The organism is Longispora sp. NPDC051575 (assembly GCF_040681875.1).
Taxonomy (GTDB): Bacteria; Actinomycetota; Actinomycetes; order Mycobacteriales; family Micromonosporaceae; genus Longispora.
Genome location: NZ_JBFAZP010000010.1, coordinates 228,354 through 339,503, shown reverse-complemented (window position 1 = coordinate 339,503; position 111,150 = coordinate 228,354). Strand labels below are relative to the sequence as shown.

At 70.6% G+C, this 111,150-nt stretch carries 114 protein-coding genes, 2 tRNA genes and 1 pseudogene (2 of these 117 running past the window's edge); 46 read left to right on the top strand and 71 right to left on the bottom strand.

Going from position 1 to position 111,150, the window contains the following annotated elements; translation table 11 throughout:
- From AB0M43_RS30730 to AB0M43_RS30720, 3 genes are all read left to right on the top strand, one after another.
- Positions 1–39, top strand: the 3' end of a protein-coding gene (locus AB0M43_RS30730) for a type II toxin-antitoxin system HicB family antitoxin (protein ID WP_363729270.1). It extends 177 nt beyond the left edge of the window; 39 of the gene's 216 nt are visible here — the last part of the coding sequence; its start codon lies off the left edge, out of view; the stop codon is at positions 37–39.
- A gap of 51 nt (positions 40–90) precedes the next feature.
- Positions 91–157: transfer RNA gene (locus tag AB0M43_RS30725), tRNA-Phe, on the top strand.
- A 294-nt stretch (positions 158–451) separates the two neighbouring features.
- Positions 452–655, top strand: coding sequence for a hypothetical protein (locus AB0M43_RS30720; protein ID WP_363729269.1), 204 nt, complete (start codon positions 452–454; stop codon positions 653–655).
- Positions 656–685: 30 nt separating this feature from the next.
- On the opposite strand, the gene AB0M43_RS30715 is transcribed toward AB0M43_RS30720, so the two are convergent.
- Both AB0M43_RS30715 and AB0M43_RS30710 read right to left on the bottom strand, forming a co-directional pair.
- On the bottom strand, positions 686–820 hold the full coding sequence (locus AB0M43_RS30715) for a hypothetical protein (protein ID WP_363729268.1): 135 nt from the start codon (positions 818–820) through the stop codon (positions 686–688).
- Positions 821–866: 46 nt separating this feature from the next.
- The gene (locus AB0M43_RS30710; RefSeq protein WP_363729267.1) at positions 867–1,322 is read right to left on the bottom strand and encodes a hypothetical protein; all 456 of its coding nucleotides are present in this window, start codon (positions 1,320–1,322) and stop codon (positions 867–869) included.
- Positions 1,323–1,708: 386 nt separating this feature from the next.
- Here AB0M43_RS30710 and AB0M43_RS30705 point away from each other — a divergent pair, with 386 nt between their 5' ends.
- The 4 genes from AB0M43_RS30705 to AB0M43_RS30690 all read left to right on the top strand — a co-directional run bounded on the left by AB0M43_RS30705 (position 1,709) and on the right by AB0M43_RS30690 (position 3,747).
- Positions 1,709–2,128: a hypothetical protein gene (locus AB0M43_RS30705; RefSeq protein WP_363729266.1), complete on the top strand. Its 420-nt coding sequence runs from the start codon at positions 1,709–1,711 to the stop codon at positions 2,126–2,128.
- A 55-nt stretch (positions 2,129–2,183) separates the two neighbouring features.
- Complete coding sequence (locus AB0M43_RS30700; protein ID WP_363729265.1) at positions 2,184–2,369, top strand: hypothetical protein; 186 nt, start codon at positions 2,184–2,186, stop codon at positions 2,367–2,369.
- A gap of 175 nt (positions 2,370–2,544) precedes the next feature.
- On the top strand, positions 2,545–2,886 hold the full coding sequence (locus AB0M43_RS30695) for a hypothetical protein (protein ID WP_363729264.1): 342 nt from the start codon (positions 2,545–2,547) through the stop codon (positions 2,884–2,886).
- 9 nt (positions 2,887–2,895) lie between these two features.
- Entirely contained in the window at positions 2,896–3,747 is an 852-nt protein-coding gene (locus AB0M43_RS30690; protein ID WP_363729263.1) for an EamA family transporter, read from the top strand.
- Positions 3,748–4,001: 254 nt separating this feature from the next.
- Here the strand turns inward: AB0M43_RS30690 and AB0M43_RS30685 are convergent, their stop codons facing one another.
- From AB0M43_RS30685 to AB0M43_RS30655, 7 genes are all read right to left on the bottom strand, one after another.
- Positions 4,002–4,403 (bottom strand): hypothetical protein, encoded by a 402-nt coding sequence (locus AB0M43_RS30685; RefSeq protein WP_363729262.1) that lies wholly within the window; start codon positions 4,401–4,403, stop codon positions 4,002–4,004.
- A gap of 28 nt (positions 4,404–4,431) precedes the next feature.
- The gene (locus AB0M43_RS30680) at positions 4,432–4,836 is read right to left on the bottom strand and encodes a hotdog fold thioesterase (RefSeq protein ID WP_363729261.1); all 405 of its coding nucleotides are present in this window, start codon (positions 4,834–4,836) and stop codon (positions 4,432–4,434) included.
- Positions 4,833–5,567 carry an enoyl-CoA hydratase/isomerase family protein gene (locus AB0M43_RS30675; protein ID WP_363729260.1) on the bottom strand — a complete coding sequence of 245 codons (735 nt, stop codon included), beginning with the start codon at positions 5,565–5,567 and terminating at the stop codon, positions 4,833–4,835. Before AB0M43_RS30675 ends, AB0M43_RS30680 begins: the two co-directional genes overlap by 4 nt.
- The gene (locus AB0M43_RS30670; RefSeq protein ID WP_363729259.1) at positions 5,552–6,400 is read right to left on the bottom strand and encodes a 3-hydroxyacyl-CoA dehydrogenase family protein; all 849 of its coding nucleotides are present in this window, start codon (positions 6,398–6,400) and stop codon (positions 5,552–5,554) included. Before AB0M43_RS30670 ends, AB0M43_RS30675 begins: the two co-directional genes overlap by 16 nt.
- Positions 6,401–6,622: 222 nt before the next feature.
- On the bottom strand, positions 6,623–7,954 hold the full coding sequence (locus AB0M43_RS30665) for a PrsW family intramembrane metalloprotease (RefSeq protein ID WP_363729258.1): 1,332 nt from the start codon (positions 7,952–7,954) through the stop codon (positions 6,623–6,625).
- Entirely contained in the window at positions 7,951–8,472 is a 522-nt protein-coding gene (locus tag AB0M43_RS30660) for a hypothetical protein (protein ID WP_363729257.1), read from the bottom strand. The genes AB0M43_RS30665 and AB0M43_RS30660 overlap by 4 nt, the downstream gene beginning before the upstream one ends.
- Positions 8,473–8,765: 293 nt before the next feature.
- Complete coding sequence (locus tag AB0M43_RS30655) at positions 8,766–9,620, bottom strand: alpha/beta hydrolase (RefSeq protein WP_363729256.1); 855 nt, start codon at positions 9,618–9,620, stop codon at positions 8,766–8,768.
- Positions 9,621–9,735: 115 nt separating this feature from the next.
- Between AB0M43_RS30655 and AB0M43_RS30650 the strand changes: the two genes are divergently transcribed.
- Both AB0M43_RS30650 and AB0M43_RS30645 read left to right on the top strand, forming a co-directional pair.
- Positions 9,736–10,419: a TetR/AcrR family transcriptional regulator gene (locus tag AB0M43_RS30650; RefSeq protein WP_363729255.1), complete on the top strand. Its 684-nt coding sequence runs from the start codon at positions 9,736–9,738 to the stop codon at positions 10,417–10,419.
- Between the two features lie 8 nt (positions 10,420–10,427).
- The gene (locus AB0M43_RS30645) at positions 10,428–11,033 is read left to right on the top strand and encodes a TetR family transcriptional regulator (protein WP_363729254.1); all 606 of its coding nucleotides are present in this window, start codon (positions 10,428–10,430) and stop codon (positions 11,031–11,033) included.
- A gap of 44 nt (positions 11,034–11,077) precedes the next feature.
- Here AB0M43_RS30645 and AB0M43_RS30640 read toward each other — a convergent pair whose 3' ends face one another.
- The 4 genes from AB0M43_RS30640 to AB0M43_RS30625 form a co-directional block, all read right to left on the bottom strand.
- Positions 11,078–12,793 carry a hypothetical protein gene (locus AB0M43_RS30640; RefSeq protein ID WP_363729253.1) on the bottom strand — a complete coding sequence of 572 codons (1,716 nt, stop codon included), beginning with the start codon at positions 12,791–12,793 and terminating at the stop codon, positions 11,078–11,080.
- 31 nt (positions 12,794–12,824) lie between these two features.
- A complete protein-coding gene (locus tag AB0M43_RS30635) occupies positions 12,825–14,087 on the bottom strand; it encodes a hypothetical protein (RefSeq protein ID WP_363729252.1) in 1,263 nt (420 codons plus the stop codon).
- A gap of 108 nt (positions 14,088–14,195) precedes the next feature.
- Entirely contained in the window at positions 14,196–14,405 is a 210-nt protein-coding gene (locus AB0M43_RS30630; protein ID WP_197006137.1) for a BldC family transcriptional regulator, read from the bottom strand.
- A 174-nt stretch (positions 14,406–14,579) separates the two neighbouring features.
- Positions 14,580–15,422, bottom strand: a complete 843-nt coding sequence (locus tag AB0M43_RS30625; protein ID WP_363729251.1) for a hypothetical protein — start codon at positions 15,420–15,422, stop codon at positions 14,580–14,582.
- 144 nt (positions 15,423–15,566) lie between these two features.
- On the opposite strand from AB0M43_RS30625, the gene AB0M43_RS30620 reads away from it, so the two are divergent.
- The 3 genes from AB0M43_RS30620 (at position 15,567) to AB0M43_RS30610 (ending at position 17,636) form a co-directional block, all read left to right on the top strand.
- The gene (locus AB0M43_RS30620; protein ID WP_363729250.1) at positions 15,567–16,634 is read left to right on the top strand and encodes a Glu/Leu/Phe/Val dehydrogenase; all 1,068 of its coding nucleotides are present in this window, start codon (positions 15,567–15,569) and stop codon (positions 16,632–16,634) included.
- 212 nt (positions 16,635–16,846) lie between these two features.
- Positions 16,847–17,029, top strand: coding sequence for a DUF3073 domain-containing protein (locus tag AB0M43_RS30615; protein WP_363729249.1), 183 nt, complete (start codon positions 16,847–16,849; stop codon positions 17,027–17,029).
- Positions 17,030–17,120: 91 nt separating this feature from the next.
- The gene (locus tag AB0M43_RS30610; RefSeq protein ID WP_363729248.1) at positions 17,121–17,636 is read left to right on the top strand and encodes an amino-acid N-acetyltransferase; all 516 of its coding nucleotides are present in this window, start codon (positions 17,121–17,123) and stop codon (positions 17,634–17,636) included.
- A gap of 218 nt (positions 17,637–17,854) precedes the next feature.
- Here the strand turns inward: AB0M43_RS30610 and purM are convergent, their stop codons facing one another.
- From purM to AB0M43_RS30595, 3 genes are all read right to left on the bottom strand, one after another.
- A complete protein-coding gene (purM, locus tag AB0M43_RS30605; RefSeq protein ID WP_363729247.1) occupies positions 17,855–18,970 on the bottom strand; it encodes a phosphoribosylformylglycinamidine cyclo-ligase in 1,116 nt (371 codons plus the stop codon).
- Positions 18,967–20,466, bottom strand: coding sequence for an amidophosphoribosyltransferase (gene purF, locus AB0M43_RS30600; protein ID WP_363729246.1), 1,500 nt, complete (start codon positions 20,464–20,466; stop codon positions 18,967–18,969). Before purF ends, purM begins: the two co-directional genes overlap by 4 nt.
- Positions 20,467–20,705: 239 nt before the next feature.
- The gene (locus AB0M43_RS30595) at positions 20,706–21,011 is read right to left on the bottom strand and encodes a sterol carrier family protein (RefSeq protein WP_363729245.1); all 306 of its coding nucleotides are present in this window, start codon (positions 21,009–21,011) and stop codon (positions 20,706–20,708) included.
- A 290-nt stretch (positions 21,012–21,301) separates the two neighbouring features.
- Between AB0M43_RS30595 and AB0M43_RS30590 the strand changes: the two genes are divergently transcribed.
- Entirely contained in the window at positions 21,302–22,537 is a 1,236-nt protein-coding gene (locus AB0M43_RS30590; RefSeq protein ID WP_363729244.1) for a carboxypeptidase regulatory-like domain-containing protein, read from the top strand.
- A gap of 51 nt (positions 22,538–22,588) precedes the next feature.
- Here AB0M43_RS30590 and AB0M43_RS30585 read toward each other — a convergent pair whose 3' ends face one another.
- From AB0M43_RS30585 to purB, 6 genes are all read right to left on the bottom strand, one after another.
- On the bottom strand, positions 22,589–23,209 hold the full coding sequence (locus tag AB0M43_RS30585; RefSeq protein WP_363729243.1) for a hypothetical protein: 621 nt from the start codon (positions 23,207–23,209) through the stop codon (positions 22,589–22,591).
- 210 nt (positions 23,210–23,419) lie between these two features.
- Positions 23,420–24,178 (bottom strand): 2-phosphosulfolactate phosphatase, encoded by a 759-nt coding sequence (locus AB0M43_RS30580; RefSeq protein ID WP_363729242.1) that lies wholly within the window; start codon positions 24,176–24,178, stop codon positions 23,420–23,422.
- Positions 24,179–26,416 (bottom strand): phosphoribosylformylglycinamidine synthase subunit PurL, encoded by a 2,238-nt coding sequence (gene purL, locus AB0M43_RS30575; RefSeq protein WP_363729241.1) that lies wholly within the window; start codon positions 26,414–26,416, stop codon positions 24,179–24,181.
- On the bottom strand, positions 26,413–27,096 hold the full coding sequence (purQ, locus tag AB0M43_RS30570; protein WP_363729240.1) for a phosphoribosylformylglycinamidine synthase subunit PurQ: 684 nt from the start codon (positions 27,094–27,096) through the stop codon (positions 26,413–26,415). The genes purL and purQ overlap by 4 nt, the downstream gene beginning before the upstream one ends.
- Positions 27,093–27,350 (bottom strand): phosphoribosylformylglycinamidine synthase subunit PurS, encoded by a 258-nt coding sequence (purS, locus tag AB0M43_RS30565; RefSeq protein ID WP_363729239.1) that lies wholly within the window; start codon positions 27,348–27,350, stop codon positions 27,093–27,095. Before purS ends, purQ begins: the two co-directional genes overlap by 4 nt.
- Before the next feature lie 297 nt (positions 27,351–27,647).
- The gene (gene purB / locus AB0M43_RS30560; protein ID WP_363729238.1) at positions 27,648–29,066 is read right to left on the bottom strand and encodes an adenylosuccinate lyase; all 1,419 of its coding nucleotides are present in this window, start codon (positions 29,064–29,066) and stop codon (positions 27,648–27,650) included.
- Between the two features lie 151 nt (positions 29,067–29,217).
- Between purB and AB0M43_RS30555 the strand changes: the two genes are divergently transcribed.
- Both AB0M43_RS30555 and AB0M43_RS30550 read left to right on the top strand, forming a co-directional pair.
- Entirely contained in the window at positions 29,218–29,763 is a 546-nt protein-coding gene (locus AB0M43_RS30555) for an NAD(P)H-dependent oxidoreductase (RefSeq protein WP_363729237.1), read from the top strand.
- A gap of 80 nt (positions 29,764–29,843) precedes the next feature.
- On the top strand, positions 29,844–30,158 hold the full coding sequence (locus AB0M43_RS30550; RefSeq protein WP_363729236.1) for a hypothetical protein: 315 nt from the start codon (positions 29,844–29,846) through the stop codon (positions 30,156–30,158).
- Positions 30,159–30,264: 106 nt separating this feature from the next.
- Here the strand turns inward: AB0M43_RS30550 and purD are convergent, their stop codons facing one another.
- Positions 30,265–31,485, bottom strand: coding sequence for a phosphoribosylamine--glycine ligase (gene purD / locus AB0M43_RS30545; RefSeq protein ID WP_363729235.1), 1,221 nt, complete (start codon positions 31,483–31,485; stop codon positions 30,265–30,267).
- Positions 31,486–31,600: 115 nt separating this feature from the next.
- Positions 31,601–32,899 (bottom strand): adenylosuccinate synthase, encoded by a 1,299-nt coding sequence (locus AB0M43_RS30540; protein ID WP_363729234.1) that lies wholly within the window; start codon positions 32,897–32,899, stop codon positions 31,601–31,603.
- 78 nt (positions 32,900–32,977) lie between these two features.
- Between AB0M43_RS30540 and AB0M43_RS30535 the strand changes: the two genes are divergently transcribed.
- A complete protein-coding gene (locus AB0M43_RS30535) occupies positions 32,978–33,850 on the top strand; it encodes a diacylglycerol kinase family protein (RefSeq protein WP_363729233.1) in 873 nt (290 codons plus the stop codon).
- On the opposite strand, the gene AB0M43_RS30530 is transcribed toward AB0M43_RS30535, so the two are convergent.
- The 5 genes from AB0M43_RS30530 to AB0M43_RS30510 form a co-directional block, all read right to left on the bottom strand.
- The gene (locus AB0M43_RS30530; protein WP_363729232.1) at positions 33,840–34,247 is read right to left on the bottom strand and encodes a DUF3151 domain-containing protein; all 408 of its coding nucleotides are present in this window, start codon (positions 34,245–34,247) and stop codon (positions 33,840–33,842) included. The two genes, AB0M43_RS30535 and AB0M43_RS30530, sit on opposite strands and share 11 nt — an antisense overlap.
- Positions 34,248–34,490: 243 nt before the next feature.
- Entirely contained in the window at positions 34,491–35,600 is a 1,110-nt protein-coding gene (locus AB0M43_RS30525; RefSeq protein ID WP_363729231.1) for a hypothetical protein, read from the bottom strand.
- Between the two features lie 75 nt (positions 35,601–35,675).
- Positions 35,676–36,569: a hypothetical protein gene (locus AB0M43_RS30520; protein ID WP_363729230.1), complete on the bottom strand. Its 894-nt coding sequence runs from the start codon at positions 36,567–36,569 to the stop codon at positions 35,676–35,678.
- Positions 36,562–37,119, bottom strand: coding sequence for a SigE family RNA polymerase sigma factor (locus AB0M43_RS30515; RefSeq protein ID WP_363729229.1), 558 nt, complete (start codon positions 37,117–37,119; stop codon positions 36,562–36,564). The genes AB0M43_RS30520 and AB0M43_RS30515 overlap by 8 nt, the downstream gene beginning before the upstream one ends.
- Positions 37,120–37,214: 95 nt before the next feature.
- Positions 37,215–37,370, bottom strand: coding sequence for a hypothetical protein (locus tag AB0M43_RS30510; protein ID WP_363729228.1), 156 nt, complete (start codon positions 37,368–37,370; stop codon positions 37,215–37,217).
- A gap of 105 nt (positions 37,371–37,475) precedes the next feature.
- Between AB0M43_RS30510 and fbaA the strand changes: the two genes are divergently transcribed.
- Both fbaA and AB0M43_RS30500 read left to right on the top strand, forming a co-directional pair.
- The gene (gene fbaA, locus AB0M43_RS30505; protein ID WP_363729227.1) at positions 37,476–38,501 is read left to right on the top strand and encodes a class II fructose-bisphosphate aldolase; all 1,026 of its coding nucleotides are present in this window, start codon (positions 37,476–37,478) and stop codon (positions 38,499–38,501) included.
- 159 nt (positions 38,502–38,660) lie between these two features.
- On the top strand, positions 38,661–39,389 hold the full coding sequence (locus AB0M43_RS30500) for a DedA family protein (RefSeq protein ID WP_363729226.1): 729 nt from the start codon (positions 38,661–38,663) through the stop codon (positions 39,387–39,389).
- A gap of 57 nt (positions 39,390–39,446) precedes the next feature.
- Here AB0M43_RS30500 and AB0M43_RS30495 read toward each other — a convergent pair whose 3' ends face one another.
- The 5 genes from AB0M43_RS30495 to clpB form a co-directional block, all read right to left on the bottom strand.
- Complete coding sequence (locus AB0M43_RS30495) at positions 39,447–39,824, bottom strand: metalloregulator ArsR/SmtB family transcription factor (protein WP_197006164.1); 378 nt, start codon at positions 39,822–39,824, stop codon at positions 39,447–39,449.
- Positions 39,825–40,027: 203 nt separating this feature from the next.
- Positions 40,028–40,555 (bottom strand): orotate phosphoribosyltransferase, encoded by a 528-nt coding sequence (gene pyrE, locus AB0M43_RS30490; protein ID WP_363729225.1) that lies wholly within the window; start codon positions 40,553–40,555, stop codon positions 40,028–40,030.
- A 10-nt stretch (positions 40,556–40,565) separates the two neighbouring features.
- A complete protein-coding gene (locus AB0M43_RS30485; RefSeq protein WP_363729224.1) occupies positions 40,566–41,345 on the bottom strand; it encodes an SDR family oxidoreductase in 780 nt (259 codons plus the stop codon).
- A gap of 34 nt (positions 41,346–41,379) precedes the next feature.
- The gene (locus AB0M43_RS30480) at positions 41,380–41,979 is read right to left on the bottom strand and encodes a hypothetical protein (protein ID WP_363729223.1); all 600 of its coding nucleotides are present in this window, start codon (positions 41,977–41,979) and stop codon (positions 41,380–41,382) included.
- Positions 41,980–42,167: 188 nt separating this feature from the next.
- Positions 42,168–44,753: an ATP-dependent chaperone ClpB gene (gene clpB, locus AB0M43_RS30475; protein WP_363729222.1), complete on the bottom strand. Its 2,586-nt coding sequence runs from the start codon at positions 44,751–44,753 to the stop codon at positions 42,168–42,170.
- Between the two features lie 81 nt (positions 44,754–44,834).
- Between clpB and AB0M43_RS30470 the strand changes: the two genes are divergently transcribed.
- Complete coding sequence (locus AB0M43_RS30470) at positions 44,835–45,578, top strand: SDR family oxidoreductase (RefSeq protein WP_363729221.1); 744 nt, start codon at positions 44,835–44,837, stop codon at positions 45,576–45,578.
- A gap of 203 nt (positions 45,579–45,781) precedes the next feature.
- Here the strand turns inward: AB0M43_RS30470 and AB0M43_RS30465 are convergent, their stop codons facing one another.
- The 6 genes from AB0M43_RS30465 to AB0M43_RS30440 form a co-directional block, all read right to left on the bottom strand.
- Complete coding sequence (locus tag AB0M43_RS30465) at positions 45,782–46,168, bottom strand: RidA family protein (RefSeq protein ID WP_363729220.1); 387 nt, start codon at positions 46,166–46,168, stop codon at positions 45,782–45,784.
- Positions 46,165–47,421 carry an RNA-guided endonuclease TnpB family protein gene (locus AB0M43_RS30460; protein ID WP_363729219.1) on the bottom strand — a complete coding sequence of 419 codons (1,257 nt, stop codon included), beginning with the start codon at positions 47,419–47,421 and terminating at the stop codon, positions 46,165–46,167. Before AB0M43_RS30460 ends, AB0M43_RS30465 begins: the two co-directional genes overlap by 4 nt.
- Before the next feature lie 73 nt (positions 47,422–47,494).
- Positions 47,495–48,721, bottom strand: a complete 1,227-nt coding sequence (locus AB0M43_RS30455) for a hypothetical protein (RefSeq protein ID WP_363729218.1) — start codon at positions 48,719–48,721, stop codon at positions 47,495–47,497.
- 11 nt (positions 48,722–48,732) lie between these two features.
- On the bottom strand, positions 48,733–49,623 hold the full coding sequence (locus AB0M43_RS30450; protein ID WP_363729217.1) for a fructosamine kinase family protein: 891 nt from the start codon (positions 49,621–49,623) through the stop codon (positions 48,733–48,735).
- 88 nt (positions 49,624–49,711) lie between these two features.
- Entirely contained in the window at positions 49,712–50,380 is a 669-nt protein-coding gene (locus tag AB0M43_RS30445) for a hypothetical protein (protein ID WP_363729216.1), read from the bottom strand.
- Between the two features lie 192 nt (positions 50,381–50,572).
- Positions 50,573–51,238: an SDR family oxidoreductase gene (locus AB0M43_RS30440; protein ID WP_363729215.1), complete on the bottom strand. Its 666-nt coding sequence runs from the start codon at positions 51,236–51,238 to the stop codon at positions 50,573–50,575.
- Between the two features lie 282 nt (positions 51,239–51,520).
- Between AB0M43_RS30440 and AB0M43_RS30435 the strand changes: the two genes are divergently transcribed.
- The gene (locus AB0M43_RS30435; RefSeq protein ID WP_363729214.1) at positions 51,521–53,782 is read left to right on the top strand and encodes a bifunctional salicylyl-CoA 5-hydroxylase/oxidoreductase; all 2,262 of its coding nucleotides are present in this window, start codon (positions 51,521–51,523) and stop codon (positions 53,780–53,782) included.
- A 112-nt stretch (positions 53,783–53,894) separates the two neighbouring features.
- A complete protein-coding gene (locus AB0M43_RS30430) occupies positions 53,895–54,329 on the top strand; it encodes a hypothetical protein (RefSeq protein WP_363729319.1) in 435 nt (144 codons plus the stop codon).
- A gap of 268 nt (positions 54,330–54,597) precedes the next feature.
- Here AB0M43_RS30430 and AB0M43_RS30425 read toward each other — a convergent pair whose 3' ends face one another.
- From AB0M43_RS30425 to dnaK, 5 genes are all read right to left on the bottom strand, one after another.
- Positions 54,598–54,879, bottom strand: a complete 282-nt coding sequence (locus tag AB0M43_RS30425) for an antitoxin (RefSeq protein WP_363729213.1) — start codon at positions 54,877–54,879, stop codon at positions 54,598–54,600.
- Positions 54,880–54,962: 83 nt separating this feature from the next.
- Positions 54,963–55,373, bottom strand: a complete 411-nt coding sequence (locus AB0M43_RS30420) for a helix-turn-helix transcriptional regulator (RefSeq protein ID WP_363729212.1) — start codon at positions 55,371–55,373, stop codon at positions 54,963–54,965.
- On the bottom strand, positions 55,370–56,524 hold the full coding sequence (dnaJ, locus tag AB0M43_RS30415) for a molecular chaperone DnaJ (protein WP_363729211.1): 1,155 nt from the start codon (positions 56,522–56,524) through the stop codon (positions 55,370–55,372). Before dnaJ ends, AB0M43_RS30420 begins: the two co-directional genes overlap by 4 nt.
- Before the next feature lie 28 nt (positions 56,525–56,552).
- A complete protein-coding gene (gene grpE, locus AB0M43_RS30410) occupies positions 56,553–57,131 on the bottom strand; it encodes a nucleotide exchange factor GrpE (protein WP_363729210.1) in 579 nt (192 codons plus the stop codon).
- On the bottom strand, positions 57,131–58,978 hold the full coding sequence (gene dnaK, locus AB0M43_RS30405; RefSeq protein ID WP_363729209.1) for a molecular chaperone DnaK: 1,848 nt from the start codon (positions 58,976–58,978) through the stop codon (positions 57,131–57,133). Before dnaK ends, grpE begins: the two co-directional genes overlap by 1 nt.
- 164 nt (positions 58,979–59,142) lie before the next feature.
- Between dnaK and AB0M43_RS30400 the strand changes: the two genes are divergently transcribed.
- Positions 59,143–60,843 carry a dynamin family protein gene (locus AB0M43_RS30400; protein ID WP_363729208.1) on the top strand — a complete coding sequence of 567 codons (1,701 nt, stop codon included), beginning with the start codon at positions 59,143–59,145 and terminating at the stop codon, positions 60,841–60,843.
- Positions 60,840–62,420, top strand: coding sequence for a GTPase (locus AB0M43_RS30395; protein ID WP_363729207.1), 1,581 nt, complete (start codon positions 60,840–60,842; stop codon positions 62,418–62,420). The genes AB0M43_RS30400 and AB0M43_RS30395 overlap by 4 nt, the downstream gene beginning before the upstream one ends.
- Before the next feature lies 1 nt (position 62,421).
- Here AB0M43_RS30395 and AB0M43_RS30390 read toward each other — a convergent pair whose 3' ends face one another.
- On the bottom strand, positions 62,422–62,928 hold the full coding sequence (locus AB0M43_RS30390) for a hypothetical protein (protein WP_363729206.1): 507 nt from the start codon (positions 62,926–62,928) through the stop codon (positions 62,422–62,424).
- A 500-nt stretch (positions 62,929–63,428) separates the two neighbouring features.
- On the opposite strand from AB0M43_RS30390, the gene pdhA reads away from it, so the two are divergent.
- Genes pdhA through AB0M43_RS30375 form a run of 3 tightly spaced genes read left to right on the top strand, consistent with a single transcriptional unit; the run spans position 63,429 to position 66,948 of the window.
- Positions 63,429–64,562, top strand: a complete 1,134-nt coding sequence (gene pdhA, locus AB0M43_RS30385) for a pyruvate dehydrogenase (acetyl-transferring) E1 component subunit alpha (RefSeq protein WP_363729205.1) — start codon at positions 63,429–63,431, stop codon at positions 64,560–64,562.
- Complete coding sequence (locus AB0M43_RS30380; protein ID WP_363729204.1) at positions 64,562–65,545, top strand: alpha-ketoacid dehydrogenase subunit beta; 984 nt, start codon at positions 64,562–64,564, stop codon at positions 65,543–65,545. The genes pdhA and AB0M43_RS30380 overlap by 1 nt, the downstream gene beginning before the upstream one ends.
- 2 nt (positions 65,546–65,547) lie before the next feature.
- Positions 65,548–66,948 carry a dihydrolipoamide acetyltransferase family protein gene (locus tag AB0M43_RS30375; RefSeq protein WP_363729203.1) on the top strand — a complete coding sequence of 467 codons (1,401 nt, stop codon included), beginning with the start codon at positions 65,548–65,550 and terminating at the stop codon, positions 66,946–66,948.
- Between the two features lie 184 nt (positions 66,949–67,132).
- Here the strand turns inward: AB0M43_RS30375 and AB0M43_RS30370 are convergent, their stop codons facing one another.
- Positions 67,133–69,136, bottom strand: a complete 2,004-nt coding sequence (locus AB0M43_RS30370) for a hypothetical protein (RefSeq protein ID WP_363729202.1) — start codon at positions 69,134–69,136, stop codon at positions 67,133–67,135.
- Positions 69,137–69,302: 166 nt separating this feature from the next.
- On the opposite strand from AB0M43_RS30370, the gene AB0M43_RS30365 reads away from it, so the two are divergent.
- The 4 genes from AB0M43_RS30365 to AB0M43_RS30350 all read left to right on the top strand — a co-directional run bounded on the left by AB0M43_RS30365 (position 69,303) and on the right by AB0M43_RS30350 (position 74,413).
- Positions 69,303–69,437: a hypothetical protein gene (locus AB0M43_RS30365; protein ID WP_267919994.1), complete on the top strand. Its 135-nt coding sequence runs from the start codon at positions 69,303–69,305 to the stop codon at positions 69,435–69,437.
- 173 nt (positions 69,438–69,610) lie between these two features.
- Positions 69,611–71,227 carry a hypothetical protein gene (locus tag AB0M43_RS30360; RefSeq protein WP_363729201.1) on the top strand — a complete coding sequence of 539 codons (1,617 nt, stop codon included), beginning with the start codon at positions 69,611–69,613 and terminating at the stop codon, positions 71,225–71,227.
- A gap of 85 nt (positions 71,228–71,312) precedes the next feature.
- A complete protein-coding gene (locus AB0M43_RS30355) occupies positions 71,313–72,593 on the top strand; it encodes an MFS transporter (RefSeq protein WP_363729200.1) in 1,281 nt (426 codons plus the stop codon).
- Positions 72,590–74,413, top strand: a complete 1,824-nt coding sequence (locus tag AB0M43_RS30350) for an NHL domain-containing thioredoxin family protein (protein ID WP_363729199.1) — start codon at positions 72,590–72,592, stop codon at positions 74,411–74,413. The genes AB0M43_RS30355 and AB0M43_RS30350 overlap by 4 nt, the downstream gene beginning before the upstream one ends.
- An 88-nt stretch (positions 74,414–74,501) precedes the next feature.
- Here the strand turns inward: AB0M43_RS30350 and AB0M43_RS30345 are convergent, their stop codons facing one another.
- From AB0M43_RS30345 to AB0M43_RS30320, 6 genes are all read right to left on the bottom strand, one after another.
- Entirely contained in the window at positions 74,502–74,993 is a 492-nt protein-coding gene (locus AB0M43_RS30345) for a histidine phosphatase family protein (RefSeq protein ID WP_363729198.1), read from the bottom strand.
- Positions 74,994–75,022: 29 nt separating this feature from the next.
- Entirely contained in the window at positions 75,023–75,700 is a 678-nt protein-coding gene (locus AB0M43_RS30340) for a hemolysin III family protein (RefSeq protein ID WP_363729197.1), read from the bottom strand.
- A 296-nt stretch (positions 75,701–75,996) separates the two neighbouring features.
- The gene (locus AB0M43_RS30335) at positions 75,997–76,260 is read right to left on the bottom strand and encodes a hypothetical protein (RefSeq protein WP_363729196.1); all 264 of its coding nucleotides are present in this window, start codon (positions 76,258–76,260) and stop codon (positions 75,997–75,999) included.
- Between the two features lie 450 nt (positions 76,261–76,710).
- A complete protein-coding gene (locus tag AB0M43_RS30330) occupies positions 76,711–78,549 on the bottom strand; it encodes an acyl-CoA dehydrogenase (RefSeq protein WP_363729195.1) in 1,839 nt (612 codons plus the stop codon).
- 427 nt (positions 78,550–78,976) lie between these two features.
- Positions 78,977–80,083: a PP2C family protein-serine/threonine phosphatase gene (locus AB0M43_RS30325; protein ID WP_363729194.1), complete on the bottom strand. Its 1,107-nt coding sequence runs from the start codon at positions 80,081–80,083 to the stop codon at positions 78,977–78,979.
- An 86-nt stretch (positions 80,084–80,169) separates the two neighbouring features.
- Positions 80,170–80,451: a septal ring lytic transglycosylase RlpA family protein gene (locus AB0M43_RS30320; protein ID WP_363729193.1), complete on the bottom strand. Its 282-nt coding sequence runs from the start codon at positions 80,449–80,451 to the stop codon at positions 80,170–80,172.
- Here AB0M43_RS30320 and AB0M43_RS30315 point away from each other — a divergent pair.
- Together AB0M43_RS30315 and AB0M43_RS30310 are read left to right on the top strand one after the other, a co-directional pair.
- Positions 80,450–80,776, top strand: a complete 327-nt coding sequence (locus AB0M43_RS30315) for a hypothetical protein (RefSeq protein WP_363729192.1) — start codon at positions 80,450–80,452, stop codon at positions 80,774–80,776. The two genes, AB0M43_RS30320 and AB0M43_RS30315, sit on opposite strands and share 2 nt — an antisense overlap.
- Positions 80,777–81,004: 228 nt before the next feature.
- On the top strand, positions 81,005–81,745 hold the full coding sequence (locus AB0M43_RS30310) for a laminin G domain-containing protein (RefSeq protein WP_363729191.1): 741 nt from the start codon (positions 81,005–81,007) through the stop codon (positions 81,743–81,745).
- On the opposite strand, the gene dcd is transcribed toward AB0M43_RS30310, so the two are convergent.
- Positions 81,742–82,320, bottom strand: a complete 579-nt coding sequence (dcd, locus tag AB0M43_RS30305) for a dCTP deaminase (protein WP_363729190.1) — start codon at positions 82,318–82,320, stop codon at positions 81,742–81,744. The two genes, AB0M43_RS30310 and dcd, sit on opposite strands and share 4 nt — an antisense overlap.
- A 220-nt stretch (positions 82,321–82,540) precedes the next feature.
- Between dcd and AB0M43_RS30300 the strand changes: the two genes are divergently transcribed.
- Together AB0M43_RS30300 and AB0M43_RS30295 are read left to right on the top strand one after the other, a co-directional pair.
- Complete coding sequence (locus AB0M43_RS30300) at positions 82,541–83,020, top strand: hypothetical protein (RefSeq protein ID WP_363729189.1); 480 nt, start codon at positions 82,541–82,543, stop codon at positions 83,018–83,020.
- Between the two features lie 8 nt (positions 83,021–83,028).
- A tRNA-Gly gene (locus AB0M43_RS30295) sits at positions 83,029–83,102 on the top strand.
- A 176-nt stretch (positions 83,103–83,278) separates the two neighbouring features.
- On the opposite strand, the gene AB0M43_RS30290 is transcribed toward AB0M43_RS30295, so the two are convergent.
- From AB0M43_RS30290 to AB0M43_RS30265, 6 genes are all read right to left on the bottom strand, one after another.
- Positions 83,279–83,449, bottom strand: a complete 171-nt coding sequence (locus AB0M43_RS30290) for a hypothetical protein (RefSeq protein WP_363729188.1) — start codon at positions 83,447–83,449, stop codon at positions 83,279–83,281.
- A 118-nt stretch (positions 83,450–83,567) separates the two neighbouring features.
- Positions 83,568–84,170: a DUF1707 domain-containing protein gene (locus AB0M43_RS30285; RefSeq protein ID WP_363729187.1), complete on the bottom strand. Its 603-nt coding sequence runs from the start codon at positions 84,168–84,170 to the stop codon at positions 83,568–83,570.
- Between the two features lie 99 nt (positions 84,171–84,269).
- Positions 84,270–85,265: a hemolysin family protein gene (locus AB0M43_RS30280; protein ID WP_363729318.1), complete on the bottom strand. Its 996-nt coding sequence runs from the start codon at positions 85,263–85,265 to the stop codon at positions 84,270–84,272.
- Positions 85,259–86,506 carry a hemolysin family protein gene (locus AB0M43_RS30275; RefSeq protein WP_363729186.1) on the bottom strand — a complete coding sequence of 416 codons (1,248 nt, stop codon included), beginning with the start codon at positions 86,504–86,506 and terminating at the stop codon, positions 85,259–85,261. Before AB0M43_RS30275 ends, AB0M43_RS30280 begins: the two co-directional genes overlap by 7 nt.
- 69 nt (positions 86,507–86,575) lie before the next feature.
- The gene (locus AB0M43_RS30270) at positions 86,576–87,019 is read right to left on the bottom strand and encodes a hypothetical protein (RefSeq protein WP_363729185.1); all 444 of its coding nucleotides are present in this window, start codon (positions 87,017–87,019) and stop codon (positions 86,576–86,578) included.
- Positions 87,016–89,142, bottom strand: coding sequence for a (Fe-S)-binding protein (locus AB0M43_RS30265; RefSeq protein WP_363729184.1), 2,127 nt, complete (start codon positions 89,140–89,142; stop codon positions 87,016–87,018). Before AB0M43_RS30265 ends, AB0M43_RS30270 begins: the two co-directional genes overlap by 4 nt.
- A 145-nt stretch (positions 89,143–89,287) precedes the next feature.
- Here AB0M43_RS30265 and AB0M43_RS30260 point away from each other — a divergent pair, with 145 nt between their 5' ends.
- From AB0M43_RS30260 to AB0M43_RS30250, 3 genes are read left to right on the top strand one after another with little or no spacing between them, the layout of a single operon-like run.
- Positions 89,288–89,719 (top strand): hypothetical protein, encoded by a 432-nt coding sequence (locus AB0M43_RS30260; protein WP_363729183.1) that lies wholly within the window; start codon positions 89,288–89,290, stop codon positions 89,717–89,719.
- Between the two features lie 56 nt (positions 89,720–89,775).
- Entirely contained in the window at positions 89,776–90,486 is a 711-nt protein-coding gene (locus AB0M43_RS30255) for a response regulator transcription factor (protein WP_363729182.1), read from the top strand.
- Positions 90,483–91,808 (top strand): HAMP domain-containing sensor histidine kinase, encoded by a 1,326-nt coding sequence (locus AB0M43_RS30250; RefSeq protein ID WP_363729181.1) that lies wholly within the window; start codon positions 90,483–90,485, stop codon positions 91,806–91,808. The genes AB0M43_RS30255 and AB0M43_RS30250 overlap by 4 nt, the downstream gene beginning before the upstream one ends.
- Positions 91,809–91,855: 47 nt before the next feature.
- On the opposite strand, the gene AB0M43_RS30245 is transcribed toward AB0M43_RS30250, so the two are convergent.
- The 3 genes from AB0M43_RS30245 to AB0M43_RS30235 all read right to left on the bottom strand — a co-directional run bounded on the left by AB0M43_RS30245 (position 91,856) and on the right by AB0M43_RS30235 (position 95,451).
- The gene (locus AB0M43_RS30245) at positions 91,856–93,415 is read right to left on the bottom strand and encodes a ricin-type beta-trefoil lectin domain protein (RefSeq protein ID WP_363729180.1); all 1,560 of its coding nucleotides are present in this window, start codon (positions 93,413–93,415) and stop codon (positions 91,856–91,858) included.
- Positions 93,416–93,645: 230 nt separating this feature from the next.
- Positions 93,646–94,944, bottom strand: coding sequence for a hypothetical protein (locus AB0M43_RS30240; RefSeq protein WP_363729179.1), 1,299 nt, complete (start codon positions 94,942–94,944; stop codon positions 93,646–93,648).
- On the bottom strand, positions 94,945–95,451 hold the full coding sequence (locus AB0M43_RS30235) for a SigE family RNA polymerase sigma factor (RefSeq protein WP_363729178.1): 507 nt from the start codon (positions 95,449–95,451) through the stop codon (positions 94,945–94,947).
- An 87-nt stretch (positions 95,452–95,538) separates the two neighbouring features.
- Between AB0M43_RS30235 and AB0M43_RS30230 the strand changes: the two genes are divergently transcribed.
- The gene (locus AB0M43_RS30230; RefSeq protein ID WP_363729177.1) at positions 95,539–95,970 is read left to right on the top strand and encodes an Lrp/AsnC family transcriptional regulator; all 432 of its coding nucleotides are present in this window, start codon (positions 95,539–95,541) and stop codon (positions 95,968–95,970) included.
- An 81-nt stretch (positions 95,971–96,051) separates the two neighbouring features.
- On the opposite strand, the gene AB0M43_RS30225 is transcribed toward AB0M43_RS30230, so the two are convergent.
- Positions 96,052–97,086: a hypothetical protein gene (locus AB0M43_RS30225; RefSeq protein ID WP_363729176.1), complete on the bottom strand. Its 1,035-nt coding sequence runs from the start codon at positions 97,084–97,086 to the stop codon at positions 96,052–96,054.
- Positions 97,087–97,117: 31 nt separating this feature from the next.
- Here AB0M43_RS30225 and AB0M43_RS30220 point away from each other — a divergent pair, with 31 nt between their 5' ends.
- The 4 genes from AB0M43_RS30220 to AB0M43_RS30205 all read left to right on the top strand — a co-directional run bounded on the left by AB0M43_RS30220 (position 97,118) and on the right by AB0M43_RS30205 (position 101,356).
- Entirely contained in the window at positions 97,118–99,361 is a 2,244-nt protein-coding gene (locus tag AB0M43_RS30220) for an FdhF/YdeP family oxidoreductase (protein WP_363729175.1), read from the top strand.
- 152 nt (positions 99,362–99,513) lie between these two features.
- Positions 99,514–100,170 carry a DUF3159 domain-containing protein gene (locus tag AB0M43_RS30215; protein ID WP_363729174.1) on the top strand — a complete coding sequence of 219 codons (657 nt, stop codon included), beginning with the start codon at positions 99,514–99,516 and terminating at the stop codon, positions 100,168–100,170.
- Positions 100,148–100,600: a DUF2470 domain-containing protein gene (locus AB0M43_RS30210; protein ID WP_363729173.1), complete on the top strand. Its 453-nt coding sequence runs from the start codon at positions 100,148–100,150 to the stop codon at positions 100,598–100,600. The genes AB0M43_RS30215 and AB0M43_RS30210 overlap by 23 nt, the downstream gene beginning before the upstream one ends.
- Before the next feature lie 114 nt (positions 100,601–100,714).
- On the top strand, positions 100,715–101,356 hold the full coding sequence (locus AB0M43_RS30205; protein ID WP_363729172.1) for a biliverdin-producing heme oxygenase: 642 nt from the start codon (positions 100,715–100,717) through the stop codon (positions 101,354–101,356).
- A 109-nt stretch (positions 101,357–101,465) separates the two neighbouring features.
- Here the strand turns inward: AB0M43_RS30205 and AB0M43_RS30200 are convergent, their stop codons facing one another.
- Positions 101,466–102,059 (bottom strand): NTP transferase domain-containing protein, encoded by a 594-nt coding sequence (locus tag AB0M43_RS30200; RefSeq protein ID WP_363729171.1) that lies wholly within the window; start codon positions 102,057–102,059, stop codon positions 101,466–101,468.
- 29 nt (positions 102,060–102,088) lie between these two features.
- Positions 102,089–102,259, bottom strand: a complete 171-nt coding sequence (locus AB0M43_RS30195) for a hypothetical protein (RefSeq protein WP_363729170.1) — start codon at positions 102,257–102,259, stop codon at positions 102,089–102,091.
- 202 nt (positions 102,260–102,461) lie between these two features.
- On the opposite strand from AB0M43_RS30195, the gene AB0M43_RS30190 reads away from it, so the two are divergent.
- The 3 genes from AB0M43_RS30190 to AB0M43_RS30180 all read left to right on the top strand — a co-directional run bounded on the left by AB0M43_RS30190 (position 102,462) and on the right by AB0M43_RS30180 (position 105,624).
- Entirely contained in the window at positions 102,462–103,649 is a 1,188-nt protein-coding gene (locus AB0M43_RS30190) for a helix-turn-helix domain-containing protein (protein ID WP_363729169.1), read from the top strand.
- A 53-nt stretch (positions 103,650–103,702) separates the two neighbouring features.
- Positions 103,703–104,518: a formate dehydrogenase accessory sulfurtransferase FdhD gene (fdhD, locus tag AB0M43_RS30185; RefSeq protein WP_363729168.1), complete on the top strand. Its 816-nt coding sequence runs from the start codon at positions 103,703–103,705 to the stop codon at positions 104,516–104,518.
- 77 nt (positions 104,519–104,595) lie between these two features.
- Entirely contained in the window at positions 104,596–105,624 is a 1,029-nt protein-coding gene (locus tag AB0M43_RS30180) for a DUF4192 domain-containing protein (RefSeq protein WP_363729167.1), read from the top strand.
- Positions 105,625–105,737: 113 nt separating this feature from the next.
- On the opposite strand, the gene AB0M43_RS30175 is transcribed toward AB0M43_RS30180, so the two are convergent.
- From AB0M43_RS30175 to AB0M43_RS30160, 4 genes are all read right to left on the bottom strand, one after another.
- Positions 105,738–106,505, bottom strand: a complete 768-nt coding sequence (locus tag AB0M43_RS30175; protein ID WP_363729166.1) for an alpha/beta fold hydrolase — start codon at positions 106,503–106,505, stop codon at positions 105,738–105,740.
- A gap of 44 nt (positions 106,506–106,549) precedes the next feature.
- Positions 106,550–107,656, bottom strand: a complete 1,107-nt coding sequence (locus tag AB0M43_RS30170; protein WP_363729165.1) for a CapA family protein — start codon at positions 107,654–107,656, stop codon at positions 106,550–106,552.
- Positions 107,657–107,665: 9 nt separating this feature from the next.
- Entirely contained in the window at positions 107,666–109,141 is a 1,476-nt protein-coding gene (locus AB0M43_RS30165) for a glutamate--cysteine ligase (RefSeq protein ID WP_363729164.1), read from the bottom strand.
- Positions 109,142–109,300: 159 nt separating this feature from the next.
- Complete coding sequence (locus tag AB0M43_RS30160) at positions 109,301–109,882, bottom strand: YceI family protein (RefSeq protein ID WP_363729163.1); 582 nt, start codon at positions 109,880–109,882, stop codon at positions 109,301–109,303.
- 92 nt (positions 109,883–109,974) lie between these two features.
- Here AB0M43_RS30160 and AB0M43_RS30155 point away from each other — a divergent pair, with 92 nt between their 5' ends.
- Positions 109,975–110,436, top strand: coding sequence for a MarR family transcriptional regulator (locus AB0M43_RS30155; RefSeq protein ID WP_363729162.1), 462 nt, complete (start codon positions 109,975–109,977; stop codon positions 110,434–110,436).
- A gap of 154 nt (positions 110,437–110,590) precedes the next feature.
- On the opposite strand, the pseudogene AB0M43_RS30150 reads toward AB0M43_RS30155, so the two are convergent.
- A pseudogene (locus AB0M43_RS30150) lies at positions 110,591–111,150 on the bottom strand (APH(3') family aminoglycoside O-phosphotransferase); its annotated part runs 157 nt beyond the window's last position; the annotation flags it as partial.

The window sequence follows — 111,150 nt, the reverse complement described above, 5'->3', positions numbered from 1 at the left end:
GCCCCGACCGCCATCGGCTCGGACCTGATCGCGGCATGAGGCACGGCGGCCCGATGGGGCACGTTCGGGGCACACAGCCAGCGCAGAAGCGCTTGACCTGCACAAACAGCACTGACTGAAAATCGGAAGGTCGGCGGTTCGACCCCGCCCCTGGCCACTTAGCTCTTCGCCGGGCTAAAGCTCTACGCCGACCGCGGCAACGCAGGTCGGCGTTTTGCTTTCCCTCTCCAGGTGATCCTGGCTGCCGCCCACAGCTCGCCCTACAAACCAAGATCACCCTCTGATGGGTACTCGTCCGGAGCGCGCCGAACCGCGTGGCCCCCGCCCCAGAACCGCAACCACAAACTCTCGGCAACGTGCCCAACCAGCCCCAGCCATCCCGGAGCCTGCCCGTCCGGCGAGGACACGTTCCTGACTTTCGGGTGGTGCCGGATGCTGACATGATCGCCGGATGCCGGAGCCGGAGTTCGTCATGTTCATGTGCCCACTGGTGATGGCCCTTGTTTTCCTGGTCGGGATCGTGCTCTTGGTAGCTCTGGCCGTGGACCGGCTGAGCCGGAACGCGAAGCATTCCAAGCAGATCCGGTCCGAGCGGTCGAAGGTGACATGGCACAACCCGTCCGGTCCGGTCGAGCATAAGTCGGAGGACCGCTGACGCCTCGCCTGCCGGTTGAGAAGTTGCCACTCAGAATCCGGTGCAGTAGACGACCGTCGCATCGTCGCTGACCTTGCCGCGTTTCCAGCGCTCGCCGTGTGGATCCGACAGCTTGATCGTACGAGTGCGGCTGATGAGTTCAGCGGGGCCGTGCTGGGCAAGCATCGTCAGCACCTCGGGCAACGGGGGCCGCCGCGAACAGGTCAACCAGTCAGGCTCCGTCGGTGAGGAGTACCGCAGCCTTCACGGTGTTTGCCGGCACGCTGCCCCGGATAGCTTCGTACGCCACCTTGGGGTCAGCTGCGGCTACCCAGAAGCCCCCGGCCCTGTTGCGCCTCGCCTGCATCTGAACCATGAACCTCCGCCGGGCCTCGGCATGATCGGAGCTTCTCACCGGCAAGGCTTCCATCTCCTGGGCGTAGTGCTGGGCGACATCGTCGTGCCGGTTGTCGCAGATGGCGGTCTGGCTGTCGCCCTGGTCGAGGACGAGGGTGGAGTCGGCAAGTACCAGGTAATCGAGTTGGCCCGCACTTTCACGAAGCAGGACCACCGTGGCCGACGGGGTACCCGTGTGGCTGGTGTCGCAGGTATCAGCGTGCGCTTGGGCTGTTGCCCGGATCGAGCTGGCAAGCAGCTTGTCTAGCTTGTCCTGGGGCCTGGCGCTCAACCCTTGGATCAGGGAGCTTCCGAGCTGGCTGGGTCGTGAGCAGGTGGGCCACTCCGAGGGAGCCCTGAGGGTGGATGTCGGTGAATACGATCAGTGAACCTTGATCGGGCCGATCCCGAGGAACCCCCCTTCGATCGCGAGGCCACCCGTCTTCGCCGGGCTAAAGCTCTACGCCGACCGCGGCAACGCAGGTCGGCGTTTTGCTGTCCGGGGATAATTCCGGGCCGGCCGACTGACCACCAACGCGGTCCTGCTTGCCGCCAATGGGCCTTCCGCGACCAGGCAGTCCTGTCAGTCCCCCGTGTTACTTTCGCCGCACCGCGTGACCAGGCGAGTGGTCACATCGACGAGGGGTGCTGGCAGTGGGAGCTTCGGGGTGGGCTTACGTGACCGAATACAGGGGCGACATCCCCTCGAGCCTGGGCGCACTGCACCAGGAGTTGTTCGACAATGGCGACTCCTGGTTCCGCGCGCAGCTCACCCGCTGGGAGCTCCCCCAACCGACCACCCTCGAAGAACTCTGGGGTAGCGAGGTCTATCACGAGTTCATGGGTACCAACGGGACCCATTCGATCCTGGATGTCCCCGGTCTCGGCCCGGATGGGATCAGCCCCCTCGACGCCGAGACCATCGTGCGGGTCTTCGGCACAGATCAGCCGACCCGAGCGGACTGGGACCGGGTTGCCGGCAAATACGCGAACGGTGTCGGAGGGCTACTCGGCGACCGCTGGACCGGCCGGTGCGTCGTGCTGTCGAAGGATGGCGAACCCAGCGAGGTCGCGTTCTGGGGGTTCTCAGGGGACTGACCTCGGGGCTCCGGGACGGCTCAACGGCCACGCGCCTCGCAGTACCATGTGGATCATGGGATTTGAGCTCTTGTGGGGTGTGGCTCTCGTCGTGGTCGGGGTGCTGCTCTTCGTTCGAGGGCTCACCGCCAAGCGGCCCCTGGTGCAGACGACGCAGATCGTGCTGGGGGTGCTGGCCGCGTTCGTCGGGATGCAGCCGCTCCTCGGAGCGTTCGTGCACTGGACCAACATCTTCGACTGACCCGGGCCGGCCCCGATCCAGCCGGGGCTGAGCGCCGCCGAGGCCGACCGCTGTCAGAGCCGACCGCCGCCCGGCCCCACCGCCGCCCAGCCCCGGCCGAGTGGGCCGATTTTCCCAGCCGATCGGCGCCCCGACGGGACAGCGGCCCAATGGATCACGACCTACGCTCCCCGGCATGACAGATCTGTGGCCCGACGAGAAGAAGCCGTACTACCCCGGAGGGGCCACGGCCCTCGGACTGTCCCTGCTGCTGATGTGCCCGGTGAGCGGCTGGGCGCTGTACGTCCTCGACTCCCGGGGGCAGCTGAAGGGCGGCGAAATCATCAACGGGGTCACGGCGCTGGTCTGCGTCGTACCGGCCGTGCTGCTGATCACCAACGCGATTCTCCGGCTGTGCTTCACCCAGGGCCAGCGGAGGGGCTGGCCCGCGCTGGTCGCCATCGGGGCCGGGGTCGGGGCCTGTCTCGTCCTGGCCGGTGCCCTCGCGCTGGGCGCGAGCATGATCGACAACCAGTAGGCTCGGGCGGTGCCGCCTGCCGCGATCGCCCTCGTCGTAGCCGCCGCCTTCTGCCACGCGGGCTGGAACCTCGCCGCGAAACGTGCCGGTGACGGTGGCCCCGCGCTGCTCTGGCTGTCGACGGTCGTCTCGGCGCTCCTGTACGCCCCGGCGCTCTTCTTCGTCCGCCCCAGTTTCACGCTGGCCGCCGTCGCGGTGATCTTCTGCAGCGCGGTGCTGCACCTCGGGTACTTCGTGCTGCTCCAGCGCGGCTACCGGGTCGGTGACCTGTCCGTGGTGTACCCGCTGGCCCGGGGCACCGGTCCGCTGCTCTCCGTCGGCGTCGCGGTGCTCGTGCTGCACGAGCGGCCGGGGTGGCTGGCGCTGGGCGGGGCGGTCGCGGTGGTGGCCGGCATCCTGATCCTGAGCAGTGGGCCCGGCACCGGGGACCGGGCGAAGCGGCGCACCGGGTTCGCGTACGGGCTGCTGGTGGGGGTGTTCATCGCCGGCTACACGCTGTTCGACGCGCACGCCGTGGGGCCGTTGGCGGTCGCGCCGCTGTTCTACGAGTGGGGCAGCAACGTGTTCCGGCTGCTGTTCCTCAGCCCGTACGCCGCGCGGAACCCGGGCAAGGTGGGCGACGTGTGGCGGCGGTACCGGAAAGAGGTTCTGGTCATCGGGGCCCTGTCGCCGCTCGCCTACATTCTCGTGCTGTTCGCCTACCGGATGGCGCCGGTGAGCCTGGTAGCGCCGGCCCGCGAGCTCTCGATCGTCGTCGGCAGCGTCTTCGGCTGGCTCCTGCTGCGCGAGCCCAACCCGGTGCGCCGCCTCCTGGGCGCGGCCGTCGTCCTCGGCGGCGTCGTGGCCCTCGCCTCCGCATAACCCCAAACATCAGAGGGTTACGAGTGGGGACCCGGCCCGGCACCTGAAGGCCGGAGCCCAGCACCTCCGGCGCAACCCCGCCAGCCCGACGGCCGGAGCCCAGCGCCCCGCCCCGGAGTCCTCGACAAGCCTGACGGCGACGCCCAGCGGGCCAACTCGGAACCCACCCCACCGGACCAGTCACGCCCAGCGGGGCGAACCGCAGCCCCACCCGCCGCCCAGCTCACCCGCCGGACCGCTCCGCGCCCCGGCTCCTACCTCCTGAGCGTCGCGATAGCCGAGGTCACCAACGCCCCCAGACAGGCCCGGATCTCCCCATCCTGCACCCCCGCCCGATACAACGCCCGAGCCGTGTCCTCTTCCCCGTTGGCATACGCGCTGATGAACCGCGCCACCCACCGCAGGTCGTAGCTCGCAGTCTCGATCCCGGGAAAATCCAGGGTCCAGAACTCGGCCTCCCCGGGCGGCTGGAAGTCACCCAGCATCTCGGTCACGATGGCCCCGGCCAGGTCATACACCGCCCAGGCGCCGTGCTCCGCGACGATCTCGTCGACCGAGCGCATGGCACCGTCGAGATCGCCGACCACCCCCGCCGCGAGGACCGCGTGCACGTGATCGCCGATCTCGTCAGACGCGCTGGCCGGGATCGATGTCATCAGCCGCAGGTTACTGCGACCGGTCAAGTCAGAGGGCCGGATTGGGTCGAATCGCACAGGTGAGTCGCGCGGTGCACAGCCGCCGGCCGCCGCTGTCGGAGATGACGATCTCGTACGTGGCCAGGGTGCGGCCGAGGTGGATCGGCGTGGCGACACCGGTGACCAGTCCGGTGCGGGCCGACCGGTGGTGGGTGCAGCTCAGCTCGGTACCCAGGGCGATGCCCCCGGTCTGGCCGGCGTACAGGGCCGAGCCGATGGAGCCGACGGTCTCGGCGAGGACGGCGGAGGCTCCGCCGTGCAGTACCCCGTAGGGCTGGGTGTTGCCCTCGACCGGCATCGTGGCGACGACCCGCTCGGGGCTGGCCTCGGTGATCTCGATGCCCATCTTCTTGGCGAGGTCCCCGCCGGGGCTGATCTCGAACGACTCGGTCATTTCTTCTTCTCCAGAAAGGCTGTCATCCGGGCGTACTTCTCGGCGTCCTCGAACAGCACGGCCTGGCTGGCGAGTTCGATGTGCGGGTGCGCGCCCTCGGGGGCGTCGACCGCGAGTTTGGTGAGCCGCAGCGCGAGCGGCGAGGCCTTGGCGATGTCGTCGAGGATGCCGTGCGCGGTGGCCAGCAGCTCCGCGGGCGCGACGACCCGGGAGACCAGGCCTCTGGACAGCGCCTCGTCGGCGAGCATCCGCCGGCCCGTGAACAGCAGCTCCTTGGCGAGCCCCTCGCCGATCAGCCGGGGAAGGCGGTAGGTCGCGCCGGCCCCGGCCAGGATGCCCAGCCGGACCTCGGGCTGGCCGAAGAACGCCCGGTCGGTGCAGATCCGCAGGTCGCACGCGTACGCGAGTTCCGCGCCCCCGCCGAGCGCCGGCCCGTCCACGGCGGCGATCGTCGGCAGCGGCAACTTGAGGATCCGCGCGAACAGGCCCTGGTTGATGGCGGCGAGCGCGTCGAGCCTGGTGCGCTCGCGGAGCTGGGCGATGTCCGCGCCGCCCGCGAAGACGCCGTCCGCGCCGCCGGTGAGGAGGAGCAGCTTGGGGTCGCGCTCCAGTCGGGCGCAGACCGCGTGCAGCTCGTCGACGAGTTCGGCGTCGATGGCGTTGCGCTTCTCGGGGCGGTCGAGCGTGACGACCAGCCGGTCCTCGCGCTCCTCGATCAGGAGGCTGGCCACGTGTGGAACCCCTCGCCGGTCTTCTTGCCGAGCTTGCCGGCCGCCACCATGTCGATGAGCAACTGCGGCGGCGCGAACCGGTCCCCGTACGCGGCCTGCAACGTGCGCGCGATGTCGAGGCGGACGTCGAGCCCGACGACGTCGGTCAGCTCCAGCGGCCCCATCGGGTGCTTGTAGCCGAGTTTCATGGCCTTGTCGATGTCGGCGGCACTGGCGACGCCGTCCTCGAGCATCCGGATCGCCTCCAGGCCGAGCATGACCCCGAGCCGGGAGGTGGCGAAGCCGGGCAGGTCGCGGACGACGACCGGGTCCTTGCCGAGTCGCTCGGCCACGATCAGCGCCCGGGACCGGGCGTCGTCGGAGGTCTCGTCGGCGATCACGATCTCCAGCAGCGGCATCGCGAACACCGGGTTGAAGAAGTGCAGGCCGCACAGCACGGACGGGTCGGGCAGGCCTTCGGCGAGCGTGGAGATCGCGATGGAGGACGTGTTGGTGGCGAGCAGTCCGGGCTTGAGCGCGGCGGCGGCGGCCAGCACGGACCGCTTGAGCTCCAGGCGCTCGGGGACGGCCTCGACGACCACGTCCGGGTTGGCGGCGATCTCGTCCAGGGACCGGACCAGGTGCAGCCGTTCGGCGGCCCCGTCGGCCGCGGGCTGGGACAGTTTGCCCCGGGCGACCGCCTTGGCCCACAGGTCCCGCAGTCCGGCGACGGCGGCGGGCCCCCGGTCGGGGTCGGGCTCGACCAGTGAGACGACGTACCCGGCCCCGGCGGCGACGTACGCGATTCCCGCGCCCATCGTCCCGGCCCCGATCACCACGAAGCGTTCCAGCATGGGGCCGATTCTGCCCGGCCGGCATGGGGTCGCGCCATGAGCCCCGCCACCGTGCCCGATCGGTGTCCCGGGAGGCCCCCAGCCCTCAGCTCCGGGGTCGCCCGCCCAGCCCCGGCCCTCGGGTCGCAGAGCCCACCGCCCGACCCGCCCGACCCCAGCCCCCAGCCCCCAGGACGCGCGACCCGCCGCCCGACCCGGCCCGGCGCTGCGCGCCGGGCCCACTCAGCCCCCGCCCAGCCTCCGGATCACCACAGCCAACAGAATCGCCCCCGCCACCACCAGCACCACCCGGAACAACAACCCGTTCCAGTGCACCCGGTGCCGCACCTCGGTGGGCGCCGCCGCGTCCGAGATCCCCAGCCCGAGCAGCCTCCCCCGCAGCATCCGCACCTCCTGCTCCCGGCGCTCCACCACCGCGACGGGATCCCGGAACCGCCCGGCGACGTCGTAGACCGTCCCGGCGGGGTTCCCCTGCGCCCGGCTGATCGCCACCGCCAACTTGGCCTGCGACATCTGCAACCGCCGCACCAGCAGCCGTGCCTTGAGCCCGGCCCGCGCCTTCGCGTGCCGCCGGGCCGCGTGCCGCTTCCGCGCGTGGCACAGTGTGTCGATCTCCCCGGCGGTGGCGAGCCCCGGGTCGTCGAGCTTGGTGAGGGTCTCGGAGTAGTACCTGGCCTCGCTGCGTTTGGCCGCGCCGACCAGGAGCAGGACGAGCAGCAGCCCGGGCAGTCCCTTGACGAGCAGGATGGCCGCGATGCCGCCGAGGCCGCCGCCGAAGCCGTTGATCAGCAGGGGCGAGTTCCAGATGAAGTGCAGGCCCCAGGCGCCGAGGAACGCGAGGGCGGCGATGCCGAGCCGGCGCCACCAGGGCCGGCGGACGGCGACGAGCGCGTAGCCGACGCCCGCCCCTGCGAGGGCGGTGAACATGGTGTGGCTCCACAGGCCGGACAGGAAGCCCCGGACCAGGAACGTCGCGATCACGGGGGACACGGTGTCCCCGTTGCCGGAGATGGCGACGGCGTACATGGCGTACATGAAGTTCTCGACGAGCTGGAAGCCGAGGCCGACGAACGCGCCGTACACGACGCCGTCGACGACGCTGTTGAGCTGGCCCTTGGCGAGCAGCACGATCATGATCACGCCGAGCAGCTTCGCGGGTTCCTCGATGGTGGGGCCGACGATGGCCGGGGACCACTGGTCGGAGAACGCGGGCGAGATGACCTTGGCCAGGATGCCCTGCAACGCCTGGCCGCCGCTGACCCCGACGGCGGTGGCGACGAGTCCGCCCCAGGCCAGGGCCGTACCGATCAGGGAGACGGGTTCGGGTTCGAGGTAGTCGAGGCCGGTGACCAGCAGGGTGTACGGGATGGCGTACAGCCCGAAGAGCACCACGGCCAGGGCTGCGGCGCGCGGGTAGTTGACGAAGTTCGGGTAGCCGAACCGGCCGATCTGCCAGGCCCCGTACCCGATGACGGCCACGGTCAGCCAGAGCGCCGGGCTGCGCCAGGTGAGGCGTCGTTGCCCGCTCTGCATGGGCCGGACGGCGGCGGTCACCCGAACCTCAGCCCGGCGAGGCTCTGTTCCACGGCGTCGACCTGTTCGGCGAGGGCCGTGCCGCTGACGGTGATCTGCACGCCGATCCCGTTGGCGACGTAGGCGGCGTAGATGCCGTCCCGGCCGGTGGAGGAGAAGGTGCCGCGCAGGCCGCGCACCCCCGCGTCGGTGCGCACCTCGCGCAGGTCGCCGGTGACCTGGACCCCGCGCTGGTTCTGCACCCGGGTCCGGAGCCGGTTGGCGAGTTCGTCGAGGTCGCTGGTGGTGGCCTTGACCTCGGCACGGAAGTCGAGCCCGTGCAGGACGAGGGCGAGCACGCCCCGGTTGGGCAGGGTCCGGGTCACGTCGACCCGGGCGCCGACGGGCGGGGTGATGGCGACCCCCTGGCCGATGGCGAGTTCCTGCCCGGCGGGTAGCGGCCGGTCGGCGGGCAGTGCCCGGTTGATGGCGGGTAGTCCGAAAGCGAGGGACGCGAGCACGGCGAGAACCGCAAGCGTCCCCAGCAGGTTCGCACGCATATCGGCCTCCCCCACCGGTAGCGGCGTAATCGCTGAGGGTGAGCCTACAGGGCCGGTCGCCCAGTTTGGGGGCCCGACACAATCCACCTTCGAGACCCCAAACCTCCTTTCGGGGTACGGAAGGGAGCCGCTCCGGCCCCAGCGGCGTTCCCGCCGGGGCCGGCCCCTACCGGAGAGTGACGGTCAGGCGGCCCCCGCCCGAGGCTGGCGTCGAGCCAGCGCCCCTGCCGGTCGCGTCCGCGCCCTCCGCCGGGAGTGACGGGGTGTGCCCGCTCCCCCGTCGGAGGTGACGATCAGGCCGTGGTCCGGGCCGCGAGGCGGATCAGGTCGGCGATCTCGTCGGGGTGCGAGACGAGCGAGGCGTGCGAGCTGTCCAGTTCGATGGTCTTCTTCGCGCCCATCCTCTTGGCGAAGAAGCGCTGCGCGTCCGGGTGGATGCAGCGGTCGTTGCGGGACACCTGGTAGAAGCTGGGCAGCGTCTTCCACGCCGGCTCGCCGGACGCCTCGGTGAACGCGGCGGCCGAGAGCGGGCGCTGGGTGGCCGCGTAGATCGCGTTGTCCTTGGAGGGGACGTCCTGGGCGAACACGCTCTTGAACGACGCCCGGTCGATGTACAGGTCCGTCCCGGCGGTCCCGTCCGCCAACGGGTACGGCTGCGGCCGGACGGCCTTCGCGAGCGGCGTCTCCGGGTAGCTCGCGCTGATCCCGGCCAGGCTCTCGTCCTTGGCGAGCCCGAAGGCGGCGACGTAGACGAGGGCCTTCACGTTGGGCGTGCTGCGCGCGGCGTTGGTGATGACCGCGCCGCCGTAGGAGTGCCCGACGAGGATGACCGGCCCGGGGACGGCGTTGACCACGCTGGCGATGTACGCCGCGTCGCCGGCCAGGCTCCGCAGCGGGTTCGCGGGCGCGAGGACGTCGTGTCCGGCGCGGGTCAGCTCGCCGATCACGCCCTTCCAGCCGCTGGCGTCGGCGAACGCGCCGTGCACGAGCACGACGGTCGGCTTGGGGCGGTGGCCCTCGGTGGCGGCGGTGTCGGCGGAGGCTTCGGTGGGGTTCATGGTCGCTCCCAGGGTCAGGGCCGTGGCGGCCAGGCCGGACCCGACCAGGACCCGCCGGCGGGAGAGGTTCACGACGTTGGTGTCCGTCATCGGGCCACTCCATTCTCATGGAGAGACAGAACGTTCTGTCTCTCTGGTTGATCAAGATAGCTCCGGGGGCGCCCAGCGTCAACACGGTGCGTGAACGGGCTGTTAACGTGTGGCCGTGGACACAGCGAACCCGGCCGCCGAACAGCCGGCGCAGCCACGCGACCGGCTCGTGGCCACCGCCGCCCGGCTCTTCTACGCCGAGGGCATCCACGCCGTCGGGGTCGACCGCCTGACCTCCGAGGCCTCGGTCACCAAGGCGACCTTCTACCGGCACTTCCCCACCAAGGACGACCTGGTCCTGGCGTACGTGCGGGGCGAGGACCTCGCGATCCGGTCCGCTGTGGACGGCACGGACGCGCTGGCCCCCGACGCGGCACTCGACGCGATCTTCGCCGACCTGGGCGCCATGACGTGTGGGCCGCAGTTCCGGGGCTGCCCGTTCATCAACGCCGCCGCCGAGTACCCGGACCCGGAGCACCCGGTCCGGGCCGCCATCGACGCGCACCGGAGCTGGTTCCGCGACGCCCTGGCCACCCGGCTGGAGAGCGCGGGCCACCCGGCCCCGCAGGCCACGGCCGGCGCGCTGATGCTGCTCCGCGACGGCGCCCTTGTCGGCGGCTACCTCGACGACGCCGAGCGGATCCGGGCCACCCTGCGCGAGGCCGTCACCGCACTGGCGGCCCCAGCACAGAACCTGGGCCAGACCCCGCCCGACGCCGACCGGACCCCGCAGCACCCCGGCCAGGCCCGGCCGGACCCCGACCGGACACAGAACCCGGCACCCCCGGTCCAGGCCTAGAGCCCCCCGTGACGACCGAACCGGGACGCCGGGAACGCAGGAAACGGGAGACCAGGGTCGCCCTGGAGAACGCGGCACTGCGGCTGTTCGCCGAGCGCGGCTACGAGCAGACCACGGTCGAGGACATCGCCGAGGCGGCCGACGTGGCGGTGCGGACCTTCTTCCGGTACTTCTCGTCCAAGCAGCACGTCCTCTTCGGCGACGTCGGGCACGACATCGCGGTCCGGCTCCGGGCCGGCTTCGAGGCCCGCCCGGCCGACGAACCGGCGATCGAGGCGGTCCGGCACGCCCTGGAGGCCCTCCGGCTCAACGACGAGGAGCAGCAGCGCCAGATCGGCGCGCGCCTGGACCTGATGGCCCGCCAGCCGGCCCTGCTGGGCTCCTACTACGCGGTGTTCGCGGAGCTGACGGACGTGGTGGCCGAGTACGCGGCCCGGCACGGCGGGCAGGACGTCGACGACCTGTACCCGCAGCTGGTGGCCGTGGCGGCCATGGGTTCGGTCCAGGCGGCACTCAGCGTCTGGCACGCCGGGCGGGGCGCGGCGGGCCAGACGCTGGACGACCTGTGCCGGGAGAGCTTCGAGACCCTGATCTCGGGCCTCGCACCACGCTGATCCGCCCGACAGCTCGGGCCTCACCGACCCGCCCGGCGTCGGCCTCAGCCCCCGTTGATGGAGCGTTTCACCTCGGTGCGCCACAGCCCGGTGAACTCGGCCAGCGACACCCCGAGCGTGTCCCGCATGGCCTTGTCCCGCGTCTCGTAGCTCGTGTCCTTCACGTCGGCGAACACGACGTTGAGCTTGAGCAGCTTGTCCTTGCCGTACCGGTCCGCGATCATCATGCAGGCCAGCCACGCGAGGGTGTAGTTCTCCCCGTCGTCGTCGTAGAAGGTGCGGGCCCAGGGCAGCTCGTCGAGGTTCTTGCCGACCAGGTGCTCCTTGGCCCAGTCCGGCCGGATCTGCATGTTCGTCTTCATGCCGCTCTCGACGAACTCGGCCGTGCCCTCCACGATCCAGCTCGGGGTGAAGCCCTTGTCGACCGGCTGCATGGCCACGTGGGTGACCTCGTGCACCATGATCGCCTCGATCCGGCTGTCACCCTTCTCCAGCGATCCGGGGTTCATCATGACCAGGGGGCCGGATTCCTCCGCCGGGGTGCCGGGGTTCGCGCTCCACGAGGGGATCCGGTCCTGCCGGGTGGTGGCGAAGGCGGAGAACTTGTCGCCCTTGCCCTTGCCCCAGTACTCGTCGTAGAGCTTCTTGTCCCGCACCGCGATGGCGTATACCTTGCCGGGCCAGCCGTCCGGGCGGAACTTCTTCACCTCGCGGATCGAGTCCTCGATCAGGTTCGACCAGCCGCCGGCCCGGTCCTCGTCGGCCGGGGAGTAGACGAGCACGGCGTTGGCGGTGACCCGGACCGAGATCGGGTCCTGCTGCCAGGGCTGGGTACCGAAGCCCGGCGGCATGGCCATGTCCAGGTCACCGGGCTTGGCCTCGCCGACGAGCATCCACTGCTCGCCGACCCGCCCGAAGATCGGCACGTACGGGGTGGCCGTCTCGACCGAGTCCACGCCCGCGATCTTGAACTTCGTGGACACCGCCGGCAGGTACACGATCTTGCGGTACTTCGCCGTGAGCTCCGGCTTCGCCGACAGGTAGTACCGGGCGGTCTCCATCGAGTAGCTGAAGGACGAGAACGGCATCTTGACCAGGTTCTCGTACTGCTTCGTCTGTGCCTCGAGCAGCCCCGGCTGGGACTTGTCGATGTCGGCGAGGAACGCGTCCTTGTTCTTGTCCTTGACGGCCTTCGCGCGGCGGGCGAGCAGTTCGGTGACGGCCTTGTCCCGCTCCGCCTTGACGACCCCGGACAGGTACAGGCTGCCGGCGGGGGCGTTCTTCCGGTCCGTGGCAATCTTGACGCCCGCGGCCGCGACGCCCGACCCGGCGAACAGCAGCGCGAGGACCAGGCCGATGACCGTCAGCACCAGCGGCGCGCGGCTCGGCCTCGGCGGCGTCGGCTGCCAACCGGGCTGCGGCTGCCAGGCGAACGGTGCCTGCGAGCCGGGCTGGGCCGGGCCACCGGGCGCGGCGGGGCCACCCGGCTGGGGCTGCCAACCGGGCCCCGCTCCGGGCTGGGCCTGCCAGACCGGGTGGTTCGGCGAGCCCGACAGGGGCTGCCCACCGGCCTGCGGCTGCCACACGGGCGCCGGCTGACCGGGCTGCTGCTCGGGCTGTACCTGCCAGGCGGCCTGGGCCTGCCCCTCCTGCGGCCGCTGCCATCCCTGGTCCAGCGGTGCGGTGGGCACGTCCTGGCCCTGCCCTGCCCGGTAGGGGCCGTTGACCGGTCCGAGACCGGGCGCGGGGGAGTCACTCATGCTGGGGCCTATCGGTGTGAGGGGTGGCAGGTCAGCCTGCCGCGACGGTGTCCTGGACCACGTTGTGCCACTGGGCCGTGAAGTCTGCCAGGGAGATTCCCAGCACCTCCCTGAAGCCCTGGTCGGCCGTTCCGGTGTTCTTCGCGAACCATTCGTACAGTGCGACGAGGCCGCGTTCGCCGTATCTCGTCGCGATCAGCTTGCAGGCCAACAGGGACAGGTCGTAGTTCTCGACGGTCTCGTAGAAGGTGTCATCGGCGGGCAGGCGGGACAGGTCCGCTGTGGAGAGGTGCTCCTTCGCGTACGTCCCACCCAGCACATCATCGCCGAACTCCACGTAGACCGCTGTCCCCTCCACCAGCCAGCGCGGGGTCGCACCGGTGGTCACGGGGTTCATGGCCGCGTGGGTGAACTCGTGCGTGATGGTGGCTGTGAGCTGGTCGTCCGGGTGGTCGAGTTCGTCCGGGTTGACGAGGATGACGGTGCCTGCGTACCCCGCGCGCTCGCCCGGGGTCCACTCCGGAACCCGGTCAAACTGGGCGGCGGCGAGGGCACCGACCCTGGCGGCCTCGGCCCCCAGGTACCCGTCGAAGATCTTCCGGTCCCGCACGGCGACGACGAACACGCGTCCCGACCAGCCGTTCGGTCGGAATTTCAGCACCGTGTCGAGAGCGGACTCGATCCGTCCGGCCCACGCATCGGCCTGCCCCGCGTCCTGCGGGGAGTGCACGAGGACGCCGCGGGCCGTGCCGCGCACCGCGATCGGCCCGCCCTGCCAGGGTTGGGTGCCCGTCCCGAACGGCAGGGTCGTGTCGACGTCCGCCCCGGTCGCCTCGCCGGCCAGTGCCCACCGTCCGCCCGTCCACGCCAGGATCGGCACGTAGGGGGTGGCGACGTCCGCGGTGTCGACGCCGGCGATCCGGTGCCGGACCGTGACGCCGGGCAGGACGACCCTGTCCGGGTGGGCCCGCCCCTTCGGCTCGTACCGGGCCTTCGCCAGGGTGTAGGTGAACACCGTCAGCGGCAGCGCGGTCAGATTCCGGAAGGTGCGGGTCTCCGCCGCGACGAGTCCGGGCCGGGCCCGATCGACGTCGGCGAGGTAGCCGTCGAGGTCGTGGTCGCGCACCGCCTTCGCCCGGCGGTCCAGGAGCGCCGTGAACGCGGCGTCCCGGGTCGCGGGATCCGTCGCCGGCAGGAAGCCGGTGCCGGGTGCGGCACGCGCGCCGAGCACCGCCCCGCCCGCGCCCAGAACAAGGGCGAGAACAAGAACGACGACGACATGGGTACGACGCACGGGCATCCCAGTGGGTGAGGGCGGACATGCCGGAGGGGCGCGCCGTAGTTCACGGCCACGCCCCTCACCAGCGGCTCCAGGGTTGTCAGGGGTCCTGGAGCAACTGCGCTACTCGCCCGTACGCTGCTGCGGGATCTGCCCCTGCAGCAGAGCGCGAACCTCTGACTCACGGTAACGGCGGTGCCCGCCGAGCGTGCGAATTGCGCTCAGCTTGCCAGCCTTTGCCCACCGGGTGACGGTCTTCGGGTCGACGCGGAACATCGACGCAACCTCAGCCGGGGTGAGCAGCGGCTCGGGCTCGTGAGTACGAGATGCCATCGGTCACTCCTCCACAAGTGCTCTCAAACGTGGCCGGGGTCCCGCCGACCAACGCCGTTCCATCGTCCGGCCTGTCCGCGATGTCGGACATGGCCCGAACGGTTGAAGCCATGTAGCCGGACGGCGGATCATTGGCTAATTTATGTGGATATGTCGCTCTTCGATGGTCACGAATCAGTTACAGCGTTCTAACAGTTGGGTCTCACGCCAGAACTCAACCAGTTCTTCATAGGCCGCTCCGGCCCCATTCAGGTCCCCTTCGGCCATCGCGGCGACCCCGTTGGCCGCCAATTCGGCCGACCTGTCCGCCATCAGCTTGGTCTCGGACATCAGCGCGGCGAGGCCGCCGTAGTCCAGTTCGAGGATCGAACCGGGGTGGAACTCCTCCAGCCAGCGGACGGTGTCGGCCAGCTCGGAGGTCACCGGGCCGTCCGGCAGCGCCCGGCGGAGGATCGCCAACGCACGGTGACCGCGGCGCCGGGCCAGCGAGATCGGCGTCCGGAATACGACAGTACGCTCGGGAAGGAGGTTTACCTCCCGTTCCGACGGCTCCACGAACACGAACCAGCGGATCGGCACCATCCAGTTCGAGGACTGCTCGTGCAGCCGGGGCGCGTTGCCCGGTTCGGTGACCGAGGCCCGCCAGCCGGCCAGGGCGGCCTCCGCCGCCTCCGCCAGCCGGGACGGGACGAACGCGTCGGCCAGCACCGGGGGCACCCCGTCGCGGACCTCCAGCGCCGACTCGGCGACCCGGACCCGCAGGTTCCACGGACAGACGAGCGGCGGACTGAGGTCCGGCTCCGTCTTCCACAGCAGATAGGCCTCGTCCTCGTCGGGCAGGCGCGACCAGCCGGCGCCCAGGGACTCGAGGATCAGGGTGCGCTGCAGTCCGGGGCCGGTGCTGGTGGACACCGCCCTGCCGGACTTGGCGTAGCCACGCCAGTAGCGTTGCCGCTCGCGGTCGAACGCGGCGAGTGGCTCGTACACCCGAAGAAAGCTGGCAAACGGAGACGACACGCGCCCGATCGTCGCACGTTGTGGGACCGCACGGGTGGCAAGCCACCCCTTCGATCGGGCGGTCTATCGTGCGAATACCCCGGCACCACCCCGCCGGGCCCGTCGGAAGGCCCCAGAAGGGCCAGCCAAACACAGGAGTTTGCGATGGGCGTATTCACCGCCGACACCGGACACGAGCAGGTCGTGTTCTGCCAGGACAAGCAGTCCGGACTCAAGGCCGTAATCGCGATCTACTCGACCGCGCTCGGCCCGGGACTGGGCGGCACCCGGTTCTACCCCTATGCCACCGAGGAAGAGGCCCTGCACGACGTGCTGGAGCTGAGCCGGGGCATGGCCTACAAGAACGCCCTCGCCGGGCTCGACCTCGGCGGCGGCAAGGCCATCATCTGGGGCGATCCGGTCGCCGACAAGTCCGAGGCGCTGCTGCGCGCCTACGGCCGGTTCGTCGAGTCCCTCAACGGCCGGTACTACACGGCCTGCGACGTCGGCACGTACGTCCAGGACATGGACATCATCGCCAAGGAGACGAAGTACGTCACCGGGCGCTCCGTGGAGAACGGTGGCGCGGGTGACTCCTCCATCCTGACCGCCTGGGGCGTCTACCAGGGCATGCTCGCCGCCGCCGAGCACAAGTGGGGCACCCCGTCCCTCGCCGGCCGCACCGTGGGCGTGGCGGGCCTGGGCAAGGTCGGCAAGTACCTGGTCCGGCACCTGATCGAGGACGGCGCCTCCGTGGTCGCCACCGACCCGTACGAGCCCGCCCTCGACTGGGTCCGCGCGACCTACCCCCAGGTCGAGGTCGTCGCCGACACGCTGTCGCTGATCACCACCCCCCTCGACGTGTACGCGCCGTGCGCCCTCGGCGGGGCCCTCAACGACGACACCGTGCCGGTACTGACCGCCAAGGTCGTCGTGGGCGCCGCGAACAACCAGCTCGCGCACCCGGGCATCGAGAAGCTGCTCTCGGACAACGGCGTGCTGTACGCCCCCGACTACCTGGTCAACTCCGGCGGTGTCATCCAGGTCGCCGACGAGATCGCGGGCTTCAACTTCGAGCGGGCCAAGGCGCGGGCGACCCGGATCTTCGACACCACGAAGCAGATCCTGGCCCTGGCCGACACCGAGAGCATCTCGCCGGCCGCCGCCGCCGACCACCTCGCGGAGCGTCGGATGGCTGACTGCGGTCGGCTGCGCACCATCCTGCTGCCCTGACCGCCGGCCAGGTGTGACGTCGTTAACCCGGTGGGATTGCTGGGCAGTTCGGACAAAAGTAGCTGAACTGCCCGCGATCCCTCGGGCGCGCCGGTGGGGCGAGATTTTGCAAGTCGCCTGGGCGCTGTAGTGTTGTCTGCACGAGATAACCTGACGTCTTCGGGGCCCGCCTCTTTGGGGCCGCCCCGTTCTTCTGTGCGAGGGGGTCGGCCATGGGGCGCGGCCGTGCTAAGGCCAAGCAAGCGAAGGTGGCCCGGGAGCTGAAGTACTCCTCCCCCACTACGGACTTCGACAAGCTGCAACGCGAGCTGGCAGGCGGAGACTCGCAGCCAGCCGGGGAGCGCGACGACCTCGACGAGGACGACGACGACCCCTGGGCACCCACCCAGCGCTGAGCACCGCACGTCAGCTTCACCAGTCATTGCGAGAGCGCGCCGTCCGACCAGGGCGGTGCGCTCCGTCGTCGGCGCGGAGTAGCATCTACCTGTGCATGATGATGCGGCTAACCGTATAGCAATCCGCCGGGCGCGTACTTCGGACGTGCCCGGCATCAAACGCCTCATCGACATGTACGCGCCGGACCGCCGACTGCTCACCAAACCGGCGGTCACCCTGTACGAGACCGTGCAGGAGTTCCGCGTCGCCGCCCGGGCCGACAGCGTCGTCGGCTGCGGCGCCGTGCACGTCTTCTGGCGCGACCTGGCCGAGATCCGCACCGTCGCCGTGGACCCGACCCTGGCCGGGGCGGGCATCGGGCGCCGGCTCGTCGCCGAACTGCTGGACACCGCCCGCGACCTGGGCATCCGGCGGGTCTTCGTCCTCACCTTCGAGGTGGACTTCTTCGCCCGGCAGGGGTTCGCCCCGATCGAGGACAGCCCCATCGACTCCTCCGTGTACGCCGAGCTGCTCCGGTCGCACGACGAGGGCGTGGCGGAGTTCCTCGACCTGCAACGGGTCAAGCCGAACACCCTGGGCAACACCCGGATGCTGAAGCTGCTCTGAGCTGAGCTGGGCTGAGCTCAGCTGGGCTGGGCTCAGCTGGGCTGAGCTCAGCTGGGCTGAGCTGAGCTGAGCTGGGTCGGGCGGGGCCGGTTCGGCGGGGCCAGGTGGAGTCGGGCCGGGCGGAGTCGGGCCGGGCGCAGGGCTCCGGCGCGCCGCGTACCCGGAAAAGGATCTGGAAAGGCCCCCACACGGTGTGCGGGGGCCTTGTCCGTGCTGGTCTAGCCCCGGGTGTAGTCGCCCATCATCTGGACGACGCCGGTGCCCTCGACGACCTCGCCGACGACCCAGGACTCGACGCCCCGGGCCGTGAGCAGGGCGAGCGCCCGGTCCGTGTCGGCCGCCGAGACGACCGCCATCATCCCGGTACCCATGTTGAAGGTCCGCTCCATCTCCGCCAGTTCGATCTTGCCCTTGGCGTGCACGAGCTCGAAGATCGGCTGCGGGCGCCAGGTCGAACGGTCCACGACGGCGTCCATGGTGTGCGGGAGGACTCGGTCCAGGTTGCCGGGGATGCCGCCGCCGGTGATGTGCGCGAACGCGCGGACGTCGCACTCGGCGATCAGCTCGAGGCAGTCCTTGGCGTAGATCCGGGTCGGGGTGAGCAGCTCCTCGCCGAGGGTGCGCTGGGTGCCCAGCTCCTCGACGACGGACTCCAGGCGCATCCGGCCGACGCCCTGGAGGACGTGCCGGACCAGGGAGTACCCGTTGGAGTGCAGGCCGCTGGAGCGCATCGCGATCACGGTGTCGCCGAGCTGGACCCGCTCCGGGCCGAGCACGAGGTCGGCCTCGACGACGCCCACGGCGGTGCCGGAGATGTCGTACTCGTCGGCGCGCATCACGCCCGGGTGCTCGGCGATCTCGCCGCCGACTAGGGAGCAGCCCGCGTACCGGCAGCCGTCGGCCATCCCGCCCGCGATCTCCGCGATCCGGGCCGGCACGACCTCGCCACAGGCGATGTAGTCCTGCATGAACAGCGGCTCGGCCCCGCAGGCGACCAGGTCGTCCACGATCATCGCGACCAGGTCGATGCCGACCGTGTCGTGGATGCCCATCTGCTGGGCGATGACGAGCTTGGTGCCCACGCCGTCCGTGGAGGAGGCCAGGAGCGGCTGCTTGTACTTCTGCACGTCGAGCTTGAACAGTCCGGCGAAGCCGCCGATCCCGCCGACCACCTCGGGCCGGTAGGTCTTGCGGACCTTGCTCTTCAGCAGCTCGACGGCCTCTTCACCAGCGGTGATCGAGACTCCCGCGTCCGCGTACGACGGGCCGCCGCGGCGCTTGCCCCCGTTCCACGGCTCCCGGATCTTCTTCACGTCCTCGGTGGCGTGGGTCATGACTCTCCCCTATGAGGGCCGGTGGTCAGCGAGGAGTCCTCGCGACGCTTGCTGAGGGTTTCCAGCAGGTGCTTGCCGAGCAGGTTGTCCTGCGGCAGCTCGATCGGGTACTCCCCGTCGAAGCAGGCCCTGCACAGCCGGTTCTTCGGCTGCTCGGTGGCCGCGACCAGGCCGTCGATCGACACGTAGCCGAGCGAGTCGGCGCCGATCGAGCGGCGGATGCCGTCGTTGTCCAGGCCGTTGGCCAGGAGTTCCGCGCGGGTGGCGAAGTCGATGCCGTAGAAGCACGGCCACTTCACCGGCGGGGAGGAGATCCGGACGTGCACCTCCAGGGCGCCCGCCTCGCGGAGCATCCGGACGATCGCCCGCTGGGTGTTGCCGCGCACGATCGAGTCGTCGACGACGACCAGGCGCTTGCCGCGCACGATGTCGCGCAGCGGGTTCAGCTTGAGCCGGATGCCCAGCTGGCGGAGCGTCTGGGACGGCTGGATGAAGGTCCGGCCGACGTAGGCGTTCTTGACCAGGCCGACCCCGTACGGGATGCCGGACTCCTGGGCGTAGCCGATCGCGGCCGGCGTACCCGACTCGGGGGTGGGGATGACCAGGTCCGCGTCGACCGGGAACTCGCGGGCGAGCTGGCGGCCGATGTCGACCCGGGCCGCGTACACGTTGCGGCCGGAGATCGTGGCGTCCGGGCGGGCCAGGTACACGTACTCGAAGACGCAGCCCTTGGGGTCCGCGGCGGCGAACCGCTCGGACCGCAGCCCCGCCTCGTCGATCGCGATCAGCTCGCCGGGCTCGATCTCCCGGACGACGCTCGCGCCGACGATGTCGAGGGCCGACTTCTCGCTGGCCACGACCCAGCCGCGCTCCAGCCGGCCGAGGACCAGCGGGCGGACGCCCTGGGGGTCGCGGGCCGCGTACAGCGTGTTCTCGTCCATGAAGACGAGGCTGAACGCGCCCTTGACGGTGGGCAGCACCTTCATCGCGGCGGCCTCGACGGACAGGTCCGGATACCCCGCGAGCAGGGTGGCCAGGCTGCCGGTGTCGCTGGTGCCCAGCTCGCCGGGGCTGATCTCGGCGGCCTGCGCGGCGAGTTCGGCCTTGTTGACCAGGTTGCCGTTGTGGGCCAGCGCGATCGTGGTGCCCGCGCTGGTGGACCGGAGAGTCGGCTGCGCGTTCTCCCAGGTGGAGTCGCCGGAGGTCGAGTAGCGGGCGTGGCCGATCGCCAGGTACCCGTGCAGACTTCCGAGGGTGGACTCGTCGAAGACCTGGGAAACGAGACCCACGTCCTTGTACACGGTCACGCCGGTGCCGTCGCTCACCGCGATGCCCGCAGCCTCCTGGCCGCGGTGCTGCAGCGCGTACAGCCCGAAGTAACTCAGTTTGGCGACCTCTTCGCCGGGGGCCCAGACGCCGAAGACCCCACAGGCGTCCTGTGGTCCCTGGTCCTGGGGGTCGAGGTCATGGGTCAACTGCCCGTCGCCTCGGCGCACGTGCCGCTCCTCGCAGAGAGGGGGAATAGCCGTCGTCCGTGAGTCTACGCGAGCCCCTGTGCTGGCCAGAGGGCCACCGCTGAGCCGCTTTTCGTCACTGACCATAGCGGGTGACAAGGGGCTCACGCCAGTGATTGAGTGCCATAATTAGGACTTTTTGCCGTACCCCAATTTGGGGAATATAATCACGACAATCCTTTTTATTCTATTTGTACTGTTTGCCTGTGACAAGATTAACGTCAGACCAACGGGAGGTACTCGGAGAGATCCGCCCGCGACCCGCTCGCCCGGACCCGCCCCGCCGCCACGGCAACCGCCCAGTCCAGCTCGCCCCGCGCGAGCGCCAGCCACGTCGGGACATCGGTCTCGATCACGTTCGGCGGGGTGCCCCGGGTGTGCCTGGGACCACCGATGCACTGCACCGCCCCGTACGGCGGGACGCGCACCTCCACCGATCTCCCCGGGGCCCGTTTCGCCAGCTCCTGGAGATACAAACGAGTGGCGCTCTTCTCATCGCCGACCGAATTCGCGTCATGAACAGGCATGAACCGACCATAGCTCCGGGCGCGAGCGGCAACACCTCCCCGGTCCGCCGTATAGTGCACGACGGTGGTAATGCGGGGGGAAGGCTGACCAGGAGGCGGGAAACGTGGGCACGCACCGAGCGGCATGGGTGACGCGAATCGGCGTCGTCGGCGCACTCATCGTCGGCAGTGTGGCGTTGGCCGCATCTCCGGCTTTAGCGGCCGACGTATCAGTCACAACTGACCCATCGTCGATGCAAATCACCGTAGGAGGCGCGGCACAGTCTGCCCGGGTCACCGTGACAGGCTCCGTGAGCAACCCCGCCGGCGGTGTCCTCACCCTCCGGCTCTCGCCCTCGCTGATCGACGCACAGGTCGGTTTCGCAGATTCCGGCGGCTGCACACCTCAGGGCACCCACACGGTCGAGTGCCAAGTCACGGGCAACAAGAGCTTTGTTGTGAAGGTCGGTCCGCCGGCAGCCTCGAACATCCCCAACGGGAAGTCCATCGCCGGCAAGGTCGAAATCTCGTTCAACCCGACCACGGGCAGCAATGTCAACAAGGACATTGACGTCAAGCTCACCGGTGCGACCCAGGGCGGCATCCTCGGCGTCACCGGAACGGTCACCGACGCCGCGGGCGCGGCCGTCACCGGCGCCGACGTGAAGGCCACCGACTCGACCGGCAAGGTGCGCGGCACCACGACCAACGAGCAGGGCGCCTACGTCATCGACGTGCGCAGCGACCCGTTCAAGGTCGGCACGATCTCCATCCAGGTCAGCAAGTCCGGTTTCGCGATCGGCAAGCTGACCCGGACCGGCGTGGCCGACCAGCCGATCACGAACGCCGACGTCAAGCTCGCGCTGTCGGCCTCGCCCAGCGCCTCGGCCAGCGCCTCGGCCTCGGTCGCCCCGTCCGCCGCCCCGTCCGCGGAGGCCTCCTCGTCCCCGCAGGCCGACCCGAAGACCGGTAAGGGTGACGGCGGCACTAGCCTGCTGACCTGGCTGATCGTCGCCTTCGGCGTCCTGCTGATCGGTGGCGGTGGCGCGGCGATCTTCTTCCTGCTCCGCAAGGGCAAGGACGACGACGACAGCGGTGCCGCCCCGCCCACCCCGACCGTGTACGGCGGCCCGGGCGGCACCCCGAGCCGCAGGCCCGCCGCCGACGACTCGCCGACGATGATGCACCAGGGCCCGCTCGTCGTGGACGACCCGTACGGGGATCCCGCGCCCTACGGCGGCGGCTACGGCGGCCGGACGGACCAGTACGGTGCGCCCGCCGACCCGTACGCGGCCCCGCCCGCGGCCGCTCCGCCGACCCAGCAGTACGGTCGCCCGTCGGACCCGTACGCGGCGCCGCCCACCCAGCAGTACGGCGGCCGGCCGGCGGCGGATCCGTACGCGGACCAGACCCGGCAGTACGGCGCGCAGCCGGCGCAGCACGAGGAGCGCACCCAGCAGTACCGGCCGGAGCAGCCCCCGCAGGGCCAGCAGCCGGGCCCCCGCCAGCCGGAGAACCGCCGCCCGCTGGACTGGCTGGACGACTAGTCACGCGTTTTCAGGGCCGCCCCGGTCATCCGGGGCGGCCCTGACGCTGTTCTAGGAGCCCATCTTGGCGTACTTGAACGCGCCCAGGGTGTGGCTCTTCTTGCGGACGTCGTCGTTGCCGCCGTTGCCGTCGATGGTGTGCACGACGGTCTTCTTGCCGACCTTCTCGACCTTCACCACGATCATGATGTGCTGCGGCTTGAGCACCACGTCACCGACCTGCGGGGACTTCGTGCCCGTCAGCGACGCACGCCAGCCGTCGACCCCGAACGACGCGGGCACCGGCTTCACGCCCGCCTTGGTCCACACCCAGCGGGTGAACGCCGCGCACCACTGGCCGTTGACGTCGTCGTTGCAGTTCAGGGTGGAACCGAAGTCCTTGAAGTACTTCTGGCAGTTGGTGGGCTTGCGGGTCCGGGTGCCGTCCTCCTTGACGCCCAGCTGGCTGGTGGCGACGCAGGCCACCTTCTGCCGCAGGGTGAGGGTCTTGCTGGCCCGGCAGTCGGCCGCCTTCTGGTCCGGGTTCTTGCCGGCGGCCGTCGCGATCGAGGTGGCCTCGGCCGTCATCGTGTCCGTGGAGGCGCTCGCGGCGCTGCTCAGTCCGACCATCAGGCCGGCCATGGCGACCCCGACGACGAGCAGGGGCAGAACCTTCTTCTTGAGTACCGACATCGCTGTGTCCTTTGCTGTTCCGGCGCGGCGGATCCGCACCGGAATCAGAAAAGCGCCCGGGGAACCGGACTGAACAGGGCACATGGCGGCCGGGACAGGCTCGGACGAGGTGGGCCGGGTGGGGCGCAATGGCCGGGCCGGACGGGCGCGCAGGGTGGCGGGGTGGACGGCGCAGGGCCGGGGGCATGCTCGCCGGATGGCGCGGCGGGCCTAGACGGCCGGGATGAACGAGTCGTTGCGCAGGATCGGGACGACGTCGGACACGTTGCGCTGGGTGGCGATGTCCACATCGGCCGCGAAGCCCATGTCCCGCAGCTCACCGGCCGAGACACTGCCCCGGACGGCCGCGCTGATGTCCGGGACACCGGAGTACGAGGCCAGGGCCACCGCCGCCTCCACGGACAGGCCACCCTCGGCGGTCACCAGGCCGTCGAGGATCGCGGCCCCGCCGAGCAGGTCCTCCACGGACGGGCGGAGGGTCGCGTTCGGCCAGCGTTCGCCCGCCGCGATGACGCCGATCGGGCGGTCCGCCGTGCCGTACCCCTGGGAGAGGAGCCAGCGGGAGACGGCGCGCGCGTTGCGCAGGCAGCCCGCGACCACCGGCACCCCGGTGGAGCCGGCGGCGGAGCAGATGGCCGAGCCGTTGGGCGAGGGCAGCACCAGGTCGGACACGAACGGGGCCCCGGCCAGCGCGGCCGGCGACAGCGACCACGGGTGCTTCGGGGTGGCCCCGCGCCGGGCGGCGGCGACGGTGGCCCCGATCCGGCGCGCGTACTCGGCGGCCTGGGAGTCCCACGGGAACGGGTACACCCGGGTGCCGCGGCTGACCGCGACGCTCACGGACGTGGTGAACGACAGAACGTCCACCACGACCAGAACAGAACAAATCCTGCCGAGTTCGGCGGCGCCGGTCAGCCCCCAGTCGAAGCGGACCCCGCTCCCGGGTTGCGTGACCGGCGCCTCGGACACTCAGCCGAACAATCGGGCCAGAGTGCCCTGGTGGGCCTCCGCCAGCTCGGTCAGCGGGATCTCGAACTGCGTGTTGACGGCGCCCGGGCCCTCGCGGCGCACCGTCAGGGCGTCGCCGCCCGTCGTGCCGAGCACCGTCAGCGGGATGTCCCCGACGACCGCGCGCAGCGCCTCGACGTCCTTGACCGTGACGAGCACCCGGCCGGCCGACTCGCTGAACAGGTCGACGAACGCGTCACCCGGCAGCTCGACGGTCGCGCCGACGCCGCGCCGGAGCACGGACTCGGTCAGGGCCTGGGCCAGACCGCCGTCGGACAGGTCGTGCGCGGACACCAGGTCGGCGACGCGCAGGGCGTCGGCCAGCTTGATCTCCCCGAGCAGGTCCACCTTCGGCGGCTGACCGCCCAGGTGACCGTGCCGCACCCACGCCCACTCGGAGCCGGACAGCTCCTCACGGGTCTCGCCGAGCAGGACGATCGTGTCGCCCGCCTCGGCGAAGCCCATCGGGGTGCGCTTCGTGACGTCGTCCAGCACGCCGAGGACCGCGACCACGGGGGTCGGGTTGATCGCGACGGTACCGGTCTGGTTGTAGAAGCTGACGTTGCCGCCGGTGACCGGGATACCCATCTCCAGGCAACCGTCGGCCAGGCCGCGCACGGCCTCCGCGAACTGCCACATGACCGCCGGGTCCTCGGGCGAACCGAAGTTCAGGCAGTCGGACACGGCGATCGGGGTGGCCCCGGTGACGGAGACGTTCCGGTACGCCTCGGCCAGCGCCAGCTTCGCGCCCTCGTACGGGTTCAGCCGGGTGTAGCGGCCGTTGCCGTCCGTGGCGAGCGCGACGCCGAGGTTGGACTCCTCGTCGATCCGGATCACGCCGGCGTCCTCGGGCTGGGCGAGCACGGTGTTGCCCAGCACGTACCGGTCGTACTGCTCCGTGATCCAGCTCTTGTCGCACAGGTTCGGGCTGGCGACCAGGGTCAGCAGCTCGGCCCGCAGGTCGGTCGGCCGGGGCAGGGTCTCGGCCCGGTCGGCCTGGAGCAGGATCAGGTCGGCCGGCTCACGCAGCGGACGCGCATAGACCGGGCCGTCGTCGGCGAGGCTGCCCGGGGGGCAGTCCACGACGATCTGGTCGTTCCAGGAGATGATGAGCCGGTCGCCCTCGGTGATCTCACCGATGTTGGTGCCGAGCACGCCCCACTTGTCGCAGATCGCCAGGACGGCGTCCACGTTCTCCGGCGCCACGATCAGCAGCATCCGCTCCTGGGACTCGCTGGCCAGGATCTCGTGCGGCTCCATCGACGCCTCGCGGAGCGGCACCCGCTCCAGGTAGGCGCGCATGCCCAGGCCACCGGCCGCACTCGTCTCGGAGAGGGCGCAGGTCAGGCCGGCGCCGCCGAGGTCCTGGATACCGACCACGAGGCCGGCGTCGTAGATCTCCAGGCAGGACTCGATGAGCAGCTTCTCCATGAACGGGTCGCCGACCTGCACGGCCGGCCGCGAGTCCTCGGAGCCCTCCTCGAACGTGGCGCTGGCCAGCACCGACACACCGCCGATGCCGTCGCGCCCGGTCTTGGCGCCCATCAGGATCACCGCGTTGCCGACGCCGGACGCCGTCTTGTTCTGCAGCCGGCTGATCGGCAGCACGCCGATGCTCAGCGCGTTGACCAGCGGGTTGCCCTGGTAACACGGGTCGAACACGGTCTCGCCGCCGATGTTCGGCAGGCCCAGGCAGTTGCCGTAGCCGCCGACGCCCTGGACGATGCCGTGCACGAGGCGCGGGGTGTCCGGGTGGTCGACCGCGCCGAACCGGAGCTGGTCCATGACCGCGATCGGGCGCGCGCCCATCGCGAGGATGTCGCGGACGATGCCGCCCACGCCGGTCGCCGCGCCCTGGTACGGCTCGACGAAGCTCGGGTGGTTGTGCGACTCGACCTTGAAGGTGACCGCGATCTCGTCGTTCAGCGCGACGACCCCGGCGTTCTCCCCGATGCCCGCGAGCATCCGGTTGTTCTTCGGGGTCTTCTCACCGAACTGCTTGAGGTGCACCTTGCTCGACTTGTACGAGCAGTGCTCGCTCCACATGATCGAGTACATCGCGAGCTCGGACTGGGTGGGGCGCCGGCCGAGGATCTCGCGGATCCGCTCGTACTCGTCGGGCTGGAGACCCAGCGCCGCGTACGGCTGCTCCTCGTCGGGCGTCTTCTCCGCCAGGTCGACGGTATCCGCGGTGGTCATGCTTTGACTCCCAGCGACGCGAGAACGGACGTGAACATCACCAGGCCGTCGACACCGCCGCCGAACGGGCCGGTCAGCGCCTCCGTGGCGTGTTCCGGGTGCGGCATCAGCCCGACGACGTTGCCGGCCTCGTTGCGGATGCCGGCGATGTCGCGCTGCGAGCCGTTCGGGTTGCCCTCCACGTAGCGCACGACGACCCGGCCCTCGGCCTCCAGCGCGTCGAGCGTGTGCTCGTCGGCCTGGTAGCAGCCCTCACCGTTCTTGACCGGGATGACGATCTCCTGGCCCTCGGTGTAGCCGCTGGTCCACGCGGTCGAGGTGTTCTCGACCCGCAGTTTCTGGTCCCGGTTGCGGAAGTGCAGGTGGGAGTTGCGGAGCAGGGCGCCCGGCAGCAGGTGCGCCTCGCAGAGCACCTGGAAACCGTTGCAGATACCGAGCACCGGCAGGCCGCCCTTGGCCGCGTCGATGATCTTCTCCATCACCGGCGAGAACCGGGCGATGGCGCCGCAGCGCAGGTAGTCGCCGTACGAGAAGCCGCCGGGCAGGACGACCGCGTCCACGCCCTTCAGGTCCGCGTCGGCGTGCCAGAGCTGCACGGCCTCGGCACCCGCCAGGCGGGCGGCCCGGCGCGCGTCCCCGTCGTCGAGTGAGCCGGGGAAGGTGACTACCCCGATCTTCACTTCTCGACCTGGCCCTTGTCGTCCGCGACAGAGATCGTGAAACTCTCGATGACCGTGTTGGCCAGGAGCTTGTCCGCGATCTCACGGGCCTTGTCCAGGTCTGGCTCGCCGACGAACTCGAGCTCGATCCGCTTACCGATCCGCACCGACGACACCTCGGTCACGCCGAGCCGGGGCAGCGCATTGGCCACCGCCTGCCCCTGCGGGTCGAGGATCTCGGGCTTGAGCATGACGTCGACTACGACGCGCGCCACGGGTCACTCCTGACGTTAATTCACAGCCATTAGCGCCTCAGAGCTTACCGGTCGCCGTGAATCACCACGCCTCTGACCAGCACAGTGACGGCCACCACTGGGTAGTTGGGGACAACTGTCGCCATTTCACGCGAACAGCGGCAACATTTCCACGCGCTTAGCAGCGACTTTCCACATCGTGAACATGTGGCGGGAGCCCCGGGCGATGCCCGGGGCTCCGAAGATCCGGCGGCACGGCCGCCCGTCCCGGGCGCGCCGAACCGGGTGTCGGCTCGCCCCGGTCCGGCGCGGGGCCGGCTAGAGGATCGCGCCCGGCGCGTAGGACGTGGCGTCCGGGTGCGCCGCGAGGACCTTCTCGATCCGGGCGAGCACCTGGGCCACCTGCGCCCCCGCCGCGCCCGTGAACGTGCCCGGGTCGGCCACCAGGGCGTCGATCTCCGCGCGGGTCAGCTTGAGCCGGGGGTCGGCGGCGAGCCGGTCGTACAGGTCGTTGTCCGCCGCGCCCTTCTCCCGCATGCCCAGCGCGACGGCCACCGCGTGCTCCTTGATCGCCTCGTGCACCTGCTCGCGGCCGACGCCCCGCTGCACGGCGGCGACCAGGATCTTCGTGGTGGCCAGGAACGGCAGGTACCGGTCCAGCTCGCGCTCGACGACCGCCGGGTACGCGCCGAACTCCTGGAGCACCGTCAGGAACGTCTGGAACAGGCCGTCCAGGGCGAAGAACGCGTCGGGCAGCGCGACCCGGCGGACCACGGAACAGGACACGTCGCCCTCGTTCCACTGGTCACCGGCCAGCTCGCCGACCATGCCCAGGTAGCCGCGCACGATCACGGACAGGCCGTTGACCCGTTCGCAGGACCGGGTGTTCATCTTGTGCGGCATCGCCGAGGAGCCGACCTGGCCGGCCTTGAAGCCCTCGGTCACCAGCTCCTGGCCCGCCATCAGCCGGATCGTGGTCGCCAGGCTCGACGGGGCGGCCGCGGACTGGGCCAGCGCCGAGAGCACGTCGAAGTCCAGCGAGCGCGGGTAGACCTGGCCGACGCTGGTCAGGACCCGCTTGAAGCCGAGGTGCTCGGCGACCTTCTGCTCCAACTGGTCGAGCTTGTCCGGATCGCCCAGCAGGTCCAGCTGGTCGGCGGCCGTGCCGACCGGACCCTTGATCCCCCGCAGCGGGTACCGGTCGACGAGGTCGTCGATCCGCTCGTACGCGATCAGGAGCTCCTCGGCGGCGCTCGCGAACCGCTTGCCCAGCGTGGTGGCCTGCGCCGCAACGTTGTGCGACCGGCCGACCATGGTCAGCGCCGTGTACTCCCCCGCCCGCTCGCCCAACCGGGCCAGCGTCGCCGCGATCCGGCCCTGGATCAGCTTCAGCGAGGACAGGATCTGGAGCTGCTCGACGTTCTCGGTGAGGTCCCGCGAGGTCATGCCCTTGTGGATGTGCTCGTGCCCGGCGAGCGCCGAGAACTCCTCGATCCGCGCCTTCACGTCGTGCCGGGTGACCCGCTCCCGGGCGGCGATCGACTCCAGGTCGACGTGCGCGACGACGGCCTCGTAGGCCTCGATCACGCCGTCGGGGATCGCGACCCCGAGCTCCTTCTGGGCCCGCAGGACGGCCAGCCAGAGCTGACGCTCCAGAACGATCTTGTACGCCGGCGACCACAGCTCGGTGAGCTCGGCGGAGGCGTAGCGGTCGGCGAGGACATTCGGGATCTGCACGCCCCCATCCTATGGCTGTGACCCTGCCCACCAGCCAAGAAGGGGCGCCCGCCAGCCCGGAAGGTGTGACCCACGGAACATTGACCGCCCAGAATGCCGAAGGCAGGATTCCTCTGCACATACAAATAATGCACATGCATAGGAGTTGGCCATGCGGCACTTCCTCTTCCTGCTCGCCAGCGCGCGCCACGGCGGCAACACGGAAGCGATGGCCCGCTTCGCGGCCGAACAGCTGCCCGAGGACGCCACCCAGCAGTGGCTGCGGCTGTCCGACCTGCCGCTGGACCCGTTCCAGGACATCCGGCACTCGGGCGACGGCGTCTACCCCGCCCCCGAGGGGAACGCGAAGCTGCTACTGGAGGCCACAGTGGAGGCCACCGACATCGTCATCGCCTCGCCGGTCTACTGGTACAGCATCGCCGCGCCCGCCAAGTTGTACCTCGACCACTGGTCCGCCTGGCTGCGCGTCCCCGGCGTGGACTTCCGCGACCGGATGCAGGGCAAGACGTTGTGGTCGGTCACCGCGCTGAGCAACGAGTCCCCCGAGGCGGTCGCCCCGTTGGTGAACTCCCTGAAGCTCACAGCGGACTACATGGACATGCGTTGGGGAGGCTCTCTCATCAACTACTACAACCGCCCTGGCGAGGCCATTTCAGATGGTGCGACAAACACCTTCTTCTCGGGGGTACGCGTCTAGCGACCAACATTCACTCAACAACCGACCACTATTCCGGGCGGCATGCACCAGAGTGGAATGGAGAGCAGAGAGGAAACCACATGGACAGCACCACAAAAGTGCCAGTCGGCGGACACCTGCTCCGAGAACTCCTCTGGTGCGGGGCTGTCTGCCACAAGCCGATGTTCCCGGCCGTGCTGGACGGCACGGCCATCTACCACTGCTCCTGCCTCATCGTGGACGCCGAAGCCGTCGACGAACACGCGTGGCACCAGTTCGAACGGGACCACGAATGGCTCGCGGGCGCGGTACCGACGCATTGCCGGGCCGAGGTACTCACGCACTCGACCGGCGCGATCACCTATCGGCCGGTACCCGACGGCGGATTTGTGCTGTCTTTCGAGTCACGGAACTAGAACCTGGCCCCACGAGTGCGCCATTCCCCGCCGCGCAATCCGGCGTGCCGTCACCGCCCGGGCGGCGATTCCGTGATGCCGCCAAGCGCCCTGCGACGATTCCGGGTCACCGCTCGGCGGCGATGTCCGTCCGGTGCTGCGCGCCGTCGAAACGCACCTTCTCCACGAGCCGGTAGGCGGCCGCCCGCGCCTCGGGCACCGAGTCCGCGACCGCCGTGCAGCACAGCACCCGGCCACCGGCGGTGACGAGCTCGCCCGCCCCGTCGCGCGCCGTGCCGGCGTGCAGCACGCCCGGGTCGTCCGCGCCGGTGATGACGTCGCCCGACCGGGACGTGACCGGGTAGCCGGCGGAGGCCATGACCACGGCCACCGCCGCGCCGTCGTGCCACTCCAGCGGCGGGTGCCCGGCCAGCTTCCCGGTCGCCGCCGCGTGCAGCAGCTCCCCGAGCCCCGACCTGAGCAGCGGCAGCACGACCTGGGTCTCCGGGTCGCCGAACCGCACGTTGAACTCGATCACCTTCGGGCCCTTGGCCGTCAGGGCCAGACCCACGAACAACAGACCACCGAAGGGGGTACCCCGGGAGTCCATCTCCGCCAGCAGCGGCGCCACGACCTCGGACATCACGACGGGTACGAGGTCGGCGGGCGCCCACGACAGCGGCGCGTACGCACCCATGCCGCCCGTGTTGAGCCCCGTGTCTCCGTCCCCGATCCGCTTGAAATCCTGGGCGGGCAGCAGCGGCACGCCGGTCAGCCCCTCGCACACCACGAACAGCGACACCTCGGGCCCGTCGAGGTACTCCTCGATCACCACCCGGCCACACGCGGCGGCGTGCGCGAGGGCGGTGTCCCGGTCGTCGGTGACCGCGACGCCCTTCCCAGCGGCCAGCGCGTCGTCCTTCACCACGTACGGCGCGCCGAACTCGTCCAGCGCGGCGGCGGCCTGCTCCGGCGTGTCACACGTGTACGACCTCGCGGTCGGGATGCCGGCGGCGGCCATCACGGCCTTGGAGAAGTCCTTCGAACCCTCCAGCCGGGCGGCCTCGAACGACGGACCGAAGGTGGCGATCCCGGCGGCGCGCACGGCGTCGGCGACCCCCGCGACCAGGGGTGCCTCAGGGCCGACGATCACGAGGTCGGCGGCGGTCTCCACGGCCAGGGCCGCGACGGCGGCCGGGTCCATGGGGTCCACGGCACGCAGCTCGGCCACGGCTGCCATCCCGGGGTTACCGGGGGCGGCCAGGACGTGGCTGACGGCGGGGTCGAGGGACAGGGCGGTGACCAGGGCGTGCTCGCGCCCCCCGGTGCCGATCACAAGTACGCGCACGTCCACAGCCTATTTCACGGCCGGATCAGGGCTGTCGGCCCGGTCGGCCCGCCTGGGCTCGGGGCTCAGGACTCGGGTCGAGGCGCTCGTGGCCCCGACCCGGGTCCGGTGGTGGCTAGCGGCGCGGGATCAGTTCGTGGATGACCACGTTCTCGTCGCGCCCCGGGCCCACCCCCACGATGCTGACCTTCGTCCCGCACAGCTCCTCGATGCGCTTGACGTAGTTCTGCGCGTTGACCGGCAGGTCCTCGAACACCCGCGCCTTGGAGATGTCCTCCCACCAGCCGGGCAGGTACTCGTACACCGGCTTCGCGTGGTGGAAGTCCGTCTGGGTCATCGGGATGTCGTGGTGGCGCACCCCGTCGACGTCGTACGCCACGCAGATCGGGACCTGCTCCAGGCCGGAGAGGATGTCGAGCTTCGTGACGACGAGGTCGGTGATCCCGTTGAGCCGGGTCGCGTACCGGCCGATGACGGCGTCGAACCAGCCGGTGCGCCGCTCGCGACCGGTCGTCGTGCCGTACTCGCCGCCCGTCTTGCGGATGTGCTCGCCCATCTCGTCGAGCAGCTCGGTCGGGAACGGCCCCGAGCCGACCCGGGTCGTGTACGCCTTCGTCACGCCGATCACCTGGGTGATCCGGGTCGGCGGCACACCGGCCCCGACGCAGGCCCCGGCGGAGATCGGGTTCGAGGAGGTCACGAACGGGTAGGTGCCGTGGTCCATGTCGAGCATGGTGGCCTGCGCGCCCTCGAACAGCACGACCTCGCCGCGGTCGAGCGCGTCCCAGATCAGGGTGCGGGTGTCGACGATGAAGGGGGCGATCCGCTCGGCGTACCCCAGGTACTCCTCGAGGACGACCTCCAGGTCCAGCGCCTTGCGGTTGTACACCTTGGTGAGGATCTGGTTCTTCTCGCGCAGCGCCAGCTCGAGCTTCTTGCGCAGGATGCCCGGGTCGAGCAGGTCCTGGGCGCGGATGCCCATCCGGGCGACCTTGTCGCCGTAGGACGGGCCGATGCCCCGGCCGGTGGTGCCGATCTTCGCGGAGCCGAGGTAGCGCTCGACGACCCGGTCCAGCGCCCGGTGGTGGGGCATGACGAGGTGCGCGTCGCCGGAGATCCGCAGCCGGGGGGTGACGTCCATGCCGCGCTCGGCGAGGCCGTCGATCTCACCCAGGAGGACCTTCGGGTCGATGACGACGCCGTTGCCGATGACGATGATCGCGGTGGGGGACAGCGCGCCGGAGGGCAAGAGGTGCAGTGCGTACTTCTGGCCGTCCGGGGTCACGACGGTGTGTCCGGCGTTGTTGCCGCCCGAGTAGCGCACGACGTAGTCGGTCTGACCGCCGAGCATGTCGGTGATCTTTCCCTTGCCTTCATCGCCCCACTGCGCGCCAATAAGAACAATCGCTGACATATGTCCGCCCCTAACCCGCGCCGCAGCCTAACCGATGCGGATGAAAGGCTAACCCACGAACTGACGAAGGGGGTCCCGGTGAGCGAGGTCATCATCCTCACGTTGGGTGACGGCGCCGGTGGGTGCTGCGATGACGGCGGGTGCGGGACGCGTACTCCCGTGCTGCACTGCCGTGACGCGCTGCGCGCGGCGGGTGCCGAGGTGACGCTTGTCACGGCGAACTCCGACGCGGAGATCGACGCCGTACTCGAGTCGAACAAACGGCTGGTCGTCGCCGCGAGCACCGACGGGGAACTCCGGGCGGTGCTCCGCCGGCTCGTGAAGCGCTACGCCCCCGCGCCGGGGAAGCGCACCGACGACCTGCCCGCCGACCGGACCGTCCCGGACCTGCCGCCGATCGGGGTGCTGCCGCTGGACGCCTCACCCCTCGTGACGCTCCTCGGGTTGCCCAAGGACCCGGCCGAGGTCGCCGCAGCCGTGATCGCGGGCACGATCCGCCGGCTGGACCTGCTGCGCACCGACGCCGGCTCGGTCACCCTCAACGGGGCCCTGCTCGGCACCACCGACGACGCGGGCCGCGCCCAGACGTGGCGGGCGGGCGTGGAGGTGGACGACATCGTGCTCAGCGACGGCGAGGAGCCGATCCTGGCCATCGCGGTCGCGAACGGCTCGGGCTACGCCACGTTCGACGGCCTGCCGCTCGCCCCGGGCGCGGTCCCCGACGACGGGCTGGTCGACGTGGCCGTCGCGGTGCCGGTGGTCAGCAAGGGCGTCTTCAAGGCGAAGACCCGCATCGAGGTACGCCGGGCGCGCGGCCGGGCCGTCGGCATCACCCCGAAGGTCGACTCGCTGCCGTACCTGGACGACGGGGTGGAGGGCACGGTGCCCAAGCGCCGCAACTGGTGGATCGAGCGCGACGCCTGGGCCGTGTACGTGCAGGTCAGCCAGTAAGAGCGTCCCCGGCGGCCGGGTCACAGTCGCGGAGGAACTGGGCGCAGCGGGCCGCCTCGTCCGACTCGCCGATCGCGTCGGCCGCGCGGCCCAGGGCGTGCAGGGCGCGCAGGAAGCCCTGGTTGGGCTCGTGGTTCCACGGCACGGGGCCGTGGCCCTTCCAGCCGGCGCGGCGGAGCTGGTCCAGGCCGCGGTGGTAGCCGGTGCGGGCGAACGCGTAGGAGGTCACGACCTCGCCGGCCTGGTACGCCCGGTCGGCGAGCGCGGCCCACGCGGCACTCGACGTCGGGTACTGCGCGGCGACGGTCGCCGGGTCCTCGCCGTTGGCCAGCGCTGTCGCCGGACCGGTTTCGATGTCGAGCAGGGTCTCCGGCACTCCGGGCATCAGATTCTTCATCGCACCATTGTCTGGTAGGAAACTTCGGACTCTTAACCGAACGGTTGAGACCTGCATCACGCGGACGGCCAGTAAAAGGTGAGCGTCCGGCCGGTAACGCCCAACGGGCTCTAGGCGATACAAATATAACTCCGGAGCCTCCCCAGGACCGGTAAGGCAGCCCGGCGTTCCGACAGTGACGCCGGGCTGTTGCCTGTCCGGGCCCCGTGACCTCGGGTCCACACCGGGCACGGCCCCGGACGGTCAGCCTCCGGTCAGGACCGCCAGCGCCTCGTCGATGTCGTCGGTGACGTGCACCAGATGCGACTGGTCCCCGCCCGGAGCGGCTGTGAGCAGGGTGCGGAGCAGCGCGGGGGCGGGCAGGTCCTCGGTCCAGTACCTGGCGCCGAGGAACACGAACGGGCCGCTGGGGCCGTCGGTCGCATAGAAGGTCTTCGTCGCGGCCTGGAACACCTCCTGCACGGTGCCCGCGCGGCCCTCGGCGAACACGATGCCGCCCCGGGCCAGCCGGAGAATGATGTCCTCGCGCAACGCGTTGCTGAAATACTTGGCGATCTTGGCCGCGAAGAGATTTGCCGGTTCGTGGCCGTACAACCACGTGGGAATGGCGAGACCGCCTCCTGTGGAAGGAAATTTCGCGCGAAGATCCAGGGCCTTTCCGGTGTACCGGTCGTGGTCGCGGAAATCCGGGGCGGTCGCCAACTCGTCCACGGCCTCGGTCAATGCGTCGCCGGGCAGGTACGCGCCGAGGTTCGCCGCCTCCATCACCCCGGGGCCGCCACCCGTGACGACGAGCGCACCGTTCGCGGTGAGCCGGTTGCTGATGTCGGCCGCCTGCCGGTACCCGTGGGAGCCTCGGGGTTCGGCGTGTCCGCCCATGATGCCGACCACCGGCCCGCCCGGGTGCAGGCCGCGCCACTCGGCCATCTCCTCCTCCAGCGCGTCGTCGATGCCGGAGTCGTGCAGCCGCTGGGCGATCGCGGTCCGCACGTCCGGGGTCGCGCCGCCCTGCTTGACGAAGTGCCGGTAGACGACCGTGTCGTACATCCCCTCGAAGCCGTCCTGGGCGAACCCGGCGGCGAGGTCCTCGGCCGAGTACAACCGGGAGGGGTGGGTGGTGAACGGCGCGTCCGGGAACGGCGGGATGACGGCCGCGCCGCGCAGCACCAGCTCGGCGGCGACCTGACGGTCCACGAAGTGGCAGCCGACGAACAGGGTGTCCGCGAGAGCCACGCCGGCCAGGTCGACCCCGGTCAGGTCCAGGCCCTGCAGGGTCAGGCCGGCGAGGGTGCCGCGCCGGACGTGCGGGGCCAGCTCGGCGAGGGTCTCGATCTCATCGGGGCTGTAGGGCATGTGGACAATGAGAGCACAGCTTCCGCGCGGCGGGAGGGGCCAGACGGGGCGGGAATTCCCGCCCGTCCGACCCGTTCAGCAGCTGCCGGCGATCGCGCACAGCCGCTGGGCGGCCTTGACCGCGACGTCGCGCTCCCCGGAGTGCCGGCCGGCGATCTCGGTGATCAGGTCACCCACCCTGACCAGGACGTACGTCCCGCCGTACTCCACGCCGCCGTCCAGATTCGAGACCTTGACCATCAGCGATCCGTCGCCGGCGAACCCCGAGTCGAGGATCGTCACGGTCAGGGTGCCGCGCTTGGCGCACCGCGTGGCCCACTGCCGCCAGTGCTCCAGCTGCTGGCTGGCGAGCGGCTCCAGCTCGACCCGCTGGTAGACCGCGTCGGCCGTCTCGCCCTCGCCCTTGAGGAAGGACCGGTCCCTCCTGCTGATGCCCGCCGTCGCCGGCAGTGTCGAGGCGGCGGCGCAGTACTGCGTCCAGTAGGACATCATCCAGTCGCCGGTGCCCGGGGCGTCCTCAGGAGCCACCCGGTAGCCGGTCTCCAGGTCGGTGAGCGCGAGCATCGCCGCCGGCGGTACCACGGTGAGGGGTGGCCTCGTCGACGCGCTGGGCGGGACGGAGGAGGGCTTCGTCGTCGGGGTGACCGTCGGCGTGAGCGTCGGGGGGACGGAGGGCCCACGGCTCGGCGTCGGGAACGGCGTCGGGGCCACCGGGCTGGGCGTCACGCCCGTCGGCAGCTGGTCCGGGCCGCTCCGGGCCGCGTTGACCACCCCGCCGACCCCGCCGAGTACGACCAGGGACAGCGCGGCCGCCGCCACCACGGTCCGGCGCTGGCGACGACGCGCCCCGGCCGCCACGACACTGGCCACCGGCGGCGCGACGAACGCCCCGGGCGCGGTGTCACGGAAGCCGAACAGCGCGGACGGGACCGGAACGTCCTGCTCGTGGTCCGGGTTCAGGTCAGCCACGGTCGTACCCGCCCTTCGAGGTCTCGGTGTCGGTCTCGGCGAGCAGGCCGGAGAGTTGGGCGCGGCCGCGGTGCAGCCAGGACAGCACCGTGCCCCGGGGCGCGGACAGTTCCGCCGAGATGTCGGCCACCGACAGGTCGGCGATGTAGTGCAGGACGATGGCGCGGCGCTGCCGGTCGGGGAGCTGGCGCAGCGCGGCCACCAGGGCGACGTTCTCGGGTCCGAGCGCGGCGGTCGACTCGGCGCGCTGCCGGCTCCGGAACTTGTTCTCCAGCACGATCCGCCGCCACCGGCTGGTGGCGAGGTTCCAGGCGACCCGTCGTACCCATGCGAAGGGTTCCTCGTAGGCGCTGACGGTGCGCCAACGCTGCCAGGCGCGCAGCAGGGCCTCCTGGACGACGTCCTCCGCCTCGGCGGCGTCACCCAGGTAGGCGCTCAGTTGGGCGGCCAGTCGCCCGTAGCAGGCGGTGTAGAACTCGGCGAAGCTGTCGCGTCCGGGTGGTCCGCCGGGCTGCTGCTCCCGCGCGGCCGACGCGGCCTGATCCGGCACCGCCGCTCCCCTCGTGTCCCGCCACGCCACCTCCGGGCGCGGTCGACACCTGGGACACGAAGAACGGGTGGTCGGTGATTGCGCGGACGGCGGACCTATCCGTCGTAGTCCTCGTCCGGGACGGCCCGGGCCTGTTCGATGGCGTCGGCCTCCGGGGTCTCGATCCCGATCACCGGTTCCTCCTCGGGCAGGGTCTCCGCCTCGATGATCTCTTCCAGTGCCTCGAGCTCCGGGATTTCGTCACGGGCCATATGCCCACAGTACGGGCCGACCGCGACGGCGGGGTGGCACTGCGGAATACTCCGGGTGGAGGGACAGCGCGGTCTCGCGTTTCGATCTAGACAAAAGGAGCAGTAATGCCCATCGCTTCTCCCGAGGTGTACGCCGACATGCTCGACCGCGCCAAGGCCGGCGCGTTCGCGTACCCCGCGATCAACGTGAGCTCCTCGCAGACCCTCAACGCCGCGCTCCGGGGCTTCGCCGAGGCCGAGTCCGACGGGATCATCCAGGTCTCCACGGGCGGCGCGGAGTACCTGTCCGGCCCGACCGTCAAGGACATGGTCACCGGCAGCGTCGCCTTCGCCGCGTACGCGCACGAGGTCGCCAAGAACTTCGGCGTCAACATCGCGCTGCACACCGACCACTGCCCGAAGGACAAGCTGGCCGGCTTCGTCCGCCCGCTGCTGGCGATCTCCGCCGAGCGCGTGGCCCGGGGCGAGAACCCGCTGTTCCAGTCGCACATGTGGGACGGCTCGGCGGTACCGCTGGACGAGAACCTCGAGATCGCGCAGGAGCTGCTGGCCCTGTCCGCCGCCGCGAAGATCATCCTCGAGGTCGAGATCGGCGTCGTGGGCGGCGAGGAGGACGGGGTCGTCGGCGCGATCGACGACAAGCTGTACACCACGATCGAGGACGGCCTGGCCACCGCCGCCGCGCTCGGGGTCGGCGAGAAGGGCCGCTACATGGCCGCGCTGACCTTCGGCAACGTGCACGGCGTGTACAAGCCGGGCGGGGTCGTGCTGCGGCCGGAGATCCTGAAGGAGATCCAGGACGCGGTCGGCGCCAAGTACGGCAAGGACAAGCCGTTCGACCTGGTGTTCCACGGCGGCTCCGGCTCCCTGCTCTCGGAGATCCGGGACGCGGTGGACCACGGCGTGGTGAAGATGAACATCGACACCGACACCCAGTACGCGTTCAGCCGGCCCGTCGCCGCGCACATGTTCCAGAACTACGACGGCGTGCTGAAGATCGACGGCGAGGTCGGCAACAAGAAGCAGTACGACCCGCGGGCCTGGGGCAAGGCCGCCGAGGGTGGCATGGCCGCCCGGGTCGTCGAGGCGTGCGAGCACCTGCGCTCGACGGGTACGACGTCCTCGAAGTAGCACCTGACCGCAACGGGCGCCGGTCGGTCGACCGGCGCCTTTCGCGTACCCGTCGGAGCCCTTGACGGGTTTCCCGGGCCCTGCCCGGCCGGGCTCACACTGTGACGGCTGTCGCACGCCCCCGAGGGCCCTCGGAGCGCTCCGGGTAACCTCGGGGGCGTGAACCTCGCAGACAAGACTCAGGCCGCGCTCGACGGCCTCGGCTTCAACCCGCTCAACGCGAAAGACTGGCTGCAGGCCATGGGCCCATTCGCCATGATCGGTGTCTGGTTCATCATGTTCGCCGAAACCGGTCTTCTGGTCGGCTTCTTCCTGCCCGGCGACTCGCTGCTGTTCCTCGCCGGAGTGGCCTCCTCCGAGGTCGCCATGGAGATCGTCGGCACTAAGATCTCCCTGGTCGGGCTGCTGATCGGCGCGCCCATCTGCGCGATCGTGGGCGCCCAGCTCGGCCACCACCTCGGCGCGAAGTACGGCACGCGGCTGTTCGAGAACCAGAAGTCCCGGCTGTTCCAGAAGCTGTTCAAGCCGGAGTACATCGACAAGGCGGAGCACTACTTCACGAAGTTCGGCCCGGCGAAGGCCGTGGTGCTCGCCCGGTTCATCCCCATCGTGCGCACCGTGCTGAACCCGGTCGCCGGGATGCTCGGCATGCCCGCGAAGACGTTCCTGCTGTGGAACGTCATCGGCGGCATCCTGTGGACCGACGGCATCATCCTCGTCGGCCACTTCCTGGCCAAGCAGATCCTCGACAGCATCGGTGTCGAGAACATCGACAAGTACATCCTGCCGGTCGTCATGTTGATCGTGCTGATCTCGATGCTGCCGATCTTTATCGAGGTCTTCCGGAACCTCCGCGAGCGCAAGCGCGCCAAGACGAATATCGGCTGAACAAACAAACGAATGAGGGCCACCCGATGATCGGGTGGCCCTCATTGCATATTAGGACTAGCGGGTCTTGCGGCCACCACGCTTGCGCGGCGGGGTCAGCAGCTCGGCGACAGCGCCGATCGCCGACGGCACCAGACGGTAGAAGGCCCACACGCCGCGCTTCTCGCGCTCGAGGAGCTGGGCCTCCGTGAGGATGCGCAGGTGGTGGGAGACGGTCGGCTGGCTCAGGCCCAGCGGCGCGGTCAGGTCGCACACGCACGCCTCACCGTCCGGGGACGACTGGATCAGGCTCAGCAGGCGAAGCCGAGCCGGGTCGGCGAGCGCCTTCAGCACGCCAGCAAGGCGCTCGGCATCCGCACGCTCCAGAGGCTCGCCAGTGAGCGGCGACAGGTTGGGCATCATTTTCTCGGCCACGGCGGCACCCACGTGCTTCATCCTTCCAACACTACTATCGATTCGAATAGATATTTACAAATCCGGATCAGCGGCTTCTCGTAAGAGAATGCCACGCGGAGCGGTCATCGACCCTGTGTGTCGCCTCACGCTCACCTAGAGAGCTAACGACTGTCGGCCGATAGGTTGACGGCCTACTCACAGGAAACATCGTAAACCACCGATCTGGGTCAACCCCAGCCGGATCAGGACAAGCCTAGATCTTTCAGGGTGTACGCGGCGCGACAGTCCAGTCCGGCCGCCCGGATGGTGTCCCCGGCGCCTCGGTCCACAATCAAGGCGACCCCGGCGACCTCGCCACCGGCCTCGCGGACACCCTCCACAGCCGTCAACGGGCTACCACCGGTCGTCGAGACGTCCTCGACCACCAGCACCCGCTTGCCGGCCACGCTCGGGCCCTCGATCCGCTGCTGCATACCGTGCGCCTTGGCGGCCTTGCGCACCACGAACGCGTCGATCGGCCGGCCGGGCGCGTGCATGACCGCGCCGGCCACCGGGTCGGCGCCCAGGGTGAGTCCACCGACCGCGGCGTAGTTCCAGTCGGAGGTGAGTTCGCGCAACACGCGACCCACGAGCGGGGCGGCGGCGTGGTGCAGGGAGATACGGCGCAGGTCCAGGTAGTAGTCGGCCTCCAGGCCGGAGGAGAGCACCACCTTGCCGTGCACGACGGCCAATTCCTTGATCAGCTGAAGCAGGTCGTCACGGTCGGTCATAGTGATGAGCTTACGTACCTGCGTCGCGCGACTTTCCCCGGGTGTCCCCTGCCAGGCGATACATGAGAGTCGACGGCAGGTGGCGCAACAGGAACACCGACACCTTGTACTTCACGCTGGGTATCGATACCAGCTTGCCACGCCGGAAGTCGCGCAGCCCGTCGCGGACCACCTGCTCCGCCGAGAGCCACGACCACGACGGCTGACCCTTCTTCGAAATGCCCGCCCTGTCATGGAATTCCGTATGCGTGAACCCCGGACACAGTGACATCACGGTGACCCCGCGCTTACGGACCGACAGGGCGATCGACTGGCTGAAGTTGGTGACCCAGGCCTTCGAGGACGAGTACGTCGAGCCCGGGGCCAGCACGCCGAAGCCCGCCACGGACGACACGTTGATCACGCCGCCCGAGCCCTGGGCGACCATGTGCGGCAGGGCCGCGTGGGTCAGGCGGAGCACGGCCTCGACGTTCAACCGGAGCATCCGGCGCTCATCGGCGTAGTCCACCTTGACGAAGGACGTGTTCAGGCCGATGCCGGCGTTGTTGACCAGCAGGTCCACGCCCTTGACCAGCCGGTCGGCCACCGTGGAGCAACCGGCCTCCTCCGCCAGGTCGGCGGGCAGCACCTCGACCGTCCGCCCGTGCTGCCCCCGGAGCTCCTCGGCGAAGGACTCCAGCCGGCCGGCGTCCCGGGCCACCAGCACCAGGTCGTAGCCGTCATGGGCGAGCTGGCGCGCGAACTCCGCGCCGATGCCGGCGGTCGCGCCGGTGATGAGGGCAGTGGGCACGCTGCTCAACGTAGCGTGCCCACCGCGTCGTGTCCTAGAACTGTGCCGGCGGGGTCCACTCCTCGACCGGCTTGCGGAAGTACGCGTTCGCGGCCGGCAGGGCCAGCATGATGATCGCGGCGAGCAGGGCGATCGCCACCAGGGCCTGGACGGTGACGCTCACCGGGACCAGCCAACCGGGCTGGGCGTCGAGCATCCTGATGTACGCGTCACGCTGGTCGCCCTCGGGGATCGAGTTCTTCAGCGAGCCCTGCAGGCCGATCGAACCGGCGCCACAGATGCAGCACAGCGAGGCGATACCGGCGAACACCCAGGTCAGGATGCGTGCGACCTGCTTGCCCTGGGCGGTGTAGAACGCCAGAGCCAGGAAGCCGAGCGCGATGACGGCGTTGATCGCGACGCCGACACCGCCGGTGAGCTTGCTGAAGTTCTCCATGCCGCCACCCCCGCCGGGGATGGTCTTGTAGTACGCGTCGGTGGCGGCCTTCACCTCGTCGGTCTGACCGAGAAGGCCCACCACGGCGTAGATCAGGATCAGGACGGCCACGACCGCCAGCAGTCCGGACGCGGCCGTGACGAGGCTGGGCCGCTGACGCGCGGGCTGAGCCGGCGGCGGCGAAGGAAACTGAGTCATACGTGAACCGTAAAGGAAGTGTGAGACGGATGGGTCACGCTGGAGAAGGAGACACCTCTCCTTCCCCAGCAGTAGACCTGCGGGCCTCGCGGGCAGGCCAGGGCCTCGGTGGTGCCGGCGGGCCGCGACGATCCGGTGCCGGGACCGTGCCGATCCGGTGCGGCGGGGGCGGTCCCGTTGTCGCCCGGTCAGCCCCGGGTGACCCGCAGCCCCGTACCCGTCGCGTCCACCAGCACCCGGTCACCGTCGCGCAGCTCGCCGCCCAGGAGTGCCCGGGCCAGCTGGTCGCCGATCGAGGACTGGACGAGCCGACGCAGCGGACGTGCCCCGTACAGCGGGTCGAAGCCGTGCTCGGCCAGCCAGGTCCTGGCCCCCTCGGACACCTCCAGGGTCAGCCGGCGGTCCGCGAGCCGCCGGGCCAGCACGTCCAGCTGGATGTCCACGATCGACTTCAGCTCGGCGAGGCTCAGCGCGTGGAACACCACGATGTCGTCGAGCCGGTTGACGAACTCCGGCTTGAACGACGTCCGGACCGCCGCCATCACCTCGTCGTGCCGCTGGTCCTCGGTGAGCAGCGGGTCGGCGATGGCGTGCGAGCCCAGGTTGGACGTCAGGACCAGGATCGTGTTGCGGAAGTCCACGGTGCGGCCCTGGCCGTCGGTGAGCCGGCCGTCGTCGAGCACCTGGAGCAGCACGTCGAACACGTCCGGGTGCGCCTTCTCCACCTCGTCGAGCAGCACGACGCTGTACGGGCGGCGGCGGACGGCCTCGGTGAGCTGGCCACCCGACTCGTACCCCACGTAGCCGGGGGGCGCGCCGACGAGGCGGGCGACGGAGTGCTTCTCCGCGTACTCGCTCATGTCGATCCGGATCATCGCCCGCTCGTCGTCGAACAGGAAGCCCGCGAGCGCCTTGGCCAGCTCCGTCTTGCCGACACCGGTCGGGCCGAGGAACAGGAAGCTGCCCGTCGGCCGGTCGGGGTCGGCGATCCCGGCGCGCGCCCGGCGCACCGCGTCGCTGACCGCGCGGATCGCCTCCGGCTGGCCGACGACCCGCTCGGTGAGGGACTCCTCCATCCGGAGCAGCTTCGCCGTCTCGCCCTCCAGCATCCGGCCGGCGGGGATGCCCGTCCACGCCTCGATCACCTCGGCGATGTCGTCGGCGGACACCTCCTCCTTCAGCATCGCGCCGTCACTCTGCAGGGTGGCCAGCTGGCGCTCGGCCTCGACCAGCTCGGCCTCCAGGGCCGGGATCCGCCCGTACCGCAGCTCGGCGGCGCGGCCCAGGTCGGCGTCGCGCTCGGCCCGGTCGGCGGTGGCCCGCAGATCCTCCAGCTCCTGCTTGGCCTCGGAGATGGCCGTGATGTGCGCCTTCTCGTTGCGCCACCGGTCGCTGAGCACCGCGAGCTGCTCGCGCCGGTCGGCCAGCTCGCCGCGCAGCCGTTCGAGGCGCTCGGCGGAGGCCACGTCGGGCTCCTTGGCCAGCGCCATCTCCTCGATCTCCAGCCGGCGGACGATCCGTTCGATCTCGTCCACCTCGACGGGCAGCGAGTCGATCTCCATCCGGAGCCGGGACGCCGCCTCGTCCACCAGGTCGATGGCCTTGTCGGGCAGGAACCGGTCCGCGATGTACCGGTCGGACAGGGTCGCCGCCGCGACCAGGGCCGCGTCGGTGATCCGCACCCCGTGGTGCACCTCGTAGCGCTCCTTCAGCCCGCGCAGGATGCCGATCGTGTCCTCCGGGCTGGGCTCGCCGACCACGACGGGCTGGAACCGGCGCTCCAGGGCCGGGTCCTTCTCGATGTGCTCCCGGTACTCATCCAGGGTGGTCGCGCCGACCATCCGCAGCTCACCCCGGGCGAGCATCGGCTTGAGCATGTTGCCCGCGTCCATCGAGCCCTCGGCCTTGCCCGCGCCGACGACGGTGTGCAGCTCGTCCAGGAAGGTGATCACCTGCCCGTCGCTGGACTTGATCTCCTCCAGCACGGACTTCAACCGCTCCTCGAACTGGCCCCGGTAGGAGGCGCCGGCGACCATCGCGCCCAGGTCGAGCGACACGAGCCGCTTGTCCTTGAGGCTGTCGGGCACGTCCCCGGCCACGATCCGCTGCGCCAGGCCCTCCACGATCGCGGTCTTGCCGACCCCGGGCTCGCCGATCAGGACCGGATTGTTCTTGGTACGCCGCGAGAGCACCTGGATCACGCGCCTGATCTCGGCGTCGCGCCCGATGACCGGGTCCACCTTGCCGTCGCGGGCCTTGGCGGTCAGATCCAGCCCGTACTTCTCCAGGGCCTGGAACGTCTGCTCCGGGTCGCTGCTCGTCACCCGCCGGTCCCCGCCCCTGATCTGCGGGAACGCGGCGATCAGCTGCTCGGCGTTGGCCCCGGCGCCCTTGAGCGCGGCCGACACGTCGCCGCCGAGCTGGGCCAGGCCGGCCAGCAGGTGCTCCGTCGAGATGTACTCGTCGCCCAGCGGCTGGGCCACGTGCTCGGCGGCGTTGAGCGCGTTGACGACCTCGCGGGACAGGCTGGGCTCGGCGACCGTCGTGCCGTGCGCGGAAGGCATCCGCTCCAGCGCCCGGGCGGCGGCCCGCCGGACATCCGCGCCGTTGGCGCCGACCGCCCGGAGCAGGGCCGGCGCGGTGGAGCCGCCGGTGTCGAGGAGGGCCAGCAGCAGGTGCCAGGGCTCGACGATCGCGTGGCCCCGCTGCGTGGCGTCGGAGACGGCGGCGGAGATGACCTCACGGCTCTTGGTGGTCAGGCGCTCAGCGTTCATGAGGTTGAGCGTAGCCGACTCAACTCTGTCTCGCTAAGTGCTCCAGTGCGATGGCTACGAATGGCGCACTAGGGTGAAGCCATGTCGACCTGTCTGGTTACCGGGGCTGGGCGTGGCATCGGACGGGCCGTCGCCGTCGCGCTGTCCGCCGCCGGCCACAGTGTGGCGCTCACGGCGCGCAACATGGGCGAGCTGACCGAGACCGCCGCGCTCTGCACCGGGCCGACCCTCGTCGTCCCGGCCGACATCACCACCGACATCGAGGACGTGTTCGAGCAGGTCGAGAAGGGCTTCGGGCCGGTCGAGATCCTGGTCGCGAACGCCGGCGGGGCCAGTACCTCGCCGCTCGCGAAGATCACCGACGCCGACTGGCAGGCGATGCTCGACCTGAACCTCACCGCGCCGTTCCGGTGCGTCCGGCGCGCGGTGCCGGCCATGGTCGACGGGGGGTACGGCCGGATCGTCGTCATCGCCTCGGTCGCGAGCAAGATCGGGGAGCCGTACATCGCGGCGTACACGGCGGCGAAGCACGGGGTGCTCGGGCTGGTCCGGTCGGCCGCCGCCGAGCTGGCCCGGACCGGGGTGACGGTGAACGCCGTGTGCCCCGGGTACGTGGACACCCCGATGACCGACCAGTCGGTGGCCGCGATCGTGGCGAAGACGGGGCGCACGGCCGAGGAGGCGCGGCAGGTGCTGGCGCGCAAGCAGCCGACCGGGAAGTTGATCACGGTGGAGGAGGTGACGGCAGCGGTGCTGTACTGCGTCGGGAACGGGGCCGTCACCGGGCAGGCGCTGAATGTGGATGGGGGCGCGGTTCAGTCCTGAGGACTGGGTCGGGGTGGGCCGCGCGGGGAGGCCGGGTTGTTGCGGGCGCGTGATGGCGGGGTGCTGCGGGGTGCGGCCCGGGCGGGCGCGGCGGTCAGGTGCGGCCCCGGGTCGGCGCGATGGCGAGGTGCGGCCCGGTGGGCGCCACCACAGGGTGCGGCCGGGGTGGGCGTGCCGCCAGGCGCGCCCACCCCGGCACCCCGCTACAGAACGGCGATCCCCTCGATCTCCACCAGCGCCTCGGCATCCCACAGGCGCGCGATCCCGATCCCCGCCGCCGCCGGATACTCCTGCCCGGCGAGCCGCTTCCACACCCGGCCGATGTCCCTGGCATGCGCCCGGTAGTCCTCGACGTCCACGATGTAGATCGTCACCTTCGCCAACTGGTCAGGCCGGCCCCCGGCCGCGGCGAGCGCGGTCAACAGGTTCCCGAGCGCCTGCTCGAACTGCTCGACGACGCCACCGGGGACGATCCGGCCCTCCTTGTCGAGGGCGGTCTGACCGGCCAGGAAGACCATCGTGCCGGTCCCCACCACGGCGTGCGCGAACCCGCTCGGCGCGGCCAGCTCCGCTGGGTTGATACGTTTCACTTGACATCCTCCCCGCCCACCAGGGCATCGATTCCCCGGCGGCTTCGCCGCTGGATAGGGGTGGTTCTTGCTTCGACACCCGTCGCCGCCCCGGAGGGCAGTCTTACATGGGCTCCACAAGCGTTTCGTCTCTCCGCCTGCCCGGCGGCGAGAATATTCACTGCGGCGTTGCCGTCGCGGTCATGTTCGGCCCCACATGTGGGGCATGTCCAGGCGCGGACCGTTAGGGCCAGGGCAGCCAGTTTGTGCCCGCACTGGGAACAAGTCTTGGAGCTGGGGAGCCACCGGTCCACGACGTGCACGATGCGGCCGTGCTGTTCGGCCTTGGCCTTCAAACACGAGATGAGCAGGCCCCACGCAGCGTCCGAGATCGCACGGGCCAGCCGCCGGTTACGGATCATCCCGGCAATGTTGAGATTCTCGACGTGGACCACTTGGTTGTCGCGGACCAGTACTAGGGCGAGTTTGTGGTGATGGTCGGCCCGGGCCCGGCGGATCTTCCCGTGGACCTTCGCCACCTTGAGTCGGGCCTTTGCCCGATTGCTGGAGCCCTTCTTCTTCCTACACAGCTGGCGCTGAACTCGACGCAGGTGCCGCTGCCTGCGGGCCAACTGGCGCGGGTTGGCCACCGTCGTGATGCAGCCCTCGGTGTCCGCCACAACGGCCATGGTGGTCAGCCCGAGGTCCAACCCGCACTCAAGGTCGGTACCTGGAAGAGGGGTCGGATCACGCTCCACGACGAAGGAGGCGTAGAACTTTCCATCCGCTTCCCGGATGATGGTCACGCTTGACGGCTCCGAAGGCAGATCCCTCGACCAACGGACCTTGAGCGAGCCGATCTTCGCTACATACAGCCGGCCATCGAGGCCGAGGCGGAAGCCGTTGCGGCTGAACCGCACCGACTGCCGGTTGTCCTTCCTGGACCGGAGACGGGGAGCACCCATTCGCCGGCCCGCACGCTTGCCGGACAGCGACGCGAAGAAGTTCGCATACGCGGTGTTGCAGTCACGCACCGCCTGAATCAGCGCGTCCGAACTGACCTCGACCAGCCACGCCCGCTCAGGTGTAACTTTGGCCCGCGCTGTCACCGCCGCCTGTACAGCCGTCGGCCCGATCCTCCCACCGGCCGCACGAACCTGCTCGCGCAGCCGGATCGCGTCGTTGTAGACAACCCGCGCGCACCCGAATACTCGAGCCAGATCCCTACTTTGCTGTGGGGTTGGCTCGACCCGGTAGCGGTATCGGACCTTCACGGGGACGGACCCTACAAGATGGGTACGACACATCTCGTCCCCCGCAATTCGCCGCTCTCCCTGTGCGGCCCCGCTACCCCTTGCGCCGCTGGTACCCCACGAACCCGGCCACCGCGATCAGCACCACGCACGGCGCGAACCAGTGCGCCAGCACTCCCCCGGGCGTCCCTCCGGTGAGCAGCGCCAGGATCCGGATGCCCTGGGCGAGCTTCACCCCGATCACGATCGCGCTGACCAGCAGCCCCCCGGCGAGCACGGTCGTGGTCCGGTTCGCGTCGCGCAGGCCCGCGCCTACCGTCGCGGCGACCCCGACCGCGACCACCACGACGGCCCAGAGCGCGACCCGGGGCTTGCCGCCGATGTCGAGTACGGGGAGCAGCCCGGCCAGTGCGACGCCCGGCCCGATCATGAGCAGCGGGCGGCGGATCCGGTCGGGGGCGAGCGCGGCGGCGACGACGACGGCCAGGCCGAGTACGCCGGCGACGACGAACGCGACCCCGTACCCCTTGATGGCGATCTTCTGCATCTGGAGCGTGATCTGGACGGCCGTGCCGAACAGGACCACGCCGAGCAGCGCGACCCCGGCGAGCAGCGGGCCCCGGCTGCGCACGGAGGCGTAGAGGGCGTAGCCGGCGAGGGCGAGCAGCGTCAGGTACAGGATCATCAGGTCGCCGGCCGAGGTCGGCCTGCTGGGCTGGACCAGCGGGCCGACGGCGGCGAACACGGCGAGCCCGCCGAGCAGCGGCAGCAGCGGGCCGGCCCCGGGGTCGACGGGCCGCTTCTTCACGTTCGCGTAGGGCGACGGGAGCAGGCTGGTCAGGAAGCCGAGGACGGCGATCCACACGTACAGCTGGCCGTCGACGTTCGCCTCCAGCCAGGAGCTGGCCAGCAGGGTGCCCAGCACGGCGGCGCCCCAGCAGGCGGCCAGTCCGGCGGCGTTCGGCCTGCGGGTCTTGGCGAGCGGGGCCACGGCCTGCGGCAGGATCGCGCCGAACGCGACCGCCCCGGCCAGGTAGGGCACCCCGTGGGCGAGCAACTGCCCGAAGAACTCGATTTTCGTGTACGCGTTCCCCGCGAGCAGCACGGCCGCCACCCCGAGCCCGGCGGTGACCGCCCAGCGGGCCCAGCCGAACTTGGCCAGCCAGCCGCCCGCCACGGCGCCGATCAGGATCCCGACCAGGGGTTCCGTGAGGCCGCCGTCCCAGCCGGTGCTGGCCGCCTGCATGATCACCCGGGTGCCGACGCCGGCGGTCGCCGCGACGGTGACGGCGAGCGCGAGGTCGGTGAGCCGCTTGTCCATGGCGCCAGACGCTACATGTACTGGCGGGTAGCGCGCAGTACCGCGGACCGGTATTTCGCTCCGAACAGGGCCGTGTGCGCGAGCAGCAGGTGCAGCTGGTGCAGCGCGATCCGGTCCCGCCAGCCCTCGGCCAGCGGCCACGCCTCGTGGTAGCTGGCCAGCGCGGTCTCCAGGTGCGGGGTGCCGCCGAACAGGAACAACGTGGCCAGGTCGGACTCGCGGTGCCCGCCGTACGCGGCCGGGTCGACCAGCCACGGGGTGTCCCGCTCGCCCCAGATGATGTTGCCGGGCCACAGGTCGCCGTGCAGCCGGGCGGGCGGCTCGTCGGGGGCCTCGATCCAGATGCCGGCGATCCGGGCCGCGTCGGTGGTGTCGAGCGCGCCGTTGTCCACGGACAGCCGCAGGTAGGGCAGGATCCGGCGCTCCCGGTACCAGGTGGCCCAATCCTCCCCCACCGTGTTGTCGAGCGGCAGGTTCCCCAGGTACCCGTCCTCGGCCGCCCCGAACGCGGGCGCGCCGGCCCGGTGGGTGGCCGCGAGTTCCCGGCCGAACCGTTCGGCGGCCAGGGCGGTCGGCCGGCCGTGTTCGACCCACTCCATCAGGAGCAGCTCGTCGGTGGCGGAGATCAGTTCGGGCACCGCGACCCCGGCGGCCTCCCGGAGCCAGCGCAGCCCGCGCGCCTCGGCCGCGAACAGCCCCGGCGGTGCGGACCGGCGCTCCTCGGTCGGCGAGCCGGACACCCCGCCCGGCCAGGTCTTGAGCAGCAGGTCCGTACCGTCGTCGAGGGTGATCCGCTCGGCCGAGCAGATCGAGCCACCCGCCACGGGGGTGGTGCGCAGCCGCTGGTGCGTCATAAACGTGAGCAGCAGGTGCGGGTTCGCGCGCAGGTACGCCAGGTCCACGCCCTCATATTGCCCCAGGGAAACCCCCGATGGGCGAATCAGGGTCCGGAAGGCGACCCCTCAAGAACCCGGTCGGTCGAGCGGCCCGCTACCCGAGCGGCACAGTCTCGTACACGACCGGCACCATCTGGGACCCGTCATAATCCCAGCGCAGCAGCTCCACCCCGGTGACCAGCGCGTCGCCGAGGTGGAGCTGCCGTCGTTCGCCGACCCAGTCGGCCAGGCGGGCCGGCTCGGCGACCGGGCCGGCGAAGTGCACGAGATTCGAGTACCAGATGGTGCGGTGGAAGTCCGCCTCGTAGTGCCCGTCCGCGCCGAGTGCGGCCCCGAACCGGTCCTTGAGCAGCTCGGCGGTGTCGCCCTCGGCTTCGGCGCAGGCCATCACGCTGCCCGGGGTCAGGGTCAGCCCGGTGACGGCGAGCCGGAACGGCCGGAGCCCGACGGCGGCCTTGCGGAGCGCGTCGCCGACCCGCCCGACGGTGGGGTCACCGGCCGGTAGCCCGGTCCGGTAGGTCTCCAGGCAGCGGACCGTGAAGTGCGAGGAGTGCGCGCTGCCGGTGGCCCAGTGCCCGGGGCCGGCGAGTGTCAGGGCCTCGGCGCCCACCTCGGCCATCCGGGTCGTGAGGGGCGGGGTGGGGCGGAACGCGACCGTCAGGCCCCAGGCCGGGCCGCCGTCGACCGGCGGGGTCTCGCGCTTGGGCTGGCCGGTGAGGAGTGCCGTCCGGCCCTTGGCGTAGAGCTCGTCGAAGAGGGTCATGGCGGCCGAGCCTATCTCGGGGGTGGGCGGCCCGGTGACCATCCTTCGAGTGCCTCCGGGGCGGGGCCACACGCCCGGCGTAGGTGGTGTGGTGACCACCCGACGAGTGCCTTCAGGGCGGGGTCACACGCTCGGCGTAATCGTCAGAGCTTGTTGGTTTTCGGTGTTTGCCCAGTTCACGGGGGCGCGGCGCTACAGCGGGAGGTAGCGGCCGCCGTTCACGTCGAGGGTCACGCCGGTGATGAAGCTTGCCCCGTCGCCGGCGAGGAACACGATCGGGTCGACGATCTCGCGGAGTTCCGGCATCCGGCCGAGCGCGATGGCGTCGAGGACGTCGGCGCGTTCCCGGTCGCTGAGCCCGTCGAACATGCCCTGCAACCGCCCGGTGAGGAACAGTCCCGGCGCGACGGCGTTGACCCGGATGCCGAGCGGCCCGAGGTCCCGGGCGAACTTCCTGGTCAGCCCGCCGATCGCGGCCTTGGCGGCGGCGTAGGGCGCGCCGGTCACCGGGGACGGCTGCCGGCCGCCGATCGAGGAGCACGTGACGATCGCGTCGCCCGGGGACATGTGCCGGGCGGCCTCGCGGACGCAGTAGAGGGTGCCCTTGACGTTGACGTCGAGAACCAAATCAAGATCATCTTCTGTGTACTCGTCCCGCGGGGTCCCCAACGAGCCCCCCGCCAGCGCGATCAGGACATTGGGCCGGAAGTCGGCCATCAGCGCGGCCACGGCGGCGGCATCCCGGACATCGTGTTCGGGCAGGTCAGCGGCCAGGACGGTGTCGCCCAGGGCCTCGAAGGCGGCGCAGACGGCGCGCCCGATCCCGCCGTTCCCACCGGTGACCAGCACTCTCCGCACGACTACTCTCCTCCACTCGACCCGAACACCACCACCACGCACCGCCGAACACCACCACCACGCACCGCCGGACCCGACGCCTGCCCCGGTTCGCCACGCGCGGCCCGACCCGCCACAGGATCAACTCTGACCGAGTCGGACGCGGCCCGACCCGCCACGGCGTCAGCCGACCGCCCCGGTCAGGCGCACGACCCGCGCCACCCGGCCTGCCGCCCACCTCGCGCGACCTCATCACATGTCGCACCGTTGACGATCGTCGCGAAGACAGCATAACCTTGGCCCGTGCGTATAGCGGTCATCGGCGGCGGCCCCGGCGGGCTCTACTTCGCCGCGCTCGCCAAACAGCTCGACCCCACCCGGGAGATCACCGTCTGGGAGCGCAACGCCCCGGACGACACGTTCGGGTTCGGCGTCGTCTTCTCGGACGAGACCCTCAGCGGGATCGAGACCGCCGACCCGGCGTTCTACGCCTCGCTGGCCAGCTCGTTCGCCCGCTGGGACGACATCGACGTGCGGTACCGGGGCGAGGTCGTCACCTCCGGCGGCCACGGTTTCGCGGCGGTCAGCCGGCGCCTCCTGCTGAGCCTGCTCGTCGAGCGCTGCCGGGACCTGGGCGTCGTGCTGCACCACCGCACCGAGTTCCCGGGCGACCATGGCGCGTACGACCTGGTGGTCGCGGCCGACGGCGTCAACTCGGCCACCCGCAGGTCCCTGGCCGCCGAGTTCCGGCCGAAGTACGAGACGGGCGACTGCCGCTACATCTGGCTCGGTACGGACAAGGTGTTCGACGCGTTCACGTTCGACGTGCTGGAGACCGAGTTCGGCGTGATGCAGGCGCACGCGTACCCGTACGACACCCACGGCTCGACGCTGATCATCGAGATGCGCGCCGAGGTCTGGGAGCGGGCCGGGTTCACCGACGAGAACGCGATCGAACGGATCGGCGCCCTGTTCGGCGACCTGCTCGGCGGGCACAAGCTGGTCAGCAACAACTCGAAGTGGATCGACTTCACGACGGTGAGCTGCGAGCGCTGGCAGCACGGGAACGTGGTGCTGATCGGCGACGCCGCGCACACCGCGCACTTCTCGATCGGCTCCGGGACGAAGCTCGCCATGGAGGACGCGCTGGCCCTGGTCGCGTGCCTGGCCGAGCAGCCCGACCTGGAACTGGCCCTGACGGCGTACGAGGTGGAACGTAAACCCGTCGTCGTGTCCACCCAGCGCGCGGCCCGGGCCAGCCTCGACTGGTTCGAGAACCTCGCCGACTACGTGGGCCAGGAGCCGCTGCGGTTCGCGTTCAACCTGCTCACCCGGTCGCGGCGGATCACGTACGACAACCTGAAGCTGCGCGATCCGGAGTTCGTGGCCCGGGTGCAGGCCAGCGGTACCCCGCCGATGTTCGAGCCCTTCCGGCTGCGCGGCCTGGAGCTGCCGAACCGGATCATCGTCTCCCCGATGGACATGTACTCGGCCGTCGACGGCATGCCCAACGACTTCCACCTGGTGCACCTCGGCGCGCGGGCCCTCGGCGGCGCGGGCCTGGTGATGACCGAGATGGTGTGCGTGTCCGAGCCGGGCCGGATCACCCTGGGCTGCACGGGGCTCTACACCGACGAGCAGGGCGACGCCTGGGCCCGGATCGTGCGGTTCGCCCACGACAACGGCGCGAAGATCGGCGTCCAGCTCGGGCACTCCGGACGTAAGGGGTCCACGAGGCTCATGTGGGAGGGGATGGACGAGCCGCTCCCGGAGGGCAACTGGCCCGTGGTCGGCCCGTCACCGCTGCCCTACGGCCCCGGAAGCGCCGTCCCGCGCGAACTGACGGCCGCCGATCTGGCGGAGATCACGGCCGAGTTCGTGGCCTCCGCGGTCCGGGCCGACCGGGCGGGCTTCGACCTGCTCGAACTGCACTGCGCGCACGGCTACCTGCTGTCGTCGTTCCTGTCCCCGCTGGCCAACCTGCGCACCGACGCCTACGGCACCGACCGGCTGAAGTTCCCGCTGGAGGTGTTCGACGCGGTCCGCGCCGTCTGGCCGGCCGAGAAGCCGATGTCGGTCCGGATCTCCGCGACCGACTGGCACGCGGGCGGGGTCGACGCCGACGAGGCGGTCCGGATCGCGGCCGCGTTCGCCGAGCACGGGGTGGACGCGATCGACGTGTCCACCGGTCAGGTCCTCGCGGCGGAGCGCCCGGCGTACGGCCGGTCGTACCAGACCCCGTACGCCGACAAGATCCGCAACAGCGTGCCGGGGCCCGCCGTGATCGCCGTCGGGGCCATCTCCTCGTACGACGACGTGAACTCCATCCTGCTCGCGGGCCGTGCCGACCTGTGCGCGATCGGCCGCGCGCACCTGTACGACCCGCACTGGACCCTGCACGCGGCGGCCGAACAGGAGCACCGGATGGCCTGGCCGGCGCCGTACGCGGCGGGCAGCCGTAAGCCGCAGACCGGGCGAACCGACGGCCCGAAGCCGCGTCTGGAGTTGCTGCGCGGTAACGATTCGGGCACGCGGCACCAACGTTGGCGTCCTGAAACCCCCTGATCTGCACCCATTGTCCCTCAGGCAATCATCATCGTCACCGCGCGGGGGATAGCCCCGCGCCCCGCGATCCGGCTAAGTTGTCGCCGCTGACTGGTGTTTTCGCAAGGGGGGAATCGTGAACGAACAGGCCACGTTCCACGGCTTCGCGAACCCGGTCGACCCGACCGGCGCCGAGATGCGCGAGTGGGCGTACCACCCGGACTCGGTCTCGCTCGCCGGGCTCCCGCCGGACTGGGACCTGCTGGTCGCGCAGGACTCCCTGATCCCGACGCTCTACGATCTGGCCGCCGACGCCCAGTGTCCGGCCCGCCGGTTCGCCCTGCACTGCCTGTACATCTACACCGCCGACGCGGTCCGCACCGACTTCCGCGCGCACCCCAAGCGCCGGCTGAAGAAGATGATCGACCGGGCGGGCGGCGAGCCCGACGAGCAGTTGCGGATGTGGGCCGCCAACGCGCAGGCCCTGATCAGCCACCCCGAGCTGTTCGACTACGCCGAGTGGTGCCAGGGCGGCCTGGTCCGCAAGCCCCGCCGTCTCATGACGTAAACCCAGGTCAAAGGCTTTCATCTGATTACGGTGGGCCCCGACCCGGCACGCGGAGGCACCACGCGTGAGCGACCTCCGCCACGGCCCCGCCCAGCCCGGCGATCCCTGCCGCCCGACGGCACACCGCCCGACTCCGGCGCCGAACCCGGCCCACACACGGAGAGCGGGCGGAGCCTGGAGCGGCCCCGCCCGACGCCGAGGTCAGTGATCCGACGTCGGCGTAACCCCCACTCCTGGGTGGGGTTCCGGTGCTCTAGGCACCGGACAACTACTTGTCGCGGTTGCCCATCTTGTTGATGGCGTCCTTGGCGGTCTCCGCACCCTTGTTGATCTGCTCGGAGTACTTCCCGCCGGTCTTGTCGTCCGCCATGTTGGCGCCCTTGTCGACCATCTCGCCGGCCTTGTCGGCCATGTTCCCCATCGCGCCGCCGGCCTTGTCCTTCATGTCGCCGGCCTGGTCCTGGGCGTTGTCCGTAGCTTCGGCGGCCTTGTCCTTGGTGCCGCCGAGGACGTCTTCGGCCTTCTTCTTGATGTCGTCAAAGATGCCCATCTGTGCTACCCCCCTGAAACCGGCTTCAGGCCGTATTGCCCGATTTGCCAGCACTCATGAGTATAACTCTGGATAGGCGGGGGTTACCGGGATTCCGGCGAGCGCCTCGGCCGCCAGACCACCAGGGCCGTCTCGTGACTGGGCACCACGGCACGCCGGGCGAACCCGGGATGCAAAGCCGCGAACTCCGCACCGCGCCGCTCCGACTCCGCCAGCGCGGCCTCGGTCGCCGCCAGCCGGTGCCGCAGCTCGTCGACCATGTTCTCCAGGTCGATGATGCGCTTGATGCCGGCGAGGTTGACGCCCTCCTCCTGGCTCAGCCGCTGGATCTCGCGGAGCACGTCCACGTCCCGCGCGCTGTACCGCCGGCCGCCGCCCGGGGCCCTGCCCGCCTCGACCAGCCCCAGCCGGTCGTACTGCCGGAGGGTCTGGGGGTGCATGCCCGCCAGCCGCGCCGCCACGGAGATGATCAGGACTTTCGCGTGGGCGTTCATGACCTCTCCCGCCGTCGCACCTCGGCATCCAGCTTGCTCCGGTCCGCCGACGGCGTCGCCGCCGCGAACTCCGCGAGTGCCTTGCGCGCCTCCTCGGAGGCGTCCTTCGGCACGTCGACCTCGATGGTGACCAGCAGGTCGCCCGCCGAGCCGTCCTTGCGCCGGATGCCCTTGCCCCGGACCCGCAGGGTGCGGCCGCTCCGCGTACCCGACGCGAGCCGGACGGTCACCCCGCCCTCCAGGGTCGGCACCCGTAGTTCCGTGCCCAGCACCGCCTCCGGGAAGGTCACCGGCACGGTCAGCAGCAGGTCGTCGCCCATCCGGCCGAACACCTCGTGCGGGCGGACCCGGATCAGCACGTACAGGTCGCCGGGCGCGCCGCCCCGTTCACCGGGTTCGCCGCGTTCCTTCAACCGGATCTTCTGCCCGTCGGCCACGCCGGCCGGGATCCGGACGTTCAGGGTGCGGGCCTTCGTCACGCCCCCCGTGCCGCCGCACTCCGTGCACTTGTCCTTGTCGTCCACGATCGAACCGACGCCCTGACAGTCCCGGCACGGCTCGCTCATGCTGAACGCGCCCTCCGCCCGGGTCACCAGGCCGCGCCCGCCGCACGTCGGGCAGGTCCGCGGGGTGGTACCCGGCTTCGCGCCGCTGCCGTGGCAGATGTCGCAGGTGCCGGGCGAACGCAGGGTCAGCGGCAGGGTCGCGCCGAGCGCCGCGCTGTCGAAGTCGAGCATCAGCTCGGCCTCCACGTCGCGCCCCCGGGCCGGGCCGGTCCGCCGCCGGGCCGCCCCGCCGCCGAACAGGTTGCCGAACAGGTCGCCGAAGCCGCCCCCGGCACCGGCGCCACCGGTGTAGTTGCCGAAGTCCTGCTGGCTGCGCGGGCCGGGACCACCGCCCCGGAACGCCCCGCTGCCGAACAGGGAGCGCAGCTCGTCGTACTCCTTGCGCTTGGTGTCGTCGGAGAGCACGTCATAGGCCTCCGACACGGCCTTGAACCGGTCCTCGGCCGCCGCGTTCCCCGGGTTGTGGTCCGGGTGCAGCTCGCGGGCGAGCGCCCGGTACGCCTTCTTGATCTCGTCGGCGGAGGCGCTCTTTGACACCCCGAGTACTGCGTAGAAGTCCTTCTCCAGCCAGTCCTTCGAACTCATCGAGCGCCTCCCTCCGTCATGCGTTGTTCTATTCTGCGGTCTCGTCGGCCGCAGCGGGCTCCCCGACGGCCACCATCGCGGGCCGCAGGAGCTTCTCGCCGAGCAGGTAGCCCCGGCGCATCACGTCCACACAGGTCGCTTCGGTGACATCGGGCGAGGTGAAGTGCGCGACGGCCTCGTGCAGCTTCGGGTCGAACGGGTCGCCCTTCTCCCCGAACCCGACCAGCCCGAACTTCGCCACCGCCTGGGAGAGCTGCTCGGCCAACGTGCCGAACGGCCCGACCAGGTCGCCGTGGTCGCGGGCCCGGTCGAGGTCGTCGAGGATCGGCAGCAGGGCGGCGAGCACCGCACCCGTGGCCTGCTCGGCGACGAAGCCCTTGTCCCGGTCGACGCGCTTGCGGTAGTTCGCGTACTCGGCGGTGACCCGCTGGAGGTCCTTCGTGAGCTCGTCGAGAGCGTCCTGGGTGGAGTCCTCCTCCAGGATCTCGACCGCGGGGGCCTCCGCGGCCGGCGCCGGGGTGGCGCCGTCCGCGGAGATCCTGCGCTTGTCGCGGATCACGACCGGCTCATCCTCCTGGCGGTCCCCGCCGGTGGGCGAGCCCGCCATCACTTCTTCTTCTCGTCGTCGATGACCTCGGCGTCGACGACGTCCTCACCCTGCTGGTTGGCGTTCGGGGCGTCGTTCGGAGCGCCCGCGCCCGGACCGGCCTCGCCAGCCGCCGCGCTCGCCGCGTACATCGCCGAGCCGGCCTCCTGGGAAACCTTGGACAGCTTCTCGGTACCGGCCTTGATGGCGTCGATGTCCGTACCCCCGAGGACGCCCTTCAGCTCGCCGAGCGCGTCGTTGATCTCGGTCTTCTTGTCCTCCGGGATCTTGTCGCCGTTCTCGGCGACGAACTTCTCGGTCTGGAAGACGAGCGAGTCGGCCAGGTTGCGGGTCTCCGCGTCGTCCCGGAGCTTCTTGTCCTGGTCGGCGTGGTCCTGCGCGTCGCGCATCATGCGCTCGATGTCGTCCTTCGGCAGCGCGGAGCCGCCGGAGATCGTCATCTTCTGCTCCTTGCCGGTGCCCAGGTCCTTGGCGTGCACGTTCACGATGCCGTTGGCGTCGATGTCGAACGTGACCTCGACCTGCGGGACGCCGCGCGGCGCCGGGGGCAGGCCGGTGAGCTCGAAGGTGCCCAGCGCCTTGTTGTACGCCGCGATCTCGCGCTCACCCTGGAACACCTGGATCAGCACGGACGGCTGGTTGTCGGCGGCCGTCGTGAAGATCTCCGAGCGCTTCGTCGGGATCGTGGTGTTGCGCTCGATGAGCTTGGTGAAGATGCCGCCCTTGGTCTCGATGCCCAGCGACAGCGGGGTCACGTCGAGCAGGAGGACGTCCTTGACCTCGCCCTTGAGCACGCCGGCCTGGAGAGCGGCGCCGACGGCGACGACCTCGTCCGGGTTGACGCCCTTGTTGGGCTCCTTGCCGCCGGTCAGCTCCTTGACGAGCTCCGTGACGGCGGGCATCCGGGTCGAGCCGCCCACGAGGATGATGTGGTCGATCTTCGACAGCGGGATGCCGGCGTCCTTGATCGCGGCCTGGAACGGGGCCTTGCACCGGTCGAGCAGGTCCTGCGTCATGCGCTGGAACTCGGCCCGGGTCAGGGTCACGTCGAGGTGCAGCGGGCCGTCGGGGCCGGCCGTGATGTACGGCAGGTTGATCCCGGTCTGCGGGGTCGCCGACAGCTCGATCTTGGCCTTCTCGGCCGCTTCCTGGAGCCGCTGGCGGGCCATCTTGTCCTTGCCCAGGTCGATGCCGTGCTGGCCCTGGAAGGTCTTGATCAGGTGCGCGATGATGCGCTCGTCCCAGTCGTCGCCGCCCAGGTGGTTGTCACCGGCGGTCGACTTGACCTCGACCACGCCGTCGCCGACCTCGAGGAGGGACACGTCGAACGTGCCGCCGCCGAGGTCGAAGACGAGGATGATCTCGTCGTGCTTGTCCATGCCGTACGCCAGGGCGGCCGCGGTGGGCTCGTTGACGATCCGCAGGACGTTGAAGCCCGCGATCTCACCGGCCTCCTTGGTGGCCTGGCGCTGGGCGTCGTTGAAGTACGCCGGGACGGTGATGACCGCGTCCGTGACCGGCTCGCCGAGGTACGACTCGGCGTCGCGCTTGAGCTTCATCAGCACCCGGGCGGAGATCTCCTGGGCGGTGTAGGGCTTGCCGTCGATGTCGATCTTCCAGTCCGTACCGACGTGCCGCTTGACTGAGCGGATCGTCCGGTCCGGGTTGGTGACCGCCTGACGCTTGGCTACCTCGCCGACGAGAACTTCGCCGTTCTTCGCGAACGCCACGATGGACGGGGTCGTCCTCGACCCTTCAGCGTTGGCGATCACCGTGGGCTCGCCGCCCTCCAGAACGCTCATGCATGAGTTCGTCGTTCCGAGGTCGATTCCGACCGCACGTGCCATGTTGATGTGCCTCCCGAGTTGAGTGAACCGGACTCAATATTGCCAGACGATCGCGCAGAGTCAAACCAGAGTTGAGTCACACCCGCGCAACCTTGCAAGATCGGATACCGTGATTTAGGTGAAACAGGGTATGAACGAGGCGCGGTGACCCGGAAGATGAGGCTGTGACGGGCGCAGACAAGCTCGCGGCCACGCTCAAAGAGCTGCGTGGCATGGTCCGTGGTGCCCGTTTTCCCCTTGAAACGCCGGGCGCGTCCCAGGCGCGGACCGTCGCGCACGACCTGTCCGAACAGCTCGACGACTACCTGCTGCCCCGGCTCGCCCGGCTCGACGCGCCCGTCCTGGTGGTCGTCGGCGGCTCGACCGGCGCCGGCAAGTCGACCCTGATCAACAGCCTGGTCCGGGCCCCGGTGAGCGCCGCCGGGGTGCTGCGCCCGACCACCCGTTCACCGGTCCTGGTGAGCCACCCCGCCGACAGCCAGTGGTTCCGGGGCTTCCACATCCTGCCCAAGATGTCCCGGGCCACCGGCATGGACACCGGCATGTTCCGCGCGATCCGCGACGAGGACGAGCGGCCCAACCCCGCCGCCAACATCCACCTGGTCACCGCCACCGGGCTCACCCCGGGGCTGGCGTTCATCGACGCGCCCGACATCGACTCGATGGTGGCGTCCAACCGGGAACTGGCCGGCCAGCTGTTCGCCGCCGCCGACCTGTGGCTGTTCGTGACAACCGCCGCGCGGTACTCCGACGCGGTGCCCTGGGAGTTCCTGCACGCGGCGAAGGAGCGCGACGTCGCCCTCGCCCTGGTGATGGACCGGGTGCCGCCGGGCGCGGAGGCCGAGGTGACCGCGCACTTCGAGGAGCTGCTCGCCGAGCACGGCCTCGACGAGGAGCAGCTGTTCACGATCTCGGAGACGCCGCTGGACTCGCACGGCCTGCTCCCCGAGGCGGTGATCCGGCCGCTGTCGGAGTGGTTCGCGAAGCTGGCCGGCGACGCGACCAGCCGGGCCGAGGTGGTCCGCCGCACCCTGGACGGCGCGGTGAAGTCCGTCCCCGACCGGGTGCGGGCGCTCGCCGACGCGTCCGAGGAGCAGACCGCCGAGCGCGACCGGGTCAACGGGGCCGTCGACGACGCGTACGCCGAGGCGCTGGACACCGTGCGCCGGGACCTGTCCGACGGGGCGCTGCTCAAGGGCGAGGTGCTGGCCCGGTGGCAGGAGCTGGTCGGTACGGGGGAGCTGTTGCGCGCGCTCCAGGCCCGGCTGGGCCGCTGGCGCGACCGGGTCACGGCCGCCGTCACGGGTCGCCAGGTGGCCGGGGAGCCGCTCCGCGAGGCCCTGACCAGCGGGGTGGCCGCCGTGATCACCGCGGCCGGGGTGGAGGCCGACGACCGGGCGCGCGCGGCCGTGCCGGAGCCGCCCGAGCCCGATCCGGTCACCCCCGCGCAGGCCGAGCGCCTGGTCCGGGACTGGCAGGCGGCCGTCCTGGAGCTGGTCCGGGTGGAGGGCGCGAGCAAGCGCGGGGTGGCGCGGGTGGCCGCGTACACGGTGAACGCGACGGGACTGCTGGTCATGATCGCGGTGTTCACGGCGACGAGCTTCATCCCGACGGGCGCGGAGGTCGGGGTGGCGGCCGGCACGACGGTCGTGGGCCAGAAGATCCTGGAGGCCATCTTCGGCGACCAGGCGGTCCGCACGCTCGCCGCGAAGGCCCGCAAGGACCTGCTGACCAGGGTGGAGGCGCTCTACGACGAGCGCCGTACCCCGCTGCTGCTCGACCCGCCGCTGGCCGTACCCGTCGATCTCCGCGAACTTGCTGCCGAGGTCGAACGGGCCCGCAAGGCGTGGGGCATGCTCCGGTGAAGACGCCCCGCCCGCGCCCCGTGGCCCTGCCGTCGCGGCTGAAGTCCCTGCGCCGGTTCGTGGAGGTGGTCGGGGACCGGCTGCCGGCCGCCGAGCTGGCCCCCGCCCGGGCGGTGCTCGAACGCGCCGGCCAGCGCCTCGACCTGTCCCGCGAGCACACGGTGGTGGCCCTCGCCGGTGCGACCGGCAGCGGCAAGTCGAGCATGTTCAACGCGCTCGCCGGGCTGGAGCTGTCCGACGTCGGGGTGCGCCGGCCGACCACGGCCCGGACCCAGGCCTGCGTATGGGGCCCGAACGGCTCCGGTGAGCTGCTCGAATGGCTGCGGCTGCCCAGCTGGCACGCCCGGGAGACGGTGCTGGACGCCGAGGAGCAGGCGGCGTTGCGCGGGCTGATCCTGCTGGACCTGCCCGACTTCGACTCGACGGCCGCCGCGCACCGCGAGGAGGCGGAGCGGCTGCTGGAGCTGGTCGACCTGGTGGTCTGGGTGCTGGACCCGCAGAAGTACGCGGACAACCTGGTGCACGAGCGGTATCTGAGCCAGTTCCGCCGGCACCGCGAGGTCACGGTCGTCGTGCTGAACAAGGTCGACACCCTGCCGCCCGACGGGGCCCGGGCCTGCCTGGAGGACCTGACCGGTCTGCTGAAAACCCACGGGCTCAGCGGGGTACCGGTACTCGGCGTCGCCACGACCACCGGCGAGGGCGTGTCCGGGCTGCGCGCCCTGATCGAGAAGGCCGTCGCGGGCAAGCGCGCGGCGTCCAACCGGCTCGGTGCCGACGTGGACACCGTGGCCGGCGGGCTCGGCGCCTTCGTCGGCCCGCAACCGGCGAAGGTCACCGCTGATCTGGTCCGCCGGGCCAGCGCCGCGCTCGCCGCCACGGCCGGGGTGGACGCGGTCGCGGAGGCGGCCGGCGCGTCGTACCGGAAGAGGGGGGTCTCCGCGACGGGCTGGCCCCTGACCCGCTGGCTGGGCAGGTTCCGCCGCGACCCGCTGAAGCGCCTGCACCTCGACCCGGTGGCCCGCACCTCGGTGCCGCCGCCGACCCCGGCCCGGCGCGCGGCGGCGACCCTGGCCGTCCGGGACCTCGCCGACCAGGCCAGCGTGGGCCTCCCCGCGCCGTGGCCTGCGACGGTGCGGACGGCGGCCCGCGCCGACGAGGCCGACCTGTCCGACGCGCTGGACCGGGCCGTGGGCTCGACGGCGATCACGGCCCGTAACCCCCGCTGGTGGCGGTTCGTGGGCGGGTTGCAGTGGGTGTTCGCGCTGTGCGCGCTGGTCGGGGCGGGCTGGCTGCTGGTCCGGCTCGGGCTCGGCGCGCTCGGCATCGACCTGCCGCTGCCGAAGCAGGGCATCGTGCCCGTGCCGACCCTGCTGGGGGCCGGGCTGCTCGCCGGCCTGCTGCTGACGGTCGTGACCCGGCCGCTGATCGGGATCGGGGCCCGGCGCACGGAGCGCCGGGCCACGTCCGCGCTGCTCGCCGCCGTGGACCGGGTCACCGAGGAACATGTGGTGGCCCCGGTCCGCGCCGAGCTGACCTCCTACGACGACGCCCGCAAGGCGCTGGACGCGCTGTGAGTCAGCGCGCCCAGTAGTGGAACCGGTACGACACGACCGTGTGGGCCTCCGGCGACACCGCCCGGCGGTAGGTCACCGCCTCGGTCCTGCGGAGCGCCGGAGCGTCTGCTCCACGGGTGACCGGGGGCAGCACCCGGACGGCCACCGTGCCGGACCGCCGGATCCGCTCCGGGCACAGCGAGCTGCCCGGGGGCACGAGGCCTTCCAGCCCCAGGCCGCCCAGCAGCCCCTCCGCCAGCGGGCCGACCCCGATCGGGGACAGCGAGCCGGGGCCGAGCGGGTCGGGCCGCAGCGGCCGGCCGGGCGGCGGCGACTGGATCGGCACCAACCCCTCCGGCACCTTGGGCCCGGCGGGCACCTCGGCGACCGGGGTGGGTACAGGTTTGACGGGCGGCTTGACCCGGTCCACCTTCTTCGGCTCGGGTACGGGCACGGCGACGGGCGGCTGCTCGACCGGCGCCGGCGGTATCGGGGCCACGGCCGTCGTAGGGCCGACCGTGATCACCATCGGGCCTGGTGGCGGGGCCGCCAGGTACGGAGTGGTTGTGGAGTTGGTCCTGGTGTCATCGATGCTCGATGCGCCGGCAGATATCACGACCGCGGTTGCCAGAGTGGCCACCGCGACGAGTCCCCCGACCGCGCGGATATTCATCCCCGTGCCTCCCTCGTGTCCTCCCTAGGTACAGGATGACGTAATCGCAGGCTGTGCGCGATCCCTTACTTGACCGTTTTCTGATGTGGAGTTATCACACGTTCCACCCGTTATCGTTGATTTATGGCGGCGCGGCGTGCACGGAGAGCCATCCGCGACTGTGGTCGCGCTCACCGGGCGTGCGATGCTTGCACTTGACGGCACCGAGGCCCGAGGCGCACTACCGTGCGTAAACGGGCCTTTCGTGCCGGCGCTCCCGCCGCGCGGTGCTCGACCAGAACTCCCGCGGCAGACGTTCACGCTCCGGCGCGCCACCCCTGCGTCGGCGCACCTCGCGAGGGAGAAGGGAAAACCGTATGGCCGAGAGGGCCAACGCCAAGGCGAAAGCCGGACGCCGCAAGAGCGGCGAGCCGGAGTTCGTCCAGCTGCTCACCCCTGAGGGTGATCGCGTCGACCACCCCGACTACACGGTCGACTTCACGGACGACGAGCTCCGCGGGCTGTACCGCGACCTCGTCACCGTCCGTCGACTGGACGCAGAGGCGACCGCACTCCAGCGCCAGGGCGAGCTGGGCCTGTGGGCCGGGCTGCTCGGCCAGGAGGCCGCACAGGTGGGAGCGGGGCGCGCCATGCGCCCGCAGGACATGGCCTTCCCGACGTACCGGGAGCACGGCGTCCTGTACACCCGGGGGATCGACCCGATCATGCCGTTCGGCTTGTTCCGTGGCGTTGACCAGGGCGGATGGGACCCGAACGAGTACAAGTTCAACATGTACACGATCGTGATCGGCGCCCAGACGCTGCACGCCGCCGGGTACGCGATGGGCATCCAGAAGGACGGCAACGTCGGGGACGACAACGGCGAGGCCGTGATCGCGTTCTTCGGCGACGGGGCCAGCAGCCAGGGCGACGTGAACGAGGCGTTCGTCTTCGCGGCCGCGTACAACGCGCCGATCGTGTTCTTCTGTCAGAACAACCAGTACGCGATCTCCGAGCCCGTGATCCGCCAGACCCGGGTGCCGCTGTACCAGCGCGCGCAGGGCTTCGGCTTCCCGGGCCTCCGGGTCGACGGCAACGACGTCCTCGCGGTGTACGCGGTCACCAAGGCCGCCATGGACAACGCGCGGCGCGGCAACGGCCCGACGATGATCGAGGCGTACACGTACCGGATGGGCGCGCACACCACCTCGGACGACCCGACCCGGTACCGCCAGGGCGCTGAGGTCGAGGAGTGGAAGACGAAGGACCCGATCCTGCGTCTCGGCCTCTACCTCAACAAGCGCGGCCTCACCGACGACGCGTTCCTCGCGGACGTCGAGAAGGAGGCCGGCAAGGTCGCCGTGCACCTGCGCGAGCGGGTGCTGGCCCTGCCGGACCCGGCCCCGGTCAGCATGTTCGACAACGTGTACGCGGGTGGCTCCCACCTCCTCGACGCCCAGCGCGCCGAGTTCGTGGCGTACGAGAACTCGTTCGAGGGGGGTAACCACTGATGGCCGCTGAGACCCTGACCCTGGCCAAGGCCCTCAACACCGGGCTCCGCAAGGCCATGGAGGACGACCCGAAGGTCGTGCTCATGGGCGAGGACATCGGCAAGCTCGGCGGTGTCTTCCGGATCACCGACGGTTTGCAGAAGGACTTCGGCGAGGACCGCGTCATCGACACGCCGCTCGCCGAGTCGGGCATCGTGGGCACCGCGATCGGCCTGGCCATCCGTGGCTACCGGCCCGTGGTGGAGATCCAGTTCGACGGTTTCGTGTACCCCGCGTACGACCAGATCGTCTCGCAGCTCGCCAAGATGCACTACCGGTCGGGCGGCAAGCTGAAGATGCCCGTCGTGATCCGGATCCCGTTCGGTGGCGGCATCGGCGCGGTCGAGCACCACTCGGAGTCCCCGGAGGCGTACTTCGCGCACACCGCCGGCCTCAAGGTCGTCTCGTGCAGCAACCCCGCCGACGCGTACTGGATGATCCAGCAGGCCATTCAGAGCGACGACCCGATCGTGTTCATGGAGCCCAAGCGGCGCTACTACGAGAAGGCGTCCGTCGACCTGTCGGTGGAGCCGACCGGCTCGCTGTTCACGTCCACGGTGCTCCGCGAGGGCACGGACGCGACCGTCGTGGCGTACGGCCCGATGGTGAAGGTCGGCCTGGAAGCGGCCACCGCCGCCGCCGAGGACGGCCGTTCGCTGGAGGTCATCGACCTGCGCAGCCTGTCCCCGCTGGACCTGGGCCCGATCTTCGAGTCGGTCCGCAAGACCGGCCGGCTGGTCGTCGTGCACGAGGCCTCGCGCAACCTGGGCATCGGCGCCGAGATCTCGGCCCGGGTCACCGAGGAGTGCTTCTACTCCCTGGAGGCCCCGGTCCAGCGCGTGACCGGCTACGACATCCCGTACCCGGCGTCGCGGGTCGAGGAGGAGTTCCTCCCGGACCTCGACCGGGTGCTGGACGCCGTCGACAAGTCGTTCGGGTGGTGAGCATGTCGCGGATCAAGCAGTTCAAGCTGCCGGACCTGGGCGAAGGCCTCACCGAGGGCGAGATCCTCACCTGGCTGGTGAAGGTCGGCGACACGGTCGAGCTGAACCAGCCGATCGTCGAGGTCGAGACGGCCAAGGCGGCCGTGGAGATCCCGTCGCCGTACGTCGGTGTCGTGACCCAGCTGTTCCACGGCGAGGGCACCACGGTCAACGTCGGCGCGCCGATCATCGAGTACGACACGGACCCGGGTGCGGGCGCGCTCCCCGAGGCGGCCCCGGCCGCCCCGGCGGCGGCGGGTGCCAAGCCCGAGCGCGAGGCGAACCTGGTCGGCTACGGTCCCCGGACCGGTACGGCGACCCGGCGGGCCCGCAAGGGTGCCCCGGCGCACGCCCCGGCCCCGGTACCCGTCGTCGCGGCTCCGGTCGTGGCTCCGGCCCCGGTACCCGTCGTGGTTCCGGTCGTCGTCGCCCCGGCCCCCGTGGCCGTCGCGCCGGTCGTCACCCAGCCGGCCGCCCTGAACGGCGCCGCGCTGCACGTGCTGGCCAAGCCCCCGGTCCGCAAGCTCGCCAAGGACCTCGGCGTCACCCTCGCCGGGATCGTCGGCACCGGCCCGCAGGGCTCGATCACCCGGGACGACGTGCAGGCCGCCCTGAGCGCGCCCGTCGCGGCCGCCCCGGCGACCCGCGTCGTGTCCGTCGGCGGCGAGACCCGGATCCCGATCAAGGGCGTCCGCAAGCTCACCGCCGAGAACATGGTCCGGTCGGCGTTCACCGCGCCGCACGTGACCGAGTTCCTCACCCTGGACGTGACCCGCGGGGTCAACGCCCTGGAGCGGCTGAAGAAGAACCGCGAGTGGCGGGACGTGCGGATCTCCCCGCTGCTCCTCGTCATGCGCGCCGTGACGGCCGCGCTGAAGAAGCACCCGATGGTCAACTCGTCGTGGGACGAGGCCGCCCAGGAGATCGTGGTCAAGGACCAGGTGAACCTCGGTATCGCCGCCGCCACCCCGCGCGGGCTGATCGTGCCGAACATCAAGGACGCCGGTTCGCTGTCGTTCCTGGAGCTGGCGGGCGCGCTCACCGCGCTGGTCGGCACCGCCCGGGAGGGCAAGACCTCCCCGGCGGACATGTCCGGCGGCACGTTCACGATCACCAACGTCGGCGTGTACGGCGTGGACACCGGTACCCCGATCCTGCCCCCGGGCGAGTCGGCGATCCTGGCGTTCGGGGCGATCCGTGAGATGCCGTGGGTGCACAAGGGCAAGGTCAAGCCGCGTCAGGTGACGACGCTGGGCCTGTCGTTCGACCACCGGATCATCGACGGCGAACTGGGCTCGAAGTTCCTCGCGGACATCGGCGCGTTCCTCGGCGACCCGGAGACGGCCCTGCTGGGCTGGAGCTAGGTAGTCACAGGATGGGCCCCGGTGAGCGATCACCGGGGCCCAGACCTTTTTGATGGTTACGCCGCGTTTCCGGCCCGGGGGCATCGGCACTTCCACGGGGAGGCCACCTCGGCGTCCCCGGCGCTTCCGCTGCGGCGTCCCGCCGACGTCGGCGCTTCCGGCGGGTGGCCCACGGGCGCCGCCCTCAGCGTCCCGGCGGCAGGATCACGGTCACGGTCCCGTGGGTCTCGTACGACCACCCAGTCGGCCGGTAGTACCCGCACTTGTCGACCGGGACGATCGTGCACACCACGGCGTCGGTCTCCCCCGCCGGAGTCGCCGGCTTGCTGGGCACCTGGCTCTGGAGCGCGCGGAACTCGCGCCCGGGCAGCAGGAACCACCACGGGTACTCCCAGGAGTCGTTGTCCTGCGCGATCCCGATCACCCGCGCCCCGCCGACCCGGTTCGCCGCCCACTCGAAGTCGGCCTGCCACAGGGGCCGCCGGGAGAACCGGCGCTGGTCCTCGTCGAGGGTGAGCAGCGAGTTGTCGCCGACGAGCCGCCGGGGCCAGCCGTAGCCGACGGAGGCCAGGCCGAGCAGGAGCGCGACGGCGACGACGGGCGCGACGAGGACCGCCCGGCGCCGCCACAGCGCGGCGAGCAGGAGGCCGGCGAGCGGCGCGCCGAGTACGAGCAGGTACGCGGTGAGCCGGTTGCCCCACATCTGCCACTTGATCATCGAGACGTGCAGGGCGGCGGCGGCGAGGAAACAGCACGCGTAGACCCGCGCCGGGTTCATCCGCCCCGCGACCAGCGCGCTCCCCCCGTCCGGGGCGACCCCGTCCGGCGCGACCCCACCCAGCGCCACCCCGCCCCCGTCCGGGACCCCGTCGCCCGCCCCCATCCGGTCAGCCCCGGCCCGGGAACCCGCCCCGAGCTGACCGAGAAGGGGCCGGACCAGCACCGCCACCACCCCGGCCAGTACCAGGAAAGCCTGGAGCGGATAGGAGGACCGGTCCTCGTCCGGATACCACGTGATCTGCGGAAACGCCGGCCCGAAGCTCGTGGCCGGATCATGCGGATCGACCCCCAGCCACCGGGCGAGCGTCACGATCCCCTCCGCGAACCCGACGGTCAACGGGTTGTCGAACAGGCTCTGCACCACCATCAGCGCGTTGACCAGCAGCACCGCCGGGCTGTGCTTCCCCATCGTCACGGAGTCGCTCAGGTACGCCGGCCCGAGCACGTTCCCGAACTCCGCGTACGTCCGCGCGAGGTACGGCGCCACCACCAGCCCCGCGAGCCCGAGCACCCCGAGCCCGCCGAGCACCGCGCGGACGGGTGCCCGGCGCAGCGCGACGAGCCCCCAGACCAGCAGCACGGGCGCGGCCCCGAACAGCCCGGTCATCTTGGTGACGGCGACGAGCCCGGTGGCCAGGCCGAGGATCACGATGGTGGCGAGGTCGCGGCCCCGGTCGAGGGCGACGGTGGCGATGACGGCGACCCACAGGGCCGTGACCAGGTCGTTCTGGGTACTGCTGGCCTCCAGGGCGACGAGCGGCGCGCTGCCGACCACGACGGCGGCGAGGATCTGGGCGAGCCGCGCGCCGCCGAGCTGGGCGGCGATCCGGCTGGCGGCGAGCGCGCAGCCGACCGCCGAGCCCCACTGCACGAGGTTGTGCAACCGGTCCCCGCCGGTGAGGACCCGCAGGTGCAGCATCAGGTATTCCGACCCCGGCGGGTACGTGACCTGCCGGTGGATCCTGACCGCGAACAGTTCGACGGTGTGCTGCTGGACCCAGTGTTCGATCCGGGGCAGGTGGTAGGTCATCGAGTCGAAGTTGTTCGGCGGGTAGGTCAGCGCGAGCACGAGCGCGCCGAGCAGCACGGCCCCGAGCCCGCCGAGGAGCACCGCGGCCGCCCGGTCGAGCCTGCCCAGCTCAGGTCGCCGGAATCCCTTCCGCCGCCACCAGCCGGCCCCGACCGCGAGCCCCGCACCCACGACCCATAAATACACAAACCCCTTTAAACCAATCGACTGGTACCGCGACAGCAGCTCCACTCCGCCCACCGCGTACGCCCCGAGCACCACCGCCGCCCGGATCAGCGCCAACCGGAAGGGGGCGACGACATTCCCCCGCGAGGGGTACATCGCGACCACCGCGCCCGCGTACGCGACGGCGGGCAGCAGAGCCAGGAGACAGCGCATAGCCGAAGACGCTAGCCCCTTTCGATAACCTGCCTGTCACCCAGCTGACACAGTTGATTCGTAGGCAACGTGAGGGAGCACACCTAAGAATCGGTGGCGCAGGGGCCTCTCTACAAGCTTTAATAGAGAAGACGAAGAGACGCGCTACAGGGCGAGGCGACAGACGATGAACAAGCTCATGGACAACTTCCGCAACCGGCGTGCCGCACACCGACGCGCTCGTGCCATCGAGCGCGCGCTGCAGAACTGCCCCTCGCAGTCGCTGCGCGACGAGCTGCTGACGATTGCGAATCGCTACTAAAAACTGACTTCCCTCTCGACCAAGTCCCGGCCAGGCCACCGCCTGCCGGGGCTTCGGTGTATAAACCGTGGGTATCCGGTGCATGATCCCGGGACCGGTGCGGAACCTCCTGGGACGCCGCCCTGTCCCCGGGCTACCGTGGCTGCGGATCAACTGACCTGAGGGAGACACCCATGACGTCCGAGGACCCGACCTCGGCCAACCGGCCGGCCGCGGACGACAGCGCCCGCGCGTCAGATGCCACCGTCGCGCAGCCCGCCGCCGGCGCGCAGGGCACCGGTCCGGAGCACGGTGGTGATTCGGAGCACGACGCTGGTGCGGAGCGCGCTACTGAGGCGTTGCCCGCTGGTGGTGCGGGGTCCGGTGGTGTGGAGTCCGGTGGTGCCGCTTCTGGTGCCGGGGAGTCCGGTGCCGCGCAGTCGGCCGAGGGGCCCACGCTGGCCCAGCCGGCCGCTCCCGCCGTCGACGCGCCCACCGAGGCGGTCGACACGACCCCTCCCGCTCCGGTCACTCCGGAGTACTCCGCTCCCGCCGAGCCGGCTACCCCCGCCGCTCCCGCCGCTCCGGTGGAGAGCGCGTCTGCCGCAGAGCCCGCCGAGAGCGCGACGGTGGCCGTACCCGTCAAGTCCGCGTCCTCCGCGACCCCCTCCGCTCCCGAAGCGGCCCACGAGCCCGTGGCGGCTCCCGCAGCGCCGGTCGAGCCCCCGACCCGGGTCGAGTCAGCCCGGGTCGAGCCTGTCGCACCGGTCGAGGAGCAGACGGTCTCCGTCCCGGCCGCGCCGAGCGTTCCGGTCACCCCGGTCGCGCCGAGCGACTCGGTCGCGCCGGTCACCCCCGCACCTTCGAGCGTCCCGCCGTTCGAGGCCGCCGAGCCGGCCACGGCCGTGTTCGAGGCACCGCAGGCCGCGCAGCCCCCGGCCGAGGAGCCGACCACCGCCTGGACCACCCCGGTGGCCTCCGCCCCGGCCGAGGAAACCACCGCGTGGACCACGCCGGCCGCCAGCCCGGTGGCTCCGGTCCCGGCCGAGGAAACCACCGCGTGGACCACCCCGGCCGCCAACCCGGTGGTCCCCGCCCCGGCCCCGGCCCCGGCCCCGGCTGAGGACACCACCGCGTGGACGCAGCCCGCGCCGGCCGAGGACCAGACCGCATGGATGCACTCCGGTGCGCCGGTCGCCCCCGAACCGCCGACGGCCCCGACCGCTCCGGTCCCCGCCGTCTACGGCACCCCGGTCGACCCCGACACCCTCGCGCACAGCCAGACCCCGGCCGAGCCGACCACCTCGGTGTTCGCCGCGCCCGAGGCCCCCACGGCACCCACGGCCCCCGGCATCCCCCCGGCCGCCATCCCGCCGGCGTACGGCACGCCGACCGTTCCGCCGCCGAGCACCGCCACGTACGGCACCCCGGTGCCGCCGGCCCCGTACGCGGCGTCGCCGTTCCCGGCCGAGCAGTACCCGGTGGGCGTGCCCGGCGAGCCGGTCGGCGAGCCGGCGAAGAAGAAGGGCAAGGGGCTCAAGATCGCGGCCCTGGTGCTCGGGCTCGTCCTGCTGGCCGTCGGCGCGGCCGGCATCGCCTACTGGGCGTTCGGGGGCACCGACTACTCGGTCGGCTCGTGCGTGGCCCGCAAGGGCGCGGAGGCGAAGCCGGCGAAGTGCGGGGCCAAGGACACGTACAAGATCACGAAGTCGGTGGACTCCCAGGAAAAGTGCGACTCCACCCAGCCCGTGGTGATTCTGACGAACAAGGACAAGAGCGAGAAGGTGCTCTGCCTCAAGCCGTCCAAGTAACGATTCAGCGCCCCACTGTTCCTTACCTCACAGTGGGGCGCTATTCCGTTGGCTTCTTGTCGTACCGGAGGCGCAGACTGCGGACATGTTCCGTGCGTCACTCCCCTCCCGCCCCGAGGCGCGCCGTCTTCTGCTCGGCACCCTGTTGTCCACGGTCGCCCGTGGCCTGACCCTGCCGTTCCTCTTCGTCTACCTGCACGAGGTGCGCGGCCTGTCCGCCACCACGGTGAGCTTCGCCGTCGGCTGGATGGGCGTGCTCACCCTCGCCCTCGCCCCGGTGGGCGGCTCGCTGATCGACCGGTTCGGCGCGCGGAAGGTGCTGCTGCCCGGGTTCCTGATCGAGGCGGTCGGCGTCGGCTCGATCGCGCTGGTCCACGAGCCCTGGCACGCGTACCTGTCGATGACGGGTGTCGCGCTCGGCGGCGCGGTGCTGTGGTCCGGGATGAACACCGTGATGACCAGCGTGACCAGCGAGCCGGAGCGGCAGAAGACCTTCGGGTTGAACTTCACCCTGGTCAACCTCGGCATCGGCATCGGCGGCCTGCTGTCCGGCGTGATCGTCGACGTCGCCCGGCCCGCCTCGTTCGAGCTGGTCTACGTGCTGAGCGGGATCGGCAACATCATCCCGGCGATCATCCTGCTGACCATGCCGCACATCGGCCACCGGGTGGCCCGGGCCCAGCAGGAGGACGGCGCGCCCGTCCCCTCGGGCGGCTACCTCACGGTGCTGCGGGACAAGCCGTTCCGCAGGCTGATCGCGCTGAGCCTGGTGCTCGCGATCTGCGGTTACGCGCAGATGGAGATCGGCTTCACCGCCTACGCGAGTACGGTCGCGGACGTCTCCCCCAAGGTGATCGGCGCGGCGTTCGCGTGCAACGCGCTGACCATCGTGTCGGTGCAGCTGCTCGTGCTGCGCTGGCTGGAGGGCCGCAGCCGCGCGCTGGGGCTCGCCGGCACCGGGGCGCTGTTCGCGGCGTCCTGGGCGGTGCTCGGGATCGGCGGGCTCGTCCCCGGCACGGTCGCAGCGGCGGGCGCTGTGCTCACCTGTGCCGTGATCTTCTCCCTGGGCGAGACGATGATGTCCCCGGTGATGCCCGCGATCACGAACGCGTTGGCGAAGCCGGAGCTGCGCGGCCGGTACAACGCGATGGGTTCGATGGTCTTCGGGGTCAGCGGCGTGATCGGCCCGGTCAGCGCCGGTCCCCTGATCGGCGGCGGGCACGGCGGCTGGTGGGTCGCGCTGGTCGTCGGCGGGTCGCTCGTGGCGTGCGTGTTGGCCGTGTCACTGCGGCCGCTGCTCACCCCGGCGCAGGACGGCCGTGACCTCACCCCGGTCGAACCGGAACTGGCTACAGTCAAGGCATGACGCGACGTGAGGCCCGGGTCCGGGCGCCCCAGCTGCGCGGCCGGGGCTGGCTGAACACCGGCGGCAACGCCCTGACCCTCGCGGACCTCCGCGGCAAGATCGTGCTGCTGGACTTCTGGACGTTCTGCTGCGTGAACTGCCTGCACGTCCTCGACGAGCTGCGCCCGTTGGAGGAGAAGTTCTCCGACGTGCTGGTCGTGATCGGCGTGCACTCGCCGAAGTTCGAGCACGAGAAGGACGAGGCGGCGGTGGCCGCGGCCGTGGAACGGTACGGCGTGGCCCACCCCGTCCTCGACGACCCCGAGCTGATCACCTGGCAGAACTACGCGGCCCGCGCGTGGCCCACCCTCGCCGTGGTCGACCCCGAGGGCTACCTCGTGGCGTCGATGGCCGGCGAGGGGCACGCCGAGGGCCTCGACCGGCTGCTGACGGAGCTGGTCGACGAGCACGAGCGCAAGGGCACCCTGCACCGCGGCGACGGGCCGTACGTGGCCCCGCCGGCACCGGAGACCGCGCTGCGCTTCCCGGGCAAGGCGATCGTGCTGCCGGCCGCGCGCCGGGGCGCCACGGAGGACACCCTCCTCGTCTCCGACTCCGCCAACCACTCCCTCGTGGAGCTCGGCACCGACGGCGAGACCGTGCTCCACCGGATCGGCGTGGGCCAGCGCGGCCGGCTGGACTCCCCGGCCCAGTTCAACGAGCCGCAGGGCCTGTGCCTGCTGCCCGCCAACGTCGCCTCGATCGCCGGGTACGACGTCGTGGTCGCCGACACGGTCAACCACCTGCTCCGGGGCGTGAAGCTCTCCGACGGCACGGTCACCACCGTCGCCGGTACGGGCCGACAGTGGCGCGGCACCCTCGACTACCACGCCCACGACGCGCGGGCGGTGGACCTGTCCTCCCCGTGGGACGTCGCCTGGTACGACGGCAAGGTCGTCATCGCCATGGCCGGTACCCACACGCTGTGGTGGTTCGACCCGGTCAAGCGCACCGCCGGCTGCTACGCGGGCACCACGGTCGAGGCCCTCAAGGACGGCGCGCTCGCCGACACCTGGCTCGCCCAGCCCTCCGGCCTGTCCGTCAGCCCCGACGGCCGCCGGCTGTGGCTGGCCGACGCGGAGACCTCCGCCCTGCGGTACGTGGAGGACGGCGTCCTGCACACGGCCGTCGGGCAGGGGCTGTTCGACTTCGGGCACGTGGACGGGCCGGCGGCCGGCGCCCTGTTCCAGCATCCGCTCGGGGTGGCGGCGCTCGCGGACGGCACGGTGGCCGTCGCGGACACGTACAACGGGGCGCTGCGGCTGTACGACCCGGTCAGCGGCACGGTCAGTACCCTCGCGACGGATCTTTCCGAACCGAGCGACGTGCTGGTGGTCGCCGACGAGCTGGTGGTGGTCGAGTCGGCCGCGCACCGCCTGACCCGTCCGGTCGTCGGCGGGCTCAGCGTCAGCGGCTCACGGCTGCGGGTCGAGCGGCCCGTGACGGACCTGGCCCCCGGCCCGGTGGAATTGCGGATCGTCTTCGAACCCGCGCCGGGCCAGAAACTGGACGAGACCTACGGCCCGTCGACCCGGCTCGACGTGTCGGCGTCCCCGACCGGGCTGCTGCTCGACGGCGCGGGCGTGCACACGGACCTGCACCGCGAGCTGGTCCTCGCCGAGGGGTCCGGGGTTCTGCAGGTGGTCGCGCAGGCGGCGACGTGCGACGCGGAGGCGGAGAACCCGGCGTGCCACCTGACCAGGCAGGACTGGGGGGTGCCGATCCGGGTCATCGAGGGTGGGGCGACCCGGCTGGCACTGGTGCTCCGGGGCCTGGACTAGCCCACCGGCCGGCGCTGGTGCTGTGAGGCCTGGACTAGCTCACCGGCTGGTGCTGGTGGTGTGGGGCCTGGACTAGCCGGCCGGAGCCTCAGCCCCGCGACACGTGCGTGACCGAGACGGGGGCCGTCCGGGCCCCCAGCTCGGCCCACGGCCCCGCCTGCGTGTGCACGCTGAACGAGGCCGTCCGCATCCTGTCCCCGCCCTCCGGGTCCAGCAGCGCCGCCAACAGCTCCAGCGTCGGGTTGTGCCCGATGACCAGCACCGTCGTGGCGGTCACGGACCGCAGCAGCTCCAGCAGCTCCCACGGGCCACCGGAGTAGATCTCCTCGACGTAGGCCACCTCGGGCGCCTCGGTCAGCGCGCCGGCCACCTGGTGCCACGTCTCCTTGGTCCGGCGCGCGGGCGAGCACAGCACGAGCTGGGGCGCGATGCCCTGCCCGGCCAGCCAGGCACCTGCGGCAGCGGCGTCCAGGAGGCCGCGTTTGGTGAGCGAACGCTGCGCGTCGGGCACGGAACCGGGATCCTCGGCCTTCGCGTGCCGCAACAGGACGAGTGTGCGTTCCGATGTGGAGGTGGACACGCGTTCAGGTTACCGGGCAGAGGCGGCGGTTAGGCGTAGAGCGCGAAGTAGACCGCGATGTGGTGGGCGAGGGCCGCGACCAGGGTGCACGCGTGGAAGAACTCGTGGTGACCGAAGGTGTCGGGCCATGGATTGGGACGCTTGAGGGCATAGAGAACGCCCCCGACGGTGTACGCCGCCCCGCCGACCGCCAGGAGTACCAGCAGGGTGACGCCCCCTGCGCTCAGGAACGTCGGCAGCGCGAACACGGCCACCCAGCCCAGGGCGATGTACAACGGGACGGCCAGCCAGCGCGGCGAGTCCGGCCAGGCCATCTTGAGCGCGACGCCAGCCAGGGCGCCGCCCCACACGACCGACAGGATGACCGTGGCGGTGCTCTTGGGCAGCAGGAGGACGCTGAACGGGGTGTACGTCCCCGCGATGAACACGAAAATCATCGAGTGGTCGAGCCGGCGCATCATCTTGAACCCGCGATGGGTCCACCACCGGCGATGGTAGAGCGCGCTGACCCCGAAGAGGCCGCAGATCGTCAGGCAGTAGATGCCGGTGGCGACGAGAGGCGCCCAGCCGGGGCGGGTGGCGGCCAGCGAGGTCAGCACGATGCCGCACACGATGGCCGTGAAGAAGGCGTAGACGTGCAGCCAGCCCCGGGCGCGGGGCTTGTGGAAGATGAACCGCTCAGCAGGCGGGCTGACCTGAGTCGTCACTCCCCAAGGTTACGGTCCCGTAGGTTCGCGACAAACATGCTTCGTCTCACAATCACCCGAATTCCCGGGGGACGCGGTCGGAGCGGCGTGGCCGTGGGGCTGCGCGGCTCGAAGCGTGGCCATGGGGCTGCGCGGTTGCGAGCGGCGCCCGACCCGCAAACGTGCCCGGAGCGCGCCGGGTGCGGAGGCACTACTTCCGCGCCACGTGGGCACAGCTTCCCAGGCTCGGAGTGGCGCCGGCCGGCTCGGGCGGCCTCTCCGGGCACACCGGTCCACCCGGCGTGCCCGGTACCGGTTCAGCGGGTCGGCGAGGCCGTCGGGAACCCTGCCCGGCGGGTCGGCGTGGCGGTGCTGCGGGCCGGCGTCGACGTCCGCGTCGCCCCGGTGGTGCGGGTCGGCGCGGTGGTGCGCGCGGTCGTGCCGGTCGCGCGGGTCGGCGTCGGGGTCGGCGTGGTGGTGTTGGTGCGGGTCCGGACCCGGGACCGCCTCTTGCAGCCCGACAGGGTGGCGGTGCCGACCGCCGCTAGTCCGAGCATCTGGAGGAGGTGACGACGGTTCATGATGCGGTTCGAGCCTTTCGCGTGAGGGATATGCGCGGAGAGTACTCACGCGCCGCAAACAGCCTCCCAAACACCGCTTGCACCCCGCTGACATCGCACTGTCCACCCCCGGCACCCCAGGTCAAGGACCCACAACCAAGATCATGAGATGGTTACGCCGCGTCACCGACCCGACGCGCATCGGCTCGCCGGCAGCGCGGCCGGCAGCCACCACACAGGAGCACGCGAGGTCCCCGCCACCGCCGCGAGCCCGCCAGCTCAGACAGGACACGGCCCGCGAGTCCGCCCCCTCTGGCACGACACGGCCGTTCTCCGGCGCGTCGGACAGCCGCGTCGTCCCGCAGACCTGCCCGGCGGGACAGCCTGCCCTCCGGTACCCGTCAAGGGTTGTGGAACGTTTCGGCCCCCGCACGGAGTTGCCGTGTGCGGGGGCCGAAACGCCGGGGGTTCCTAGAACGCGTCCTCGGACAGGTCCATCAGGTCGCCGTTGGCGTTCTCCATGATCTTGCGGTCGGAGGTCAGGCGGGGCAGGACCTCGCGGGCGAAGAAGCGCGCGGCGGCGACCTTGCCCTGGTAGAACGTGTCGGCCGGGTTCTCGTTGAGCCGGGCGAGGGCGATCTCGGCCTGGCGCTGGAGCAGCCACGCCACGATCAGGTCGCCGACGGCGAGGAGCAGGCGGCGGGAGTGCAGGCCGACCTTGTACAGCTCGGTCGGGGTCTGCTGGGCCTCGCCGAGGAATCCGCCGAGGATGCCGACCATGCCCTGGACGTCACCGGCTGCCTTGGCGAGCGCGGCGCGTTCCTCCTTGAGCTGGCCGTTGCCGGCGCCGGACTCCAGGAACGCCTGGATCTCGCCGGCGACGGTGGCCAGGGCGACGCCGCCGTCCTTGACGACCTTGCGGAAGATCAGGTCGAGGGACTGGATGGCGGTGGTGCCCTCGTACAGGGTGTCGATCTTCGAGTCGCGGACGTACTGCTCCAGGGGGTAGTCCTGGAGGAACCCGGAGCCGCCGAAGATCTGCAGGCTCTCGTGCCCGAGCAGTTCGTAGGCGCGCTCGGAGCCGCAGCCCTTCACGAGCGGGAGGAGCAGGTCGTTGACCCGGGTGGCCAGCTCGGCCGCGTCGGTGTCCCCGGACGCCTCGGCGAGCTTGACCTTGTCCTGCCACTGGGCGGTGTAGAAGACGAGCGCGCGCAGGCCCTCGGCGTAGGACTTCTGCAGCATCAGGGAGCGGCGGACGTCCGGGTGGTGGGTGATCGTGACCCGGGGGGCGGCCTGGCCGGGGTTGGTCAGGTCGGCGCCCTGCACGCGCTGCTTGGCGTAGTCCAGCGCGTTGAGGTAGCCGGTCGACAGGGTCGCGATGGCCTTGGTGCCGACCATCATCCGGGCGTACTCGATGATGAGGAACATCTGGCGGATGCCGTCGTGGATCTCGCCCATCAGCCAGCCCTTGGCGGGCTCGTTCTCGCCGAGGGTCAGCTCGCACGTGGTGGAGACCTTCAGGCCCATCTTGTGCTCGACGTTGGTGACGTAGGCGCCGTTGCGGCCGGTCAGCTCACCGGTCTCGGCGTCGAAGAAGTGCTTCGGAACGACGAAGAGCGAGAGTCCCTTGGTACCGGGGCCACCGACGCCCTCGACGCCGACCGGGCGGGCGAGGACATAGTGGATGATGTTGTCGGACAGGTCGTGCTCGCCCGAGGTGATGAACCGCTTCACACCCTCCAGGTGCCACGAACCATCAGGCTGCAGGTACGCCTTCGTGCGGCCCGCGCCGACGTCGGAACCCGCGTCGGGCTCGGTGAGGACCATCGTGGCGCCCCACTGCTTCTCGACGAAGAGCTTCGACCACTCCTTCTGCTCAGGCGTGCCCTCACGGAACAGGGTGTGCGCGAAGGACGGGCCCGCCGCGTACATCCAGATGGCGGGGTTGGCGCCCAGGACCATCTCGGCGATCGCCCACCACAGGGTGCGCGGGGCGTTGGTGCCGCCGAGGCCCTCGGGCAGGTCGAGGCGCCAGAACTCGGAGTCCATCATCGCCTTGAAGGACTTCTTGAAGGACTCGGGCAGCAGCGCGGTGCTGGTGGCCGGGTCGAAGACCGGCGGGTTGCGGTCGCCGTCGAGGAAGCTGGCGGCGAGGTCCTCGCGCGCGAGCCGCTCGACCTCGCCGAGGATGCTGTGCGCGGTGTCGCGGTCCAGCTCGGAGTAGGGCCCGGTGCCGAGCACGTCGCCCAGGCCGAACATCTCGAACAGGTTGAACTCAAGGTCCCGCAGATTGCTCTTGTAATGCGTCATCGGTACCGCTCCCCGGTGGCCTCAGAGTCATGTTACTTCCCGGTAACTTAAGTATATTACCTAGGAGTAGCCTCTTGCCGGGCCGGTTTGATGTGATGCGCATCACAGTTTCTCCAGGGTGACGGCAACCCGACAGAGCGTCACCCATTGACGTGAATGCTCGTTTCCTACTCAAACACGGTGACGTGAGTCGATCGGGAGGCGAGCGAGATGCTGAAGAGAATGAAGCGCATCTTCACTGGGCGCTACCGCGGCCGCCACCGCGCTGGGTCCTAGCGCGCTGGGGGAACAACCCAAAGGGGTCCGGGACTACGCCACCCGGGCCCCTTTTCCCTGCTCGGAGCCGGACCACGCCAGGCCGGAGCCGTGCCGGAACCCCGGCGCTGAGCCCGCGTCCCCAGGCATTGTGCCGCCCGGGCCGCCGTCCTCAGTTCTCCCCGACCGCCCAGCTCGGCGTCGCCGGCTCGACCGGCGGCCTGGTCGCCGTGTACTCCAGCAGCACCATGGCGATGTCGTCGTCCAGCACCCCGTGCACCCAGTCCAGCAGGGCGGTCTCCAGCGAGGCCAGCCCGTCGGCGACCGTCCCGTGGCCGAGCAGCCCCCAGGCGCGCTCCTGGATCGGGAAGAACTCCCCCGACCGGCGCGCCTCGGTGAGCCCGTCCGTGTACAGCAGCAGCCGGTCGCCGGGCTCCAGGCGTTCGACCCGGGGCGGCGGGGCCGGCATGAAGCCCAGCGGCGGCGCGGGGGCCGGCGGGTCCAGGGAGATGACCTGGCCCCGGCGGAGCAGCAGCGGTGGCGGGTGGCCGCAGTTCACCACGGTCAGGGTGCCGCCGCGCTCCTCGATGATGGCGGCGGTGACGAAGTCCTCGTAGCCGACGGAGCGGGAGACGGCGCGGTCCAGGTCGGAGACGATGGCGCGCAGGTCCGAGCGCTCGTACGCGACGTGCCGGTAGGAGCCGAGTACACCGCTGGCCAGGCGGACGGCCTCCAGGCCCTTGCCCCGGACGTCGCCGATCAGCAGCCGGGTGCCGTAAGGGGTGTCGAGGGCCTCGTACAGGTCGCCGCCGATGTCGGCCTCGGCGCTCGCGGACACGTACCGGCCCGAGATGGCCAGGTTGCCGGCCTGCGGGCCGATCGGGCGCAGGATGGCCTGCTGGGCGACCGAGGCTAGGTGGGTCAGGGTGGCGAGCTGTTCGAGCTGGCGACCCCGGAACTTGGCGACCCCGATCCCGATCCCGGTGCTCAGGCACACGGCGACCAGTTGCAGCACGGCCGCGGTGTACCAGTGGCCGGAGTCCGGCATCATGACGAAGGCGCAGCCGACCCCGAAGCTCGCGGCTCCGGTGATCAGGACGGAGCGCCAGCCGGCGAACGCGGCGGACAGCAGCGGCGGCAGGGCGAGCAGGCCGAGATAGTTCGGCCGTTCGCCATCCGCGATCTCGATGACGACGATCAACGCAAGCAGCACAAATGCCGCACCCAGACCGGCGCGTGCTTCCGGCCTGTGTGTGCGACGGGTCTGCTGCAGTGACATAGCCTCTCCGCGGCGAAGACGGTTGTCTCAGCATGCCTCGCCGAAGCGGGCATCAGAAGAGCTTTACGGTCAGACCCGCCGAACGATCAGCCCAATACTTCCCACTTGGCCGATTTCAGTACTCCTTGGGATTTCGGCGCTATCGCCCCGAATGCCCCGGCGGAGAGGTCAATGCACCGATCTCCGGAGTACGGACCCCGGTCCGTGATCCGCACGATGACCGACTTGCCGTTGGCCGGGTTGGTGATCCGGACCTTGGTGTTGAACGGCAGCGACTTGTGGGCCGCCGTCATCGCGTTGGCGTCGAACTTCTCCCCGTTGGCGGTCGTACCGCCGTCGAAACCGTCGCCGTCGCCGTAGTACGACATGGCGCAGGAGCCCGAGTTGGTCACGTTCGCCGGCGGGGCGGCCTTCGTGGTCTTCGGGGGCGCCGGCTTCGGCGAGAGCGAGGGGGTCGGCGACGCGCTCGGCGAGGGGCTGGGCGAGGCGGAGGGCGACAGCGACGGGGAGGGCGACGGCGACTCGGTCGGCCGCTTGTCCCGGTCGGCGCGGTCCGCGATCTCCCGGACGGAGGAGGTGTTCCGGGTGTCCGGGGCGGACGTCAGCTGGACGGTGGCGAAGCCCACGCCGGCCAGGATTCCGAGTACCGCCGTGCCGGTGACGATCTGTAGCCGACGCGACTGGAAGCGGTGAGACTTAGGGGTGGGTTCTTCTTCTACGGCTTGGTGGCCGGTCAAGAGGTGAACCTTTCCTAGACGACAGGACCTGGCGACCGTAGACACACAGTCACCAGTAGCTCAACTGGACGGACCCCAAATTGGTAACCTTGTCCGGTTAATTGGCTGGTCGGTCCGGGGGTGGGGTCGGCTGATCGGCCCAGCCTTTACTACCGTTAGTCGCGATTGGTGCACAATTTGCTACGTGCACTTCAGACACTTCGCGGCCGTCACCGGCATGCTGTTCGTCGTCCTGGCCTCCGACGCCGCGGTCGCCGACGGGGACCCGTGGGAGCCACTCGCCACATACCAGATCAATGTGGGTACGGCCGATGCGGACGGTGACGCGCTCGTCCTCCGCGACGCCAGCGGCCACGGCCACGACCTGTCCGCGCACACCTCCCGGGGCGGCGCGATCACCCTGATCCGCGACGGCGACCGCCCCCGGCTGCGCTTCCCCGCCCCCTGCGCCGACGCCGACCGGCACTGCCCGCACGCGATCCTCCAGGGCGGCGCCGCCGAGGACCTCAACCCCGGAGAGCGGCGGCTCAGGTTCGGCGCGACGCTGCGGATGTCCCCCGCCGAGACGACCGACGGCTCCAACATCCTCCAGAAGGGGTACTCGCTCCAGGGCAGTCAGTACAAGTTGCAGGTCGACGGGTTCGCCGGGCACCCGAGCTGCGTGTTCGTCGAGGACGGCCCGATCTGGATGGCGCTGTCCGACACCGGGGTCGCCGACGGCCGGTGGCACGACGTGGCCTGCGAACGCGACGGCGGGACGCTGACCGTCACGGTCGACGGCGCGCGGACCGGGCAGATCACCATCCCGGCGGACCTGAGCGTCGAGAACGACGAGCCGCTCCGGCTGGGCGGCAAGGACGCGGGGGCGAACAACGACCAGTTCTCGGGGGAACTGGCGGCGGCGTTCGTATCGGTGGCCGACTAGCGGGTCGACCAGGTGCGCCAGCTGCGGTACGAGCGGCTCGGGGTCGGGCCGCGCTGGCCCTGGTACCGCGAACCGTAGATCGCCGAGCCGTACGGGTGCTCCGACGGGCTGGACAGCTTGAAGATGCACAGCTGGCCGATCTTCATGCCCGGCCAGAGCTTGATCGGCAGGTTCGCCACGTTGGACAGTTCCAGCGTGACGTGGCCCGAGAAGCCCGGGTCGATGAACCCGGCCGTGGAGTGGGTCAGCAGCCCCAGCCGCCCGAGGCTCGACTTGCCCTCCAGCCGGCCGGCGAGGTCGTCGGGGAGGGTGACCGCCTCCAGGGTGCTGCCGAGGACGAACTCCCCCGGGTGCAGCACGAACGGCTTGCCGTCCTCGACCTCGACCAGTTCCGTCAGCTCGTCCTGCTGGATCGCCGGGTCGATGTGGGTGTACTTGTGGTTGTTGAACACCCGGAACAACCGGTCCAGCCGCACGTCGATGCTCGACGGCTGCACGAGGGCGGGCTCGAAGGGCTCCAGGCCGAGGCGGCCCGACTTGAGCTCGGACACCAGGTCACGGTCGGAGAGCAGCATAAGTCGAGGGTAGTCGGCCCGGTGACGTGCACGGCATGGGCCTTCCCGTGGATGGGACAGGTCATTCCCACTCATGGGAAACCAGCCTGCAGCAGGTCACAGACCCAGACGCCAGGTCACGCCGGGTACGAGCCTCCGGCGCGCCGATCCGCGCCAGGAATGGCATCGATGACCGGGTGTCCTGCGCACAAGTCGAACAGGTGTTCGATAGTATGTAGGCATGACCACGTGGTCCCAGTTCAACGCGTCCGATCCCGCGCTCGCCGCCTCGATCGCCGCCCTGCTGCATCAGTACGGGCCAGGAATGGCCTACCTCGCCACCGTCCGCCCCGACGGCGGCCCCCGCCTGCACCCCGTCTCCCCCGTCATCACCGACGAGGGCCTCTACTGCTTCGTCGTCGACTCCCCGAAACGCCGCGACCTGGAACGCGACGGCCGCTACGCCCTCCATTCGTACCCGTCGGAGGAGGTCGACGACGAGGCCTACCTGACCGGCGTGGCCGTCCCCGTGCTCGACGTGCCCCTGGTGCGCCGCCTGGCGTCCACGTACGACGCGGCACCGCACGGCAACTGGAAACTGTTCGAGTTCACGGTGGAGACGGCGATGCTCGCGACGTACCGGAGCCGGGGCGGCTGGCCCCCGGAGTACCGGACGTGGCGGGCCCTGGAGAGCGCGAAACTGGCGGATCGGGTACAGTAGCTGCGCTGGCGGGTGTAGCTCAATGGCAGAGTTTCTGCTTCCCAAGCAGACGGCGCGGGTTCGATTCCCGTCACCCGCTCCACGTGAAAGGCCCCGACCATTGGTCGGGGCCTCACTCGTTTGCCGGCCAGGTCCCGCCCGGAGCAACGTCACAGGCCCGGCCCCACCCGGCACCACCGACGAGGCCCCGCCCTGTCCTGCTCGGCCGACCAGGTCCAGCCCCGACCGACGCCCGGCCGGGGCGTACCCGGAAAAAAGCTATTCGGTGTTCTGCTTTGCGGAGGTCGGAGCCGATCCCGCGCTGACGGACTCCCGTAACGCGTGTCTGCCGGGCTTCGTGTTCAGGTCTTCGGACTCGGGGCCGTACGCCGAGTTGTCGGAGTCGGCGAGGTTCTCGCCGCCCGAGCCGATGTAGCTGTGCTTGCCCATCGTGACCTCCGCGGGTTCGGAACGGAATCTCCTAGAGAGTGCCAGAGCCAGCGACTCCAGGTAACCCCTAAGTTCCTTTGCGTGACAACATCCGACGAAAGTGGGAGCGGGTATTGACTTATTTGCCGAGGAGCTCTCGGGCCCATCGGGGCAGAACGCCCTTCTTGACCAGACCGGTACTGCGGACCTTCACCTCGCCCATCACGACGTTCAGGTGGATCCGGATCGTGGGGGTGCCCGGCAGCCGGGGCACGGGGGCCAGCTTGAGGCTGCGCTCGCCCATGATGACCGAGCCGTACAGCTCGACGTCGACGCCCTCCGGGACCGTGATGGTCAGCTCGCCCATGACACAGGTGCCCTTGATGTCCACGATGCCGTCGGACAGCGCCTCCTGGCTCAGGGCCACGTCGCACAGGTCGAGCTTCATCTCGCCCATCAGGACGAAGATCTTCAGGTACCGCGAGAGGTTCCACCGGCCGGACCGGTGGTTCTCGCCCATGATGGTGCGGATGTTGGTCTCCGCCAGGGACCGGGACTCCCCGACGATGGGCTGGCGCATGGCCACCACGCCGTCGAGGGCCTTCACCAGTTCCTCGTGCTCGTCGGCGGCCCAGACCGCGCCCACCCGGACGCTGAACTCCTCGAGACTGATCCGGCCCTCGCCGCAGGCTCGTTGCAGCGCCTCGGCTGCCGGTGCGCGTTCGAGATCAGTGATGCCCATGCCCGAAACGGTACGGTCGATGGCATGGTGACGTCAACGTGATGTCAGGATCCGGCCAGGCGGCGGGGCCGGAGCCGGGACCACCCGGATCCCGGCGACCTACGTGGCCGGGACCGCCCGGGTGCCCACGACCGCGTTCAGCACGTCGTCCAGCGTCACGATGCCCAGCGGCCGGCCGCTGTCGGCCACGAGCACGATGTGCCGGTGCTCGCGCCGCATGTGCAGCAACAGCTCGGCGAGCGTGACACCGGGGGTGACGGTCGGCAGCGGGCGCAGCAGCGGCGGGCTGGAGACGCCCAGCACGTCCTTGACGTGGAAGAACCCGCGCACCAGGCCGGCCTCGTCCACGACGGGGAACCGCGAGCGCCGGGTGCGGGTGGCGAGCGCCTCCACCTCGGCGGCCGTGATCGACGGCTCGACGGAGACGACCTGCGACCAGGTCCGCATCGCGTCGGCGGCGGTGCGCTGGCGCAGGGCGAGCGCGCCGGTGATCCGGGCGTGCTCCTCGGCGTCGAGCAGGCCCTCGGTCCGCGACTCGGCGACGAGCCCGGCCAGTTCCTCGGCGGTGTAGATCGTCTTGACCGCGTCGGCGGCCTCGATCCGCCAGATCCGCAGCACCTGCTTGGCCGCCCACTTCAGGGCCACCAGCAGCGGCTTGAGCGCCAGGCAGAACACCAGCATCGGCGGCCCGAGCCACAGCACGGCCTGCTCGGGGCCGGCGAGCGTGATGTTCTTCGGCACCATCTCGCCGAGCACCGTGTGCAGGAAGACCACGATCGCCAGAGCAAGGACGAAAGCTGTGGGGTGTACGGCGCCCGCCGGCATCCCCACCGCGTGGAACGGGGCCTCCAGCAGGTGCGCGAGGGCCGGTTCCGCGACGGCGCCCAGGCCGAGCGAACAGATCGTCACGCCGAGCTGGGCGCCCGCGATCATCAGCGGCAGCTGGCGCATGGCGGACAGGGCCCACCGGGCGACCCGGGACTTCTCGGCCATCGGTTCGAGCATGGTGCTGCGCGAGGCGATCAGGGCGAACTCGGCGGCGACGAAGAACGCGTTGCCCACCAGCAGGATGAGGGTCAGCAGCAGGTTCATGATTCCTCGTCGTCCTCGGAGACCGGCGGCTGCACCTTGACCTGCTCGATCCGGTGCTTGTCCATCTCGGTCACCGTGAACTCCCAGCCCTCGTACTCGACGCGTTCGCCGACGTCCGGCAGGTGGCCCAGTTGGGCGAGGAGGAAGCCGGCCAGGGTCTCGTACGGGCCGTCGGGGAGGGAGAAGCCGGTCTGCTCCTGGACCTCGTCCTCGCGGAGCACCCCGGACACCGTCTCGGTGACGGGGGCGGCCAGTTCGCGGCGGTCGTGTTCGTCGACGATCTCGCCGACCAGCTCCTCGACCAGGTCCTCGATAGTGACGACGCCGTCCGTGCCGCCGTACTCGTCGACGACGATCGCGAGGTCCGAGTCGCCGCGCCGCAGCTCGTCGAGGACGGAGTCGAGGTCGAGGGACTCGGGGACGAAGACGGGCTCGCGGGCCACGTTGCGGACCCGGACGAAGCCGCGGTGCGCGGGGTCGATGGCCAGCGCGTCGGCGATGGTGGCGACGCCGACGACCTGGTCGAGGGTGTCCACGTACACCGGGAAGCGGCTGCGGCCCGTCTCCCGTACCCGGCTGATCATGTCCGCGACGGTGGCGTCGGCGGGCAGCGCCACGACGTCGACCCGGGGGGTCATCGCCTCGGCGGCCCGCTTGTCCCCGAACCGGATCGTCCGGCGCAGCAGCGCGGCGGTCTCGGCGTCCATCGCGCCGGCCTTGGCCGACATGGCCACCAGCAGGCCCAGCTCCTCGGGCGAGCGGGCGCTGGCCAGCTCCTCCTGGGGCTCGATGCCCATCCGGCGGACCAGCCAGTTCGCGGAGCCGTTCAGGATCTTGATCAGCCAGCCGAACGCGGTGGAGAACCGGCGCTGCCAGGGCGCGGTGGCCCGGGCGATCGGCATCGGCCTGGCCAGCGCGGCGTTCTTCGGCACCAGTTCGCCGAACAGCATGGAGAACAGGGTCGCGATGCCCAGCGCGATGCCCGTCGCGACCCCGTCGTTGCTGATCACCGGGTCGATCAGGTGCGTGATCGCGGGCTTGGACAGGTATCCGCTCAACAGCGCGGTCAGCGTGATGCCGAGCTGCGCGCCGGAAAGCTGGAAGGACAGGGTCCGCAGCGCCTTCTGCACGGTCCTGGACTTGCGGTCGCCGGAGGCCGCTTGTTGCTCGATGGCCGCCCGGTCAACCGTGACCAGGGAGAACTCGGCCGCAACAAAGAACGCGCACCCCGCCGTAAGCAACACGAAAGCGGCTAACGGCAGTAGATCACCCACTGAAAAATCACCCCTCGGAGGATGATCCTACCGGGCTCGTCATCCGGTGACCTTGAAGTCCTTCCGCGCGACCTCCGTGGCCGTCTGACCGTCGATCCGGAACAGCCGCAGGATGTGGTCCCCGGCCGGCAGCACCCCGTCGATCGAGCCCGACTTGAGGCAGCCGGACAGGTCAGTGAGGCCCGTGATGGGCGGCACGGCGGAGTCGGTCTTCGTGACGGTCACCTTCTGGGCCGCGTCGAGGGTGAGCTCGGCGGCCCCGACGGTGAGCGCGTACGTGCCCTCGGGGCCGGTGGCCGCCCAGTACACCTTCGCGCCCGTGGCCATCCGGTCGCCGAGGGTCGTCAGGGACGGCTTGGCGCAGTCGGCGGCCGGCTTCCACGTGTTGCTCTTGCGCGGGGTCAGGAACATCGCCCCGACCAGCACGACGAAGACGCCGAGGAAGATGGCGTACTTGGGTCGTTTCAGGTATTTGGGGATCATGATGTCTTGATCGACCTGAGCAGCACCGTTGCCACGTCCACGACCTCCACCGAATCGGGGGCGTCGCCGGAGGCCTTCTTTCCGGTCACGCCGTCGCCGAGCATAGTGAAGCAGAAGGGGCAGCCGACAGCGATGGTCTGCGCCCCGGTGGTCAGGGCCTCCTCGACGCGTTCGATGTTGATCCGCTTGCCGATGGTCTCTTCCATGTACATCCGCGCGCCGCCGGCGCCGCAGCAGAAGGACCGCTCGGTGTTGCGGGGCATCTCGGTGACCGTGCCGGCGCCGAGCGCGGCGCCCAGTACCTCCCGGGGCGGGCTGTAGATCTTGTTGTGCCGGCCCAGGTAGCACGGGTCGTGGTAGGTCAGGCCGCCCTCGATCGGCACGACCGGCTTGAGCTTGCCGGTGGACACGAGGTGGCTGAGCAGCTCGGTGTGGTGCACGACCTCGAACCGGCCGCCGAACTCCGGGTACTCGTTGCCGATGGTGTTGAAGCAGTGCGGGCAGGTGGCGACGATCTTCTTGACCCCGGCCTCGTTCAGCGTCTCGACGTTCTGCTGGGCGAGCATCTGGAACAGGAACTCGTTGCCGATCCGGCGGGCCGGGTCACCCGTGCAGCCCTCGCCGTTGCCGAGGATCGCGTAGGACACGCCGGCCTCGTGCAGCAGCGTGGCGACGGCCCGGGTGGTCTTCTTGGCCTTGTCCTCCAGGGCGCCGGCGCAACCGACCCAGAACAGGTACTCGAACTCGGTCTCGCCGTCGACCCGGGGCACCTCGAAGTCGAGGCCCTTCGTCCAGTCCTCCCGCGAGTTGGGGTTCGCGCCCCACGGGTTGCCCTTGCTCTCCAGGTTCTTGAGCATGACGCCGGCCTCGCTGGGGAAGCTGGACTCGATCATCACCTGGTACCGGCGCATGTCGACGATGTGGTCCACGTGCTCGATGTCGACGGGGCACTGCTCGACGCACGCGCCGCACGTGGTGCACGACCACAGCACGTCGGGGTCGATGATGCCACCCTCCTCCTCGGTGCCGACCAGCGGACGGCCGGCCTCCTTGAGCGAGGCGGCGAGGCCGAGGGCGTCGATCTTCGAGTGGTCGTCGGGGCTGCCGGCCAGGAGGTAGGGCGCCTTGGCGTACGCGTGGTCGCGCAGCGAGGTGATCAGCAGCTTCGGGGACAGCGGCTTACCGGTGTTCCACGCCGGACACTGCGACTGGCAGCGCCCGCACTCGGTGCACGTACTGAAGTCGAGCAGGCCCTTCCAGCTGAACTCCTCGATCTTGGAGACGCCGAACAGGTCCTTGTCCGGGTCGGCCTCCTCGAAGTCGAGCGGCTTGCCGTCGGACATGACGGGCTTGAGCGCGCCGAGGGCGGTGCGCCCGTCGGCCTCCCGCTTGAAGAAGATGTTGAAGAAGGCGGCGAACCGGTGCCAGGCGACGCCCATCGTGAGCTTCTGGGAGATCACGATGAAGAACAGCCAGGAAATGATGATCTTGATCAGGGCGACGATGGTGACCGCCGTCAGGGCACCCTTGGCGGGCAGCAGCGCGCCGATGCCGTGCGAGATCGGGGCGGACCACACCGGGTACTCGAAGTGGCCGGCCGCGTCCTTGAAGCCCCGGATCAGGAAGATGCACACGCCGATCGCGGTGATGGTGAACTCGACGTAGTAGGCCTGGCCCATCGCCGACCCGCGGAACCGGGACTGCGGCCGGCGCCGGTGCACCTGGCGGATCACGATCAGGGTCACGATGCTGACGAGGAGCGCCGCCGCGATGAACTCGATGAACAGCCCGTAGGGCGCCCAGCCGCCGATCAGCGGCAGCTCGAACTCGGGGTCCACGACCTCGCCGAACGCCTCGGCCAGGGTGAGCGCCAGGGTGCCGAAGCCGATGAACACGAACCAGTGCGCGATGCCGACCGTGGTCCACTTCAGCATCCGGGTGTGCCCGAGGGTCTCCTTCAGCATGTTCACGAGGCGCTGGGCGAGCGGCTTCGACCGTGTCGGGTCGGGCTGACCGAGTTTGATGATCTTCACCATCGACCCGACAGACCGGGCAAACAGCGCGATTGCCACCACGGTCACCAGGACCGCCACGACCGTGGCCACGATCTGCGTGACTCCCATGTGCTGCTCACCCTCCGCGCGACTTATTACCCGCGAGTAATATTAGCCATCCCGGAGTCACCGTACCCGTCTGCGGGCTGCAAATTCCTGCGGACGCCCCGGGCGGCCACCGTCACCCCCGCTGACCTGGGCCGTTGACCAACACGTGGATCAATTCTCCCGTACGGTGCTGCCGGCTGCCGCCGAGTCCGGCATCCGCAGCATCGTCCTCACCATGCACATGCCTGTCTTCCGGCGCTGCATCGACCACGACGACACGGTTTTCCTCGTCACCGGGTGCCAGCGGCCGGAGGTGTCCCTGACCAGGGAGTACCTGCTGCTGCTGACCCGTCAGCGGCTCGTCGTCACCCGCCAGTCCCGCCTGACCGGAAAGGTCCAGCTGCACCTGGACACCCCGCTGTCGGACCTCGACGACGTGGTCTGGCGGACCAACGAACGGCAGTCGGCGGTCGAGTTCGCGGCCACGACGGGCGACACGCGGCACCGGTTCTTCATCAACCGGGGTCGCTCCCGACAGCTCTGGCGAGTGAATGCCCAGTTCAGCGGTCTCTTCGCTCCGGTGCCAATTACGGTTTAACCCGACTCGCACAGTGGCGTTACAGGATCTGGCTTCTGATCAGGCACGATGTGCCAATGGGTACCGACACGCCTGGAAAAGGACTCGTGCTCGTCGTCGACGACGAGCGACCGATCGCTGACCTGGTGCGGTTGTACCTGACCCGGGAAGGCTTCGGAGTCCACACCGAGTACGACGGCGAGTCCGCCCTGGCTGCGGCCCGCCGGATGCGCCCGATCGCGATCGTTCTCGACATCGGCCTGCCCGGCATCGACGGCCTGGAGATCTGCCGCCGCCTGCGCGAGGAGGGCGACTGGACCCCGGTCCTGTTCCTCACCGCGCGCGACGACGAGGTCGACAGGGTGGTCGGTCTCGAGCTGGGCGGCGACGACTACATCACCAAACCGTTCAGCCCCCGGGAGCTGGTGGCCCGGATCCGTACCGTGCTGCGCCGCACCGAGGGTCCGCCGAGCGCCGACAAGATTCGCCAGGTCGGCGGGGTGCGGCTCGACAACGAACAGCGCCGGGTCTACTCGGCGGGCGTCGAGATCGCGCTGACCCCGACCGAGTTCGAGTTGCTGGCCCGGCTGATGAGCCGGCCCGGCCGGGTGTTCAGCCGGGAGGAGCTGCTGGCCTCCGTATGGGGGTACGCGGCACTGGCCGGCACCCGCACCGTCGACGTCCACGTCGCCCAGGTCCGCGGCAAGCTCGGTGACGCGAGCCCGATCCGCACGGTCCGGGGGGTGGGTTACTCGGTCGAGGGTGGCGCGGAGAGCACCGAGCCGTGACACTCCGCAGTTCCGGACTGACCGCGCGGGCGATGCTCGTCACCTGCACGGTCGCCATCATCGCCGTGGTGGTCACGGCACTGGTGGCGCTCCCGCTCGGCCTGCGGGCCGCGCAGAGTGAGGCCCGGGGCAAGCTGGAGTCGAAGACCGAGATCGCCACGGCGATGTTGGGTACGGCGCCGGGACAGCAGCAGCAGCTGAACATCGTGCGGCGGTTGCGGGCGAGCCGGATCGACATCGTGCTGGTGCTCGACGGCAAGCCCGACCGGCCCGGCCTGCCGATCGACGTGATCCGCGACGTGAGCATCGGCAAGACCGTCGACTGCAAGATCGTCCTGTTCCAGGGTCGCCGGGTGATCGCCGACGGCCGGCCGCTGAACACCCCCGGCGACGCCATCGTCCTGTTGGAGCCGGCGATCTCCACCACGTCCAACGCGGTGTGGGGCCGGCTGTGGCTCGCCCTCGGCGCGGGCCTGCTCGCCGGGCTGGTCGCCGGGTTCATGCTGGCCCGGCGGCAGGCGAAACCGATCCGGGACGCGGCGGCCGCCGCCCGGCGGATGTCCGCGGGCGACCGGACCGTCCGACTACCGGTGGAACCGCCCGACGAGGTCGCCGACCTGGCCCGGGCGCTCAACGACCTCGCCGCCGCGCTGGCGACCAGCGAGGGCCGGCAACGCGACTTCCTGATGTCGGTCTCCCACGAGCTCAGAACCCCGTTGACCACCATCCGGGGGTACGCGGAAGCGCTCTCCGACGGCGTGATCTCCGACGACGGCACCTTCGGCGCGGGCCGCACGATCCTCGCCGAGGCCGACCGGCTCGACCGGCTGGTGTCCGACCTGCTGTCCCTGGCCCGGTTGGAGGCCGCCGACTTCCCGGTGGAGCTGGTGGCCGTCGAGCTGGGTTCGCTGGTCCAGGCGACGGCGGAGGCGTGGCGGCCCCGGTGCCTGGAGGTCGGCCTGGACCTGCGGACGGAGCTGCCCTCGGAGCCGGTGCTCGTGAACACCGACCCGGGCCGGCTGCGCCAGGTGGTGGACATCCTGGTGTCCAACGCGGTGCGGGCGTTGCCGACGGGCGCGCCGCTGGTGCTGTCCGCGCGGTACGACGTGCTGGAGGTGCGCGACGGCGGCCCGGGGCTCGCGGACGAGGACCTGGCGGTGGCGTTCCACCAGGGGGTGCTGCACGAGAAGTACCGGGATGTGCGGCCGGTGGGGTCCGGGCTCGGGTTGGCGTTGGCCGCGCGGCTGATCAGCCGGATGGGCGCGAAGATCGAAGCGGGCCACGCCCCGGAGGGCGGAGCCCGCTTCACGATCCGGTTCTAGGTCGGCCGAGCCGCTGGAGACCCTGGCGCCTCAGGAGACCGGGGGCCTCAGTAGACCCGGGAGCCGATGAAGTCGTTGTAGTTGTAGCCCGCCGGGTTCGGGAAGTTCCGGGACTCGAAGGACCACTTCTGATGGGTACCGCCGTTGCAGGCCGCCAGGCGCGCCCACGAGCCGTCGGCCGCCCCGTCGAACGCCACGCACAGGTCCGTCCGGCTGGCCGGGTGGATGCCGTTCGTGTCGAGGGTCCACTTCTGGTTCGCGCCGAGGTGGCAGTCCCACAGCACGAGCTTCGTACCGACCCCGAGGGTGCCGCCGGCCGCGTCGACGCACCGGTCGTGGTTCAGCTCGACGTGCAGCGCCTTGGTGGCCGAGTCGTACCAGAAGCCCTGGTTGCGGCCGCCGTGGCAGGGCCAGGCCAGGAGTTGGGTGTCGTAGCGGGAGTTGTAGCCCTCGGCGTCGAGGCACTGGCCGCCGACCCGCAGCTGCCTGAACTCGAACAGCCCCGGGAAGATCGCGCCGTGGTTGGTGTTGCCCGGGTCCACACAGGTCGCGGTCTGGAGGCCGGAGTTGTAGAAGGCGCTCATGCACTCGGCGAACGCGCCGTGCCCGGCGGCGTTGGGGTGCGCGGACTGCCGGGCGGCGTTCTCGTCGAAGATGTTGCCGTTCTCGATGTAGATGCCCCGGGCCCAGGTGGTCTCGGTGCACACCTCGTGGCCGTGGAACAGCCGGCTGGCGTCGAGGTACATGACGCCGGTGTTCTGGGCGGCCCTGCGCTCGGCGGACTCGAAGATCGGCACGGCCTTGTTGCGCCCGAACGCGGCGTCGGCGAGGTAGATGGTGCAGCCGCCGGAGTACCAGCCGGGGAAGTTGGGGTTGTCCTCGACGTCGGGACTGATCGGACTCGGGTACCCCATCAGGGAGATCTTGTAGTCGCTGGCCAGGTAGCCGGCGTTGGTCATGGTCTGCTTGATGTCGTTGACCGCCCACTCGACCTGCTGCCGGGTGTGCTCGGCCCGGGCCTTCCACGCGTCGGTGTACGTCGGCCAGCACACGCCCTGGAAGAAGATCCGCCGCTTGGCGCAGTCGGTGGCGACCGGCCCGAACTCGATGTTGCCCGACCCGTTGGCCCCGACGACCACCCAGATCAGCTTGAGCTTCGTGTTGCGGGCCTTGATCGCGAGGTTCTCGCCCTGGTTGAGCTCCTGCCACTGGTGGGTGCCGCCGTAGACCAGGTCGGAGGGCTGGCCGCCCGAGCAGGCCACGTTGTAGCGCACGTCGACCGGGATGGTCAGCCGCCAGACGGCCTGGTCCCTGGACCGGTCGCACCAGTTGCCGTCCTGGTGGGTACCGGGCTCGTAGTTGCCCGCGCCCTCGCCGGAGATCTCGCTGTCGCCCATGGTGATCACGCCGGTCTTGCGCGCGTCGATGGGCTTGATGGCCGGGTTTCCGTACAGGCCGGTGGCCTCGGTGGCGCGCTGTGCCTCGAGATTCGCGGGGAGGGGTTGGATGTCCGGGCGGGTGTCCACTGCGGCCTGACCGGGTGCGGCGAGTGCCGCGGCGGCCAGGAAGCCGACTGCGGTCGCAGCCAGGCGGGGCATGAGGCGCATCGACGAACTCCTCTCGATACGTGCGTGTTACCGCACGGTAATGCCCGAGGGGACGAATGTGAATACTTCTCAATATCGATGGCATGCGATGCGTTGATAACCCGCGAAAACCCTTATCCGGTACGAAAGATGAGTCGCACTCGACAAGTGTCCACCTCGTCCGTAAGCTGGTGGGCAGAGACGCCGTACCGCCTTCTTCCCCCGTGGAAGGCGGTACGGCGTCCCTTCTTTCAGCTCGGCTCGTGCGACCAGCTCTGCGAGCCCGTGACCCCCCACTGGTAGATCCGCGCCTCCTGGCCGGCGGCGGTCCGCACCGTCACCTCCACGGTCGACTCCCGCGGGCCGGCCTTGATGCCGACGATGTCGGTCACGCCGCCCTTGCCCGTGGCTGCCACCGGGTTCTCCAGGATCACGCCGAACTCGTCGCCCGGCCCGGTCGTGCCGACCCGCACGTCGTAGACCCGCTTCTGGGTGGCCCCGTCCGGCGCCCGGCTCGTGACCAGGGCGAGGGCGTGCTCACCGCCCTGCGGGCCGGCGATGACGAAGCCCTCGATCGTGAACTCGTAGACGGCCACCCGCGTGGGATCGGTCATGAAGGCCGTCTGGACCGTGTCCGAGCCGCGTCCGTCCACGAAGTTCACGATGGCCAGCCGGCAGCCGGTGCAACCGAAGTCCGTCACCTGGACCGGCTGCTGGCGCAGGTCGAGACCCCGGAGGGTCGACGGGACCACGGGGAAGCTCGTCGGACCGGCGACCTGCTTGAACGCCGTCCCCTCGTACCGGTAGGACCGGGTCTGCTTCCGGGTGTACCAGCCGTTCGTGCGGTACGCGCCCATCACCTCGACACTCACCACCCGGTCGGCGACCTTCACCGACACCTCGCGGTAGGCGTAGATCTCGCCCGGCTTCGGGGCGATCACCCAGCCGAGGGTGCGCACGGTGCCGTCCGGCAACGGCTTCAACGCCAGCAACTGCTGGGGGTGGAAGGAACCCGGCCCCGAGCACGTCAGGTGCATCAGGATCTCGTCGCCCGGCTGCCCGTCCAGGTCGGCGCGCACGAGGGGATACTCCGTGTCCTGGGAGTAGGTGCTCTCGTAGCCCTCGTGCTGGCCGAAGACCACCTTGCCGTTCGCGAACGTGTACGTGCCCGCGGCGCAGAACTTCGTGATGTTCTCGCCACCGGGCCACCCGGGCACGGCGATCCTCGCGTTGGGCAGGTCGGGCGCCTTCTGGTCGAGGGACGCCGACGGGCTCGGGACGGGCGTCGGCTCGGCGGTCACCGGGGCCGTCGTGCCCGGTACCCCCGGAGGTGGGCCGTGCGGGTCGCCCTGGAGGGTCGCGTACGCCGCCACGGGCACGGCCATCACGGTCAGCGCGAGCACCCCGAGGGCGATGTTGCGCACCTTGCGCTGGTGGCGCACCGTCGACCGCACCGCGTCCGTACCCGCCGGGGACACGTCGTGCATGCTCTCCGCCCGGAACGCGGCGAACGCGCCGTGCAGCTTGGTCTCCTGCTCGAAGTCCGACATCTAGTTCTCCTGCTCTGAGAGTTGGGCGGCCAGGGCGGTCCGGCCCCGGTGCAGCCACGATTTGACGGTGCCCTCGGCCGCGCCCAGGACGGTGGCGATCTCGGTGATCGGCATGTCCGCCAGGTAGTGCAGGACGACGGCGCCCCGCTGCTTCTCCGGCAGGGTGGCCAGGGCAGCGGCCAGGGCGACCCGGTCCGGACTGGGCGCGGAGACGTGCTGCTCGCGGTGCTTGCGGAGGAAGTTCGCGGCGGTCCGGGCCCGGCGCCAGCGGCTCGTCGCCAGGTTCCAGGCGACCTTGCGGACCCAGGCGACCGGGTCGTCGTAGGTGGAGATCTGCTTCCACCGGCTGTACGCCCGGCAGAACGCCTCCTGCACGAGTTCCTGCGCCTGACCCATGTCGCCCGCGTAGGCGTACAACTGGACGGTCAGGTTGTGGAAGTGAGCCGCGTACAGCTCCTCGAAATCGCCTGTCCCCACCTCGGTGGGCGGCGCCGCTCGTACCATCATCTTCTCGCGTTCTCCCCGGTCAGGTCCTCGTGACGGCAGCAACACGTCCCACCCGGGAGCAAGGTTGCAGTCGACTACGGTGAGCCCATGGACGACATCGACCGGCGGATCGTAACCGCGCTCAGCGAGGATGCGCGGCAGTCGTATGCGGATATCGGCGTACTTGTCGCCCTGTCCGCGCCCGCCGTGAAGCGCCGGGTCGACCGGCTGCGGGCCACCGGCGTGATCAAGGGGTTCACGGCGATCGTCGACCCGGCGGCGCTGGGCTGGACCACCGAGTCGTTCGTGGAGCTGTTCTGCACGGGACGGACCACGCCCGCACAGCTCGCGGCGGCCGTGCGCCGGCACCCGGAGGTCGTCGAGGCCTACACGGTCTCCGGGGAGGCCGACGCGCTCGTGCACATCCGGGCGGCGGACATCGCGCACCTGGAGCAGGTGTTGGAACGGCTGCGGGGGGAGCCGTTCGTCACGTCCTCGCGGTCGATGATCGTGCTGACGAGGCTGGTGGACTCGGTGTAGCGGGCGGCGGCGGAGCCGCCGCGTCCCGGGCGGAGCCCGGGACCGGGCCGGAACGGCCCGACCGCCGGGGTGCGCGCGCCGTTACAGGTACATCCCCGTGCGCTCCTCGCCCGTCGGCTTGTGCACCACGTCGCCCTCGCCGAAGAACCGCTTGCCGCCGAACTCGCCGTGCAGCCGGTCGTCCAGCTCGTCGGCCAGGCCCATCATCACCTGCACGGCCAGCATGAGGTGCGTGGGCTGGAAGTCGCGGCCGAACACCGGGACGGACGCCCAGACGGTCTTGTCCGTGCAGTACAGCCGGCCGATGGGCATCCGGCGGGTCAACTGGGCCAGGCGCTCGTACAGCTTCGCGTCGGGGGCGACCTCGGTGAGGATCGGCGAGTACACGTCCACGACGGCCGGGTTCTCGTGCACCTTGACGAAGACCATGGCGGAACCGGCGCGGACCCCGATCTCGCCCTCGTCGTCCACCTCCAGCTTGTCCGGCTCGGTCTTGAGCAGGGCCGCCACCACGGTGCGCACCTTGTCGGCCAGCGGCAGCGCGGACGCCACCTCCATGGCCTGGGACAGCACGGCGTCCTGGCCGGCCGTCTCGACCTCCGGCAGGGTCGGCGCGGGCCGGGCGGTGGCCAGGGTCGCCGGGCCGGCCGGGGCGGCCTCGATCGCCTCGTTCAGCGGGCGGACCGTGTAGGTGAGGAAGGCGGGGTGCGGCGCGCCGTACACGTCGCGCATGGTGCGGCTGAGTAGGGCGGCGAGCTGCGGGCCCTCCTCGGCGGTCGCGTGCAGGCCGAAGTTGCCCTCCGAACCGTCCACGACGCCCGGGGGCGACCAGCCCAGTTCGATCATGTGGCCGACGGCGGTGCGGTCCAGCCGGTACCCCTCGGGGAGGTTGGCGTTTCCGACGGCGTAGCCGGCCATCTGCTTGTCGGCGCCGATGATGACGTTGATCTCGTAGATCGCCTCCCCGGTGCCGGAGGCCGTCGGGTCCAGGGTGAGGTCCAGTCGCACGTCCGGGGGCAGGGTCGGCAGCGCTCGGGCCAGGGCCCGGGTGAAGTCCTGCCACGCTGCGGTGACCTTCGACTTGAGGTCCACGGTGTCGACATCGTCGTAGAGCATGGGCCCTACCCTAACGACTAGTCTCGGGGTCATGGCCAAGAAAGCTCCCCGGGATGATGTTGGCGACCGTGACCTGCGCGTCAGCGAGCCGAAACGGGTAGCCGCCGGAATACCCGGCGTGGTCGCCAGCCTGCGGGCGGCGGTCGGCGAGATGGGTGTCCGGCGCAGCGCGCTGACCCTGCTCAAGGTCAACCAGAAGTCCGGTTTCGACTGCCCCGGCTGCGCGTGGCCGGAGACCGCCGGGCACCGCACGCCCTTCGAGTTCTGCGAGAACGGGGCGAAGGCCGTCGCCGAGGAGGCGACCCTGCGCCGGGTGACCCCCGAGTTCTTCGCCACACATCCCGTCGCCGAGCTGGCCGAGAAGTCCGACTACTGGCTCGGGCAGCAGGGCCGGCTGACCCACCCGGTGGTCCTGCGCCCCGGCGACACCCACTACCGGCCGATCTCCTGGCCGGACGCGTTCGCGCTGACCGCGTCGACGCTGCGCGGCCTGGACACCCCGGACGCCGCCGCCTTCTACACCTCGGGCCGGACCAGCAACGAGGCCGCGTTCCTTTACCAGCTGTTCGCGCGGGCCTTCGGCACGAACAACCTGCCCGACTGCTCGAACATGTGCCACGAGTCCTCGGGCACCGCGCTGAACGCCACCATCGGGATCGGCAAGGGCTCGGTGACCCTGGAGGACATCCAGCGGTCCTCGCTGATCGTGGTCGTCGGCCAGAACCCGGGCACCAACCACCCCCGGATGCTCACCGCGCTGGAGCACGCCAAGCGGAACGGCGCGAAGATCATCGCGGTGAACCCGCTGCCCGAGGCGGGGCTGCTGGCGTTCAAGAACCCGCAGAAGGCCTCCGGGGTGGTGGGCTCGGGGACGACGCTGGCCGACCAGTACCTCCAGATCCGGGTCGGCGGGGACCTCGCGTTGTTCCAGGCGCTCGGCACGCTGCTCCTGCCGCACGCCGACCGGGAGTTCATCGCCGCGCACACCACGGGCTTCGACAGCTACGCCGCGCACGTCAGCGAGGTCGACTGGGCCGTCACCGAGGAGGCCACCGGGCTGACCCGGGCCGAGATCGAGGAGACGGCGGCCCTGTTCGCGGCCAGCGACGCGACGATCGTGTGCTGGGCGATGGGCCTCACCCAGCACCGGGACGCGGTGGCCACCATCCAGGAGGTCGTCAACGTCCAGCTGCTGCGCGGCATGATCGGCAAGCCGGGCGCCGGCCTGTGCCCGGTCCGGGGCCACTCGAACGTGCAGGGCGACCGGACGATGGGCGTGTGGGAGCGGGTGCCCGCCTGGGGTCCGGCACTCGGCGCGGAATTCGGTTTCCGGGTACCGGCGGCGACCGGCCACGACACCGTCGAGACCATCCGGGCCATGCGCGACGGCCAGGTCAGGGTGTTCGTGGGCATGGGCGGCAACTTCGCGGCGGCCACCCCCGACACGGCCGCCACCGAGGCCGCGCTGCGGACCTGCGAGCTGACCGTGCAGATCTCCACGAAGCTCAACCGGTCGCACACGGTCACCGGTGCGACGGCACTGATCCTGCCCTGCCTGGGGCGCACCGAGGCCGACCCGGCCGGGTTCGTCACCGTCGAGGACTCGATGAGCTGCGTGCACGCCTCCCGGGGGTCACTGCCGCCCGCCTCGCCGACCCTGCTGTCCGAGGTGGCGATCGTCAGCCGGCTCGGGGCCGCGACCCTGGACGACACGATCCCGTGGGAGTCGTTCGAGCACGACTACGCGGCGGTGCGGGCCCGGATCGCGCGGGTCGTGCCCGGCTTCGCGGACTTCGAGAACCGGCTCGACGGGGCCGGGTTCACCCTGCCGCACCCGCCGCGCGACTCGCGGTCGTTCGACACGCCGGACGGGCGGGCCCGGTTCACCGTCAGCCCGTTGACCTCGATCGACGTGCCCGAGGGGCGGCTGCTGATGCAGACGTTGCGCAGCCACGACCAGTACAACACCACGATCTACGGGCTCGATGACCGGTACCGGGGGATCAAGGCCGGCCGCCGGGTCGTGTTCGCGCACGCCGAGGACCTGGCCGAACGGGGGCTCGCCGACGGGTCCATGGTGGACATCATCAGCGAGTGGCCGGACGGCGAGCGGCGGGCGGAGGGCTTCCGGGCCGTGGCCTATCCGACGGCGCGCGGCTGCGTCGCGACCTACTTCCCCGAGGCGAACGTGCTGGTCCCGTTGGACTCGGTGGCCGTGGGCTCGAACACGCCGACATCGAAGTCCGTGATCGTCCGACTGGAGCCCGCCGGCTAGTCGGTCAGCAGGTGGTCGGCGGCTCCGCGCCTGGCCGGGCGGCGGCCCGACCAGGGCCGGCTACGATCGGCCGGTCAGCACGTGTGCCCCTAGCCCTGTCACCCGCAGTTAGGCTAGCCTGGCCTTCCGTCGACCCCAGGAAGGGCTGTGAGGTGACGACCACGCGGCAACCGGAGAGCCTCGCCTCCCTGCTCGGCGGCCGGGGCGGCGCGATCGACGCCACCATGCCCCCCGTCGCGTTCGGGGCCGGCTGGCTGCTCGGCGGGCAGTCCATCTGGATCGGGGCCGCCGCCGCGCTCGTCGTCTCCGTACTCATCGGCGGCTGGCGACTCCGGCAGGGCGCCAAGCCCCGCGCGGTACTCGTCGGCGCCCTCGCGGTGTGCGTCTCCGCCCTCGTCGCGCTGTACACGGGCCGGGCCTCGGACTTCTTCCTGATCCAGATCTTCACCAACGCCGCCAGCGCGCTCGGCTGGACGGTCAGCATCGTGGTGCGCTGGCCGTTCCTGGGGCTGATCGTCGGCGCGGTGCTCGGGCAGAAGACGAAATGGCGACGCGACCCGGCCCTGCTCCGGGCGTACTCGCGGGCGAGCTGGGTCTGGGTCGCGCAGTACCTGATCAGGCTCGCGGTCTTCGTGCCGCTCTGGGCCGCCAACCAGGTCGTCGCGCTGACCACCGCCCGGGTCGCGCTGACCTGGCCCCTGGTCGCGGCATGCCTGGCCGTGAGCTGGTGGGTACTGCGCCGCTCGCTCCCCGCCGACCATCCCGGGCTACGACTGGAGAAGGACCATGACGAACCCGTTCAGCCCTGACGTGGTGGCCGCCGTCGCGCGGCACATGAACGACGACCACGCCGCGGATTCCGTGCTGATCGTGCGGGCGTTCGGTGGGGTGCCTGCCGCCGTCGCGGTGCGGATGACGGGGCTCGACGGGGACGGGATGGATTTCGAGGTGACCTCGGGGTCGGGGCCTGAGGCGGTGGCCGAGTCTGGGCCTGGGGCTGCGGCTGGGCCTGGGGCGGCGGCTGGGCCTGGGGCGGCGGTGCCGGCTGGGCCGGCGGGCGCGGCTGGTCCGGTGATCGAGCCTGGGACGGTGGGCGCGCCTGGTCCTGCGGTCGTGCGGGTGCCCTGGTCGCGGGCCCTCACCGAGCGGGCGGAGATCCGGGCCGAGGTGACCCGGATGTACCACGAGGCCCGGGAGAAGCTCGACCTTCCGGACGTTCGGGACGCGGCACACTCGTAGCCCCATCTTTCCGACTAGACGTAGGGATTTTGCCTACATCTTGTCGGCAAATCCTTGACACGGGCTGAGCGGGCACCCAACACTTAGGGCACCCTCACCTGCAAGGAGCCCGCCATGTTCTCCGCCGATCTGCGCGCCGCCACCTGGTCCGAGCACCAGAACGCCGAGAGCACGGCCTACCTGGACGCCCTGATGCGCGGCCAGCTCACCCTGGGCCAGTACGGCGACATGGTCGCCCAGCACTACTTCGCCTACGTGGTACTCGAAGAGGCCGCCCGCGCGATGCGCACCGACCCGGTCGGCGCCCCGTTCGCGGTACCCGAACTGGACCGGGTGCCCGCCCTCGAAGCCGACCTGAACTACCTCTACGGCGCGACCTGGGCCGAGCGGATCACTCCGAACGCGGCCACCGTCCGGTACTGCGCCCGCCTCCGCGAGGTGTGCTTCGACTGGCCGGGCGGGTTCGTGGCCCACCACTACACCCGCTACCTCGGCGACCTGTCCGGCGGCCAGTTCATCCGCAAGTCCGTCGCCCGGATCTACGGCCTCACCGACCACGGCGTCGCGTTCTACGACTTCCCCGAGCTGGGCGACCTCCAGGCGTTCAAGGCGCGCTACCGGGAGGCGCTGGACTCCGCGCCCTGGTCGGCCGAGGAGCAGGGCCGGATCGTGGCGGAGACCCTGGTCGCGTACCAGCTGAACACCGAGGTGTTGGCCGACCTCGGGTCGGGGCTCGGTTCGGCGCGCGCCGCATAGCTCCCGCAGCTCAGGCCGGCGCAGCGCGGGCCCGCGGCGTGGGTCTGAGCTGCGGGTTGGACCCGGTTCGGGTCGCCGCGATCCGGCTTCGGCTCGCGTCGCCGTGGTCTCAGGAGGCGCGCAGCCGGCGTTCCGCCTCGGCCAGCTGCTCCGGCGTGTCGCAGTCGAACCACGGCTCGGCCGGGTCGGTCAGTTCCGCGACCCGCAGCCCGGCGACCAGCTTCCGCAACGGCATCCCGTCCGGGTCGGCGGTCGCCAGGCGGTCCCGGAGGGCCTCGACGCGCCACAGGCCGCAGAGGAGTTGCCGTCGGCCGTCGCCGTCGACGTACAACGCGCCGTCGTGATCCGGGAGGGCTCCGGCGAGCGCGTCCAGGGCCCCGGTGGTCAGGAGTGGCAGGTCCGCCGCGAGCAGCGCGACCGCCCCGACCCCGGGGCCCGCCGGGGGGTTTGGCCCTCGATCGTTCCCCGGGATGTGGGGCCCGGTGGCGGCCACTCCCAGCATCCGCAGACCAGCCGCGAGCGCCGCGACCGGGCCGCCCTGCTGCTCCGGCCCGACCACGACGACCTGGGTGGCGTGCGCGCAGGCCGCTGTCACCCGGTCGAGCAGCGACACCCCGGCCACGGTGACAGCCGGCTTGTCCCGACCCCCCAGCCGCCGGGCCGACCCACCAGCCAGAATGACCGCCGCATACGTGGTGCGCATGGGTATCAGTAAACATGCTCCTCGACGCCTCAGGACCTCCAGCCGAAGGCGGTGGCCACGGCGTAGCTGAGCAGGGAGACGACGAACACGGCCACGGCGAGCAGGCACGCGCCCTCGACGGCGGCCTCCGCCCGGTCCCGGGAAGGCGACCGGTGCCGGGGCAACCCAAGGATCGGTAGTTCGCGGGTCGGGCCGGTCACGGGAGGTCCACCGTCTGGCAGACGTATTCCACGAACATCGCCAAGGACGAAGGGCTTTCGAAGTCATGGGGTACGAACACGTGGGTCACCATGAGCCGGTCGACGGCAGCGCGGGTGATGACTGACCGTGTTGGGGTGGCGAAGGTGGACTTCGATGGTCGTAGGCTGGTTTCTGCCGGGAGTCCGACGAGCGGAGGCCGTCATGGATCAGGTCCGCACCGTGGCCGACAACATCAAGGCCCTGCGCAAGAGTGCCGGGATGACGCAGCGCCGACTGGCCGAACGGGCGAACGTGTCGGTGAGCCTGTTGTCCAAGGTGGAGGCGGATGACCGGCCGGCGAGCCACGCGTTCGTCGCGGCTGTGGCACGCGCGCTGCGGGTACCCATCGAAAGGGTCTACGGCCAGCCCTACGGCGAGTTCGACTCCTCCGCCTCGGTGGACGCGCTCCGGGTCGCCCTGCGGGGCTATGACCTGCCGGCGGAGACAGGCACGGTTCCCCGGCCGTGGGAGGAGTTGGCAGCCGAGGTGCGCGAGATCGCCGAGCTTCGCCGGAACGGGCGCTACGCGAAACTCGCGGCCAGACTTCCCGCGATCATCGAGGATCTCACCGTCGCGGTGCACGAGGCCGACAGCGCCCGGCGGGTACGGGCCTTCCGGCTCCTGGTCAGCGTCTACTACGCCTCGCACGGCCTGGCCTACCGGCTGGGCTACGCCGATCTCGCCGAGAGCATCGAGCACAAGTTGATCTGGGCGGCCGGGCAGTCCGGTGATCCGCTGGCCGCCGGGCTCGCCCAGTGGACGCGGGTCACCACGTTCCAGTCGGCGGGCGACTATGGCCGGGGTCTCCGCATTCTCGACGCGGCGCGCGGCCAACTCACCGACGAGCTGTCGGGCAGCGACCAGGCCGCCGTGACCGTCTACGGCAGCATGCACCTGCGCGCGGTCACCCTCGCCTCCCGGGCGGGGGACGCCACGACGACGCGGGCGCATCTCGACGCGGCCTACGAGCTGCTCCGACGCGCGCCTTCCGACGCGGTGCACTACCACCTGACCTACGGGCCGGCGAATGTCCGCATTCACGACGTCGCCGCCAGCGTCGAGCTGGGCGAGCCCGAACAGGCGGTGGAACGTGGCCGGGGGTTCGAGCCGCCGCGCGGGATGCCTGCCACGCGGGCGGGTCACCACTACATCGACCTCGCCCACGCCCATGTCCTGTTGGAGGACCGGGCCGGAACCCTGGCCGCGCTGGAGTCCGCCCGGCGTCTGGCGCCCGAGCAGACGCGGTATCACCCGATGGTCCGGGAGACGACCAGGGCGCTCATCGGCCTTCACCGCAGGGCGAACCCGGAGCTGACCCGGTTCACCACGTGGCTGGGGCTGGCGGGCTGAGTACCCATCAAGGCTTTGAACTGGGTTTTTGGCGGCTCGGATAGGCTTCGGGGATGGGTAGGGTGACGGATCGGCGGCCGGTGGTCCGCTTCGACGGTGACAACGCGAGCCGGCGACCGGACACCCTGAGCGTCGAGGAACCCCTGGAGCTGCGGGTCAACGGCTCCCCGCTGGCCGTCACGATGCGCACGCCGGGCGACGACGTGGATCTCGCGCACGGGTTCCTGCTCACCGAGGGCGTGATCACGGGGCCCGGCGACATCCTGCTGGCCAAACATTGCACGGACACGAACCTGAACGTCCTGGAGGTCACGCTCCGGCCCGACCTGCCGCCCCCGGCGACGGACCCGACCCGGCATTTCTACACGTCCAGCTCGTGCGGGACCTGCGGAAAGGCCAGTATCGACGCGGTGCGGGTGGCTTCGGCGTTCTCCGTCGAGGCTGACCCGCTGACGATCGAACCCCGACTGTTGTACGGGTTCCCCGATGCTCTCCGCGAGCGCCAGAAGGCCTTCGCGCGGACCGGGGGGCTGCACGCGGCGGGGCTGTTCACGGCGGATGGGGAGCTGGTGTGCGTCCGGGAGGATGTGGGCCGGCACAACGCGGTGGACAAGGTGCTGGGGTGGGCGGTGCGGTCCGGGCGGGTGCCGTTGCGGGGGCACATCCTGATGGTCAGTGGGCGGGCCAGTTTCGAGTTGACGCAGAAGGCGGCGCTGGCCGGGGTGCCGATGTTGGCGGCGGTGTCCGCGCCGAGCACGCTGGCCGTGGATCTGGCCGGTGAGCTGGGGTTGACGCTGGTCGGGTTCCTGCGCGGCGAGACGATGAACGTGTACGCGGGGGCGCACCGGCTCGTGGTTGTGGACAACTAGGCGCTGGTCCGCGCCATCGGGTCGCGTTGTCCACAGGAACAAAATAGACAAACCTCTTTTTTGGGTACTGTCGCGGCATGCCGAATATCCGGGTCAGCCAACCCGCCGAGCTCCTGGCCGCCGTGCCGTACGTGCTCGGTTTCCATCCCACCGACAGCCTCGTGGTCGTCGGTGTCCGGGCCAGAAGGCTGCACTTCGCGGTCCGGGTGGACCTCGCCGAGTGCGCCGACGAGCCGGAACACGCCGCCCTGCACCTCGCCGAGGTCCTGCACGACCAGCGGGTCGACGCGGCCGTGGTGATCGGTTACGGGGCGCCGGCCCAGGTCACCCCCGTGGTCGACGCGGCCCGGCGCGCGCTGGCCGGCCGGGGCATCCCGATCGTCGACGCGCTCCGGGTGACCGGGGACCGCTACTTCTCGTACGTCTGCGAGAACGGCGACTGCTGCCCACCCGGCGGCCGGGCGTACGACCCGGGCAGCACCGTGGTCGCCGCCGAGGCCACGCTCGCCGGCAAGGTCGCCCTGCCCGACCGGTCGGCGTTCGCGCAGGTCATCGCACCGGTGTCGGGGGCGGCCCGGGAGGCGATGGAGGAGGCGACCGACCGCGCGGAGTCCCGGTTCGTCGCGGCGCTGGAGGGGCCGGGCGGGCAGGCGGCGTTGGCGGCCGAGGGGCCGGCGTTCGTGGAGGCGGCCCTCAGCCGGCACTACGCGGGCGGCACGCTCACCGATGACGAGGCCGCGTGGTTGTGCGCGTTGCTGCTGCTCCTGCCCGTGCGGGACGCCGCCGCGCACCTGGTCGAGCACCGGCCGGACGACCCACACCTGCCCCTGTGGACGGATCTGACCCGCCGCGCCCAGCCCGGCCTGGTCGCGCCGGTGGCCACCTTATTGGCGTACTCGGCGTACCTGGACGGGCAGGGCGCGCTCGCCAGCCTCGCGTTGGAACGCGCCCGGGCCGACGATCCGGAGTATCCGCTGGCCGGGTTGCTGCACCAGGCCATGGTCGCGGGGATTCCGGCCCGTCGACTGCGCGGCCGGCGCCCCGGTCCCGGCCACCGTCGCCGGTCGAAGCCGCGCCGTTCGATGCCCCGCGCCCAACCGGGCTGACCGGCGCCGCCCTGCGGTCGAGCGGCCCGGTCTGTCGTCGGCGCGCCGAGGTCGCTTTGCCTGGCCCCGGATTGTGGGCGAACACGTTCGTTCCGGTCGGGCGGTGGCGGGGGTCAGGTGGCTGTGGTCTCCAGGATCACCTTGGCCACCAGGGTCGGGTCGTCGTGCATCGGCAGGTGACCGCAGCCGGGGAGCCGGACGTGCCGGGCGTCGGGGAGCAGCATCTCGGCGCGCTCCGCCTGACGGGGCAACAGGATCCGGTCCTTCGTGCCCCACGCGACGGTGACGGGCGCGGTCGGCTTCCCGGTGTAGCGGTACCCCCGGCTCGCCCACGCCACCGGGTTGAAGCCCCGGCCGCCGCGCAGTCCGCGCAGGTCGTCGTAGGGCACCAGGGGGTCGAGCAGTTCGGGGCGGCCGTAGAGCATCCCGCAGCTGATCCGGCGCAGCTTCGGCGTCTTCAGGAAGGGGGTGACCACCGGCCGGGGCAGGAAGCCGAGCGCCCGGTGGGTGAGCAGGACACTCAGCGCGTACCCCTTCTCGGAGGTGGTCCAGAAGCCGGCCGGGGCGATCGCCGTGGCACTCGCTACGTGGTCGCCGGCCGCCAGCTCCAGGGCCAGCGCCCCGCCGAGGGAGTTGCCGGCGACGTGCGGCCTGGTCAGCCCCAGCCCGGCGAAGAACGTGGTCAGCGCGGAGATGAGCTGCGGCATGCCGTAGACGGGCAGCCGGGGCGAACTTCCGAAGCCCGGCAGATCCACCGCGATGACGTCGTGCACCTCGGCCAACCGGTCGATCACCGGCTCCCAGGCCTGCCACCGGTGACCGATGCCATGCAGCAGAACCAACGGGCTGCCGCTCCCGCGCCGCTCATAGACAATCGTCATGTTCGCAGGGTAGACCCGTTTGTTACTGGACGGTAGCCCTCAACCTACTGAACGGTAGCCCCCATCGAACGGACGATCTCCATCGATCTCCGGGCCGAGGCGGCGCACGCCTCGCCGGCAGAACCGGGGCAGTACTCCAACCGGCCCGGCCCGCTGTCCAGCCGCATCCACGTGGGCAGCGCCTCGGCCTTCGACACCCGCCACACCCCGGGCGCCGTCTCGGTGAACGTGAACCGGGGCATCACCCCGTCCCGGGTGACCAGCGACTGGTTCTGCCACGCGACCTGGTTGCCCATGCCGTACGCGACCCACTTGTCGCCGAGCCTCTCGAACGGCTGCACGACGTGCACGTGGGCGCCCAGGATCAGGTCCACATCCGGGGAGGCCAGCAGGTCGCGCGCCGTGGCCTGCTGGAAGTCGTCGGCCTCGTGCTGGTACTCCGTCCCCCAGTGCACGCTCACGATCACCACCTCCGCCCCGGCGGCCCGGGCCCGGCGCGCCTCGTCCAGCACCGCCCGGACGTCGAGCGCGTTGGCGATCCACTCCTTGCCCTCCGGCCGGACGAGACCGTTGAAGGAGAACGTGTACGACAGGTGCGCGATCTGGACACCCCGCGCGTACACCAGAGTCGGCGTGTCGTGTTCGCGCTGGTCACGGTGGCTGCCGGCGTGCCGGAGTCCAGCGGCTTCCAGCACGTCCAGGGTCCGGTACACGCCCCGCTCCCCCACGTCGAGCGTGTGGTTGGACGCCGTGGAGCAGGAGTCGTAGCCGACATCCTTGAGGGTCACCGCGACCTGTGGCGGCACGTTGAACAGCGGATAGCCCGAGAACGGCCCGGCCGGCTCGCCGAGCGGGGTCTCCATGTGGCAGATCGCCAGGTCCGCCTCCGACACGACAGGTTTCACAGCCGCGAACATCGGCCCGAAGTCGTACCCGGTGCCGCCGGCGTCCTGTTTGGCCGTGTTCCACAGCGACTCGTGCAGCAGCACGTCCCCCGCGCCGAGCACCGTGAACTCGCGCGGGGTCCAGGTCGAGGCGGCCGAGGCGACGGCGGTCGGTTGCGGTGCGGCCCAACGGGTACCGGCCGGCGAGGAGCACCCACCGAGGGCCAGAACCACGGCCACGGCGAGTACCCCCCGCGTCGGCGACACCACCTCAGACTATTCCAGCGGCCACGTGTGCACGGGCGCATTCGCAGCTGAGTACCGTCGATATCTGGCCAGCATCTCCCGGAGCGCCGCCGACCGGTCGAGCCCGGACTTCTCCAGCTTGTTGACCATCGCGGTCTGCCAGGTCGCCCCGGTCCGGCGCAGCGCGCACCGCCGTTCGATGATGCCGAGCAGCCGGTCCCGGACCTCCGGGTCCACCCCGAACCGGTCCAGTCCCTCGTAGGCGAGCGGCAGCAGGCGTTCCAGCAGCAGGTCGGAGAAGCGGCCCTCGCCCTCGCCCGGCCACTGGCCGACGCCCTCGATCCCGCGCCGGGCCGCCGAGTAGAAGTTCGCCTCGGCGGCGGTGAACGGCAGCTTCGTCCATACCGGACGGTCCTCCTCCGCCAGGGTGCGGACCAGGCCGTAGTACAGGGCGGCGTTGGCCATCATGTCGACGACCGTGGGGCCGGCGGGGAGGACCCGGTTCTCGACCCGCAGGTGCGGGCGGCCGTCCATGACGTCGTACACCGGGCGGTTCCAGCGGTAGACCGTGCCGTTGTGCAGCCGGAGCTCGCCGAGCCTGGGGATGCCGCCGGAGCGGAGGACCTCCAGTGGGTCCTCGGCCTCCATCAGCGGGAGCAGCGGGGGGAAGTACCGCACGTTCTCCTCGAACAGGTCGAAGATCGAGGTGATCCAGCGTTCGCCGAACCACACCCGGGGCCGGACCCCCTGCACCCGCAACTCCTCGGGGCGCACGTCGGTGGCCTGGGTGAACAGAGCGATCCGGGTCTCCGACCACAGCCGGTGCCCGAACGCGTAGGGCGAGTTGGAGCCCACCGCCAACTGGACGGCGGCGATGGCCTGCGAGGCGTTCCAGTACGCGGGGAACTGTTCGGGGGAGACCTGGAGGTGGAACTGGATGCTCGTACAGGCGGCCTCCGGGGCGATCGAGTCCATCGTGGTCGTGAACCGCTCGACCCCGCGGATGTCGATCTCCATGTTCTCGCCGCGCTCGTTCATGATCTGGCTGTTCAGCAGGCGGTAGCGCGGATTCTCCGACAGGTTCTCCAGCACCGTGTGCTCGGGTTCCAGCGTCGGAAGGATACCGATCAGGGCCACTCCCGCGTCGGCCTTGGCGGCACGTTCCTCCAGCTGGGCGAGGGTGGCGCGCAGCCCCGCCTCGTACGCGGCGAGACCGTCCTCGGCGATCAGCCGGGGTGGGACGTTGATCTCCAGGTTGAACTGGCCCAACTCCGTCTGGAGCATCGGGCTGGCCATGTACGTCAGGATCTCGGCGTTCTTCATCGCCGGGTTGGATTCTCCGTCCACAAGGTTGAGTTCGATCTCCAGCCCCGTCAGCGGACGGTCTGCGTCGAATCGAAGTTCGTCAAGCATGAGAGCGAACACGTCGAGGCAACGGCGGACCTTCTGTCGGTATCTCTGCCGGTCGTCATGTGTGAACTCACGCTGCTGGACGTCCCTGCCCATCGATTCTCCTGGATGGTCGGTCGCGGCGGTGAGCTTCCTAGGTTAGGGGGATCGCGCACCCACGGCTAGTACCCAATCGCATAGCGTATTCACTCATGTCGCTAATCGGACAAAAAGTGGGGCACCCGAGGGTGCCCCACCTGCCTTGCCGACCTGGAGTTACGAGCGGATCGCCTCGGCCTCGATCTCAATCTTGATCTTCTTGCTGACGAGCACGCCGCCGGTCTCCAGCGTGGCGTTGAACGTCATGCCGAACTCCTCGCGGTCGATCTCGGTCGTCGCGGAGAACCCGATGACCTCCTGGCCCCACGGGCTCTTGGCGATGCCCTCGAACTCGACCGCCAGCTCGACCTGCTTGGTCACGCCGCGGATGGTGAGGTCGCCGTTCAGGACGAACTCGTTGCCGTCCACGTCCTTGACACCGGTGGAGACGAAGGTGATCGTCGGGAAGGTGTCGATCCCGAGAAACTCGTCGGTCTTGACGTGACCGTCACGCTGCTCGTTGTTGGTGGTGAAGCTCGACGCCTGGATGGTCACGTTGACCGAGGACTCCAACGGGTTCTCGGCGACGGTGATCTCACCGGCGAACTCCCCGAAGGAACCGCGGACCTTGCTCACCATCATGTGACGGGCGAGGAAGCCCACCCGGCTGTGCGCCACATCCAGGGCGAACGTGCCGGCGGTGGGGATGGTCAGGCCGTTGAGGTCGCGGGTGACGATCGCGGCGGCTTCGTTGCTCATTGGATGCCCTCTTCAATGTCGGAAGTTTCGTTGCTCAGGCAACTATACACACAGCAATCATTGACTTGTCAACTACTGATAGGCTGGGTCACATGAACGCGTACGAGGACCCCCGCATCACGGCGTTCGGCCTGCTCACTGAGGTGCATAACGGACTAATGATCCGATTGTCCCAGGACCCGGCCGGCCGTGGCCTGTCCGCCCCCGAGTTCAGCGTGTTGATCCGGCTGGCCCGCAGTCCCGGCCAGAAGCTCCGCCTCTCCGACCTGGCCACCCAGACCAGCCTGTCGACCAGCGGCGTGACCCGGCTCGTCGACCGGCTGGAGACCAGGAACCTGATCGTCCGGGAGCCGTGCCCGACGGACCGGCGCAGCGCGTTCGCCGTGCTCACGCCGGGCGGGGTCACGCTGGTCAACGAGCTGGCCGCCGAGAATGTCAAGATCATTGACCGGTGGTTCACGGGCCTGCTCGACCCCGAACAACTAGAGACCTTTCTGGGTACGCTGCGCGTGATCCGCGACGAGGTGCACCCGGGGGCGACGGCCGGGGCCTGAGTGGGTCAGCCCGGCGCGCCAGTCGACGGGGACCACGACCGCTGCCCGGATCCCAGCCCCGTGCGCCCGGTGTCGGGTCGAGCGGCCCCGGAGCCATGGTCGGGCGCACCGGGGCCAGTGCCGCCCGTCCGGTCCCGGGTCGCCGCGCGGCCGATCAGCAGAACTCGTCCATCAGCCGGTAGAACGCGATCTTCGCCGGGTCGGGCTCGACCCCGTACCGGCTGAGGAACCGCTCCGCCGCCCACGGCCCGAACTGCGCGTTCATCTCGCTCGTCATCGACCGGGTCGCGATCGCCAGGTCCACCCACCGGTCCGCGACCCCCATCCGCCCCGCGTCGATCACGCCCGTGACCCGGCAGGTGTCCGGCGCGAACAGGACATTCGGCAGGCACAGGTCGCCGTGCGTGACGACCAGGTCCTCGTCGGCCGGCTGGGTGCGGCCCAGCTCCTCGACCAGTTGGTCGCGCGTCCAGCCCGCCCGCTCCACGTCCAGGTCGTCGAGGTCGGGTTCGGCGTTGAGCGCCTCGCGCAGGGTGACGTGCAGCGACCGGTCGTAGGGGCACTCCTCCACCGGCAGGGCGTGCAGCTTCAGCAGCAGGTCGGCGAGCGCGTCGATCACCCGGGGCCGCAGCTCGACGGGCCACGGGTCGGCCGCCGACCGGCCGGGCACCTCGGCGGTGATCAGGTAGCCGGGGCCGCAGTCGAGCACCTCCG

Excerpts from the sequence above, each read along its gene's own strand:
- AB0M43_RS30720 (WP_363729269.1), top strand. The coding sequence starts at position 452 with ATGCCGGAGCCGGAGTTCGTCATGTTCATGTGCCCACTGGTGATGGCC.
- AB0M43_RS30715 (WP_363729268.1), bottom strand. The coding sequence starts at position 820 with ATGCTTGCCCAGCACGGCCCCGCTGAACTCATCAGCCGCACTCGTACG.
- AB0M43_RS30700 (WP_363729265.1), top strand. The coding sequence starts at position 2,184 with ATGGGATTTGAGCTCTTGTGGGGTGTGGCTCTCGTCGTGGTCGGGGTG.
- AB0M43_RS30695 (WP_363729264.1), top strand. The coding sequence starts at position 2,545 with ATGACAGATCTGTGGCCCGACGAGAAGAAGCCGTACTACCCCGGAGGG.
- AB0M43_RS30685 (WP_363729262.1), bottom strand. The coding sequence starts at position 4,403 with ATGACATCGATCCCGGCCAGCGCGTCTGACGAGATCGGCGATCACGTG.
- AB0M43_RS30680 (WP_363729261.1), bottom strand. The coding sequence starts at position 4,836 with ATGACCGAGTCGTTCGAGATCAGCCCCGGCGGGGACCTCGCCAAGAAG.
- AB0M43_RS30670 (WP_363729259.1), bottom strand. The coding sequence starts at position 6,400 with ATGCTGGAACGCTTCGTGGTGATCGGGGCCGGGACGATGGGCGCGGGA.
- AB0M43_RS30660 (WP_363729257.1), bottom strand. The coding sequence starts at position 8,472 with ATGCGTGCGAACCTGCTGGGGACGCTTGCGGTTCTCGCCGTGCTCGCG.
- AB0M43_RS30655 (WP_363729256.1), bottom strand. The coding sequence starts at position 9,620 with ATGACGGACACCAACGTCGTGAACCTCTCCCGCCGGCGGGTCCTGGTC.
- AB0M43_RS30640 (WP_363729253.1), bottom strand. The coding sequence starts at position 12,793 with ATGAGTGACTCCCCCGCGCCCGGTCTCGGACCGGTCAACGGCCCCTAC.
- AB0M43_RS30630 (WP_197006137.1), bottom strand. The coding sequence starts at position 14,405 with ATGGCATCTCGTACTCACGAGCCCGAGCCGCTGCTCACCCCGGCTGAG.
- AB0M43_RS30620 (WP_363729250.1), top strand. The coding sequence starts at position 15,567 with ATGGGCGTATTCACCGCCGACACCGGACACGAGCAGGTCGTGTTCTGC.
- AB0M43_RS30615 (WP_363729249.1), top strand. The coding sequence starts at position 16,847 with ATGGGGCGCGGCCGTGCTAAGGCCAAGCAAGCGAAGGTGGCCCGGGAG.
- purM (WP_363729247.1), bottom strand. The coding sequence starts at position 18,970 with ATGACCCACGCCACCGAGGACGTGAAGAAGATCCGGGAGCCGTGGAAC.
- AB0M43_RS30595 (WP_363729245.1), bottom strand. The coding sequence starts at position 21,011 with ATGCCTGTTCATGACGCGAATTCGGTCGGCGATGAGAAGAGCGCCACT.
- AB0M43_RS30585 (WP_363729243.1), bottom strand. The coding sequence starts at position 23,209 with ATGTCGGTACTCAAGAAGAAGGTTCTGCCCCTGCTCGTCGTCGGGGTC.
- purL (WP_363729241.1), bottom strand. The coding sequence starts at position 26,416 with ATGACCACCGCGGATACCGTCGACCTGGCGGAGAAGACGCCCGACGAG.
- AB0M43_RS30555 (WP_363729237.1), top strand. The coding sequence starts at position 29,218 with ATGCGGCACTTCCTCTTCCTGCTCGCCAGCGCGCGCCACGGCGGCAAC.
- AB0M43_RS30550 (WP_363729236.1), top strand. The coding sequence starts at position 29,844 with ATGGACAGCACCACAAAAGTGCCAGTCGGCGGACACCTGCTCCGAGAA.
- AB0M43_RS30540 (WP_363729234.1), bottom strand. The coding sequence starts at position 32,899 with ATGTCAGCGATTGTTCTTATTGGCGCGCAGTGGGGCGATGAAGGCAAG.
- AB0M43_RS30530 (WP_363729232.1), bottom strand. The coding sequence starts at position 34,247 with ATGAAGAATCTGATGCCCGGAGTGCCGGAGACCCTGCTCGACATCGAA.
- AB0M43_RS30525 (WP_363729231.1), bottom strand. The coding sequence starts at position 35,600 with ATGCCCTACAGCCCCGATGAGATCGAGACCCTCGCCGAGCTGGCCCCG.
- AB0M43_RS30510 (WP_363729228.1), bottom strand. The coding sequence starts at position 37,370 with ATGGCCCGTGACGAAATCCCGGAGCTCGAGGCACTGGAAGAGATCATC.
- fbaA (WP_363729227.1), top strand. The coding sequence starts at position 37,476 with ATGCCCATCGCTTCTCCCGAGGTGTACGCCGACATGCTCGACCGCGCC.
- AB0M43_RS30495 (WP_197006164.1), bottom strand. The coding sequence starts at position 39,824 with ATGAAGCACGTGGGTGCCGCCGTGGCCGAGAAAATGATGCCCAACCTG.
- pyrE (WP_363729225.1), bottom strand. The coding sequence starts at position 40,555 with ATGACCGACCGTGACGACCTGCTTCAGCTGATCAAGGAATTGGCCGTC.
- AB0M43_RS30480 (WP_363729223.1), bottom strand. The coding sequence starts at position 41,979 with ATGACTCAGTTTCCTTCGCCGCCGCCGGCTCAGCCCGCGCGTCAGCGG.
- clpB (WP_363729222.1), bottom strand. The coding sequence starts at position 44,753 with ATGAACGCTGAGCGCCTGACCACCAAGAGCCGTGAGGTCATCTCCGCC.
- AB0M43_RS30470 (WP_363729221.1), top strand. The coding sequence starts at position 44,835 with ATGTCGACCTGTCTGGTTACCGGGGCTGGGCGTGGCATCGGACGGGCC.
- AB0M43_RS30455 (WP_363729218.1), bottom strand. The coding sequence starts at position 48,721 with ATGGACAAGCGGCTCACCGACCTCGCGCTCGCCGTCACCGTCGCGGCG.
- AB0M43_RS30445 (WP_363729216.1), bottom strand. The coding sequence starts at position 50,380 with ATGACCCTCTTCGACGAGCTCTACGCCAAGGGCCGGACGGCACTCCTC.
- AB0M43_RS30425 (WP_363729213.1), bottom strand. The coding sequence starts at position 54,879 with ATGGGCATCTTTGACGACATCAAGAAGAAGGCCGAAGACGTCCTCGGC.
- AB0M43_RS30420 (WP_363729212.1), bottom strand. The coding sequence starts at position 55,373 with ATGAACGCCCACGCGAAAGTCCTGATCATCTCCGTGGCGGCGCGGCTG.
- dnaJ (WP_363729211.1), bottom strand. The coding sequence starts at position 56,524 with ATGAGTTCGAAGGACTGGCTGGAGAAGGACTTCTACGCAGTACTCGGG.
- grpE (WP_363729210.1), bottom strand. The coding sequence starts at position 57,131 with ATGGCGGGCTCGCCCACCGGCGGGGACCGCCAGGAGGATGAGCCGGTC.
- dnaK (WP_363729209.1), bottom strand. The coding sequence starts at position 58,978 with ATGGCACGTGCGGTCGGAATCGACCTCGGAACGACGAACTCATGCATG.
- AB0M43_RS30390 (WP_363729206.1), bottom strand. The coding sequence starts at position 62,928 with ATGGTGATCACGGTCGGCCCTACGACGGCCGTGGCCCCGATACCGCCG.
- pdhA (WP_363729205.1), top strand. The coding sequence starts at position 63,429 with ATGGCCGAGAGGGCCAACGCCAAGGCGAAAGCCGGACGCCGCAAGAGC.
- AB0M43_RS30380 (WP_363729204.1), top strand. The coding sequence starts at position 64,562 with ATGGCCGCTGAGACCCTGACCCTGGCCAAGGCCCTCAACACCGGGCTC.
- AB0M43_RS30375 (WP_363729203.1), top strand. The coding sequence starts at position 65,548 with ATGTCGCGGATCAAGCAGTTCAAGCTGCCGGACCTGGGCGAAGGCCTC.
- AB0M43_RS30370 (WP_363729202.1), bottom strand. The coding sequence starts at position 69,136 with ATGCGCTGTCTCCTGGCTCTGCTGCCCGCCGTCGCGTACGCGGGCGCG.
- AB0M43_RS30365 (WP_267919994.1), top strand. The coding sequence starts at position 69,303 with ATGAACAAGCTCATGGACAACTTCCGCAACCGGCGTGCCGCACACCGA.
- AB0M43_RS30360 (WP_363729201.1), top strand. The coding sequence starts at position 69,611 with ATGACGTCCGAGGACCCGACCTCGGCCAACCGGCCGGCCGCGGACGAC.
- AB0M43_RS30355 (WP_363729200.1), top strand. The coding sequence starts at position 71,313 with ATGTTCCGTGCGTCACTCCCCTCCCGCCCCGAGGCGCGCCGTCTTCTG.
- AB0M43_RS30350 (WP_363729199.1), top strand. The coding sequence starts at position 72,590 with ATGACGCGACGTGAGGCCCGGGTCCGGGCGCCCCAGCTGCGCGGCCGG.
- AB0M43_RS30335 (WP_363729196.1), bottom strand. The coding sequence starts at position 76,260 with ATGAACCGTCGTCACCTCCTCCAGATGCTCGGACTAGCGGCGGTCGGC.
- AB0M43_RS30330 (WP_363729195.1), bottom strand. The coding sequence starts at position 78,549 with ATGACGCATTACAAGAGCAATCTGCGGGACCTTGAGTTCAACCTGTTC.
- AB0M43_RS30325 (WP_363729194.1), bottom strand. The coding sequence starts at position 80,083 with ATGTCACTGCAGCAGACCCGTCGCACACACAGGCCGGAAGCACGCGCC.
- AB0M43_RS30315 (WP_363729192.1), top strand. The coding sequence starts at position 80,450 with ATGGCGCAGGAGCCCGAGTTGGTCACGTTCGCCGGCGGGGCGGCCTTC.
- AB0M43_RS30320 (WP_363729193.1), bottom strand. The coding sequence starts at position 80,451 with ATGTCGTACTACGGCGACGGCGACGGTTTCGACGGCGGTACGACCGCC.
- dcd (WP_363729190.1), bottom strand. The coding sequence starts at position 82,320 with ATGCTGCTCTCCGACCGTGACCTGGTGTCCGAGCTCAAGTCGGGCCGC.
- AB0M43_RS30300 (WP_363729189.1), top strand. The coding sequence starts at position 82,541 with ATGACCACGTGGTCCCAGTTCAACGCGTCCGATCCCGCGCTCGCCGCC.
- AB0M43_RS30290 (WP_363729188.1), bottom strand. The coding sequence starts at position 83,449 with ATGGGCAAGCACAGCTACATCGGCTCGGGCGGCGAGAACCTCGCCGAC.
- AB0M43_RS30285 (WP_363729187.1), bottom strand. The coding sequence starts at position 84,170 with ATGGGCATCACTGATCTCGAACGCGCACCGGCAGCCGAGGCGCTGCAA.
- AB0M43_RS30270 (WP_363729185.1), bottom strand. The coding sequence starts at position 87,019 with ATGATCCCCAAATACCTGAAACGACCCAAGTACGCCATCTTCCTCGGC.
- AB0M43_RS30265 (WP_363729184.1), bottom strand. The coding sequence starts at position 89,142 with ATGGGAGTCACGCAGATCGTGGCCACGGTCGTGGCGGTCCTGGTGACC.
- AB0M43_RS30255 (WP_363729182.1), top strand. The coding sequence starts at position 89,776 with ATGGGTACCGACACGCCTGGAAAAGGACTCGTGCTCGTCGTCGACGAC.
- AB0M43_RS30245 (WP_363729180.1), bottom strand. The coding sequence starts at position 93,415 with ATGCGCCTCATGCCCCGCCTGGCTGCGACCGCAGTCGGCTTCCTGGCC.
- AB0M43_RS30240 (WP_363729179.1), bottom strand. The coding sequence starts at position 94,944 with ATGTCGGACTTCGAGCAGGAGACCAAGCTGCACGGCGCGTTCGCCGCG.
- AB0M43_RS30235 (WP_363729178.1), bottom strand. The coding sequence starts at position 95,451 with ATGATGGTACGAGCGGCGCCGCCCACCGAGGTGGGGACAGGCGATTTC.
- AB0M43_RS30230 (WP_363729177.1), top strand. The coding sequence starts at position 95,539 with ATGGACGACATCGACCGGCGGATCGTAACCGCGCTCAGCGAGGATGCG.
- AB0M43_RS30225 (WP_363729176.1), bottom strand. The coding sequence starts at position 97,086 with ATGCTCTACGACGATGTCGACACCGTGGACCTCAAGTCGAAGGTCACC.
- AB0M43_RS30220 (WP_363729175.1), top strand. The coding sequence starts at position 97,118 with ATGGCCAAGAAAGCTCCCCGGGATGATGTTGGCGACCGTGACCTGCGC.
- AB0M43_RS30210 (WP_363729173.1), top strand. The coding sequence starts at position 100,148 with ATGACGAACCCGTTCAGCCCTGACGTGGTGGCCGCCGTCGCGCGGCAC.
- AB0M43_RS30205 (WP_363729172.1), top strand. The coding sequence starts at position 100,715 with ATGTTCTCCGCCGATCTGCGCGCCGCCACCTGGTCCGAGCACCAGAAC.
- AB0M43_RS30200 (WP_363729171.1), bottom strand. The coding sequence starts at position 102,059 with ATGCGCACCACGTATGCGGCGGTCATTCTGGCTGGTGGGTCGGCCCGG.
- AB0M43_RS30190 (WP_363729169.1), top strand. The coding sequence starts at position 102,462 with ATGGATCAGGTCCGCACCGTGGCCGACAACATCAAGGCCCTGCGCAAG.
- fdhD (WP_363729168.1), top strand. The coding sequence starts at position 103,703 with ATGGGTAGGGTGACGGATCGGCGGCCGGTGGTCCGCTTCGACGGTGAC.
- AB0M43_RS30180 (WP_363729167.1), top strand. The coding sequence starts at position 104,596 with ATGCCGAATATCCGGGTCAGCCAACCCGCCGAGCTCCTGGCCGCCGTG.
- AB0M43_RS30175 (WP_363729166.1), bottom strand. The coding sequence starts at position 106,505 with ATGACGATTGTCTATGAGCGGCGCGGGAGCGGCAGCCCGTTGGTTCTG.
- AB0M43_RS30165 (WP_363729164.1), bottom strand. The coding sequence starts at position 109,141 with ATGGGCAGGGACGTCCAGCAGCGTGAGTTCACACATGACGACCGGCAG.
- AB0M43_RS30160 (WP_363729163.1), bottom strand. The coding sequence starts at position 109,882 with ATGAGCAACGAAGCCGCCGCGATCGTCACCCGCGACCTCAACGGCCTG.
- AB0M43_RS30155 (WP_363729162.1), top strand. The coding sequence starts at position 109,975 with ATGAACGCGTACGAGGACCCCCGCATCACGGCGTTCGGCCTGCTCACT.